Genomic DNA, 110435 nt, shown 5'->3' on the forward strand with positions numbered 1-110435 from the left:
CGTCGCCATAGGCGCGCTCGACGCCGGTTTTCACCATGCGGGTGGCAAACAGCATCAGCGCCACGGCGCCGGCCAGATGCAGGAGGACGACGGAACCGCTCATGTCGCCGCCCGCATGCGGACGGCGTGCGCGATGCGACCAGTGCCGCGATCAGTGGGGAAAACGAAGGTGCGAATCATGTTCATGGCAGTGACCGAAAATGGCTATGATACATTAGCCGGGTAATAAAATCTCGTCGATTTCAAAGGCCGTTGCGCCGCGACAGGCGGTGTCGGAAAATGGACGGACGCGCAAATGGTTGCATTGCGAGGCGGGTGTGGCGCGTCGGATCGCGCGCGTTTGGCTGCGGCCTTTGCGATGATGTTCAACTCTCCTGGGTAAATGCAGGAATTCATTACGCAATTGTAATGCAGGTGTTCAGTTTCGGTTCATCGGTGGTCGCTATCCCTTGGGCATCGCCAACCAAGGAGACTTCCTATGAAACGCATTGTCCTTTCCGCCCTCGCTTTCTCGATGCTGGCCGCCACCTCGCTGACCAGCCAGGCCGCGCCGATGAACGCACCGAACGCTCCGCGGTCGAACTACAGCCAGGTCGACTGGCAGAAGCCCGGCAAGCATGTCGACGTCAGGAAGCGCGTCGTGATGAAGAAAGTCGTGGTGAAGCGCAGCCATTGGCGTAATGGCCAGAAATATTCCGGCTGGAAGCGGCACCGGCCGATCCGCGACTATGGCCGTTACGGCCTGCATCGTCCCCGCCGCGGCCAGGAATGGATCCGCGTCGGCAACGACTATGTGCTGGTCGGCGTCCTGTCCGGCGTCATCTTCGGCGCGCTTGCCGCGCAGTAAATCCCGACTGGGCCAGAAGACCGCTGGAACTGAAAAGAAAAGGCGGCGCGCAAAGGCCGCCTTTTTCTGTCTGCGATCCGACTTTTCGCAAACGCTGATCTGGCTTGCCGAAAATATCACGATATGCGATATTTTCGAGGTGAAGTGGGTCATTCTTCTCCCTCTGGCCGCCAAGGCGCTGCGCAAGCATCGGGCGGATGCCGAGAGGATCCTGTCGAAGATAGAAGCATATGCCGATGACCCGAGAAGCCTTGCAAACATGGTCAAGGCCTTGCAGGGGTCGACCGCGCTGCGTTTGAGGGTCGGTGATTATCGCGTGGTGTTCGAGGAAACGGATCAGGAAATCATCGTCACCAAGATCGGGCCGCGCGGTCCGTTTATGATTGAACGGACGCCAAGATGAACAACGTTGCCTATGTCACGACGCCAGGTGGCGAGGAACTGGCCATCCTGCCCCGCAGCGAACTGGAAGCACTGCGGGAATCGCTCGACCATGCGCAGGCGCTGGGGAGCTTTCGCGCGGGCCAGATTCCCGGGCTTACTCCGGATGAGGCGCGGGCTCTTGTCACAGCGGTCTCTCCGCTGGCTTTCTGGCGCAGATATCGCAAACTGACCCAGGCTGTGTTGTCCGCATCCGTCGGAGTGACTCAGAACTATCTTTCGGAAATCGAGAATGGAAAGCGTGGGGGAGACGTTGCGCTTTGGCTGCGGCTGGCTCGCGCGCTCGAACTGCCGGTCGAGAGTCTGATCGACGAAGGCGATTGATCGGCAAGCCGCGTTTTGCCCTGTGGAAACCGGGCATCGTCCGCATTAGGGGTCGTCGGATTCCGCCGGCATGATTATATGAGCGGGAAACGAGTTCCCCGATGCGCTTTCCGCCCGCCTTCCTCGACGAGATACGCGACCGTGTGCCGATTTCATCGGTGATCGGCCAGCGTGTCGCGTGGGACAGGAAGAAGACCAACGCGCCGCGCGGCGATTATTGGGCCTGCTGTCCGTTCCATGGCGAGAAAAGCCCGTCCTTCCACTGCGAAGACAAGAAGGGCCGCTACCATTGTTTCGGCTGCTCGGTGTCGGGCGATCATTTCAAGTTCCTCACCGAACTCGACGGCATGAGCTTTCCCGAAGCGGTCGAGAAGATCGCCGACATGGCCGGCGTGCCGATGCCGGTTCGCGATGCCCAGGAGGAGCGGCGCGAAAGGGAACGCGCCAGCCTGACCGATGTCATGGAGATGGCGACCGCCTTCTTCCAGGAGCGCCTGCAGGGACCGGAAGGCGCGAAAGCCCGCGCCTATCTGCGCGACCGTGGGCTGACACCGGCGACGCAGCAGTCGTTCCGGCTCGGCTTCGCGCCCGACAGTCGCAACGCGCTGAAAGAGCATCTCGCCGCCAAAGGCGTCCCGAAAGCCGATATCGAGGCCTGCGGCCTGGTGCGCCATGGCGACGACGTCCCGGTGTCCTACGACTGGTTTCGCGACCGCATCATGTTTCCGATCCCGGATTCGCGCGGCAAGATCATCGCCTTTGGCGGCCGCGCGCTGGCGCCAGATGCGCTGGCCAAATACATGAACTCGCCCGACACCGAGCTCTTCCACAAGGGCAATGTGCTCTATAATTTCGCCCGCGCCCGCAAAGCGCTGGCCAAGGGCGGTACGGTCATAGCCGTCGAAGGCTATATGGACGTGATCGCGCTGGCGCAGGCCGGCTTCGAGAATGTCGTGGCGCCGCTCGGCACGGCACTTACGGAAAACCAGCTCGAGCTGTTGTGGCGCATGGCCCCCGAGCCGATGTTGTGTTTCGACGGTGACAAGGCCGGGCTGAAGGCTGCGTGGCGCGCCGCCGACATGGCGCTGCCATCCGTGCAGTCCGGGCGCTCGGTGCATTTCGCGCTGCTGCCGGAAGGCAAGGACCCTGACGACCTGGTCAAGGCGGACGGTCCGGACGCGTTTCGCGTCGTGCTTGCGGAGGCACGGCCGTTGGCTGATCTGCTTTGGATGCGCGAGACGGCTGGCGGTGTCTTCGACACGCCCGAGCGGCGAGATGGACTGGAAAAGACGCTACGCGAACTGACCAGCCGCATCCGCGACGAGAGCCAGCGCTACCACTACCAGCAGTGGATGCGCGAGCGCGTGCTGAGCTTCTTCGGCGCCCAGCGCAGCACGAGGCAAGGCCGCCAGGATGGGCGACCGGGCCAGGGTAAGGCGCCGCCCCCTGGCGGACAGTTCGCCAAGGCCGGCGGCGGCCGCATCGCGATCACCGAAAGCCTTGGCCAGTCGGCTCTGGTCAAACGCGGCAGCGAAGGGATGTCGGTGCGCGAGGCGACGATCATTGTCGCGCTGGTCAACCATCCGGCGCTGATCGACGAGAATTTCGCTCATATCGAGTTTCTCGATCTTGCCAACGCAGATCTCCGTCGACTGCACGCCGCCATCCTCGATGCCATGGCGCATGACATGGCCAACGACCGTCAGGCCGTGGTGGCGATGATCGAACGCGCCGGCTGCGCCGAGATCTGGGAGCGTGCGGTTGGGCTGATCCGGCGAATGCGGCATTGGCCGGCGCTGGAGACCGCCGCGCTCGAGGATGCCCGCGACGCTTTCAGCCAGGCACTGCACTTGCAGCGCAGCGCGCGCACCTTACATAAGGAACTGAAACAGGCGGAAGCGGCGCTCGCCACCGATCCCACAGATGAAAACTACCGACACCTGATCGAAATTCAGGCGCAATTTCAGGATGTACAGGCGACGGAAGCGCTGATCGAAGGATTTGGCGTGTCCTCGGGCAGGGCCGGGCGGGCTTAAAGCATGATCCCGAAAAGCGGAACCGGTTTTCGGATAAGACAATGCTTCCACCAAAAGAAGACAGAGTCCTTGCCGGCCCGTAGGGGCGGGATGGGCTCGGCAAGAGAGTGAAATAGGAAAGCCTGGCGCGCGTCCAAATGGCGCGTGGCGGGCTAAGTCGGGTAATTGATTCGCTTTTTTCATGCGAATCATGCGAGAGGCGCTTGACCTTCCGGCAGAATGGCGGAATCAGGACGATTCGAAACGTTAACCCGCACCCGCGTCGACGGGAAATAAGCGATGTGAGGTACTGGTCACTGGACAGGCAGTCTGCCTGCCACAGATATCAGGGTTAATCTGGACTTAACGATAGATGCAGTTACTGGCCCGGTGAAGCGCGTTTCATAAGCGAGCGCATCCGATTTGACTGGTCCGACAGCTTACGCGGCTTTGATGTTCGGCCGCTAGGAGAAGATAAAGACTATGGCGACAAAGGAAAAGGAAGAGGTCGAAACCGAACGCGAGGGCGCCACCGATGGCCCTCTGCTCGACCTTTCCGATGATGCTGTCAAGAAGATGATCAAGGCCGCCAAGAAGCGCGGCTATGTCACCATGGACGAGCTGAATTCGGTGCTGCCCTCCGAGGAAGTGACCTCCGAGCAGATCGAGGACACGATGGCGATGCTGTCCGACATGGGCATCAACGTGGTCGAGGACGACGAGCAGGGCGAGGAGCCGGAGGCCGGCGACACTGCGGCCGACGCCGAGGAAGACGCCAACGAACTGGCCGAGCAGACCGGCACCGCGGTTGCCGCCACCACCACCAAGAAAGAGCCGACCGATCGTACCGACGATCCGGTGCGCATGTATTTGCGCGAGATGGGCTCGGTCGAGCTTCTGTCGCGCGAGGGCGAAATCGCCATCGCCAAGCGCATCGAGGCCGGCCGCGAGACGATGATCGCGGGCCTGTGCGAAAGCCCGCTGACCTTCCAGGCCATCATCATCTGGCGCGACGAGCTCAACGAATCCAAAATCCTGCTGCGCGAGATCATCGATCTCGAAGCCACCTATGCCGGCCCCGAGGCCAAGCAGGCGCCGGTGGTGGAGCGCATCGAGGAAGCCAAGGTCGAGGACAAGCCGCGCCGTTCGCGCGATGAGGAAGACGACGTTACCAATGTCGGCGCCGACACGCGCGGGCTGGTCGATGACGACGAGGAAGACGAGGACGAGGCCAGCCTGTCGCTGGCGGCGATGGAAGCGGAACTGCGCCCACAGGTGATGGAGACGCTCGACGTTATCGCCGACACCTACAAGAAGCTGCGCAAGCTGCAGGACCAGCAAGTCGAGAACCGGCTGGCCGCCGCCGGCACGCTGTCGCCCAGCCAGGACCGCCGGCTGAAGGAGCTGAAGGACCAGCTGATCAAGGCGGTGAAGTCGCTGTCGCTCAACACGGCGCGCATCGAGGCGCTGGTCGAGCAGCTCTACGACATCAACAAGCGCCTGGTGCAGAACGAGGGCAAGCTGCTGCGGCTGGCCGAAAGCTACGGCGTGCGCCGCGAGGAGTTCCTGAAGGAATATCAGGGCTCGGAGCTCGACCCGAACTGGACGCGCGCGATCGGCAATTTGACCTCGCGCGGCTGGAAGGAATTCACCAAGAACGAGAAGGACGCCATCCGCGACCTGCGCGCCGAAATCCAGCATCTGGCCACCGAAACGGCGATCTCGATCCTGGAATTCCGCAAGATCGTCAACCAGGTGCAGAAGGGCGAGCGCGAAGCCGCGATCGCCAAGAAGGAAATGGTCGAGGCCAATCTGCGCCTCGTCATCTCCATCGCCAAGAAATACACCAATCGCGGCCTGCAGTTCCTCGACCTGATCCAGGAGGGCAATATCGGCCTGATGAAGGCGGTCGACAAATTTGAATACCGCCGCGGCTACAAGTTCTCGACCTATGCGACATGGTGGATCCGGCAGGCGATCACGCGTTCGATCGCCGACCAGGCGCGCACCATCCGCATTCCGGTGCACATGATCGAGACGATCAACAAGATCGTGCGCACCTCGCGCCAGATGCTGCACGAGATCGGCCGCGAGCCGACGCCGGAAGAACTGGCCGAAAAGCTCGCCATGCCGCTCGAAAAAGTGCGCAAGGTGCTGAAGATCGCCAAGGAGCCGATCTCGCTCGAAACGCCGGTCGGCGACGAGGAGGATTCGCATCTGGGCGATTTCATCGAGGACAAGATGGCGATCCTGCCGATCGACGCGGCGATCCAGGCCAATCTGCGCGAGACGACCACGCGCGTGCTGGCCTCGCTGACGCCGCGCGAGGAGCGCGTGCTCAGAATGCGCTTCGGCATCGGCATGAACACCGACCATACGCTGGAAGAGGTCGGCCAGCAGTTCTCGGTCACCCGCGAGCGCATCCGACAGATCGAAGCCAAGGCGCTGCGCAAGCTCAAGCACCCGAGCCGGAGCAGAAAGCTGCGAAGCTTCCTGGACAGCTAGAACCTGCCGACAGCAAAGAGTTTAAGGGCGCCAATGGCGCCCTTTTTCGTTCGCTCTTGCGGCTCATCCTTTGCGGGAGGATAGTTTCGCATCGGATGCATTTTCTGGGCGACAAACCCGGATGCCCGCCCCGGCGAAGCCGCCGTGCTCCGTGGCCCCGGAGGGAGGTGTGCATGACAACCTACATCGTGCTGATGAACTGGACGGAGCAGGGCGCCAAAAGTGTGCGCGAGTCACCGAAGCGGCTCGACGCCGCCAGGAAGCAGCTGGGAGACATGGGCGGGTCGTTCAAGGCGTTCTACCTGACCATGGGTGAATACGACATGGTGGCGGTGGTCGAGGCGCCCGACGACGCGGTCCTGGCGCGTTTCTCGCTGATGCTGGCGGCTGCCGGCAACGTCAGGACGCGGACAATGAAAGCCTTCCCCGAATTCGCCTACCGCGAGATCATCACCTCGCTGGGATAGAGCCCTGACGAAACAGCGCGGGCGGCTGACGATCAGGCGCTGTCTGGACAGCGCCTGATCCACGGGTTCAGTCAACCTTGCTTCAGGTCTTTCTATGCAGGTCGTTGTCCCAAAACCGCTGCGCACTTTTGGGCGACATGCATTAGGATGCGGCCATGTCCGAACCGAATTCCCATGCGCATCTGTGGCCGGGCGTGCCGCTTGCTCTCGGCTCCGCCGCTCTGTTCGGCGCGGCGCCGCCGCTTTGCAAGCTGCTGCTCGACAGCGTCAACCCCTTCATGCTGGCGGGCCTGCTCTATCTCGGCGCCGGTGCCGGGCTGGCCCTCTATCGCTTGGCTCGCGGCACCGGCGCCGGCGAGGCGCAACTGACCGCCAGGGACATGCCATGGCTGGCGCTGGCGATCGGCGCCGGCGGTATCGTCGCACCGGTGCTGCTGATGTTCGGCCTCGCCCTCAACACCGCGTCCAGTTCCGCACTGCTGCTCAATCTCGAAGGGCTGGCGACAATGGCGATTGCCTGGCTCGTCTACCGCGAGAATGTCGACCGGCGCCTGCTTCTGGGCGCCTTCGCCATCCTTGCCGGTGCCGTTCTGCTGTCGTGGCAAGGTGAGGGCGTCGCCTTCAACCTTGGCGCCGTGCTCGTCGCCGCGGCGTGCCTGGCGTGGGGGCTGGACAACAATTTCACGCGCAGGATCTCGGCCACCGACCCGGTGGTGATCGCCATGCTCAAGGGGCTGGTGGCGGGTGCCGTCAATGTCGGGCTGGCGCTTGCCGCCGGGGCTTCTTTTCCGCCAGCGTCAATCGTCGCGGTCACCGCGGCAGTCGGCTTCTTCGGCATCGGCGTCAGCCTGGTGATGTTCATCGTCGCGCTGCGTCATCTCGGCACGGCACGAACAGGGGCCTATTACTCGCTCGCCCCCTTTATCGGCGCGTTGCTGGCAATCGCCATTCTGGGCGACGCCGTCACGCTCAAGCTGGCGGTCGCCGGGCTTCTGATGGGTGTCGGCCTCTGGCTGCATCTGTCGGAACGCCATGAGCACGAGCACGACCACGAGGAACTGGAACACGAGCATAGCCATGTGCATGACGAGCATCACCAGCACCATCATGACGGACCGGTGCGCGAACCGCATTCGCACTGGCACCGGCACGCGCCGATGCGCCACCGGCATCCGCATTATCCCGACCTGCACCATAGGCATGGCCACGGCTGAGCATGATCGCAAAAAGGAGGTGCCGGTTTTTGGAAGAACTATGCCCGAGCAACGAACCAGGCCTTTGCTGACTGTTTGGTACAACACACGCTGCCCGGTTTGCGATGCCGGCATTGTCAGGCAGAAGCGCCGGCTGATCGAAGCGGTCAAGTCGGGACGGATCGAGTTTCGCGACATCAATCTCGAGCCGGCAGCACTTGCCGGATTTCGCGCGTCCCTGGAGGATATCCGCCGCCGGCTGCACGCCACCGACGCGGACGGCCGACTACTGGTCGGCGCCGATGTCGCGATTGCCGTGTGGCTGATAACGCCGGGCGAGGGCTGGCTGGCAACGGTGTTCGGCAATCCGGTTGTCTTGCCGCTGACGCGTTTTGCCTATGATCGTTTCGCCGACCTGCTCTACGCCTGGAACCGGCGCCACGGCCGCTGGTAGCGGCTCGTCATTGGTGACCGGGGCGAATGGAGGCCCGGAAACATCTGCCGACCCCCATCGTCGGGCCTATCGGCCGGCCGGCTCGCAGAGTGCGCCGACGATGCGGCGCACCATGGGCAGCACCAGCAGCAGCGTCGGAAACGCCACCAGCCAGGACAGGCCCCAGGCGGTCATCCAGACGGATGGCAGGCCGGGGTGGAAGCCAAGGCTTTTCAGCGTCGAGACGAATGAGACGATGAAGGTCATCAACAGCGACAGCACCAGTGGGCTGAGGATGGCGGCATAGCGCGCAGGCAGCTTCCTGCGCCGATTTCTTGCAGTCATTTTGGGAGTTTCCCTGAAGTGTCCGGTCGCTCGCATTTGGCATCCATTCGCCGGTGATCGGCAAAATTGCCCGGAAGGACCGGGGTTGGATGCGTTGCTTGACGTCAGACGCTTACGGAGCAGCCGAGGCGCTCGCGAGCCTTCTAGAGCGGTTTGCGTTTTGTCTGAATCAGGATTCCCAAGATTGAGCAAATCAGATTCGATGTTCTGACCGTTGGAGGTCGGGACAGATGGCCAAGCCTTATTCGATGGATTTGCGGGAACGGGCACTGGCTCGCCTTGAAGAAGGCGAGACGAGCCGAGAGGTGGCTGCGGCGCTGAAGGTGGCAGTTTCGAGCGTGATCAAGTGGGCGGCGCGCAAGCGTCGGCTGGGCAGTGCGGCACCCGGCAAGATGGGCGGTCATCGACCCTATCTGATTGACGGGGAGCATCGTGCTTTCGTCCTGAGCGAGGTCGAGCGGGATGCCAACATAACGCTTCATGAATTGACGGCCGCACTGGCTGACCGGGGTCTCATCATCCACCCCGCCAGCGTCGGTCGCTTCTTGCATCGCGAGGGCAAGAGCTTCAAAAAAAACCGTTCTGCCGGCTGAGCAGCTCAAGCCGAAGCTGATGCGTCGGCGGGCGCAATGGATGCGCTATCAGACCCGCATTGACCCAACGCGCCTGGTCTTCCTGGATGAAACGTGGGTCAAGACCAACATGGCGCCGTTGCGTGGCTGGGGTGTGCGCGGCAAGCGGCTGATGGCTCACGCGCCATATGGTCATTGGAAGACGATGACCTTCATCGCCGCGCTGCGGCATGATCGGGTAGAGGCGCCTTGGGTCATTGACGGACCCATCAATGCGCAGGCCTTCCGTGTCTATGTCGAAACCGAACTCATCAAGACACTGAAGCCGGGCGACATTGTCATTCTCGACAATCTCGGGTCTCACAAGGGCCAAGCCGTCCGCGACATCGTCAGGGCCGCCGCAGCGCGGCTCTTCTTCCTGCCGCCCTACAGTCCAGATCTCAATCCAATCGAGAAGCTCTTCGCCAAGCTCAAGCACTGCATGCGACGTGCCGCCAAACGAAGCATCCAGGCCGTACACAACGCTATCGCCCGCACCCTCGACGACGTCACCCCAAATGAATGCAACAACTACATCGAAAGCGCAGGCTATAAGTCAACCTAAATGCGAACCGCTCTAGCGGCAGGTTCCTGGGAAAGCAAGCCTCTGGCGCCGCATTCAGATACATCGTAAGATATATCTTGACTCCAGCGATGGGCGCGCCTACCTAAGATATATCGTAAGATAGAACTCAAGGAGCAATCAATGCACAAGCAATTCGGGCACAATCATTTCGGCGAACGCATGTTGATGCACATGGCCGGCAAGTTCGGCGGCCGTGGCGGCGGCGGTTTCGGTCCATTCGGCCATGGCGGTCGTGGCGGCGGACGCGGCGGCCCGGGCGACATGTTCCGCGCCGGGCGCATGCTGGCCGACGGCGACCTCAAGCTGATCACGCTGTCGCTGCTGGCCGAGGCACCGCGCCACGGCTACGACATCATCAAGGCGCTGGAAGAACGCACCAGCGGCATCTACAGCCCAAGCCCGGGCGTGGTCTACCCGACGCTGACCTTCCTGGAAGAGGCCGGCTATGCCGCCTCCGCCGCCGACGGCAACAAGAAGGTGTTTTCGATCACCGAAGCCGGGCAGGCGCATCTCGCCGACAACCGCGAGATGATCGACGGCGTGCTCGAGCATCTCGAACGCTTCGGCCGCAAGATGGCCAAGGCGCGCGACTGGTTCGGCTGGAACGACGAAAGCGAAGAGGGCGGGCGTCGCGGCAGTCATGGCCGCTCGGAAGCGCGTGACGAATTCCGCGCCGTGCGCCACCGGTTGCGTGCGGCTCTCGGCGACTTCGTCGATGCCCCTGCCGACAAGCAGGCCGAGGCGATCGCCATCCTCGAAGGCGCCGCCGAGGCGCTGGAAGCGCTGTCGCGCCAGTGAGCGCTGCAGGCTCAGCCGACACGGCTCTTGCCCGTTCGACCAGGGACCGATAGTGAAAATCATCCCGCGCCACGCTACATGGTGCGGGATGATGCTGTTGGAGGAAGCCCGATGTCTTTTCTAAAACGTCTTTTCGGCGGTGGCGGCGGCTCTGAAGCGGGCGAGCCGAAGAGTGCGGCACCAGCCAAGCAGGTTGAGCACAAGGGTTTTCTGATCAGCGCCACGCCATACAAGGCGGACGGCCAGTACCAGACCTGCGGCATCGTCTCCAAGGAGATCGATGGTGTGGTGAAGGAACACAAATTCATTCGCGCCGACCGCTTCGCCGGGCTCGACGACGCCGTCGACATCTCGATCAAGAAGGGCATTCAGCTGGTCGACGAGCAGGGCGAGCGGATATTCGGATAAGCTGGACTGGTCGAGGTGACGATCGTTGGCATCGCGCCACCTGTTTGAACTTTGCTTCCCTTACGCAGGGCTGCTTTTGGCCGCTCTTTTCAGTTCCTGTTCCAGGTCCACCAGTTCCCTGCCGCCCGCCATCAGGGTGAGAAGCTGATCGCGATCGATTTCGCTTTTCGCGTAGGTGCCGGTGCATCTGCCGCGTTTCAGCAGAGTAAAGCGGTCGCCCACCACGTAAGCATGATGAACGTTGTGGGAGATGAAGATGACGCCGATGCCGCGCGCCTTGGACTGGACGATGAGCTTCAGGACGACGGATGCCTGATGGACCCCGAGCGCCGATGTCGGCTCGTCCAGGATCAGCACCTTGGCACCGAAATAAACGGCGCGGGCGATGGCCAGGCATTGCCGTTCCCCGCCTGAAAGCGTGCCGACGGGCTGCTCCGGATCGCGCAGCTGGATGCCCATCGCCGCCAATTCGTCATAGGCGGTGCGGTTGGCGAACTCGGCGTCGAACTGGCTGATCGGGCCGAACTTGCGCATCGGCTCGCGCCCGAGAAAGAAGTTTCGCGCCACGCTCATCAGCGGCACCAGCGCCAGATCCTGGTAGACCGTCGCGATGCCGCTGTTGCGCGTATCGGCCGGCGACGCAAACCTCGCCGGCTTGCCCTGGACGCGGATTTCGCCCTCGTCCGGGGCGTAGACGCCGGACAGTGTCTTGATCAGGGTCGACTTGCCGGCGCCATTGTCTCCCAGCAGGCAATGCACCTCGCCGGGACAGACGTCGAAGGACACGTCTTTGAGGGCAACGACCGACCCGAAATACTTGCTGACCGATCTCAGTTCGACATAAGGCTCGGCCATCACCGGCTCCTCATGGCGCGGTTGCGTACATAGCTGTTGAACAGCACCGCGATGACCATCATGGCGCCCATGAACAGCTTGAACCAGTCCGTGTCTATGCCGGTGTAGAAGATGCCCATTTGCACCACGCCGAAGATCAATGCGCCGAACATGGCGCCGATGGCCGATCCGTAGCCGCCGGTGAGCAGCGTGCCGCCGATGACGACGGCAATGATGGCCTCGAACTCCTTCTGGGTGCCGCGCAGCGTGTCGGCCGAGCCGGTGACCAGGACCTGGATCGCGGCAAACAGCGCTGCCGCCATGGCCGTCATGACGAACAGCGTGATCTTGGTGCGCGCCACCGGCACGCCGAGATTGCGCGCGGCATTGGCCTCACCACCCGCGGCGAAGATCCAGTTGCCGAAGCGGCTGCGCGTCAGCAACCAGGTGCAGACCAAGGTCAAGACGATCCACCAGACGATCGATACCGGAATGCCGGAGATCGACGGCAAGCCGTCCGCCCGCTTGCCGACCAGGCCGATGTCCGAAAGCCACGCGATCAGGCCGGAAAACACCTGTCCCGAAAACAGGCTGTTGAGAGGATCGTTCAACGCCAGTTCATGCACGCCGGAAATCTGGGTTCGTCCTGAAATGCCGCGCGTGAGACCGAGTGTCAGACCGCGCAGCATGAACAGGCTTCCGAGCGTCACGATGAAAGAGGGCAGTCCGGTCCTGACAACGGCGAGCCCGTTGAGCGCGCCGATGCCGCCGCAGACCGCGAAGGAAAACAGCAGCGAAAGCCAGATCGGCCAGCCCCAGAACACGGCGGGGATGGCGATCAGGATGCCGGCAAAGCCGATCATCGAGCCGACCGACAGGTCGAACTCGCCGGCGATCATCAACAGCGCCACGGGTGCGGCGAGAATGCCAAGCTGGGCCGAAACCTCGAGGAAATTGATGATGCCCTTGGCACTGAAAAGTCCGGTGTTTCCCGCCGTGATGGCGAAGAACACGAAGACCAGAACGGTGCCGGCCGCGGCACCTAGTTCCGGCCTGCTCAGCAGGCGGCTCAGGCGGGAGACGGACCGGACCCGCTCGTCGCGAATTTCTGCAGCCATGAATGCGTCACCTTCATCAGGGGAAGCGGCCGGGCCGAAGCCCGGCCGTTTTTTCTCAACGCTTGCCCAGTTTCGACAGCTCGATGACCGAGGCGGCCGTGTCCTTGGTGACGAAGCCGGGGCCGGTCGGATAGTCGGCGATCGGCATGATCTTGTACTTCTTCCAAAGATCGAACATGGCGACGGGGATATAGCCCATGGCGTATTGCTGGGCGTCGATGCCCCATTCCATCTTGCCGGCGACAACGGCCTGCAGGATCGTCGGCGACAGGTCGAACGTGCCGGTTTTCACCTTGCCGGCGAGGCCCAGTTCATCAAGTGCTGCCAGCGTCGGTTCGGCACCGCTGGCGCCGACAGCGAGAATGAACTGCGTGTCGGCATGGGCGGTCATGTAGGCGATCACGCGGTTCTTCATTTCGGTGGGGTCGATGACGCCGTTCATCACCGGAACGTCGACGCCCAGGCCCTTGGCAAAGCCGGCGCAGCGGTCGTCGAGGCTGGAATTGCCGACCTCGTGATTGGCGCAGACAGCCTTGGTGAGGCCGAGCGCCTTGATGCGCTCACCCGCCATGACGCCTGCCTGGAATTCGTCCTGGCCCATGAACAGCAGGCCGCCAAGATCATGGGTCAGCTTGGAGCCACCGGAATCGATGACGATGACCGGGATGCCGGCGGCAATGGCATTCTTGACCGGAGCTGAAAGGGCCGCGGCATCCGGGATCGAAACCACCATGCCGTCCGGCTTCGAGGCGGCAATGGCGTCGATCATCTGCGCCATCTTGGCCATGTCGAAGGTTTCGGGCGCCAGATATTCGGCCTTGACGCCCAGGGTCTTGGCCGCATCGTCCATGCCGTTCTTGACGACCGACCAGTAGGGGTCGCCGCTCTGGCCATGGGTTACGAACACCACGCGGGTTTCGTCGGCAGCGGCCGCAAGGCTGGTGGCCGCCGTCATCAGTGTGACGCCGGTCAGCAGGCCGAGCGCAGGCTTTATCCATTTCGCAAGCAAAGACATAACAACCTCCTGTTGTTTTCCGCCGCCGCTGTTGCGGTCGGCAGTCCAGTTGCCCCTTCAAGCTGTATTGATATTCAGGTGATGCCGGCCTGAAAATGATGGCTCGGCCTGACCTGATCTCAACACACCTTTTGTCCAGTTTCATTCATCAGCACTGGTTCCCTGGAGGCCGCGTGGCGGCCTCAATCATTCGATGACGGTAAATCCGGCCTCCCTGGCCATGCGTGACAGGTTGCGGAATCCCATTGTCGCATAGGTCAGCGGGTTGGCCTTGCCGGGATCCTGTTCGGCCTCGACCACCAGCCAGCCGCTGTAGCCATTGTCGGCCAGCACGCGCAAAATCACGGGATAGTCGATGGACCCGTCGCCAGGCACCGTGAAAATCCCTTCCATGACGGCGCCCATGAAACTCATGTCGTCGGCGCGGGCGCGATCGAGCACGGCCTTGCGCGCGTCCTTGCAATGCACATGCACGACGCGCTTGACGTGCGCTTTGATCAAAGCCAAGGGGTCGCCGCCCGAAAAACTGGAATGTCCGGTGTCGTAGAGCAGGCCGACCGCATCGCCGCTGTGCCGCATCAAGAGGCCCACCTCGGCATCGGTCTCGACGATGGTGCCCATATGATGGTGAAAGGCCATGCGGACGCCGAAATCCGCCATCCGCTCGGCCAGCGCGGTCAGTTTCTTGCCGTAGGCCGGCCATTCCTCCGGGCTCAGGGCCGGACGCTGCGAGATCGGTCCCCAGATGGCGTTGTGGCGACCGCGCGAGGTGTCGGCGTAGACGACATGGGTCGAGCCCATATCCTTCAAAAGCTGGAGATGCGGCAGGATCGCATCCATTTCTGCGCTGACATCCTTCTCGTCGCAGCGGCCATCATACCAGCCGGAAATCACCGCAAGGCCATGGCGCTCCATGACAGGCTTCAGTTCAGCGGACTGGCGCGGGAACTTGCCGCCAAGTTCGGTGCCGGAATAGCCGGCCTGTTTCGTCTCGCTGAGACAGGTCTCGAGCGGCGTGTCGCCGCCGAGCTCCGGCACGTCATCGTTGCTCCAGGTGATCGGATTGATGCCGATGCGAACCTTCACGGGCGAACTCCTGACTGCTTGAGCTGGGCGAGGTGATGCCGGGCGAGGCCGGCCAGCAACGTCATGTCACGACGCGCGTGTTCTGCGCTGTTGCGCACCGGCGTGGTTTCGACGATCGCCGACCAGAAGCCTTTCAACTCCTCGACGAAGGCCGCTTCGTAGCCGCTGCGGATGTCGCGGCTGGACAGCGTGTGGCCGTCGCTGGTGCGCAGCGTCAGCCGCGTCGGCTGATGGTTGAGATAGGGCGAGGGGAATTCCAGGTCGAGCGACGCGTCATCGAAGTAGAGCGTGATGCGCTCGCGGTAGTCGGCAAGCCCAGGTACCGCCAGATGCACCATGTTCCACAGCGCCTGGCCGCCGAGCAGGCTAACCGCACCCTGGCCGCCTTCGCCCCTGGCAAAAAGCGAGGCGCCGACAATGTCGCCGTCGGCGACGCCGAGCGCATCGAGCAAGCCGTGCACTGCGTTCACGTCATGCACGATCGACGAACAGTAGGCGCCGACAAAGCCGCGAAAGGCGTCGGGATTGTCCAGGCCGGGCACCGCGCGCGCCACCTGCTCGCGCTGCCTGGCTTCGGTCGAGGCAATCAACCCCGCGGCAACGTCGTCGCCCCGGCATGTGGAGTGGTGCCTGACGAACGGCCACGCGTCGGGATCATTGACCTCGACCGAAACATAGCGAAGCGTCCGTGCCGTGCCCGGCAGCATGTTCAACGCCGCCTCGTAGCTCGGATCGAAACGCTTCATGTAGCCGACCTGAAGCACCCTGCCGGAGCGATCCCTGGCGGCGATCAAGTCGTCGATATCCCGCGCGCTGTAGCAAAGCGGCTTTTCGCAGAAGACGTGCAACCCCCTGCCGAGGGCGGCAAGCGCCTGTTCCCGGTGCAACGCATCGGGCGAGGCTATGACCACGGCGTCAAGCGGCAGGGCCAAAAGTTGATCGAGATCGGCGAATGTCTCGAGGCCGAACTCCTCGCCGACAAAGGCGCGGACCTTTTGCGACGGATCGTAGACGCCGACAATCTCGAACTGCCGGTGCAATCTGAGCAGATTGGGAATGTGCTCGACCTGGGCGACGCCACCCGCACCGATCACTCCCACCTTTATGCACTGCATCGGTCAGCCCCATCTGAACCCGAACGCCTTTTTTCTTGAGCCTAGAACTGCTTTGGTTCCATTGTTAGAACCAGATTGCATTGATTTTTGGGAACCAGCATGAAGACCAGTTTTCCAATCGACGGCATTGCACTGGATCGCGACAGCCCTGCCAATTTGCACCGGCAGCTCTATGTCCAGTTGCGCGGCCTGATCGAACGGCGCGTGCTGCCGAGCGGCCACGCGCTGCCCTCGACACGGGTCATGGCGCGGGATCTGCAAGTCGGCCGCAACACGGTGATTGCCGCCTGCGACCAGCTGGCACTGGAGGGCTATCTGGCGATACGGCCGCGCAGGCCCTCGGTGGTCATGGATCTGCCGACCCGTTCTGCCGCGGCGGAGCATGTGTCCGTAGAAGACGAGAACCCGATATCCCTGCGCGGGCAGACCATGCTCGCCCAACCCTATCATCATGGCCGGCCCGGCATGCTCGCCTTTCATCCCGGCATGCCGGACCCGGATAATTTTCCGTTCAACACCTGGTCGAAACTGCTCAGCCGCCGGGCAAAGTTCGCGCATATCGACCTGTTCGGCACCTATCACGTCAAAGGCTTTCCTCCGCTTTGCGAGGCCATCGCCCGCTATCTCACGGCGTCGCGGGGCGTCAGGTGCAGCGCCGAGCAGATCGTCGTGACCAATGGCGCGCAGTCGGCGTTCGATCTTCTGGCGCGGCTGCTCATCGATGAAGGCGACACGGTCTGGATGGAGGAGCCGGGGTACTACGGCGCGGGTTCGGCTTTCGTCTCGGCCGGGGCGAAACTGGCACCGCTGCGCGTCGGCAATGCAGGCTGGAACCTTGATCCCCCTTCTGTCATTCCGCGCATGATTTTCGTGACGCCATCATGCCATCACCCGCTCGGCATAACCATGCCGATGGAACAGCGGCTCAATCTACTGCACATGGCCGAGACCTGGCGCTCGTGGATCATCGAGGACGACTACGACGGCGAATACCGTTTTCAAGGGCAGCCTATCCCGGCGCTGCAGGGCATCGGCGCGTCAAACCGGGTGGTCTATGTCGGCACTTTCGCCAAAATCCTGTTTCCGGCCATGCGCCTCGGCTTTCTGGTGGCGCCCAAGGCCATAGACCACACGATCGTCTCGGCGCTGAGCGTGACCGGCCAGTTCGCGCCATTGCTCACCCAGGCAGCGCTGGCGGACTTCATGAACGAGGGGCATTTTACCCGCCATCTCAGGCGCATGCGGCGTCTCTATGCGGACAGGCGGCAGTTCTTCCTGGAAAGCGCGCAAAGGCATCTCGGCGACTGGCTGGATTTCCATGCCACCGAATCCGGCATCCAGATTGTCGGCATTTTCCGCGCCAGATGTAGCGACTCGGTGATTGCGGAGACGTTGCTCCAACACGGCATCAACGTCTCCGCCTTGTCGATCCAGTACCGTCACGGCACGGAACAAAACGGGCTTGTCATGGGCTTTGCGGCTGCCGATGCGCAGACCACCGAAAAGACGATGCAAAAATTTCGTGCCTTGCTGAAAGCCCATTTCTCACGAACAAATAATCTCGGGTGATCCCGAGATTACGCCGCCTGCAACTCCCTGCGCGGCAGTGGCGGGAAGGCGATGGCGATGCCGACGGCGCCAAGCCCGATGATGGCCGAGCCGATGAACAGCCAGGAATAGTTGGCGTAGGCATCGAAGACCATGCCGCCGGCCAGCGGCCCGAGCGCCATGCCGAGGCTCGACAGCATGGTGGCGGCGCCAAACACCGTGCCGAGGATGCGCTGGCCGAAATATTCGCGCGCCAGCACCGCATAGAGCGGCATGACGCCGCCATAGGTGGCACCGAAGATAACGGCAAGCACATAGAACTGCCCGAGCTGGCTGATGCTGAGATAGGCGGCAATCACGATCGCCTGGATCGCGAGGCCCGCGATCAGCACCGGCTTGACGCCCAGCCTATCGGCAAGCACGCCATAGAGAAGCCGTCCGCCCAGGCCAGCAAGGCCCTCGACGCTGTAGATCGAGACCGCCGCCATGGGCGCCACGCCGCACAGCATGGCATAGCTCACCATGTGGAAGATCGGCCCGGAATGCGCGGCGCAGCAGGCAAAGAAAGTCAGCCCCAGCACGATGAACTGCGGCGAGCGCAGCGCCTGGCCGACCGTCAGGCCGGCGCCGTCGGCAACCGGCGCGGAACCGATACCGGCCACGGCCGGCTTCGGCGGCTGGCGGACCAGCAGCACGGCCGGCAACAGCAGCACCCAAGCGGTGATGCCGATGTCGAACATGGCGGTGCGCCAGTCATAGGCCGAGATCAGCCAGCGGGCGAAGGGCGAGATCGTCATCGGCGCCACGCCCATGCCGGCCGAGACCAGCGAAACGGCAAGGCTGCGGTTGGTGTCGAACCAGCCTGATGTCAGCGCGATCATCGGCGCGAAGAAGGCGCTGGCGGCGAGGCCGACCAGCACGCCATAGGTGACCTGGAAGCTCAGCAGCGAGCCGGCGCGGCTGGCCAGCACCAGCGACAGCCCGAGCAGCACCGCGCCGATCGTCACGACGATGCGGGCGCCGAAGCGGTCGGACAGGGCGCCCCAGGCGAAGCCGCCGAGGCCCATCACCAGGAAGTTGAGGGTCATGGCGCTCGAAATACCGGCGCGCGACCAGCCGGTGTCGATCGCCATCGGCTCAAGGAAGATCGCCAGCGAAAACATCGTGCCGATGGCGACACAGGACATCAGCGCGCCAGCCGCGACGATGACCCAACGATAGGAAAGGCTCATATTTTTTCTCCCATGCCAGAGGGCAGCGCAGCGCGCTGTTTGCGCCCGAAGGACGCTGGCATCCAGACCTATCCTACAATCCGGTTGCATTTTTTATCCAGTCTGGACTGGCGTCGTTTTCCCGGCGTCCTGAGCCGCTTTGCAGGCGCCTGTCAGATCGGCAGTTCCGACGTGTGTTTGATCGTCTGGCTGGGCACCTCTGTCTTGACGTTCTGCACGCCCTTGATGCGGCTCAGATGCTCCGACTGGAAGCGGCGGTAGTCGTCGATGCCGGCTGCCACCACGCGCACCATGGCATCGCAATCGCCGAGCATCAGGTAGCATTCCATCACCTGCGGCAGCTTGGCCACTTCGGTGGCGAAATGCTCGATCGTGTCCTCGTCCTGCTGCTTCAGCCAGATGCGGGTGAAGAAGGTCAGGCCCTTGCCGATGCTGGCCGGGTTGAGCACGGCGACATAGCGGTCGATGACGCCGGCCTCCTCCAGCAGCTTCACGCGCCGCAGGCAAGGCGATGGCGACAGCCCGACCTCATTGGCCAGATCGTTGTTGGCCATGCGGCCGTCGCGTTGCAGCGCCCGCAGGATGCGCTTGTCGATGTCATCCAGCTTCATGGCTACGGATTCCATTTCTTCTGAGATTCGTGACACTCAATGCCAAAACTGAACGAAATACAACAATCTTCGCAACCAAATTGCGGGTGGGGATCGGTATGTTTGCGACATCACTTGATTTCAAACGCAACCGGAAGCGGCGGCCGCGAGGCCTGTCGATGGCAAAGCATGAGCATTTCACAGACAGTCGAGGCGGTGGGCAATGGTTCGAGGTCCGAGTTCCGCCGTGGCGTGGAGTCATGCGCGCCGGTGCTGTTCGGCACCATCCCCTATGCGCTGGTGCTCGGCGCCCAGGCCACTCAGAAAGGGCTGAGCACGGTCGAACTCTCGGCAATGACAGGGCTGAACTTTGCCGGCGGCTCGGAATTCGCGGCGATCCAGCTGTGGACGTCGCCGCCGCACATCGTGCTCATCGTCGCCATCACCTTCCTGGTCAACAGCCGGCATCTGCTGATGGGGGCGGCGCTGGCGCCGTTCCTTCGCTATCTGCCGAGGCGCAAAGTGTTTCCGGCGCTGTTCTTCCTGTGCGACGAAAGCTGGGCGCTCGGGCTTGCCGATGCCAGGCAGCGCGCCGCGGCCGATATCACGCCGGCCTTCAGCCCGCGCTACTATATGGGCGCGGCGCTGGCAATGTACCTCACCTGGGTGGTGTTCACCACGCTAGGTGCCTGGCTCGGCCCGATGCTGGGCGATGTCGAGATCTACGGTTTCGACATGGCGTTTCCGGCTGTCTTCCTGGTGCTCATACGCGGCATGTGGAAGGGCGTGGTCGCCGCACGGCCCTGGCTGGTCAGCCTCGTCGTCGCGGCGCTGACCTATCTCGTGGTTCCCGGCGCCTGGTACGTCGCCGCAGGCGCGGTGTCGGGGCTGGTCTCGGCCTGGTTCTTCTGGAGAGAAGCATGATCGACGCAACGACCCTGCTCACCATCGTGCTGATGGCCGGCGTCACCTACCTGACCCGGATCGGTGGTTATGTCGTGCTGCGCAACCGCACGCTCAGCGCCCGCGCCACGGCGGTGATGGAGGCGGCGCCCGGTTGCGTTCTGATCTCGGTCATAGCGCCGGCCTTCGTGTCGAGGAATCCGGCCGACCTTCTGGCGCTGGCGGTCACCTTCATAGCCGCAACGCGGTTCTCCATGCTGCCGACCGTGCTGATCGGGGTCGCTTCAGCGGGTCTTTTGAGACACCTCATCGGCTAGAACGAAAAAAGGCAAGCGAGGGCGCCTGCCTTCTTCAGTTCGGATGATCGGCACTTTACGCCGCCGCAGAGACCTGCTGGCTGGCCGCCACCACGGCATCGACCTTGGCGGTCGCCTTGGCGAGCGCGGCGATCACAGCGTCGGCACCCATGCCGACGCCTTCGATGCGGATGACGTCGACATCGGTCATGCCGATGAAGCCGAGCACGCTGCGCAGATAGGGAATGGCGTGATCCATCTGCACGGCCGCACCTTCGGAATAGATGCCGCCCGAAGCCAGCACGATATAGACCTTCTTGCCGGTGACGAGGCCCTTGGGGCCGTTCTCGCCATAGGCAAAGCTCTTGCCGGAGCGGGCGACGTGATCGACCCACGACTTCAGCGTCGAGGAGATGTTGAAGTTGATGAAGCCGGTGGCGAGGATCACGGTGTCGGCGGCAAACAGTTCGTCGAGCACGACGTCGGAGACGCCGACGACCTCAGCCTGGCGCGGGGTGCGGGCTTCGGCCGGCGTGTAGATGCCGCTGGCATAGTCGGCGTCGATATGCGGCAGCGGGTTTGCAACGAGATCGCGCACGACAAGCGTGTTCGACGGGTCGGCGGCGACGAGCTTTTCAGCGAGTTCAGTAGCAATGCGGGTCGAGTGCGAAGCAGCGCCGCGCGGGCTCGAGGTGACGAGAAGGGTGGACATTTGGGGCTCTCCAGGGGTTGAAATAATTTGTCCCGCTGGATATGGGGCCATCGATCCATTTGAAAAACTGGTATATTTTCTATACTATCCATCCACAAAGTGGATATAGCGATGCAACCCAACCCGACACTCGACCAACTGCAGATCTTTGTGACGGTCGCAGAAACCGGCAGTTTCTCGGCCGCCGGCCGCAAGCTCAACCGGGCCCAATCCGTCATCAGCTATGGTATCGCCAATCTCGAGGCGCAGCTCGGCCTGAAGCTGTTCGAGCGTGAGGGCACGCGCGAGCCGCAACTGACCGAAATCGGCCGGGCGATGCTGGAGGATGCCCAGCGCATGGTCGGCGTGCTGCAGCGTATCCGTTCCAGGGTCGACGGACACCATCAGGGGCTGGAAGCGGAAGTCGCGCTGTCGGTCGATGCGACGCTGCCGTCGCTGGTGCTGGTGCGGGTGTTGAAGGCGTTCGAGGCGAAGTTCCCGACCGTGATGCTGCGCCTGCATATCGGCTCGCTTGGGTTGATCCCGGATCATGTCGTCAATGGACAGGCCGATCTTGGCATTGGCGGCCTGCTGGGCGAGGTCGACGTGCATCTGGTGCGCATCGGCTTCATGTCGATGGTACCGGCCGCGGCACCCAGCCATCCGCTGGCGCTGCTGCCGAAACCGGTGGCGATCGAGGACGTGCGCGAACACACGCAACTTGTCGTCACCGACCAGTCCGAGCGCACCAAGGGGCGCGACTACGGCGTCTTTGCCTACCGTAGCTGGCGGCTATCGGACATGCGCACCAAGCATACACTAATGCGCGAGGGGCTTGGTTGGGGCGGGCTGCCGCGCTGGCTGATCGCCGACGATCTGGCCAGTGGCCGGCTGGTGGAACTCGACCTCGAGCCCTACAAGGAGGTGAGCTCGCCATTGTTTGCCATGCACCGCAACGATCGCAGCCCGAAGCCGGCAGCGGCCTGGCTGATCGAGCAATTCAAGCGCCAGCTCGGCTGCTTCAACGAGTTCGAACCGGGCCAGGTGCCCGATGAGGAGCCGGAGACAATCCATCGATCAGTGCCATGAGGACGGCGCGGTAATCCTCGGCTGAGGCGCCGGCCTCGATGGCGAGTGCGGCGCGGTCGAAGGCGGAGGCCAGCAGCGCGGTCAGCGCCTCGGCGGGCAATCTCGTCATCGTCTGCGCCCGCATGGCGGCGACCAGCCCCTCGCGCAGCGAGCGGTTGCCGTGGCGGTTGTCGATCGCGTCCATGGCGGCGCGGCCGAGCACGGCGGGACCATCGAGCAGCAACAGCCGCGTGCGGCCGGGCGCGCGCATGGCGTCGAGATAGGCATCCGAACCGGCAATCAGCGCGTCACGGGCAAACAACGAGGGGGGCGAGGCGCGCTCGATTTCGTCAGCCACAACAGCCGCTTCCTGCTCGACCACGGCGGCAAACAGCGCCTGCTTGTCGGCAAAGTGGTGGTAGAGCGCGCCACGCGTGACGCCTGCGGCGGCGACGATCTCTGGGGTGCCGGTCTCGGCATAGGATTTTTCGGTGAACAGTTTTCGCGCCGCGGCAATCAGATCGGCGCGCGTCGCCTCGGTGCGATCGCGGTTGGAACGGCGCGCGGATTCCTGTTGCATACATGCAGCCTGTATGTTAATGCATTTTACATGCAGACTGTATGTTATTTGATGGGAGAAGGAAAGATGAAGACCACGAGCTATTACCCGGTGCTGATGACCGGCGACGTTGCCGCTACAAAGGCTTTTTACGTCACGCATTTCGGCTTCAAGCCGCTGTCCGAGAGCGACTGGTACGTGCATTTGCAGTCTGCCGAGGATCGCCGCGTCAATCTCGGCATCGTCCATGGCGATCATGAAACGATCCCGGAAGAAGGGAGGGGCCGCACAACCGGCCTGCTGATCAACTTCGAAGTCAGGAACCCGGATGCTGTCTACGAACGGATCACCGCCGCCGGCCTGCCGATCTTGTGCAGCCTGCGCGACGAGCCCTTTGGCCAGCGCCATTTCATCACCAAGGACCCCAATGGCGTGTTGATCGACGTGATCAAGCCGATCCCGCTAAGCCCGGAGTTTCAGGCGCAATTTATCGAGGGAGCCTGAAGGGGGGGTCGCTGGCCGAAACTGTCGGCGGAGGTGGGGGCGGCTCCGCCTCGTGACCAGGTGGGCATTCGCGGTCTATGGTGGGCTTGGCAAACCTGGGCCCTTCCATGCGTGAAATCTGCCTTATCCGCGCCCCGTCCAACCTCGGCCTTCGTCCGCTCCGGCCCGGCCATGTGCCAGGGACATGGCGGGCGCCGCAGGCGCTGAGCGAGGCCGGCTTGGTCGAGGTGGTTGCGCCGGCCAGGGTAGTCGATCTCGAACGGCCCGCCTACAGCACTGAACCGCAGCCGGGCACCCGACTGCGCAATGGCCCTGCGATCCGCCGGTTCAATCTGGCGCTTGCCGAGATTGTCGCTGGCGCGATCGGGCAGGGCGAGTTTCCGTTGATCATCGGCGGTGATTGTTCGATCCTGCTTGGGGCGCTGGCGGCCGCACGCCGCTCCGGTCCACTGTCACTCGTGCACGTCGATGGCCACAGCGATTTCCGTCATCCCGGCAATTACGATGCCAACGCGGCGCTCGGCTCGGCCGCCGGCATGGATCTCGCGCTCGCCACCGGACGTGGCGAGCCGTTGCTGACCGAGTGGCCCGGCATCGTCGGGTCGCTCGTTGCCGACGAACAGGTTGTCCAGATTGGCGAGCGCGAGAGCCGCGACGCCGATTTCGCCTGGCCAGACATCAGTTCCAGCGCCATGACGCTGATCGACGTCTTTGCCGTGCGTGAACTTGGCGCGGCGAGGGTGCTGGAAAGGACCCGGGCGACGCTGGCGCGGTCTCTCTACTGGCTGCACCTCGACATCGACGTACTCGACCAGACGGTGATGCCGGCGGTGGATTCGCCCGGCAGTCCCGGCATCGACCCGGACGATCTCGCCGCCATCCTCTCTGCACTGGTTGCCGATCCCGCCTGTATCGGCGTGGACATGTCGATCTTCGATCCGGACCTCGATCCGACCGGTGATCTGGCGGCGTTTCTGGTGTCGCTGCTTGGGCGGGTGCTCAAGCAGCGATAGACTTCAGCTCCGCGCCACCGGCGTCACCGTCACCTGGCTGACTCCGGTGCGGCGCACGACGGTGCACAGCGTCTCGCGGCCGATGCGCTCGGCGTCGAGCAGGCGCACCAGATCGTCGACGCCGGTGACCGGGCGGCCGTCGATTGCGGCGATGATGTCGCCTTCCTTCAGGCCGGCCTTCGCCGCCGGGCCATCCTTCTCGACACTGCGCAGCCGCACCGCCGTGATGGTCGACACTTGCGACAAAAGGGCTGCGCGGCGCGGCAGGTTCGTCGTGTCGGCGGAGATGCCGATGAATGCGCGGCGCACGCGGCCGAAGCGGATGATCTCCGAAATGACGAAGTTGGCGGTGTTGGAGGCGACCGCGAAAGCGATGCCTTGCGCGCCATGGATCATGGCGGTGTTGACGCCGATGACCTCGCCGGCCGACGACACCAGCGGCCCGCCGGAATTGCCGGGGTTGAGCGCCGCGTCGGTCTGGATGACGTCGTCGATCAGCCGCCCGGTGGAGGCGCGCATCGAGCGGCCGAGCGCCGAGACGACGCCCGAAGTGACGGTCCATTCGAAGCCGAGCGGGTTGCCGATGGCAATGGCGATCTGGCCGCGCCGCAGCCGCTTGGAATCGCCAAGGGGTGCCACGTCGGCAAAGCTGCCGTCCGCGCGCACCAGCGCGATGTCGGTGTCGGGGTCGCGGCCAAGCACGCGGCCCTCGCGGGAGGCGCCGTCGGGCATCGAGACGCGCACCGTCCTGGCGTCGCCGACGACATGGAAATTGGTGACGACCAACCCGTCGGGCGCGATGACGAAGCCGGACCCATGGCCGCCCTGACCGCCAACGCGTTCGATGCGGCAGACGGCAGGACCGATGCGGTCGACCGCATCGGCGACCGTCGTCGAATAGGCGTCGAGCAGCGTGTCGTCGGCCAGTATGTCATCGGTTTGGAATTTGGCGGCGGCGAGGGCCATGGACGGGCTCCGTGTTTTCAGTCGTGGTGCGGTTTTTTCCTGTGCGTGTCGTTATCCCAAAACCGCTGAGCATTTTTGGGCGACACGCACTATATGTGCGGAGCGGCTGGAACCGCCGCGACCTGACCAGATGGCCAGTCAAACCGCCAACTAGCCGTCAGGCGAGTACCTCCAAGCGCGCTGTCGAGCGATATCTGGGCTATGCAAGAAACCCAGGAGACCCCTATGAGCGATTTCAATCTGAGTGCATTTTCCGAGGCCATCGCCGATCTCGCCGCCAACGCGGCACCGGCAACGGCAAGTTTCGCCACGCATCATCATCGCACGGCCAGCGCCTTCCACTGGCGCGACAGTTATTTCGTCACCGCCGAGGAGGCTGTCGAGGCTGGCGAGGAGATCGAGCTGACACTGGCTTCAGGCGACACGGTGAAGGCCGAATTGGTTGGCCGCGATCCATCCACCGGCGTCGCCCTGCTGAAGCCGGCCGATGCGGGCACAGCGCCTACACTGGCCAAGGCCGACGCGGTACGGCCCGGCAACGTCGCCATCGCCATCGGCAACAGCCAGGGATCGGCGCTGGCCGTGTCGGGCTCTGTGGGCGAGGTCGGCCCGGCCTGGCGCTCGATGCGCGGCGGCACCATCGACCGGCGCATCAATCTTGCCGTCGGCGCCGGCGGCCGTTTCGAGGGCGGCCCGGTGCTCGACGCCAAGGGCGCGCTGATCGGCATGCTGTTGTTCGGGCCGCGCCACCGGGCGCTGGTCATGCCTTACGAGACGATCGAACGGGCGGTTGCGACCTTGCGCGAGAAGGGCCATGTCGCGCGTGGCTATCTCGGCGCCGGCCTGCATCCGGTGCGCGACCGCGACGCGCATGGAGCGATGGTGATGAGCCTCGACGACGAAGGCCCGGCCAAGGCCGCCGGCCTTTCGCTCGGCGACATCATCGTGGCGTGGAATGGCGAGGCCGTGCATGGCCCGCGCGACCTGATCCGCAGGCTCGGACCCGACAGTGCCGGCATTTCGGTGACACTCGGTGTCGTGCGTGGCGGTGAACAGCGCGATGTCGTGCTGACGATCGGCGAAAAGCCGCTTTCCTGAGAGGAGTGATGGACACGACCACCAGCGACCGGATCATGCATGACGGTGCCGCCTCGCGGCGGCTGATGGTGCTGATTGCGCTTGGCGACGCGGCTCGCGCCGAGCGCCTGGCTGCCTCGCTTGCCGCGAGCGACGACCTGCTGCCGGTCGTGGCCGGCGCCGCCGACGTCGCCATTGTTGACCACAGCAGCGGTGACGCCGTGCCGGCCTCCACGCCACGGGTGCTGCTGTCGGGCAGCGGCGACCGGCCTGCCGGCGAGGTGTTGGCCGTCATGCCCGCGGGCGCGGACGATTTGTTGATCGCCGCAGCAGCGCGGCTGGCGGCGGCCGGCTATCGTGTATCGGGCGATGGCAGCCGCGGCCGTGATGAGGATTTCCATGCCGGCGAGGGCGAGCCATTCGAGGATGATGCCTCCGACGAGCATGCCGCCCGGCCGGCGCTGTCACCGCGCGAGGCGGAAGTGCTGGCGCTGCTGGCCGAGGGCGCGCCCAACAAGGTGATCGCGCGGCGGCTGAACATTTCCGTGCACACGGCGAAATTCCACGTCGCCGCGATCCTGATCAAGCTGGGTGCCGCCAACCGCACCGATGCGATCGCCATTGCGATGCGGCAGGGGCTGGTGCTGGTCTAGTCACAAACCCTACGCAGCGTAACTCGACGTCCAGCGTCTCGGGCCTTGCGCTGCGGTCACCTGCCGCGCAAAGGTTCGCGCCTGCTATGTTGCAAGGGAGGCGCAGGAAATGTCGCTCAACGGAAAGACGCTGTTCATCTCCGGCGGGTCGCGCGGCATCGGGCTGGCGATCGCGCTGCGCGCCGCGCGCGACGGCGCCAATGTGACGATCGCCGCCAAGACCGCCGAGCCGCATCCGAAGCTGCCCGGCACGATCTACACGGCGGCGCAGGAGATCGAGCAGGCCGGCGGCAAGGCGCTGCCGGTTCTGTGCGATATTCGCGAGGAGGCGCAGGTTGCAGAGGCGGTCGCTAGAACCGTGGAAAAGTTCGGCGGCATCGACATTTGCGTCAACAATGCCAGCGCCATCCAGCTCACCGGCACGCTGGAGACCGACATGAAGCGCTATGATCTGATGCACCAGATCAACACGCGCGGCACCTTCCTCGTCTCCAAAATGTGCATTCCGCACCTGAAGTTAGCTAAGAATGCTCACATCCTGAATCTGGCGCCGCCGCTCGACATGAAGGCCAAGTGGTTCAAGAACCACGTCGCCTACACCATGGCCAAATTCGGCATGTCGATGTGCACGCTGGGCATGAGCGCCGAGTTCGCCAGGGACGGCATCGCGGTCAATTCGCTGTGGCCCATCTCGACCATCGACACGGCTGCGGTGCGCAATCTGCTCGGCGGCGCGACGGTGGCGGCGATGAGCCGTTCGCCCGACATCATGGCCGATGCCGCGCACGCGATCTTCATGCGGCCATCGCGAGAGGCCACCGGCAATTTCTACATCGACGAGGAGGTGCTGCGCGCCGAGGGCGTCAGCGACTTTTCGGTTTATGCACCAGGCGCGACCGGGCCGCTGGCCGGCGACTTCTTCGTGCCGGACGAGGTGTTTGCGAATTCGGGCACGAAGATCAAGGGAATCTACTAGCGGGGAGGCTGCCGACGCTTTTCGATAAACGACTCGAAATCCAACGGCTACGGCTCGCCCGATTCATCACCCTCGTCGATTGCCTGCTCGAGCGTCGAAAAATCATCCTCTTCCACTGGCGTCAGCCTTCCTCGACCTTCTTGCCTTTGCTCAGGCCCATCAGCCGGTCGATATAGGCGAGCATGAAGGCCGAGACGACGAAGGCGAGGTGGATGACGGTCAGCCATATCAACTGGTCGGTCGAATAGGAGGACGAGTTGAGGAACACCTGCAAGAGGTGGATGGACGAGATGGCGACGATGGTCGAGGCGACCTTGACCTTCAGCGAACCGACATCGATCGTGCCCAGCCAATGCACGCCGCCGTCCTGGTCGTCAAAGCGGCTGACGAAGTTCTCGTAGCCCGAGATGATGACCATCACCACCAGCGAGGCGACCAGTGCGGCATCGATAAGGCCGAGCATCTTGAGGATGGTGTCGGTGTCGGCGAGAAGGCGGTCAGGACGAACTCATAGAGCTTCTTGCCGAAGGACAGCGCATAGATGGCCAACGCCACGCCCAGCCCGAGATAGAAGACGACCAGCAGCCAGCGCGAGGCAAGGATGATCGATTCGATGGCGAGCTCGAGACGCTTCATAGAGTGGTTCCGGTTGGTTCTCTTTGGATAGCGGGCGGTAGGGCAGTGGGTGGTCGTATTTCGGTCAGCTGTCACCGTTTACAAGACAAAAAACCCCGCCGGCGAGGGACCGGCGGGGCTCAATACGTCCCGCTGGAGTCGGGACGGGGCAGGGAATGCCCTGTCCAGAATCTGGGGTGGGTGAGCCCGCGATTCAATGAGCCGGCTCTAATGCCGGTACAATTCTTGTTGAACCTGACACGTCGAACCATCCCCGGCAGGACCGGGGATGGTTGCTTCGCGCGCAGATTCCGCAAACCAGGTCATGATTTTGAAATCATGACCTAATTGTTGCTGGCGACCGGCGCCACCAGCGAGGTGATGCGGCGAATGGCGACGCGCCGGTTCTCGCGGTTGGGCGCTGTCGTGTTGACCTTCAGATACTGCTCGCCATAGCCCTGCGTCGTCAGGTTCTCCGGCGGGATGCCGAAGGCATTGGTAAGGGCCTCCGCCACCGCTTCGGCGCGGCGATCGGACAGGGCAAGGTTCGCCTCCGGCGTGCCGACGGCGTCGGTATGACCTTCGATCAGGAAGGTCTCGGCCGGGTTCTTCTTCAACAGCTTGTCCATGGCGCTGGCGACACCCTCGAGCTTCTGCACCTCGGTGTCGGAAATCGAGGCCGAGCCGAATTCGAAGTTCAGCGTGTCGAGGTCGACGCGGCGTGCAATGTCGCGCACGCGGGCCGAACGCTTGACCTCATCGATCGAGTAGAGGCGCTGGACCTTTTCCACCGGCGGCTGTTCGAGGAAGGTGTAGTAGTCGTCCGGGCTCTCGACGTCCTCGGAATCGAGGATGTACTCCCGCCGCGGGATGGTCAGCCGCATCGGCGGCAGGTCGTCGCCGGGATCGCGCCAGTCGCTGTCATCCTGATAGTCCCGCTCGTCGACATAGCTCAGCACATATTCGCGGCCATCGGGCGTGATGCGCGAACGCTGGATGACATCGCCGTAGCTGTTGCGGATGGTGACGATCTGGATGCCATTGTCGCGCTCGACGATTTCCCGGGTGCGATCGCCCGACAGATCCTCATAGTACACATTTCTGGCGCCGCGGGTCATGCGCGGGGCGTCATTGCTCTGGACGAATGTCTGGTTGTTGAACTGCAGGATAACTCGGTCGCCGAGTTCCCTGACGACGTCGACGCCTTTCGGACGCCGGCGGTCGCGAATGTTCTCATCGGGTGCACGCTCGACGCGGGTGCCCTTTTCCTCCGTCACCGGGGCGATCTTTTCAGGCTGGATTGCCTGCTGGGCCGACTTGTCGTCGGTGGGCGGGGGTCCTTGGTCGACCGGAGCCGGTTTTGGAGCTTGCACCTGCTCGCCATTCTGCTGGGCGGGCTGGGTGGCCTGCTCGCCATTCGCATTCTCGCCTCCCGGCTGGCCGTTCTTGCCCTTGCGCTTGCGCAGGACATCTTTCTGGCTATCAAAGATGGGCGCTGCGTTCTTGTCGGCCGGGGCTTCGCCCTGGGCTGCATTTTCCCCTTGGGCCGGCTGTTCGCCGGTCACGGGTTGCTGCCCACCGGCGGGTTGTTCGGCCGTTGACGGCTGTTTTCCAGCGGCCGGCTGCTCACCCGTCACCGGCTGTTCGATGACAGGCTTCTTGCCGCGCTTCGTCTTATCCTGAGGCTGTTCGCCTTGGGCGGGCGCCGCCTGCTGCTCAGGCTGAAGCGGTTCGGCCTGCGGAACCGGTTCGCCGGCGGGCGCTTGCTTCTTGGCCGGCGCCTGTTCGGCGGGTGCGGCTTCGATCTGCTGATCCTGCTTGCGCTTCTTGCGCTGGGGCTGTGGGTTGTTGTCGTTTGCCGGGGCCGCCTGCTCGGCGGGCTGTTCGGCAGGGGCGGCCTCGATCTGCTTCTGCTGGTCGCGCTTCTTCCTGCGCGGCAGCTGCTCTTCAACGGCCGGGGCAGCCTGTTCGGCCGGCGCCTGCTCGGTCTGTTGCTGCTGCTGGTCGCGCTTCTTCCTGCGCGGCAGCTGCTCTTCGACGGCCGGGGCAGCCTGTTCGGCTGGCGCCTGCTCGGTCTGTTGCTGCTGCTGGTCGCGCTTCTTCCTGCGCGGCAGCTGCTCTTCGACGGCCGGGGCGGCCTGTTCGGCTGGCGCCTGCTCGGTCTGTTGCTGCTGCTCGCGCTTCTTCCTGCGCGGCAGCTGCTCTTCGACGGCCGGGGCGGCCTGTTCGGCCGGCGCCTGCTCGGTCTGCTGCTGCTGGTCGCGCTTCTTGCGGCGTGGCTGCTGCTCTTCGACGGCAGGGGCGGCCTGCTCGGCGGGGGCCTGCTCCGTCTGCTGCTGTTCACGCTTCTTGCGCTCGGGCTTTTGTCCGCCTTGCTGCTTCTGCGCACAGGCCTCGGCCGATTCGCCCTCGGCGCACGCTGCCTGCGCCAAAATGAGCGCGGCTGACATGTGCTTGGCTGGGCCGAACGCGGCACTTCCCTGAAGCGGGAACGCGCCCAACGGCGCGGATGCCATCAGCAGGCCAAGTGCGGTGCCTGCCAGAATCCGGGGTTGGCGTTTCATCGAAAACTCTCCTTGTGGGGTCCCATCCTTGCCGAAACCGATCTTGGGCCGATTGGTTCCAGTTTGGTTGCGATAGAGACAGTAAGGGGCGATTGGCCGGCCTTTTGAAGGCAACTTCGTGTCATTGGCCTGTCGATCGCCGCATTCGGGCCTTCGTCGCGCTTGACGTTGCCGGCGGCTGGGGCCACATGCCGGGAATGGAAACGCCATTCTGGAAAACCAAGGCGCTGGAGGCGATGAGCCCGGCCGAGTGGGAGTCGCTGTGCGACGGCTGCGGCAAATGCTGCCTGTCGAAGCTCGAGGACGAGGACACCGGCGAGATCTACTGGACCAGCGTCGGCTGCCGGCTGTTCGACGCGCAGAGCTGCCGCTGTTCGGACTACGCCAACCGGCTGGCGCGCGTTCCCGACTGCGTCGGGCTGACGCCGCAGAATGTTCGCACCATCAGCTGGCTGCCCAGCACCTGCGCCTACCGGCTGGTGGCCGAGGGCCACGACCTCTACTGGTGGCACAGGCTGGTGTCGGGCAGCGCCGAGACCGTGCACGAGGCCGGCATCTCGATACGCGGGCGGGTCAAGGCAAGCGAGACCGATCTCGCCGAGCCGGAAGACTATTTTGACTACATGCTGGACGACGAGCCATAGGGGCTCGCGCCGGGACGAAGAGCCATAGGGCTCGCGTTGGAACGAACACCCTGATCCTCAGCCAGTCTGCCGGGCCAATCGGCTGGATTGGGAACCGGGTACTGAGTGCGGCGTTTTGGGGCATTCACCCTGCCGTGGGCGATGGCAAATGGCCTGCGAATTCCTTTTCCGCCACATGAACCGGAGATGAACGGCCGGTTCGCAAGAAATTCAGATAGGTAACTGCATTCTCCCCCCATCGGTTCACGAGGACGGGCGAAAGCCCGCAACAAGGAGAAAAGACGATGTTCAACACGATCAAGACGGCAGCCCTTTCGGCCCTGGTCGGTCTCGGCACGCTGGCGGCCATCCCCGCTCATGCCGACAGCCTGTATCTCGGCTTCGGCAACAACGCCGACACGCGTTTCGGCGTCTATACCGGCGACGACGGCTATCGCCATCGCCGTGATGAACGCCGCGGCTACTGGCGTGATGAACGCCGCGACGGCTGGCGTCGTGGCTGTTCGCCGGACCGCGCCCTCGACAAGGCCGAACGCATGGGCCTCTACCGTGCCCGCATCGTCGACGTCAGCCGTCGCATGGTGAAGGTGGTGGGTCGTCAGGACGGTGACCGCGTCGTCATCGTGTTCGCCAATGAGCGCGGCTGCCCGGTCATTTATCGCTGAGGCCGGGTTCTGCTTGACCTTCTGCGAAGGCCGGCAGCGGCATAACCCTCTGTGAGGGTTAGCAGGGCAGCATGATCTTCTGCGAAGATCAGCTGGGAGTAGCCGAGCCCCTTCCGGCTGGAAGGGAGTGGCTCGAAAAAACCCCGCGGGAGCAATCCCGCGGGGTTTTTCATGCACGGTATCGGTTGGTCGTTGGATCCGTGGCTGAACAAGCCTCAGCCACGGATCATCGGGGCCGGTTACTTCAACTCGAAGGTGACGGTGACCTGCACGTTGTAGGAATTCTCGCCGGCCTGCACCGGAGCCGCAGCACCCGCCGCCGCATCGAAAGCCTTGGCGTTGATCGGCATAGGTGTCGGCGCGATGTTCTGGTCGGTGATCTCGAGCACCCGGCCGATGCTGACGCCGGCGGCCTCGGCCAGCGTCTTGGCCTTGGCCATGGCGTTGGCGACCGCCTTCTTGCGGGCCTCGGTGACGGTCGCCGCCGGGTTGTCATTGGTGAAGGCGATGCCGCCGCCCTGGTTGACGCCGAGCGACACCGCCTTGTCCAGAATCTCGCCGGTCTTGTCGACATCGCGCACCCGCACCGACAGCGTGTTGGTCACCTGATAGGCGACGAGTTCGGCTTCCTGGCTGCCGTCCGGCTTGTTGGTGTAGTTGTAGCGCGGGTTGATCTGGATGCCCGCGGTCTGCAGGTCGCGGTCCTTGATGCCGGCCGATTTCATCGCCGCGATCACGCCGGCCATGGCGTCGTTGTTGGCGTCGAGCGCTGCGCGCGCGGTCTTGGCTTCGCGCATGACGCTGAGCGTCAGGACCGCCAGATCGGGGGCTACGGTTGCTTCGCCTTCGCCCGATACAGTGATGCGGGGCGGCGTCGGCAAATCGGTGGCTCCAGCCATCGCCGGAAAAGCGATTGCAGCGGCGAGCGCGAGGGGCAAAAGGCGTCTGGTCATCAAAATCTCCTTGGTCTGCGATCGAGTCGCAAGAGGTCGCGTAGAGCGCGATTATGGGTTGATTTGGGCGATCTGCGGAAGCCCGACGGGAAAGCCTTGTGCCGCGATGCGAAAAACATTAATCCAGCCCGCGTGGGGCCTGTAGCTCAATGGTTAGAGCCGGCGGCTCATAACCGCTTGGTTGGGGGTTCGAGTCCCTCCGGGCCCACCAAATTATTACAAATCAATAGGTTACGCCTATTTCTTCGAAATTGAATTGAGCGCTATTGGATAAGCCACCGAGTTTTGAAGGAAATCGTTTTGCGCCTGATTGTCAATTTTCTCCTTCTCTTGATGACACCCGTCATACGTACCTCAGGATCGCCGGTCTCGGAAGACCTTGCAACGATGCGTGCGGTAATCGGCGGCAACGGCGTGCAATTGGGCGGGTTCTGACCCCTGGCGAACAGCCCTCGCGCGCTTGGGGCTGAAGTCTAATTTAGAGGTCCGCTAGGAAATCCAGCCCAAGGAATTGCAGCGTCACCGCTTCGGCCGTCGCGCTGAGACGCTCCCCGAGGATCAGTTGCTGCTGGGCCTCGGCCGAGCAGATCGAGGCCGCCGCCGAGGAAGCGGCCGAACGTGCCGACCCGCGCGAACGCAGCGAGCGCACCGCAAAGCGCCGAGCTAGCCGTGGCTCGCTGCCAGTGCATCTGCCCCGCATCGAGACGATCGTCGACATCGACGACCACGCCTGTCCCTGCTGTCGCAACGGCCTGCACCGGATCGGCGAAGACGTCAGCGAGCGGCTCGACATCGTGCCCGGCGCAACTGCGGGTGATCGTGGTGCGCCGGCTCAAATATGCCTGCCGCGCTTGCGAGGAGCGGCTGCTTGGCAAGCTGAAGTCCTCGCCGAAGCTCTTCGCCGACGAGACGACTGCGCCGGTGCTCGATCCCGGCCGAGGCAAGACCAAGACTGGGCTGCTCTGGGCCTATGCGCGTGACGATCGACCATGGCAGGGAGCCGACCCGTCTACGCACCCGACCGGGAAGGCCGAGCGTCCAATCGCTCATCTGGCAGGCTTAACTGGAATCCTGCAGGTCGATGGCTATGGCGGCTATCGTGTGCTGGCCGACAAGAGCGACGTGACGCTCGCCTTCGCTCGGCACACGTGCGCCGACGCTTCTATGAACTGGCGGCAGCCGGGCCCGCGCCGATCGCCAGCGAGGCGCTGAGACGGATCGCCGACCTCTACCCTTCGCTGCGGCGCCTGCGAAGGAAAGTATGATTGGCTGATGACATTCACTCCGTCAAAACCGCGCCCATCCGCTTGGAAATCGACACGATCCATGCGCGCAGTTCCGGGCCGAAGGGCTTTTGCAAGGCCGCACGGTCCCAGGCAAGGAAATAGGCCTGGGACAATTTGAGCCGATGATTGAAAGGTATGATGAGCCGGCCGGACGCGATGTCCTCGGCAGCCATCGAAAGCTGCGCCAGCACAATGCCCCTTCCGTTCGTCGCCGCATCGATCGCGGCGCTCGACAGGGAGAAGGCGACTTCACCTGAAGCCTTCCGATACAGCGCTCCGATGCTTGCGGCCCATTCCGCCCAACTTGGCGGTGAGCGGTGGTCGCGGGCCCATTCTATGCTGAGAAGTGGGAGATCGAGAATGTCGGCGGGTTTGCGCACCGGATGCTTGGCGAGCAGTGCCGGCGAGCATGCCGGAACGACCCAGTCCGTGAACAGTTCGGTGTAGTGATTGAAATCGCGATACTTGTCGCCGTAGGAAATGCGGAAGTCGATATCTTCGGTATCCAGCCGGGGCTCTGTCTCGGCGCCGACCAGGCGCACCGTCGCGCCAGGATGCGCAATCTGCCAGTCCAGCAATTGCGGGCCGATCCATTTGCTGGCCAGCGATGGCAGGCAGGAGATCGCCAGCGTGTCTGCGGACCGGGCCCGTTCGATGACGTCTTGGGCCTCTCGAATCTGGTCGAACCCAAGGGAAACCGCCGCGTGATAAACACGCCCCAGCGCCGTAAGGGCGACACTCCTGCCGCGCCGTTCCAACAGCTTCGCCTCCAGCGCTTCTTCAGCTTTGCGTATCTGCTGGCTGACCGCACCGACGGACACGCCAAGTTCGGCCGCGGCCGCTGTTACACTGCCGCGCCTGCCGAAAGCCTCGAAGGCCTGTATTGCGCGCAGTGGCGGCGTTTTCTTCACCTGGGCAATCATCCTGGGGTCAGCTTGATTTAGTTTTTCTAAAATAGAACGCAGATGCAAGCCCTATGTCGTCACCGGCTCGCAAGATATTCGTTTGGCGTTCACAGACTGGGGAGGACGCCATGTTTCTTCGAAACTGCTGGTACGTTGCCGCATGGGACCATGAGGTTGCCGACCTGCTGGTACCCACCCGGATCCTTGGCGAGGACATTGTCCTCTACCGCCGCACCGATGGCGTGGTGGCGGCGCTCGAAGACGCCTGTCCGCACCGCAAGCTGCCGCTGTCGATGGGCCGCATCAAGGGCGATACGGTCGAATGCGGTTATCACGGCCTGACCTTCGACAGCACGGGAACCTGCACGCGGGTGCCGGGCGCGGAAAAGATACCGCATGTTGCGTGCGTCCGTTCCTATCCGATTGCCGAGCGCTACGGGCTGCTGTGGGTCTGGATGGGGGAGGCGGCAAAGGCCGATCCCGCGCTGATTTTCGCGGTCGACCATTGGGGCGACCCGGCATGGGGCGTCAATCGTGGCGAGTCGATGTCGCTCGATTGCAACTACCTTTACATGACCGACAACCTGCTCGACCCCTCGCATGTCTCGTGGGTCCACCAATCCTCCTTCGGCGGTGTCCAGGCCATGGAGGATGCGCCGCTCGAAACCACCGTGGGCGCGGACGGCGTGACGGTGTGGCGCTGGGTGGTCGATGCCGCGCCGGCGCCCTTCTATGCGCCCTTCCTCAAATTTTCCGGCAATTGCGACCGCAAGCAGCACTATGAGGTGCGCTACCCCTCCAACGCGATCATCAAGGCGATTTTCGTGCCGGCACGCACCGGCGGCGAGGGCAAGCCGCTCCATGATGACGTGTTCCTCATGGACAGCTACAACTTCATGACGCCGGTCGATGAGAACCAGACGAAATACTACTGGTTCCAGATGCGCAATTTCGCGCCCGACGATCTGGAGGTTTCGCGCCAGTTCGCCACATCCGTGCGCGGCGCCTTTGACGAGGACCGTGTCGTGCTCAACGCCGTGCACAAGGGCATGGCCAACAAGCACACACCCAACCTCGATCTCAAGATCGATGTCGGTCCGCTGCGCTTCCGCCGCAACCTGGCCAAGCTGATCGCCAGCGAGAGCCAGCAACTGGCGGCCGCCGAATGAACGCATTCTTCCGGAATGAGAACCGCGCCGGTCAACGATTGCGCTAGCAGTCGTCGCTGCTTCACCTCAACCTGCCCTTGATCGAGGTCACGGTCACAATGGTTATCGGCCTCTACTTTCATTTGAAGTTCGCCGGGCGGCGCCTTCACCCGTTCTATAAACCGAGGATCGCGGGCCAGGCCGCTGCGCTATGCTTGGATAAAACCTGAATGTGGCGCAGGGATTTCAATCCGAAGTCGCCAGGAATGAGCATGGTGCGCTTGACGCTCCCTGCGGGAAACGCATCCGCGAAACGCCATACACAAACAGGTGGCACGACAACGTCGTCCTTCATGGTAAAGATGCGCACATCAACGTCGGGCGCGGAAAAATCGGGCTCCGGCAAGGATTTTCCAGTATCACTTCGGAAGAAATCTCGTTTCGTGCACCACCTTCGCCACTGCCAGTAGACCCCTGCAGGAAGATCCGCTCCTAGAAGAATCCGTCGCCCGGGAAGGTAACCCGCCAAAGCGGTCGCGATTGGCCCAACGCCAAACCAGAATGCGAGGACAATCGGCAGGTAGCTCCAGGGGTGATCGCGAAAATTGGCGAAGCCGGAGCCAATTGTGATGATCCGCTCGACGCGAGAGTCGTGACGCCGGAAAGGAAACATGAGCCCGCCAATCGAATGGCCCAGAAGCCACAGAGGACCTTCAGGAGCCAATTCGCACAGGGTGGCTTCGGCCGCAGCTTGATCTTCAATTCCCCATGTCGCCATGGTTGCCCGGCTTTGTCGCAGCGAACCCTGTTGAGAAGCTCCAAAATCACGATAGTCGTATGTCAGAACTCCAATCCCGTGGCTTGCTGCCCAATGGGCGAAGTTCCGATAGTAAAACTGGGGAACTCCGGTCGCGCCGTGAAGCAAGAGATGTGCGCGCGCAGGACCGCTTGGTGGGTAAAACTTCGCCGCAAGGCGCGCTCCACCAGCCACGATCTCGATCTCTCTATTGCTCAACTCGCCGCTCGTCACATGCCCACGCGCATTTAGACCGAGCGGTCTAATAGCGCATATAGACTGATCGGTCTATGGCCGATAGGATGAGTGTCATGGAAGACGATGGTAACCGGAAAGCCTTGATCCGTGCCGCCTCGGCATTGTTGCGCCAACGCGGCTATGCTGGCGTCGGGATGAGCGACATTCTCGCCGCTACAGGCCTCTCCAAAGGGTCGCTCTATTATCATTTTCCCGGTGGCAAGCAGCAACTGGCACTGGAGGCTACGCAGTGGGCTGAGTGCGCCGTAGGCCGTGTTATTGAACACAGTTTCGTTGAAGCAGCCGATTTCGTCGAAGGCGCGAAAGCTCTGTGCAGGGCGATCGTCGGTCTTGCAACAGAACAAGGTCGTTTCACGGGCTGTCCCGTTCTAAGCATCATCCAGGCCGGCGATGAGGCACCCAACCTTCGCATTGCCGGTGCCAGCATCCTGGCTGGCTGGACCGGACAAATCGCCGCTCACGCACGTCGGTTTGGCTATTGCTCGCCGGAAGAGGCAGCGGATTTGCTCGTCATGCAGGTCGAGGGGGCCTGGGTTCTGGCAATGGCCCGCCAAGACGCCACCCCTTTCAAGACCCTTGAGCGTTGTTTGGCAAACACATCATGATCGAACTGGGCACATCCCCCAGCCTCGGCGGCCCAATGATTGCACTGGAATGCCACGACGAGAAACTCCGATAGGCCCGTCTAACTCTGATCACGTCGCGGCCGATGAGCGTGAATCGTCAAGGTCTTCTGAAACACTCGTGATGACAAAGCCGCTACGTGCACTTTCCGATGCTGGTGAACTTAGGTCGCTCTCCCAAAACGGCGGATGTCCCAATCGCGCTGCCAGCCAGGCGGTCAGGGCGACCGCCACGGGACGTGGCTCCCGCCGCCGTGAATGAAGCGCCCAGAGTTCGACGGGCGCGATGCCGAGTCGGAGGTCGAGCAGGGTCATACGGCCCGCCTTGATGTCTTCAGTCACGAAGAAGCTCGGCAGGTTTGAGATGCCTAGACCCGCCAGAACCGCATCGCGCACGGCCTCGCCGTTGTTGGCCAGAAACACAAGGCGCGGGGGCTTCGAACTTACGCGCCTGCCATCGTTGCCCTGGAACCGCCATTGCTGCGTGCTTTGCAACATGCTGTAGCCGAGCCCCCGGTGATGCTGCAGGTCCTCGACAGTTCTCGGGGCACCATATTTCTCGATGTAGAGCGGGCTGGCACAGAGCAAACGGCGAATCGTGCAGAGGCGGCGCCCGACCAGATCGCTGTTGCGCATATGGCCGATGCGAAGCGCCAGATCGTAATTTTCACCCGCTATATCTATAAAGCGGTCGTCATAGGTGATCTCGGCTTCGACGTTCGGATTCTCCGCCAGAAAAGCCGTGATGATCGCGCCAAGGTAGCGGACGCCCAGCCCCGCCGATGTGGTGATTTTGATGCGTCCACCGAATTCCGCGGGGTCGCTGGTGACGTCGTGAACGAGAACGTCAAGGTTCTCAACCAGGGACTGCATGCCTGCGGCCAGAACACTCCCACGTTCGGTCAGCGACAGCCTCTGGCCGCGATTGAACAACGTGACGCCGAGGTTCCTCTCCAGCCTTGCGATACGTTCGCTGACAACAGACTTGGCAAGGCCCATCCTGCGCGCCGCCGCCGAAATTCCGTCTGCCTCGACCACAGCAAGAAAAGAACGGATGGCGACAAGATCGAGTTCGGACGGGCGAGGCGTGGGCAGCATGGCCAAATGAATATCGTTCGGCTAATCCGAACGCAAGGTTCGCTCTGCACTGACTTGGCGCCGATCCCCTCACTCGCCATTTTGGCGAACAAAGGAATATGCCATGGAAATCGGACTTTACACTTTCGGAGACCTCGTGCCGCATCCGGTCACGAGGCAACGGCCGTCGGGCGCACAGCGGATCGCCGAGATCATCGCGGCGGCGCGGCTTGCCGACGAGGTGGGGCTGGACGTGTTCGGTGTCGGCGAACATCACCGCCTGGACTTCGCCGTCTCGACGCCGGCGGTCGTGCTATCGGCAATCGCGGCGCAGACCAAAAACATCCGTCTGACCAGCGCCGTGACAGTTCTGGCCGCTTCCGACCCCGTGCGGGTCTTCCAGGACTTCGCGACGCTCGACCTCGTCTCCGAGGGCCGGGCCGAGATCATGGTGGGCCGAGGCGCATTCACCGAGCCCTTTCCGTTGTTCGGGTACGATCTGAACAGCTATGACGAGCTATTCGTCGAGAACTATTCCCTGCTGCGTAAGCTCCGCGCATCGGAGCGGATCACCTGGCGGGGCAGGTTCCGTCCCGCGCTTAACAACGCCGAAATCGCGCCGCGGCCGGCTCAGGACGAAGTACCGGTATGGATCGCGGTCGGTGGCAGCCCAGAGAGTGCCGCGCGCGCCGGTGCGCTCGGCGCACCGATGGCGCTCGCGGCCCTCGGTGGTCCGATCGCTGGGCGCAAGGGGATCGTCGATCTTTACCGCAAGTCGGTGCCGAAGGATGCGACGGGTTTGCGGGTGGCGCTCGCATGCCACACGCATGTCGGCGCTACGTCCCAGTCTGCGCGGGAGCTCTTCTACCCACACTATACCAACTACTGGCATCACGCCTCGGGCGGGCGCGTACCGCTGATGTCGCGTGGTCAGTTCGATCACGCTGCCTCGCCGGGCACTGCCTTGATGGTCGGATCGTCAAGCGAGATCACAGAGCGCCTGCTGTTTGCGCATGAGGTCTTGGGCATAGATCGTTTCCTTGCCCAGATTGATGTCGGCTCGCTTCCCTTCTCAGAGGTGGCGGCAGTCATCGAAAGACTCGGAACGCAGATCGCGCCAGCGCTTCGCCGGGCCACGCGAGCGGCAGCGACTGCAGCGTGATTCAACAAGATCGATAGAAGCCGGTGAAGGAAGCTCTACAGGGGCGGCCCAACAACGCCGGTACGGCCCACCGGTTCGATGCTCAATGCCGAGACGGGCAAGCTCGCGCGCCACCGTCGCACTCGTGCGGACGTCTTCGAACGCGGTCTCCGGATGGGCGTGAAGGTCCCGCCTGATTTCCATCAGTCGCGGTTCCTCAATTTTGGCAGTCCCTTTCGACCACTCCAGCCCGAGGTTGTTAAAAAAAGCGGTCACGATTCAATCCTCATGCAACCAGCCGGACTTGTGGCAGCGGCTCGGAGTGCATTTGGCGAGATTGACCGCGAGCCGACCCAACACTGATATCGGCGCACGCTCAGCCGTCGGTCAGCGACAGGCCGCGGGCGCGCTCGCGCAGCAGATCGAGAAGCTGGTTGCGCCGCGGCTCCGGCGTGTCGATGGGCAGTACGAAGCAAAGCGTCTTGCCGATGGCACCGTGGCCGTCGCGGATGGGCGCGGCCATGCACCAGGTGAAACGGTCGGCCAGCGCGGCGGTCTCGCTGTAACCTTGGCGGTGCGCCGTGGCGACATCAGCGAAGAACTCGGCCGGCGCGATGACGCGGCCGTCGGGCAGCGTGTAGTCAATGGGCGGGATGAAATCACGCAGTTCCTGCTCGCTCATATGGCCGAGCAGCAGCCGTCCCGATGCCGTCCACGGGATCGGCACCTCGACCCCGACATCACTCGATATGCGGAACGGGCCGGGCGAGTCGCGGCAGTCGAGCACGACATATTTGTTGCCGCGCAGTCCGCACAGCTGCACGGTCTCGCCTGTCTCCACGGCCATCTTGTCCAGCGTCTCTATGATACGCCGGTAGTGGGCGTTGTGATGCGAATAGGCCCAGCCGAACAGATGCATCGCCCGACCGAAATAGACGTAGCCCTCTGTGCCGACATTTTCGAGCATCTCGGCTTCGAGCAAGCTGTTGACGATCTCATAGGTGGTCGAGCGCGGCGCGCCGATCATCTTGGCTATGTCGCCGACGCGCATCGGCGCGCGGTGCTTGAGCAAGGCCTCGAGCAGAATGATGACGCGGTCGATGCCACGGCGGCGCTCGCCATTGCGCGGTTCTTTGCCGGCGTCCGTTTCGACCAACTCGATAGCGTTGTCGCTCATCTCAGCCGCAATCTCAAGATTCGTTCCGGCCCTCGTCCCAAGACGCTTGATAAATGTCAAGGCTGCGTCTAGCATCCATTTTGTCCGATATACAGACACTATGTCTGAAATACCAGACAAAAGCGAGCCTCGGTGTAGACGGATCAGACGAAGAACAGGCGGTTTCCGCAGCGCGGCAACCGACGGGCTTTTCGTGCCGACCTCGCACGTCCGGGGCATAACCTCCGAGGGAACAGTCATGAAGAAAACATCGTTTCTCGCAACCGCCAGCGCCCTTTGTCTCGGCCTCGTCCTGAGCGTCGGCGTTGGTTCGCAAGCCAATGCAGCGGCAAACTGCATCAAGGGTGACCGCAAGGCGCCCTATACGATCGGCTGGGCCAACATCTATTCGGTGCCGACCTGGATGAAGCAGACGCAAGGCACAATCGAAGCCGAAGTCGAGACGCTGAAGAAGCAGGGTCTGGTCGACAAGCTCGTCGTGACTGACGCGCAAGGCGATGCCAATGTTCAAATCCAGCAGATTCAGTCGATGATCGATTCCGATGTCGACGCCATCATCCTGATCGCCGGCTCGTCGACCGCGCCGGCCCGCGTGCTGGCCGATGCCTGCGCCAAGGGCATCGCCATCATCAATTTCGACAGCCTCGTCGATACGGATAAAGTGACCGCGAAGGTCAACACAGACTCCTCGCAGTGGGGCGACCAGGCCGCCAAGTTCCTGATCGACGCCATTGGCGGCAAGGGCAAGATCCTGATCCTCAACGGTCCCGCCGGCGTGTCGGTCAGCGACGATCGCCGCAAGGGCGCCGATGCCGAGCTCAAGGCGCATCCGGACGTGAAGATCCTGGCCGAGACCAACACCCCCTACAATGTCGCGCCGGCACAGGAAGCGGTCACCAGCCTGCTGTTCGCCAATCCGGAGATCGACGGCATCCTTTCGCTTGGTGGTGCCCTCTCGGCGGGTGCTGTGCTGGCGCTCGACAAGCAGGGTCGTGAGCAAGTGCCGATCACTGGCGAGAATGCCCGGCAGTTCCTGGAGTTGTGGAAGGAAAAGGGTCTGAAGAGCTGGGCAACAATGCAGCCGAACTGGCTTGGCGCCTTCGCCACCTACGTCGCCGTGCAGGCGCTGGAAGGCAAGGACGTGCCGGCTTTCGTGAAGATCCCGCTGCCGGTGATCGACAATTCCAACATCGATCAATATTTGGCGCGCGCCGCCGACTTCCCGGCTGACGGCTACATTTATTCACCTTACGATCAGGCCCTGTTCGAAAAGCTGCTGGCCGGCAAGTAAGCCTGAAAGAGCTGAGAACGTGACAAGCACCGCACCGCTTCTCGCCGCGCGGGGGGTGTCGAAGGCCTTCTTCGGCAACCCCGTCCTGCGCGAAGTTTCCATCGCACTTCTGCCGGGCCGCGTGCATGCGCTGCTCGGCGAGAACGGCGCCGGCAAGTCGACCCTGATCAATCTCCTGTCCGGCGCGCTGCCGCCGGACGGCGGGACGATCGAGGTCGACGGGCGCCCGGTCTCGCGCATGACCCCTGCCGGCGCACGGCAGGCAGGGATCGCCGTTGTCCAGCAGGAACTCAGCCTGACGGCCAGCCTCTCCATCGCCGAGAACATCGGGCTCGGTGCCTACCCGCACCGCTTCGGCCTGATCGACTATGGCGAACTCGCCGCACGGGCCAAGGCGGCCTGCGACCTCGTCGGGTTGTACGAGCCGTTGTCGACGCCGGTCGGACGGTTGTCGCTCGGCCGCCGGCAGATGGTCGAGATCGCCAAGGCGCTCTATCGCAATCCGCGCGTGCTCATCCTCGACGAACCGACCTCATCGCTGTCGGCGACCGAAACGAAAATCCTCACCGATCTCCTGGAAAAGTTGCGCGGCCAAGGCATCGCCATTCTCTACATCTCGCACCGGCTGAACGAGGTCATGACGCTGTGCCAGCATGTGACCGTGCTCAAGGATGGGATCTGCACGGCCGACCGCTCGCTTGAAGGAACGGATGCCGCGGGGCTGGTGCGGCTGATGGTCGGCCGCGACCCCGGCGACCTGTTCCCGCAATGGCAATCCTCGCCGTCCGTGACCCCCGCCGTCGCGGTGCGCAACCTGTCGGCCGGCCTCATGCACGATGTCGATCTCGACATCAGGACCGGAGAGGTGCTTGGCATCGGCGGCCTGGTCGGCCAGGGCCAGGAAGATCTGCTGCTCGGTCTCTACGGCGCCATTCCGGCGCGCATCGCGTCCGCGACCGTCAACGGCGTCTCGGGCTTGCCCGGCGGCGTGCCGAAAGCCAACGCGCTCGGCCTCGCCTACGTCCCGGCCGACCGCAAGCGCGAAGGCCTGCACCTTATCCATTCCATCGTCACCAATCTGATGCTGCCCGGTTTTGCGCGGCTGCCGGCGCTGAAACCGCGCAGCCGTCGCGCCGAGCGCGAGGCGGCGGGCCGTCTGGCGGCGCAATTCGGAATCAAGGGCGATCTTGGCCGGGCGGCGCAGGCGCTGTCTGGAGGCAACCAGCAGAAGGTGGCGCTGGCCAAGTGGATGCCGCACGACCCGCTCGTTCTTCTCCTCAATGACCCGACGCGCGGCGTCGACGTCGAAACCAAGCGTGAGATCTATCATATGCTTCGCAATTTCGCGGCGGCCGGAAAAGCGGTGGTGCTGCTCAGTTCAGACACGCCCGAACTGGTGCATCTGTGCGACCGCGTGGCAGTGATCCGCGAAGGCCGGATCGTCGCCATGCTCGAACGCGGAGGGCTGAGCGAAGAAGCCATCGTTTCCGCGGCGATGGGCGCCGACCGGCAAAAGGTGGCGGCATGACCAGCACTTCCGCTCAGCAGGCCGGCGCGCTCTACTGGCCCGTGCAGGGGCGTCGCAACATGGGCGTACGCGGCCTGTTTGTCGTCGTGCTTGCCTTCCTCGTTGCCTACGGGGTGCTGTTTCCGGGGCTGTTCACCGCATCCGGCTTCGCCAAATTCACGCAGAGCTGGTTTCCGCTGGCGCTGGTCGCGATGGCACAGGCGCTCCTCATGCTGACTGGCGGCATCAGCCTTGCCATCGGCGCCATGGTCAGCCTGGGCGCCGTCATCGCCGCAACGACCATGGCCGGGCCGTTGGGCGTTGCCGGAGGCACCGCGGCGGTGTCGCTTGCCGGGCTCGGCATCGGGGCCATGACCGGCTTCATCGTCGTCAGGCTGCGACTGCCAGCGATCGTGGTGACGCTTGCCGGTTCCTTCATCATCGGGGGTGCTGCGCTGCTCATTCTGCCACGGCCCGGCGGCGCCATACCGGACTGGCTGTCAAACCTGCTTGCCGGCAACACGCCGGCGGCGTTCGCGCTGCTGGTGGTGATCATTGTGCTGTGGAAACTCTATCTCGCCACGCCGCTCGGCCTCAGCCTCTATGCTGCCGGTGAGAACCCGGTCGGCGCCTATCGCTCCGGCGTGCCTGTCGATGGCGCGCGCATTGCAGCCTATGCGATCAGCGGTCTGCTCTCTACGGGCGCCGGCCTGTTCGTCGCAGCGCAGACAGGTTCGGGCGACCCGATTATCGGTGCCGCCTTCACGCTGAACTCGATTGCCGCGGCCGTGCTTGGTGGCATCGGTTTTCTCGGCGGCCAGGGCACGATGCGTGGCGCGCTTGCCGGCAGCCTGCTGCTCAGCCTGATGATCAGCGTCATGTTCTTCCTCGGCTTCACCCCGGTCGCGCAATATGTCGCCCAGGGCCTGATCATCATCGGCGCGGTGGCGATCCCGCAGCTACGCAAGGGGCAACAATGAACGCCAATGAAACCGCCACCGGCAAGCGCGCGACGGCGATCCTGCGCAGTCGTCCGTTCCTGACAGTGGCCATTGTCATTGCAGTCTGGATCGGCGCGAGCTTCGCCTCGCCCGGCTTCGGCGCCTATGGCCATCTGCGCTATCTCATCGAACTCGCCGCCGTCATCGGCCTCGTCGCCGCGGGTCAGACCTTCGTGGTGATCGCCGGCGGCATCGACCTCTCGGTGGCGGCGATCGTCACGGTGAGCGCGGTCGGACTGCCGATGTTGTCATGGCAAGCCGATCCGACCGGCCTGACGGCGATCCTAGCGGTTCTCGCCATGACCACGGCGATCGGGCTCGTCAACGGGTTGGGCGTTGCGCTGCTGCGCGTGCATCCGATGATCATGACCTTGGCCATGGCGACCTTCCTGCAAGGCCTGCTGATCATCATCGCCGGGGGCAGTGCGGTGACCGCCGAGAATCTGCTGGTCAAGTGGCTCGGCAATGCGCGGCCGGCCGGCATTCCTGCCGGCATCCTGTTGTGGCTGGCCATATCGGCGATCATGCTGGTGGCGATGCATGCGACATCGTTCGGGGCAAGGGTGTTCGCCCTCGGCGCCAATCCGCTCGCCGCGTCGCTTTCCGGTGTGCCGGTTTCGGCAACGACCATGGCGGTCTACGGAATCAGCGGCTTTACCTCGGGATTGGCCGGCGTCCTCGTGCTCGGCATGAACGGTCAGGGCTATGTCGGCATCGGCGATCCCTATCTGCTCGCCTCGATCGCCGCTGTCGTGCTCGGCGGCACGTCGATCCTGGGCGGGCTCGGAACCTATGCAGGCTCAATTCCCGGCGCGATCCTGCTGGTCACGATCACCGCGCTGATCACCGTCGTCAACGCGTCGGCAGGCTGGCGCAGCATCCTGTTCGGGTCGCTGATCCTCGGACTGCTGCTGTTGTCAGGCAGGGAGTCGGCCCGCCGATGACATATCGTCCAACCGGTAGATGCTGCTTGCCGTGCCAAAGAACAGCGCCTTTTGCTCATCTGAGGACAGTGGCGCGGCAATGGCCTTGAAGCTCTCATACACCTCGTCGAACGAAGCATGCAGGCCGGCGACCGGGAAGTCGCTGCCGAACATGGCGCGCTCCGTTCCGAAACAGTTGATGCAATGCAGCACCACCGACCGCAGGCTGTCGAGCGTCCAGTCATGATCGTAGGCGACGAGGTCCGAGATCTTGACGGCGACGTTTTCGTGGCGCGCCAGGAGCCTCAACCCTTCGCGCCAGGCCTGCATCCCGTCCGCATCGCGGTCGATCGGGCTGCCGCAATGGTTGAGCACGAACTGCTGGTCGGGGAAAGCCGCCGCAAGCCGGGCGGCATCGGCCAGTTGGCGCGGGAAGACCATCAGGTCGAAGGCAAGCCGGTGACGGGCAAGCAAGGCAAGGCCGGCCCGCCATGCCGGTTCGTCCATGATGCCGTCGCGGGCAGCGAAGCGTCTGCTAGGGTCAGGGTCCCAGCTCAAAATGTCGCGTACGCCGACGACACGGCCGAAGGTGGCTTGCGCCTCGATCAGCGCCTGCGCCTGGGCGGTCGCCAGCGGTACGTGAGCGACATAGCGCGCCGCGACACCTTGCGACTTGTCGAGCGTCTCCAGCCATCGCGTTTCGCCGAGGCAGTCATCGCTCACCCAGCCGGCCTCGACGTGCACGGTGGCGACGACATTGTGACGAGCGCCGTCGCGCGAATAGTCCTGCGGAAGATAGTTCTGGCGCAACGGACCAAGCTCGCCAAGGCCGCCGCGTTCGCCGGCCGCCGCCAGCCAAGGGTGCCGGCCAAGGCCAAGATCCCAGAGATGATGGTGGGCATCGACGATCGGTCCGGCGTAAGGCTTTGGCACGCATTCTCTCATTGGTCTGGCCGGGATCGGTCCCGGTGTCGTTCCGCGACGGTGAAAGGGTTAGCATCGGATGACTGAAAACTCACCGGCCTTGTCGCTTGGCGTGCGTGAAAATTTTACCCTCGACGACCGCATCCGCGGCGTGCCGCCCGGTACGTCCGGGTTGGACAGCAGCCTTGTCGGATCACAGCGCTGGCATCCGGCGGATGGCCGCATGTCGCTGCCTGTGCTCACCCTCGACGAAGCGGCCTTTGCCGGCAATCGCGACCTGTTCCTGCGCTATGCGCGCGAACAAGGCGTGGCGGTCGCGCCGCATGCCAAGACACCGATGGCGCCCGATCTTGCCCGCACGCTGGTTGAAGCCGGCGCATGGGGTACGACGGTTGCTGATGTCAGGCAGGCGACGGTGATGCTGCGCGCCGGGCTGACGCGATTGATCCTCGCCAACGAGGTCGGTGGGGCAGGCGGTGCAAGCCGACTTGCGGCACTTGTCGGCGCTTGGCCGGATGCAGAACTCTATGTCTTCGCCGACTCGGTGGCGGCGGTGAAAGCGCTGGCCGAAGCGTGGCGCGCCCAACCCGGCCTGCCGCCGTTGCGCGTGCTGGTTGAGCTCGGCGCGGGGCGGGCAGGGGCGCGCACCACCGGAGAAGCCGAGGCGATCGCTGATGCGGTGATGGCCGCCGGCGGACGATTGCGGATCGCCGGCGTCGCGACCTATGAAGGCGCCGCCGCGCAACCCGAGCCCAGCCGCACCGACGAGGTGATCGGCGTGCTGCTCGAGATGACCAGGGACATGTTGCTGCGGCTTCGCGCCCGCCTTGGCGAGGCGCCGCTGATCGTCACGGCCGGCGGCTCGGTCTTCTTCGACAAGGTGGTCGCGGCACTTTTGCCGACGGTCCTGGCCGATGCCCATGCGACACTGGTGCTGCGCAGCGGCGCTATCTTCTTTCATGACCACGGCACCTATGACCGGTCGCTGGGGCTGCTCGACGCGCGGCAAGGGTTCACGATCGGTGGCGAGAAAGCGTCCGCCCGGCAGTCGTTTCGGCCGGCGCTGCGGATCTGGTCCGAAGTGCTGTCGCGGCCGGAACCGGGCCAGGCCATCTGCGGCATGGGCATGCGCGACGTGTCGTGCGACCAAGGATTTCCGACCCCGCTCTCAGTCTACCGCGCAGGCAAGCCCGTGTCCGGCCAACTCGCGGATGCCAAGGTCGTCAAGCTCAACGACCAGCATGCTTTCGTGTCGCTGGCGCCGGGAACGGAGCTTGCCGTCGGCGACGTCGTCGAGTTCGGCATTTCGCACCCTTGCACCTGTCTCGACCGTTACCGCGTCATCTTCGGCGTCGACGAGACCGGGCATGTCAGCCATGCCTTCCCGACCTATTTCGGCTGACCATCAGCCGACAAAAAGAGAAACCCGAAAGGATCCGATATGATCAAGTATTTCCAGTCCGGCACCCGCATGTCGCAGGCGGTCGTCTATGGCGGTCTCGTCCACATCGCCGGACAGGTGCCCGACAACCGCAAGGCCGGCATCGAAGGCCAGACCAGCGACGTGCTGGCCAAGATCGACGCGCTGCTGGCTGAAGCCGGGACCAGCAAATCGAAGCTGGTGGCGGTCAACATCTTCCTGCCGCAGATAGGCGATTTCGATGCCATGAACCGCGTCTACGACGCCTGGGTGGACCCGCAGCGGCTGCCAGCGCGGGCCTGCGTCGAGGCGCGGCTCGCCGACCCCGATCTGCGCATCGAGATCACTGCTGTCGCGGCGGTCTGAGCCATGCACACCGGCCTCGCCCACACGCTCGACTTCGACAGGGACGGCAAGACATCAGGCCATCTCAGCATGCCGTTTTCGATCGACCGCTCGCCTTATTTCCAGATCAAGGTGCCGATCTGCCTGATCCGCAATGGCGACGGCCCGTCGGTGCTGCTGATGGCAGGCAATCATGGCGACGAATATGAGGGCGAGCTGTCGCTGGCGAAGCTGATCCGCAGGCTCGATGCGGCGCGGATCAAGGGCCGCGTCACCATCCTGCCGATGGCCAACGCACCGGCGGTGATGGCGGCCAAGCGCTGCTCACCGCTCGATGGCGGCAACCTAAACCGGGCCTTCCCGGGCGATCCCCAGGGCAACCCGACCAGCCGGTTGGCGCATTTCCTGGAGAGCGAGCTGTTTGCCCGCCACGAGGTGGTCTTCGACATCCATTCAGGCGGCACGTCGATGGAGCATCTGCCGACCGCGCTGGTCGAACGCAACGGCGATCCCGAGCGCCACCGGCGCGGCGTCGAGCTGATGCGCGCGCTCGGCATGCCCTATGGCTTCGTCGCCGACAATGGCCAGGCCTCGCCGACCTCGATGGGCGCGGCGCGCCGGGCGGGCGCTATCGGCGTCAGTGGCGAATTCGGTGGCGGCGGCACCGCCACGGTCGACACTATGGCGATCACAGCGCGCGCCATCGACCGACTGCTGATCGCCGTCGGCGTTGTCAGTGAGCCGGTGCTTGGATCATCCCCTGACCCTGCGGCGCCGACCCAACTGCTGTCGCTGTCGCGGCACAGCCAAGGCATCTATGCTACGCGGCGCGGCTGGTTCGAGCCGGCAGTCAGGCTTGGCGACAGCGTCGCCGCCGGGCAGTTGGCCGGCTGGTACCACGATCTCGAACGGCTCGAGCTTGCCGAGGAGCCGCTGCATTTCGCCGAGGCCGGCATCGTGCTGTCGCGCCGGCTGCACACGATGTGCGAGGCCGGCGACTGCCTGATGCAAGTGGCCGAGCCGGTCGACGGCTGACAGAGACACCCGGCAGGCTGCGCCCTGCAATTAAGCGAGGACATTTTATGCAGCTTTCGATGTGGACCTATCCCTGGGACGTCCAGGATCTGGGGTTCGAGACGGTCGAAGACGACCTGCGAAACCGTGCCGGGCTGAACACGATCAGCCTTGCCACCTCCTACCATGCCGGCCGGTTCCTGCAGCCGCGCAGCCCGCGCCGCAAAGCCTATTTCCCGGAAGACGGCACGATCTATTTCAAGCCGACGCCGTCGCGATGGGCCGGCCTCGCCATCCAGCCGAAGGTCGCCGATGTGATTGCCGAAGGCGGCGATGTGCTCGGCGAACTTATCCGGCGGCGCGACGCCGGCGGTCTCACCGTGTCATGCTGGACGGTCTGCCTGCACAACACGCGGCTCGGCATGCTGCACCCGCAGGCGGTCACCCGCAACGCGTTCGGCGACCCCAACTACTACAATCTGTGCCCGTCGCACCCTGACGCGCGCGCCTATGTCCGCGCTCTGGTCGAGGATCTGAGCCACAGCTACAATCCCGACAGGATCGAGCTCGAAAGCCCGTCCTTCATGGGCTTCGCGCATGAGTATCATCATGAGAAGGACGGCGTCGGGCTGACGCCTGAAGACGAGTTTCTGCTGTCGCTGTGCTTCTGCCCGTCCTGCCTCGCCCGTGCCGCTGCCGCCGGTGTCGATGGCGAGGCAGCGAGCAAGCTGGTCAGGCAGTGGATCGTCGAAACCTGCGAGCACGCCGTGCCGGTGCGGCGCTTTCCGGAATTCCCACAGAGCGGCCTAGACACCTTCCGTCCCTGGCCCGAACTGCACACCTACCTCCTGTGGCGGTTCGAGCCGGTGACCAGCCTTGTCGCCGAGCTGCGCGAGGTCGCCGACGCCGCGACCATGGTCGTGATCATCGACCTCAAGGAAGGCTGGCTCGGCGGCTGCGATCTCGCGGCACTCGGCAAGGCCTGCGACGGCGCGATCCTGTGCGCCTACGACATGTCCGGCGGCGATGTGGCAGATTTGATGCGGACCGGCCGCGCGGCCCTGGGGCCGGACAAATTCCTCGGTACCGGCTACCGGCTGTTGTATCCGGAAATGAGCGGTCCCGACGTCCTCGCCGCCAAGGTCAAGCCGGCACTGGCGCCTGGTGTGGATGGCATCAATTTCTATAATTACGGCTTGGTACCGGCGGCGCGGTTGGACTGGGTGAAATCCGCTATTCAGGTCTGAAATTCACCACGGGTTCAAATCCGGTCAGATGGATTGGAGGGTCTGTCAACCATATGATCGACTACTGATCCCGGTGCTCCGGCACGGCATCCTGGGCCGGGCCACTTCATTCATAAACGAGCCCTTTGCGCTTAAGGCGCTCACGCATGTCATTGACATCGAGGCTCAGTTGCCCTGCGGCATACAGGTCGCGCTTCTCATCTTCCATCGCCTCGCGTTTTCTGGCCGCGTCGAGGACTTTCACGGCGTTCTCGCGCGATACCACGCAAACGCCGTCGTCATCGGCCACGATCACGTCACCGGGACGAACAAAGGCACCGGCGCAAACGATCGGCACTTGGACATTGCCCAGCGTTTCCTTCACCGTGCCTTGCGCGAAGATCGCCTTCGACCAGACTGGGAAACCCATGGAGCGCAAGGTGGCGGCATCACGAATTCCTGCGTCGATGATCAAGCCCTTGATCCCCTGGGCTCTGGCTGACGCCGCCAGCAGATCGCCGAAGTAGCCATCCTCGCAGGGCGATGTCGGGGTGACGACGAGAATGTCGCCGGGGCGTGCCTGTTCGAGCGCGACATGGATCATCCAGTTATCCCCCGGCGCCACTTCACAGGTCAACGCATTGCCGCCGATCTTGGCGCCGTCATAGAGAGGCCGCAGGCGCGAGGCCAGAAGCCCGGTCCGCCCTTGCGCCTCGTGCACCGTCGCCACGCCGAGCTGTCCCAGCGCCTCACAGATATCAACCGGGGTGCGTTCGGTATTCGTCACGACTTTGGCCATAGATTTCTCTCCAAACGGCAGCCCCACTCGCCACCAAGCACAATCCATTCCCTTGGCCGCGCGGCAGACCCGCACAACGCATGACTCCAGCCGGCAGATGGGCGGTCCCTATTGCAACTGCGCCTTCAACCTCGCGTCCAGCCGAGGATAGACCTTGCGGGCATTTCCTTCGAAGACGGCTTGCCGGTCAGCCTCACCAAGCGGTAGCGCGTCGATGTAGCGCTTGGTGTCGTCGAAGTTGAACCCTGTCTCGGGGTCCACGACCTTGACCGCGCCAAGAAGCTCGGAGCCGAACAGGATGTTGTCGGGCTTGACGACGCTGAACAGCATGTCGATGCCCGCCTGATGGTAGACGCATGTGTCGAAGTAGATATTGCGCATGAGATGCTCGGCGAGTGCCGGTTTCTCCAGCATCATCGCCAGTCCGCGATAACGGCCCCAATGATAGGGTGCGGCTCCGCCGCCATGCGGGATGATCAGCTTCAGCTCCGGGAAATCCCGGAAAAGGTCACCCTGGACAAGCTGCATGAAGACCGTCGTGTCGGCATTGATGTAGTGCGCGCCGGTGGTGTGCAGGCATGAAGAACACGAGCCCGAGACGTGGATCATCGCCGGAACATCCAGCTCCACCATCTTCTCGAACAGCGGATACCAGTAGCGATCGTAGATGGGGGGCGCCGACCAGAACCCGCCGGATGGATCGGGATTGAGGTTGCAGCCGACGAAGTCCAAATCGCCGACGCAGCGTTGAAGCTCGGCAATCACCGGTGCCAGATCGCCGCTCATCGACTGCGGCAGCTGGCACACGCCGGCGAAGTTCGCCGGGAACATCTCGACGATGCGGGCAATGAGATCATTGGAGATGCGTGACCACCGCGCATTCACCCCGGCGCTGCCGATGTGGTGCCCCATGCCCGAAGCGCGCGGCGACAGGATTGTCAGGTCCGATCCCCGTTCTTTCTGCAGGCGGAGCTGGTTTTGCTCGATTGTTGCCCTCAAGTCCTCGTCGCTGATGTCTGGATAGTCGGGCTCGGCCTCGCGCTGGCCTTGCGCGAAGGCGATCTGCGCCGTGCGGAAAGCGTGGTGCTCGGAAGGCTCGGTCGTGTAGTGGCCGTGGCAATCGATGATCATCTTGTCCGCCTAGCCTCGCAATTGACGCGGCAAGAACGCCACGGCCGGTTCCCACCGTCGTCCAACTATGGCTCGAGCACGTAGCTGGTGAAGCCGCCATTGCCGGAAGTGACCCAATTAATGGCTTCATTGATCTGGTCGAGCGGAAATGTCCGCACCTCGAGAACTGAAAGGTCGATGGTCCCTGACTGGACCATGTCGGAGATCTCCATCCCTTCCGCGGTTGTAAGCCAGGCCGAGCCGGTCAGATCCATGGAGTTGTCCATCCACCATTTGGTGTTGAACAGCATGTCGCTGCCCGTGCCGCCGATGTTGATGATGCGGCCACCGCGCTTGACGCCCATCATGGCGTCCTTCATCGCATTCACATCGGCGACCGCGCCAAGGCAGTCGAGCATGAAGTCGGCCCCAACTCCGCCGGTCAACGACTGAACCCAATCCACGACCTTGCCTTCGGTGCTGGAGAAGATCTCGATCCGCTTTGGGTCGAGCTGCTTCAGGCGCTCGAGAAGCGGCTTGCCCCTGGCGACCGCGTAGACCTTCGAAATGCCCATGGCGAGCGCGAACATGACTGCCCCGACACCCAGAGTACCGGTCGCCCCATTTATGATCAGCGACTTGCCGGTCAGCCCCCCCAGCTTCTTCAGCGCGGAATAGGCCGTGCCGAGATAGCCCACCCGTGTCGCCTGTGGAAACGTCATGTTGTCGGGAATCTTGACGATCGCATTCTGGGGAGCGCGCATGAATTGCGCAAACCCGCCCCCTGGGTAGCGTTTGAATATCTCGAGGCTGTTCTGGTTAAAGCCGAAATAACCGTTGAAGGTGAAGTGCCCGCACTTCGCCTGCTGGCCCGACACGCAGGCATGGCAGGCGCCGCAGGAGCGCAGGGGGTTCACGTAGACCCGGTCGCCCGGTTTGATGGCGACAACCTGATCTCCCACCTGATGCACGATGCCGGCAGGGTCCAGACCGAAAATGGCGGGCTTCGGCGGCAGCGGCTGATGCGGGTACCAGGTTTCCCAGTTGTTCAGCACGTTGGCCAGATTTGGAACCATGCCGCAGGCCTTGACCTCAACCACCACGTCGGTTCCGGCGGCCACCGGCTTCTCGACCTCTTCCACGCGCATGGGCTCATTGACGGCATGCAACCGCGCCGCCCGCATCATGATTGTCACTGCTTGCTCCTCCCAACAGACCATACCGCCGGAAACCTTGATTGACATCCCGAGCGGATTTCAGATACCATACAGTATCTAGAATGATCGACGCAAGAGCCGATTTCGACAAATGGCCGGGCATCGCATCGGGCTGTGCCGGACTGACGAGAGCCAAAGATGTTCCAGCCCGCCGTTGCATCAGGCCGATCCGGTGCCGGTCCGTACCGGATGGACTGCCTGGGCTTTTTTTAGCGGTTTCGACAGCTCGACAAGGAGGATTTGATGCCGGAATTCGCATTATCTACCAACGATCTGCTGCGCATCCTGTGCGGGATCTGGTTTGTTCCGCACCTGATCGGCAAGATCAGGAATTTCGAGAAGGCGACGGCAACATTCGAGGCGGCCGGCCTGAAACCCGGTAGGATCTTCATCCTACTGACGATTGCATTCGAGGTCTTGGCCTCTGTCGGCATGGTCTTCAACATCTACCCACGGCTGGCAACCGCATGCGCGCTGGTTGTTCTGCTTGGCGCGAGCTATGCGGTTGTCCGCATCAACGGGTTTCGGTGGCGCTGGCAGTTGATGGGACCAGAGTTTCCGGTCTTCTGGGCGCTTGCATGCGTCCTGTCCGCACTCTAACGTCCGTTCCGATTCGGATACTCTTGGTATTCCGATACGCCTCTTGAAAGGAAATGGAATGGCGCGACTGACGCGCGAGCAGAGCCAGGCCTTGACCCGCGAGAAGTTGTTGTCGTCTGCGAGCGAAGTCGTGGCCCGCGACGGGTATTCGGGCGCGACGATCGAACGCATCGCGGAAGAGGCCGGCTACTCGAAGGGGGCCTTCTATTCGAACTTCGCGAACAAGGAAGACATCTTCCTGCAACTGCTCGAGGGCCATGCCGGCAGGGATGTCATCGAACTTTCCGGCCTGCTCGGTGACCTCGATGATCCTAACGGCGTGATCGATGTCGTCTGCAACTGGGCGAACCGGCGCGCGAAGGACAAGCGCTGGGGCCCATTGGCTATCGACCTTCTGCGCATTGCGCGCCGGGACAACACGCTTGAGGAGCGACATCTCCAGATATTCAGGGAACAGTGGGAGGGGTTGGGCACGCTTCTGTCCGCGAAAATCTTTCCCTTCGGCGATCCCGAGATCAGTCCCCTGAATGTTGGTGGGGTGGTGCTCGAATTGGTCTATGGCGGCCTCTCCAGCTTCATGGACGAGAAATCGCCCGGGGAGATGGTGAGGGCTACACTCACCTCGATGCACCTGGCCCATCTCTATCGACGCACGAAACAGTCGGCCGCTGAATAGTGCCGGATTCCAGGAAAAGTGTGCAGCTGTTTCCCATCCGCAAATCGGCGCTATCGCCTGAGATGCTGAAAAACACCTCATAACAACCGAAGGGTAAGGTTTGAATGGACACCGATCCTCGCCCCGCCAGTTCAATGCTCGACGCCATTGGCAATACGCCAGTGGTCCAGCTCAATCGCGTCGTTCCCGAAGGGGTCGGAAGGGTCTTCGTCAAGCTGGAGTATTTCAACCCAACCGGGTCGTACAAGGACAGGATGGCGAAGACGATCGTTCAGGGGGCGGAGCGTCGCGGCTCGCTGAAGCCCGGAATGACCGTGGTCGAGGCAAGCGGCGGCAGCACCGGCTCGTCGCTGGCATTTGTCTGCGCTGTCCGAGGTTACGGCTTCCACGTCGTTTCCTCCAATGCGTTCGCGCAGGAGAAGTTGAGAACCATTGCGGCGTTCGGCGCGACGGTCGACTTGATCGACAGCCCCTCGGGCAAAATCACCGCCGACCTTATCCCGAGCATGATCGCCCGCGCTCGCGAACTGGGTGCGACGGATGGCTATCTCTTTTCCGATCAGTTCAACAATTGCGACTCCCTGGCAGGCTATGAAACCATCGGGCAGGAACTGCTTGCGCAGTTCCCCGACGGCATCACCGCGTTCTGCGGTGCTGTCGGTATCGGCGGGATGCTGATCGGGGTCGCACGGGCGCTGAAGGGCGTCGATCCGGCAACGCGTATCGTCTTGCTGGAGCCGGCATCGTCGCCGGTCGTCACGCAGGGTCACGCCGGGACGCACCACGTCGAGGGGATCGGTATCGGCTTCATGCCGCCGCTGCTTCGCGAGCACCCGATCTACGACGAAGCACGCGGAATATCGGAGGCCGAAGCACGCGCGATGTGCCGGCGGCTGGCGAGCGAGGAAGGCATCTTCGCCGGAACGTCGACCGGCCTCAACGTGGTGGCCGCGATCGAGCTTGCCAAGGAACTTGGACCTGCCGCCACCGTCGTCACCGTAGCTTGCGACAGCGGCCTTAAGTACACCGCTGGAACTCTTTTCGATCGGCTATAGCGCATCGAACCTTTCGGATCCGACTCTAGTCCAGAAGCCGTTCGGATGAACGGTCGCCCGCTGTCGGCAGCGCGCAGTTGGCCAGGGCGGGTGTTACGTCAGGAATGCGGGCACGGCGAGCCCGAGCCTGCCTGCCGCCTTGGCGAGATTCCAGGCTGTGCCGGCAGCCAGCGGTATGCCCTTGGCGCTGCGCTCGCGCTGGGTTTCAAATCCGCGCTCCCCGGGCAGCTTGACGCCGTCGCGGTCGGAGACGGGCTCGAGCGCGTGGATCGCGTCCGCCAGCCGTTCCACCGAGGTGAGGAACGATGGCACATCTCCAAACGCCGCGGGATTGACGGCAAGCACGAGGCCGTTGAAGCCGCCCGTACTGTCACCGGACAGGGCAGGGGCAATGATGGAGTTGCCGACCAGAACGCTCGCCAGGATCTCGATCATCAGTGACAATCCGGATCCCTTTGGGCCGGCCATCGGTAGAATGGACGCCACGGCATGCGGATCTTCCGTTTCGGCGCCGTCGGCGTCGATGGCCCAGCCCCTTGGAATGGGCTGGCCCGCTTCCCTGGCCGCCATGATCTTGCCAAGTGCGACAGCCGCAGTGGACATGTCCAGGACGATCGGCTGGGCGCCGTCGGGGCGCGGAACGGCGATCGACAACGGATTGGTCGACAAGGCTTCGCCCTTGGCGCCGAAATAACTCATCAGCGGCTTGGACGCAGTCATGGCAATGCCCACGAACCCCTGGGTAGCCAGTCTATTCGTGAAATAGCCGATCGCCCCGGCATGCGACATGGCGCGGGCGCCGCACCAACCGATGCCGAACTTTTCGGCCAGGTCTCCCGCCTTGCCTGCGGCATGCATCATCGCGACCGAGCCGGGCGCCTTTCCGAAATCCAGGACGCAAATGGCTCCGAATTCCCGGATCACCGTTGGTTGCTGACCGGTACGGATCACACCGGTTTCGACCATTTCGATGTAGCGGGGGAGCCTGAGAACACCATGCGAATCCGCGCCGCGAAGGTTGGCCCAGACCAGCAGATCCGCAGTCTGCGCTGCTTCCTCCGGCGTAAAGCCGGCGGCACATAGCAGCGCGGTGGAAAAGTCGGTCAATTGGGATTGTTGGACGACTGGCATGCGCTGTTCTCCTGGCTCGGGCCGTGCGTCTCAGGTGGTCGGCGTCGCCGGGAAGAACTTGTCGAGCCACCCCTTGATCATCATCCTGGTGCGCGGTGCGTCATTGGGCGCCAGCGGGAAGTGCGCCGTGGTGTCGATCAGCATCAGTTCGGTCGGCTGCCCTGCCTTCTCGAACATGCGTATCGATTCGACCGTCGGCGTTATGATGTCGTTTGCGGTGTGGAACAGCAGCAGCGGCCGCGGCGCGATGTTCGCCACGACGTCATCAGCCCGGAAGTTCATCATCGACCAGGCCGTTTCCGTCGGGATTTCCATGATCGCCTTGGGCGACAGGTTCTTGCGCAGTTGCTCGGGGATCGGCACGGCGTCGAACCGCGACATCCACATGCTTGTGCCGGTCTCTTGCTTGTGCCTGCGGCCTGCCTCCAGAATGCCGATGAACCTGTCCCAGGATTCCGGCGTCGGGTGCTGCCCGCGGAATTTGCGCTCGCCATTACCCCAGCCGCAGGACGACAGGCAGCACGCCACGCGGTCGTCGACGCCGGCGGTGTAGACCGACACGGCAGCACCGAAGCTGTGGCCGGTGATGCCAATACGCTTCGGATCGATCTCGGGGCGCCTGGCGAGAAAGGTCAGCGCGTTCTTGGCGTCCGCGATCTGGTCGAAGCAGCGGACCTGGCCGCGATCGCCCTCGCTTTCCCCGCAAGAACGGAAATCGAAACGCAAGGCAGCGTAGCCGAATCCTTCCATCATCTCGGCCTGGATCTGGGCATGCGACTCGTCCTTCGAGCCGACGAAACCATGGCAAACGATGAAGGCGGGCAGCTTCTGCCCGGACTGATAGCTGTCGGGAATATGCAGAACCGCCGACAGTCTCAGACCGTCGGATTCGAACGTCAGTTTTTCCTGCATTGCGATCTCCTATCGGAAGCAGCGCCCGTCAGGTCGAGCTGCTTCGCCTTGCTTCTTACGGTCCGCGAAGGGCGACCGGCGGCTGCGCCGATCAGTCGATCCTGGCGAACGGAAAATGATGCTCGCGCCACTCCTGGGGAGCGGGAGAGCCCCAGACATTCATCTGGCGCACGTTTCCCGGCCGCTCCAGGTTGGTGATGACGTTGGGCACGAAGTGGGCGTCGTCGGCGACCGTGTGCATGGCGCCGGAACACTCGACCATCGCCCCACTGGCATCGAGATAGTAGGCATAGGTGTTGTCGCCCGGACGATGGCGGCCCGGTCCCCAAAGGAGCTGGCGATCGAAGCCGTCGAGAATGTCGCCGAGCCGGCAGTAATCGCTGAAGTGGCTGAATTCGAAGGAGTAGTGGTGGAGCCCGGCCGGGCCCTTTGCCAGACCGAGAATATGGTGCTGGCGGTTGCCGCCATACATCCAGCTCAGGGCCTCGTTGACCATGCGTTCGGTAAGCTGCATGCCGCATATTTCGGAAAGCTGCCGCCTGGTGGCGACCGGGTCGGGGGTGATGAGGTTGATATGGTCGAGCCGCCGCGGCTTGATGCCGTTGGTTGGGTAGCGCGGGTTGTACATATCGTCGCGTGCCGGGGTATGAACCTCGAAACGCAGTCCTTCCGGCGTCGCGAACGTCATGCCGGCGTCACAGCACGCCATGCTGGGTTCTCGCGAAAGAATTCGGCAGCCGGCGCCCTCCACGCGTGAGGCGGCTTCCGCCACGGCTTCGGCGGTCAGGGCTTCGAGCCCGATCGTATGGCAGGAATTCTCATCGGATTGGACAAGCACGAGCTCGGCCTTGCGGCCATTCGAGCTCAGCCATGTCTGGTCCGCCATCTGCCCGGTGACCCGCAAACCGAGAATCTCTGTCGAATCATGGATCACTGCCCCCACGTCACGGACATTCAGCTTTATGTGACCGACCCCGAACACCAGGTGCATCACTATTCTCCTCCTGCGGCCGCAGCATGGCCCTGGCGACCTGCTTAGATCAAACTGAACCCAAGGGCAACAATTTTCGAAATTAAATATTATTACGAAATATTTTGCAAGCTATCTCCGACCACTGTGTTTCGCAGCGTTCCAATGCCTGGGATTTCGATCTCGACCTCATCGCCGGGGAAAAGAAACCGTGGCGGATTGCGGCTGGCGCCGAAGCCCGATGGCGTGCCCGTAACAATGACGTCGCCAGGGTCGAGCGGAGCGAAAGTCGAGATGTAGGAAATGAGCCAAGGTATATCGAAGATCATCCGGTCGATCGCGACCGACTGCATGGTCACGCCATTGACCCGGCTCTCCAGGAAAAGCCGCTTCGGATCCGGGATCTCCTGTGTGCACGCCATCCAGGGACCGAACGCGCCGCTGTGAAAGAAGTTCTTTCCGGGCGTGAACTGGCTTGAGTGTTTCTGCCAGTCGCGGACGCTCCCTTCGTTGAAGCAGGCATAGCCGGCAACATATGCCATCGCTTCGGCGGCCACGATCTTGTGCGCGCGGCGGCCGATGATTGCCGCCAGTTCGCCCTCGAAATCGAACTTCTCGGACACTGTTGGCTTGACGAGCGCGCCTCCGTGACCAGTTTGCGCTTCGGCGTTGCGCATGAACAGCAGCGGAAACTCGGGCGCCGCCTTGCCCTCCTCGTGGAAATTGGTGGCGACGCAGAAGATCTTGCCTGGGTTGGGAATCGGCGGGAGCAGGGTGACGTCCTTCAGCCACACGGTCTCAAGGTTGCGCTCACTTGGCGCGAGGTCGGGGAAGTGGCTCCCGACATAGGCTTTGAGGTCCTGTGGCGCGCCGGGAATGGTATCCAGCCGCAGGATGGTTTCACCGTCGACGATCCCGTAGCCGGGACCGGAAATGTCAATGAAAGAAGCGAATTTCAACGGCTCACCTGGTTCCTGGAAGGCGCGCCCGGAAAGCGGGCGATCCCTCGCTGGAAGATGGCACTCGCGAAGGCGAGTCTCAGTCTATAGCGCATAGTTACGAAAAAAGATTGATATTTCGAAAAAACTATGCGACCTACCGATCCCATCTCGGAGGAGACCCATTTGTGCGCCGAAAGCTCGGCCCGCACTGGTTTGAGCGAAAGGGAGAAATCGACGTGACAGCAATTCCACAGGCGATGAAGGCCGCGCGTATGCACGAGGTCGGCGGCCAACTCAGGATCGAGGACGTGCCGGTCCCGAAGCTCGGCTCGATGGACGTTCTCGTGCGTGTCAAATCGTGCGGCATCGTTCCGAACCTAGCCAACATACTGGCGATGTGGCCGACCTGGTTTCCGCACATGCCGCAGCCGCCGCTGCCGGCAATCTTCGGCCTTGATCCAGCCGGCGAGATCGCCGCGGTGGGCAGTCAGGTCCACAATCTGAAGCCCGGGGATCGTGTCTACGTCAATCCGGGGCGCTCGTGCGGCAGTTGCCGCCATTGCCGGCGCGGCGACACCATCTCCTGCCGCCACTACGCCTTCCAGGGCTATTTCGGGTTCAGCCACGACGCTTTGCAGACATTCGAAGACTACCCGGTTGGCGGCATTTCCGAATACATGGCCGCGCCGGCATCGGCGATCGTGTCGCTCCCCGACAATATGAGTTTCGACCAGGCGGCGCGGCTCGGCTATATGGGCACGGGTTATTCGGCCCTGAAAAAGGCGCGGGTCGGCCCCGGCGACACGATCCTCGTCAACGGCATTTCCGGCACGCTCGGCATCTCGATCGCGGTCTTCGGTCCGTCCTTCGGCGTGAAGAAGATCCTCGGCACCGGGCGCGACAAGAAGTTGCTGAAGGAAATCGAGGCCCTGGCGCCCGGCATCATCGAGACGCATTCGCTGGAGGAAGGCTTACCGGACGAATGGGCTCGTTCGAGGACAGCTTATAGCGAGGGTGTCGATGCCTTCATCGACTGCAGCGGACCGGGCACGCCGCACGAGCCCTTCCTGGCGGGCCTCAAGGCGCTGCGCCGCGGCGGTATCGCCGTCGATATTGGTGCGGTGATGGGCGCGGTTTCCGTCGACGTACACATGATGATGGACCGCAACCAGCGCCTGATCGGTTCGGCCTGGCTGACGACCGCCGAAGGCCAGGAAATGGCCGACCTCGTCGGCATCGGCAAAGTCAGCTTCGGTCTTCTGGAGACCCACGCGACGCCCATGGGGCGGGTCAACGAAGCGATTTCGGGTATCGCCGTGCGCCATGGCGGCTTCTCGAATTTTGTGATCCATCCATAATTGCGTACCGAATGGTATGCTGATACCAGATAGTATCCAAATTGTCCGTTGGGAGGATAAGACATGAATATTCGCCGCGTCGTCACCGCCAGGAACGCTGCAGGAAAATCGGTATTCCTTAGCGACGGCATCTCACCGCGCGAAATGGCGTTACAGCACACGCCGGGTTTTGTTTCCTCGCCGCAATGGAAGATCGACGGCTCGCCCGATCTAGCCACGCCTGGCAACACCGATCCGATGGCTGCGGACGGCACGCTTCTCGCCTCGGTCGGTGGGTCGGTGTTCTGGCTGATCACCTTCCCGCCGGACAGCGTGGTGATGTCGCCAGACTGGAAGCCGGAACTGGCTCTGCCTGAGCATGGCAAGGCGGCCCCTGGTATCGCCGAGCGGTTCGAACCGGATCATCCGGGCATGCACACGACGCCGACGGTCGACTATGTCACCGTCGTCAAAGGCACGGTTGTGCTCGAACTCGACGACGGCAAGAGCGTGGAGCTGCATCAGGGGGATACGGTTGTGCAGCAAGGCACGCGCCATGCGTGGCGAAATCCGACCAGCGAGCCGGTGACGGTGTCGGTGGTCATGCTCGGCGCCAGGACGGCTTGAGGCCTCTCATCCGAACCGCGTTCGATGGCTACCGGCCCGCGGACGCGCGTCGTTCTGGCGGCGTTTCGCCCTACGGCGTGTCCGGCGCGCCTTCCCAGGCGATATCCCCCGCCTCCTCGTCGCGCAGATTGGTGCGCGCCACGTCTGCCAGGATTTGTCGAACCCAGCGATGCAAGCCGGAATGATGGGTCCTCTCGGTCCAGTACATGTCGACCTGTATCGAGACATCGACTGGAAAGCGGCGTAGCGCCAGTCTCTCCGAAAGCCGGCCCGCCAGTCGGTAGGGTATCGTCGCCACCAGATCGGAGCCAGGGATCAGCCGCTCAAGGATGTCGTGGCTCGAGACCGTCACCGCGGGTGTGATGGCGATGTCCATCGCCCGCAGCGCCGCAAAGTAGAGAGCCTCCCAGCGACCATTGTGGGTCACAGCGACGTGTTGCATCGTCCGGTATCGTTCGAGGCTCACATCACCCTGTGCGAGTGGGTGCCCCGGATCCATCACGCATGCGTAGAAGTCGGTAAACATCTTGCGGCGGTAGAACGCCTCCCCAAAGATAGAAACCGGACCGAGAACGATGTCGCTCGTGTTCTGCTTGAGGTGCTGCCTTCCGTCCACCGCCGATTCAAAGATGTGGATCCGGGCATTGGGTGCTTCCCGCTGGGCCCGGCGTACAAGGTCAGGGATCAGAAACATCCGCTCGTGATGATTGCATGAGATCGTCACGTTGCCTTCCGCCGTCGCGGGATCGAACCCTAGCGGAGACGAGATTGCTCCCATCTGCTCGATGATGCGCCGCGCCTCCTGCGCGAGCTGACTGCATTTCTCGGTGGCGAGAACCGCGTTCCCCTGCCGGACGAACAGAGGGTCGTTGAACGCCCCGCGCAGTCGCTTGATCGTGTAGCTGATCGTCGACTGGTTGACGCCCAGACGCATCGACGCCTCCGAGAAGGAGCCGCAGTCCTGCACCGCGATCAGCGTCTGCAGCGCCCCCAGATCGATGCTGGCGAGTTCCTCGGGCAGCATTCAAGCCTCTCCATGCAAGATTTCGATAACATGTATCTAACCCATCGACTTGCTGGATGCAGCCTCCTTTTTGTATCAGTCCCGAAAAGGGAGAAAACACATGGGCGAGCCCGTCAAGGTCGTAAGCGACATCGTGTTCGAGGATCTGCTGGCCAATCCGTATCCTGTATTCAAGCGCGTCCGCGACCTCGGGCCGGTGGTCAAGGTCGAGGCAGCCAACATCATGATGGTCACGCGCTTCGATGACGTCATGAATATCGAGCGTGATCCGGAGACCTTCTCGTCCGTCAATCCGGGCTCCCTTCTGAACACGGTGATCGGGCCGAACCTGATGCGCAAGGACGGCGACGATCATGCGCGGGAGCGCGCGGCGCTGGATCCGAGCCTGCGACCCGGTGTCGTCAAGCGCTGCTGGGCCGATCCGATGCGGGCGATCGCCGATGAGGTCATCGCCCAGATCGAGCACAAGGGCGAGGCGGAATTCTTCGAAGAACTCGCGGCGCCGATAGCGGCGCGTGCGCTGGGGGAGATCCTGGGATTCGAGGGGGTCGACTGGCAGACGATGGTGTTCTGGTCGCAGTCGCTGATCGACGGGTCCGGAAACTATTCTCATGACCCCGAAATTGCGCGCAAGGCGAAAGAGGCGGCCCGCGAGGTCGAAGCCCTCGTGGACAGGATGCTGCCCCGCCACCGCGAGAACCCCAATCCGTCGATGTTGTCTTCGATGCTGCAGGCCGATCCGCCGCAGAGCGTCGAGCAGATCTACGCCAACATCAAGGTCGCACTCGGCGGCGGCCTGAACGAGCCTCGCGATTCTATCCTCACGATGATCCTGGGACTGCTGCAGAACCCCGATCAGCTGGAGCGGGTGAGGGCCGATCCATCGCTGTGGGCGCCGGCCTTCGAGGAGGCGGTGCGATGGATTTCGCCGATCGGCATGTATCCGCGTCGCCTGACCCGCGACGCCGAGATCTCGGGCACGCTGGTCAAGGCAGGCGAACAGGTCGGGCTCTGCGTCGGCGCCGCCAACCATGACGACCGCCGGTTCGCCGACCCCGAGAAGTTCGACGTCTTCCGCGAAAAGAAATCGCACCTCGCCTTCGGCGCCGGTTCACATTTCTGCGCGGGAACCTGGGTCTCTCGCGCACTGGTGAGCCAGATCGTTGTGCCGATGGTGTTCGAGCGGCTTCGAAACCTGCGGCTCAAGGATCCCGAACTGGTGCGAGTTCGCGGTTGGGTATTCCGCGGCCCTACGTACATGCCCGTTGTTTGGGACGTTTGAGGACAAGCGCCATGCCGACGGTCATCTTTGTTCATCCGGACGGAACGCAACAGCGCGTGGACGCCCGCAACGGCCGCACCCTGATGGAAACCGCGCTGGACAACAGCGTGCCGGGCATCATCGCCGAATGCAACGGCTCCGCCGCCTGCGCCACATGCCATGTCGTCCTGCCGGAAGACGTCAAGACGATGCTGGGTCCCGTCAGCGACCATGAGAACGACATGCTCGATTTTGCTGACGCGCCGCGCGAGCCGGGGAGCCGGCTGAGCTGCCAGATCAAGATCAGTGACGTGCTGGACAACGTGTCCGTCCGCGTCCCGTCGGCGTAGCTGCGGCGGTCGGCCATGCCCAATCAACCGGACCATTTCGCCACCGCATCCGCCGTGGACGACAGTCGAATAGTGATCGTCGGCGCCGGGCAGGCCGGATTGTCCGTGGCGGAAAAGCTGCGGGCCTACGGCTTCCGGGGTGCGATCATGCTGGTCGGCGACGAACCCTACGCGCCCTATCAGCGCCCGCCGCTCTCCAAGGCCTACCTTCTCGGCAATCTGGAGCGTGAGCGGCTGAAGCTGAAGGCCGAGGACTGGTACGAGAAGAACACGATCGATGTCCGCACCGGAGTCGGTGTCGGATCGATCGACCGGCAACGGCAATGCGTTCACCTGGCCGATGGGGCGACGCTCCCTTACGACCAACTGGTCCTGGCGACCGGGGCGGTTGCTCGCCAATTGCCCGAGGCAATGGGCGGGAGCCTGGCGGGTGTGTTCACCATCCGGTCACTGACCGACATCGACCGGCTCAGCCCGGCGATCGAAAAGGGCGGTAATCTCCTCGTTGTCGGGGGCGGCTATATCGGGCTTGAGATCGCGGCCGTTGCACGAAGCATCGGCATGGTCGTCAACGTCGTGGAAGTCGCCGACCGCCTTCTGGCGCGTGTGGCGTGTGCGGAAACGGCCGCCGAGGTCGAGGCACTGCACAGGTTGCAGGGCGTGACGTTCCACCTGGGCAAATCGCTGGACCGCCTGCTCGGAACCGATCGGGTCACGGCTGCACGATTGGCCGACGGCACGACGATCGAGGCGGACCTTGTCGTGGCCGGCGTGGGCGCGCTGCCGGCCACCGGCTTGGCCGAAGCGGCCGGGTTACTCGTCGACAACGGCGTCGTCGTCGATGCTTTCGGCCGCACCAGCGATCCTTGCATCTGGGCGGCCGGCGACTGCGCGAACTTCTCGCTCCCGGAAGGCGCATTGCGCATGGAGAGCGTCGGCAATGCCATCGACAGCGGCGATCTCGTGGCCCGAAACATCATGGGCGCACACCAGCCCTATCTGCCCAAGCCCTGGTTCTGGTCGGATCAGTTCGATCTGAAACTGCAGATCGCCGGAATTTCCCGGCCGAAGGACGCTGTGGTCGTGCGCAAGGGCGAGGGCCCGGGGCGGTCGCACTGGTACTATCGGGATGGGCGGCTGGTTGCGGTCGACGGATTGAACGCGCCCCGCGACTACCTGATCGGCAAGCGACTTCTGGCCATGTCAGTCAGCCCGGATTCCGCTCAGGTCGCGGACGCGGCCATAGCGCTTGAAATCTTCGCGAAGCCGTCGGCCTGAACCGATGGCCGAACATGCGCATCCCTGCCTTGCGGTCGCGCGGTGTCGGCGGATGCAACAAGAATCCATTTGACATTCGTTACGGTATTTGAGTACTGTTAAGGATGCCTAATATGCCCGCCCTGAGTGGCGCAAGTGGGAGACCGTGGTGGGCAATCCGGGAAGTCTCACGTTGCGGCATCAAACTCGAAAAAAAGTCGCATCGCCCACTGATTCACATAAATAACGAAAATCCTGATCTTGTCGAAATTTGTTGTTAAGTTGGAGGAAGTGACGTAGATCACGGACACGTTTCCCGATTGTCAGGCGCCCCCGGGGAGGGGGCGAAATGAACTGCAGCCGAAACGAAAATGGGAGGAATTTCAATGTTGCGACGCTGTTTCAAAGTACTCATGCTTTCGGCCGGGCTTGCGCTCGGCATTGCCGGCGCGGTGTCTGCTGAGGAGCCCATCAAGATCGGGGTGAGCGCCTCGAAGACAGGCCCATTGGCCGGTGGCGCCTCGGGCGTGCTTTGGCCCAATATCAAACTCTGGGCCGACAAGGTGAACAAGGAAGGGGGCATCAAGGTGGGCGATCACAAGCGCCCGATCGAGATCGTCGAATACGACGACAAATCCGCCCCTGAAGAAGCCGTCAAGAACATCCAGCGGCTTGCGACGGAAGACCAGGTGGATTTTCTGATCCCGCCCTATTCGACCGGACTCAATCTTGCGACGGCTCCCCTGATCGCGAAATACGGCTACCCGCAGATCGTTTCGACCGGCAACGCCAACGATCTGGATCAGTTCGTCCAGCGTTGGCCGAACACGTTCTGGCTGTTGGGTCCTGCGCAGGGCCTGGCGGAAGGCATCGTGGGAACGCTCACGCAGATGCGTGATGCCGGCAAGATCGGCAACCGCGTCGCGCTGGTCAACGTTTCGGATGCGTTCGGCCTCGAAATGATCAAGGACGGCAAGCAGGCTTTCCAGAAGGCCGGCTTCGACATCGTCTATGAAGCATCCTATCCGCTTGGCAATCAGGACATGGCACCGGTCATCGCCAGTGCCAAGGAGGCCAAACCAGACGCCTTCGTCGCCTACTCCTATCCGCCGGACACATTTGCGCTTACCGAGCAGGCACAGTTGCAGGGGCTCAACACCAAGGCGTTCTTCGTCAGCGTCGGCGGCAATCTGGATGGTTTTGGCAAGCGCTTCGGCAAGGCGGCCGACGGCATCCTCATCATGGGTGGCGTAAATCCCAACGATCCCGTTTTCCAGGCCTACCGCAAGGAGCACCTCGCGGTCACCGGACAGGAGGCCGACTGGTGGGCGAGCCCGGTTGCCTATGCGAGCCTTGAGATCCTGCAGCAGGCAATCGAGCGGACCGGAAGCATCGACAAGGCGGCTGTCAACAAAGAGATCCAGTCGGGCACGTTCGATACGGTTCTGGGCAAGATCACCTTCGACAACAATATCAACCACAGCAACTGGACCGTCGGCCAATGGCGTGACGGCGTGGTTCACGGCGTCAGGGCCACTGGCGGCCTTCAGGGTGCGGAAGAACCGATCCTGAAGCCTGACTGGCAGAACAAATAGACAAAATGGCGCCCGGGTCTGGCATATGACGCCAGGCCCCGCGCTTTTGAGATTTCGTTCATGCAAATCCTCCTGACTGGCGTGCTGCTCGGCGGTGCGTACACGCTGATCGCGCTAGGCCTTACCCTTCAGTACGGCGTGTCGCGCATCATGAACCTCGCCAATGGCGAAACCCTCGTGGCGGCCTGCTTCGTCACCTTCTGGCTGTACACCGGCTACAACGTGAACCCCCTCGTGGGGCTTCTGTTGATCGGTCCCGCGGCATTTGTGATCAACTGGCTGATTTACACTTGGCTGCTCTTGCCGCTCGTCAAACGCGCCAAAAACCGCGGCATGCTCGAGGTCGACTCGATCCTCGCGACTTTCGGGCTGCTCTTCCTATTCCAGGGATTGATGCTGCTGACGTTCGGCGGGGACTACTTCAACTACCAGTTCCTGGCGCAGCCATTCTCCATCCTGGGTGGCTCGTTTGGCTTGAATCGTATCGTCGCCTTTCTTGCAGCCCTTGTCATCGCGATAGCGCTCTACCTGTTCCTCTACCGCACCGACAAGGGAATGGCGGTGAGGGCGGTCGCCATCGATCCGCGTTCGGCGAGACTGGTCGCGATCGACGTGCGCAAGACCGCGGCGTTTGCCTTCGCGCTGGGTGGAGCACTGACCGCTTGCGCAGGCACGCTCTTGTCCACCTTCTACACGTTCGACAGTTCGATGGGCGTCATCTTCACGATGAAAGCCCTGATCATCGTTACCATGGGTGGCGTCGGCGACGTGCGGGGCGCGGTGCTGGCGGCGCTGATACTGGGGATGATCGAAACCCTGGTGGCCAGCTTCGTGGACCCCGGGCTCACGCTCGCAGCGAACTACGCGCTCTTCATCCTTGTTCTGCTGTTCCGCCCGCAGGGCCTGTTCGGGAGGCGACCGGCATGATGCATGTTCATCGCAATGAACTCGCCATTCTGGGCGCGGGGCTTGTCGGCGCCGCGGCGCTGGCCTTCCTTCCGCTGGTCACCGGAGGCTTCTGGCTGACGCTCAGCGTCAATATCATGCTCTATGCAGCGCTGTGCACGGCGTGGACGCTGTTTTCCGGGCCCACGCACCTCGTCTCGCTTGCCAGTGCCGCCTTCTTCGGTGTCGGAACCTATTCGGTCGCGATACTCATTGACGTGCTGCCGTTTCCTGCCCTGCTGCTCGTCGCGGCGGTCTCCGGCTCTCTTCTGGCCATACTGGTGGGGTTGGCCACACTAAGGCTGTCGGGCGCCTATTTCGTCATCTTCACTCTTGGTCTCGCCGAACTGATCGGTCAGCTCGTGACCTGGGTGCAGACCAATTTCGGCGGAAAAATCGGGCTCTACGTATTCACGGACTTCAGCGAGGCCCACCTATATTGGATGCTCCTCGGGCTGACGTTCGTCATCTTCATGAGCGGATGGCTGATCAACCGGTCGCGGCTCGGATTCGCCTTGCGCATCATCGGCAATGACGAGACTGTGGCGCGCCACATTGGCGTGGACACAGCCCTTTCGCGGATCGTTCTGTTCGCGGTTTCCGGGGCCTTCATCGCGGTCGCGGGCGCGATCATGGCGCCGAGATACGCCTATATAACCCCGCAGGCGGCATTCAACCCGATGGTTTCCTTCACGGTCGTCATCATGGCGCTGCTTGGCGGGACGCGCCGCCTCTGGGGCCCGCTGGTGGGGGTGATCCCGTTCACCCTGGTGATGGATTTCATCTCGGGCCGGTTTCCCAACCACACTCCCATAGTCGTCGGCATCGCTTTCCTGGCCATTGTCTATCTGCTGCCGGACGGCGTGACCGGCCGGCTCGAGGCTATGTTCCGCCGTTCGATCGGGCAGCGCGATATGCCTGCGCTGCCCGATCCCACGCCTTCCGGGGAGAACCCATGATCCCTCCTCTTCTTCGCATCGACAACGTCCGCAAGGCCTTCGGTGGGCTCGTCGCGGTCAACGACGTCAGCTTCGAGGTTGCCGAAGGCGAGCTGTTGGGGCTGATCGGCTCGAATGGATCGGGCAAGACGACCATGCTCAACCTGATCTCGGGCGCTCTTTCGCCGACATCGGGCAAGATCGCGTTGAACGATCGTCCCATCGCCGGCCTCGCGGCCCACCGGATAGCCAGGATCGGCGTTGCCAGGACGTTTCAGCTGGTGCGCGTCCTGCCATCCATGACGGCTGTCGAAAATGTCCTGGCCGGTGCCGTCTTCGGGCACAAACGGCTTTGGGGAGAGCCGGCCGAGGCGCTGGCGCGCGAACTTCTTGCCAAGGTAGGATTGCGGGGGCGCGAGGCAGTGCCTGTTTCCGCAATGACATACATCGACCAGAAGCGGATCGAACTGGCCCGCGCGCTGGCGGGCGACCCTCAGGTTCTGCTGCTCGACGAATGGCTCGCCGGTCTCAACCCAACCGAGCTCACCATCGGCATCGATCTCATCCGCGAGATCAGCGCGCAGGGGCGCACCGTCATCATGGTCGAACATGTGATGGATGCGATCCGAGCACTGTGCGGCCGTTGCGTTGTGATGAGTTCAGGCACGAAGATCGCCGATGGGCCGTCCGCCGACGTACTGGCGGATCCTGAAGTCATCCGCGCCTATCTGGGAGACGACGATGCTTGAGGTGAGCAATCTCGGCGTCCGCTATGGACGGCACGTCGCGCTGGAAGGCATTTCGACGCAGATCTCGAAGGGTGAGATCTGCGTCATCCTGGGTGCGAACGGCGCCGGCAAGTCCAGCCTGCTGGGCGCAATCGCTGGACTTGTCGGCAAGGAATCCGGCTCGCGCGTGGTGATGAACGGCAAGGACGTGAGCGGGCTCGAGGCTCACCTCATCGTTGAAGAGGGGATTGCGCTCGTGCCGGAAGGCCGAGGCATCTTCGGTGACTTTACGGTCGCGGAGAATTTGCGGATCGGCGCCCACGCCAGTCGGGCCAAGGCCAATGCGGCGAAGACGCTGGCATTTGTCTACGACCTCTTCCCGCGCCTCGCGGAGCGTGAGGAGCAGCTTGCGCAGACCATGTCGGGTGGCGAGCAGCAGATGGTTGCGATCGGACGGGCGCTGATGTCGAAGCCCGACATCCTGATGCTGGACGAGCCCTCGCTCGGCCTTTCGCCACTGCTTTCCAAGAACCTGTTCAAATCGCTGGCCACCATCGCGGCGGAGGGCATCGGCATCCTGCTCGTCGAGCAGAACGCACGGTTGAGCCTCAAGACCGCCGACCGGGGCTATCTGATCGAAACCGGTCGGATTGTCGGCGAGGGTGCCGCCGCCGAGCTTCTCCACGACCCGACCGTGGAGCGCGCATATCTGGGGGGAGCATCCGCCAGCGCTGTCCGCTAGCGGGCTTCCTTGGAACGCGCATCGGTCGAGACTTTGCCGCGGCGCGAATCCCGAACGAATTTGTCGAATACAAAGAGGGTAGATGCATGCCTGTGCTTGAATCTGAAATCCTGATAGACGCAACGCCGCAGACGGTATGGAGCGTGCTCGACGACATCGAACGCTATCCGGAATGGAATCCGGCCTTGCCCGCGCTGAGCGGCAGGACGACCGTCGGCCAGAAGGTCGTGGGCACGCTCCGACAGCCAAATGTGCCGGAGCGCGAGGTCACGCCGACCATCACGCGCATTGTCGGAGCCAGGGAACTGCGCTGGTTCAGCCAGGCACCGGGCGGCGTGTTCAGCGCCGAACATATCTTCATCCTCGAACCGACCGAGGACGGCAAGACGCGCGTGCTGCACAACGAAGTGTTCGACGGCCCGATGGCGGAAGAACGCTGGCCGAGCATCAACACCAATCTGCGGCAAGCCTATGCGGATTTGAACGCAGCGCTCAAGAAGCGCGCCGAAGAGATGCGCGACGCCGAGGTCAAGCTGCATCCGGCGGTCGGCAGGCCGGCATCCGGCGCCAGCGTCGAGGCAGCCACACTGCGCTGCGGATGCGCCAGCGATCCAGTGGAGATCAAGGTAAACGGTGCCATCCGGCACAATCACCTTTGCGGCTGCTCGAAGTGCTGGAAGCCGGAGGGAGCCGCTTTCGCCCAGATCGCCGTGGTGCCAGCGGGCTCGATCGAGGTCATTGCCAATGCCGGCAAACTTGAGCCGGTTGACGACAGCCAGAAGATCCAGCGCCTGCGCTGCAGGGACTGCGGTACCCATCTCTATGGCAAAGTCCCGGACGCGGATCACCATTTCTACGGTCTGGAGTTCGTCCATCCCGAGCTGGCGGCCGGCGATCGTCAGCCCAGGGTCGAGTTCGCAGCGTTTGTGTCCTCGCTCGTCGAGACGGGAACACCCGCGACCCATATGGTCAGCGTGCGCGGTGCGCTCGGCAGCGCGGGCATCCCCGCCTACGACGCCTTCTCGCCGGAACTGATGGACATCATCGCCTGGCACAAGGTGAAGCTCACCAAGGCAAATACCCCTTGATCCGTTCACCCGTGGGTGTCATTCGGGACGCTCCCGGACGGGCCGCTTGGCATAGCGATTTCGATCCAACGCCATTTTAGTCAGGAGCTTATTTGATGAAAACCCGCGCCGCTGTCGCTGTCGCCGCCGGAAAGCCGCTGGAGATCATGGAGGTCGACCTCGATGGTCCGCGCGACGGCGAGGTGCTGGTCGAGATCAAGGCGACCGGCATATGCCACACCGACGAATTCACGCTGTCGGGCGCCGATCCCGAAGGCCTGTTTCCGGCCGTCCTCGGCCATGAGGGCGCCGGCGTCGTCGTCGATGTCGGCAAGGGCGTCACTTCGGTCAAGAAGGGTGACCACGTCATCCCGCTCTATACGCCGGAATGCCGGCAGTGCCCGTCCTGCCTGTCGCGCAAGACCAATCTGTGCACCGCCATCCGCGCCACGCAGGGCCAGGGCTTGATGCCCGACGGCTCGTCGCGCTTCTCGATCGGCAAGGACAAGATTTTTCACTATATGGGCTGTTCGACCTTCTCCAACTTCACCGTGCTGCCAGAGATCGCGGTGGCCAAGGTCAATCCCGACGCCCCCTTCGACAAGATCTGCTACATCGGCTGCGGCGTCACCACCGGCATCGGTGCGGTCATCAACACGGCCAAGGTCGAGCAAGGCGCCACCGCTGTTGTTTTCGGCCTCGGCGGCATCGGCCTCAACGTCATCCAGGGTCTGAAGCTGGCCGGTGCCGACATGATTATCGGCGTCGACTTGAACAACGACAAGAAGGCCTGGGGCGAGAAGTTCGGCATGACGCATTTCGTCAATCCGAAGGAGATCGACGGCGATATCGTGCCCCATCTCGTCAACATGACCAAGCGAGGCGCCGACCAGATCGGCGGCGCCGATTACACGTTCGACTGCACCGGCAACACCAAGGTGATGCGGCAGGCGCTGGAAGCCTCGCATCGCGGCTGGGGCAAATCGGTCGTCATCGGCGTCGCCGGTGCCGGCCAGGAGATCTCGACGCGGCCGTTCCAACTGGTCACCGGCCGCACCTGGATGGGCACCGCTTTCGGCGGCGCGCGCGGCCGCACCGATGTGCCGAAAATCGTCGACTGGTACATGGACGGCAAGATCCAGATCGACCCGATGATCACTCACACGCTGAAGCTGGAGGACATCAACACGGGGTTCGACCTGATGCATGAGGGCAAGTCGATCCGAAGCGTGGTCGTGTATTGATTCCACTTTCCACGCACCATGCCGAGACTGACTTTCCGAGAGGCTTGATGAAGACCGTATCTGAAGTAAAATCCTTCGCGGGCGTTCAGGGTGTCTATTCGCACCAGTCCGAAAGCTGTGGCTGCGAAATGACCTTCGCCGTTTTCGTGCCGCCACTGGTCAGGGACCGGAAGGTGCCGGTGATCTGGTATCTCTCCGGCCTGACATGTACCCATGCCAACGTCATGGAAAAGGGCGAGTACCGCCGGCTTGCCGCCGAACTGGGGGTGATCGTGGTCTGCCCCGACACCAGCCCGCGAGGGCCTGGCGTCCCGGATGAGAAGGACAATTGGCAGTTCGGTTCCGGTGCGGGTTTCTACCTCGACGCCACGCAGGAGCCCTTCGCCGAGAACTACCGGATGTATTCCTACATCGTGACGGAACTGCCGGCCCTGATCGAGAGCGAATTTCCGGCCGACATGAGCCGGCAGGGCATCTTTGGCCATTCGATGGGTGGGCACGGGGCTCTGACCATCGCCTTGAAACACCCCGACCGCTATCGCTCCTGTTCGACTTTCGCGCCGATCGTCTCGCCGATGACGGCCGCATGGTCGAAACCGGCATTTGAGAAATATCTCGGGAAGGATGAAACTGCCTGGCGTACATATGATGCCTGCGCACTGGTCGAGGACGGAGCCCGCTTCGACGAGTTCCTGATCGACCAGGGCAGCGCCGACGGTTTTCTCGATGACGGTCTGAGGCCATGGCTCTTCGAAGCGGCCTGCAAGCAGGCGGGCATACCGCTCGCGCTCAACATGCGCGACGGCTACGACCACTCCTACTTCTTCATTTCGACTTTCATGGAGCACCACCTGCGCTGGCACGCCGAACGATTGCTCTGAGCAATCGCCCCTGGTGGCTTTGAATGCGATGACGCGGGCAGAGACGGCACTCCTACTGCGAAGGCAATTTGATTATTTCGAAAATAAGCTCTATTTTCCACATTTGGAAACATAGGGAATCGCAAGTATGGCCAACCCCCTCAGACCGGCGGGCGAGACGCGGGCCGGGGATGTCCTGGCAAGAATGCGCAGCGATATCATCGGTTGCGCGCTGAAGCCGGGAGCGAAGCTGCGCTTTGAGAGCCTGCGGGACTTGTATGAGGTGAGCTTCTCCACCCTGCGTGAAGCCCTGTCACGCCTGGTGGCGGAGGGGTTGGTTATTGCCGAGGGACAGCGTGGGTTCATGGTCGCCCCGGTCTCCTTGCCGGATTTGTACGACCTGACCGACGTGCGTGTGCTGATCGAACGGGAGAGCATCGGGCTGGCAATTGCCCGGGGTGACGATCAGTGGGAGGCGGACATCATCGCCACGTACCACCGCATGGATCGCCTCCAGAACCGCCTCGGGTCGAACTACTACCTGTCCGACGAATGGGGCAAGCTCCACGGCGGCTTCCATTTTTCGCTTGTAGCCGCCTGCAACTCGCCCAACCTGCTCGAGATCCGCCAAAAACTCTTTGAACGCGCGCACCGATACCGTCGGATGTCGTCGCAGTTCCGCCCGCAATGGCGCCCGAAAGACGTCGAGCACAAGACGATCATGGATGTCGTCATCGGCAGGGATACGGCGTCGGCCCAGCAACTCATCGAACGGCATATCCGCGAAACGACCGAAAACGTTGTCGCACATGCCGGCCATCTCTTTGCGCCGCCGGCGGAAGAGAGCGGCCCGCCGAAGCGTACCGTCCGCGTGGCGGCGGAATAGGCTCAAGCCAGTTCGTGTCGAAGGCCGTTCCGGCAGGCAAAACCTGCCGGTACGAGCATTGGATAGGTTACGAGCGGGCGCGTCCCTCGACTTCGATGAGGAGTTCAACCTCGTCTCCGATCATTCCCAGTGCAGCCTTCATGCCGAAGTCGCTGCGCTTGATCTGTGTCCGCGCGCTGAAGCCTATGACGTGGCTCTTGTCCCAGGGGTTCTGGCCGTCCTTGTTGAAGGTTACATTCAGCGTGGCCGGCTTGGTGACACCCGCGATCGTGAGATCGCCTGCAATTGTGCCGGTCTTGCTGTCGGTCGCTTTGAATTCCCGTCCGACGAAGGTGATTTGTGGAAACTCGGTAGCATTGAACCAGTCCGCACCCTGGATATCGCCGTCTCGCTGGGCACTGTTCGTCGAAATGCTCGCGACTTTCACGGAAACGTTGAGGCTGCTTGCCTCCGGTTTGGCCGCGTCGAACTCGAACGTACCGGAGAAGTCTCTCGCGACACCGATGACCCTCGAGAAGCCAAGGTGGTCGATGAAGAAGGCGACACCGGAATGCACGATATCGATGTCGAAGGTCGCGGCAGCCGCCCTTTCGGCGGCAACGGGCGTCCATGCGAGTGCGGCGGCAAGTATGATGGTGCGTAGTGATCTCGACATGCTGATGATCTCCTCCCTGTTGTTGGACCTGATAGTCCCCTCCGGGCTCAAACCGGGAAGCTTGAGCCGTAGCGTGCGACCACGGTCACCAGGGACGCGCTGACAAGCAGCAGGCACATCGCGGCGAATGCGGCAATCCTTACGAGTTTGTTGCTGATCCGGATCCGCCGCAGGAGCGGATCGACGGCTAGCGGCGCGAAGAAGACCAGCGCGAGCATGGCAAGCGCCAGCATGTCGGTCTTGCGCGTAATGAGCGTAACAGTCTGCGCAACCGCGATCATGCCACCTGCACCTCCGAGGAGGGACGCCGATCCAAAAGCGAAGTTTGGATTGGAAAGATTGCTGGCGACGATGCCCGCAATCGCGGCTGCAAGAAGCAGGCTGAGCTGGAAGCTCGAAGAAGATGCTCCCAGCAACGCGATTGGTGCGAATCCCGCGCAGGTAATGCCAAGCAGCACGGCGCGCCTGACGTCGGACTCGTCCTGAGCCCGCCCCATCCCACCGGACACGAGGTACATGACCAGAAGGCCCGACAACGCAGCCGCTGCCACCTCCAACACGGCGTCCGGCAGCAGAGCCGCCCCTATAAAGGCAGCGGACGCGACCGGCTGGAGAAGGATGAGTGCGCGCCCAAGCCAGCGATGGCCGGCGAGATCGGCCAGAACGCCGAGCACCGTTCCGATCGCGGCTATGTAGAAGATCTTGTTGACCGCTCCTACTGGCGGAAACGAAGGCACCTTGTTGTAGACGAGCCAATAGGCGACGAGGAAAAAGGCCGGGACCAGGAGGTCTGTCCAGACCCGCCCCGCGCGGAGCCAGCGCAGCAGCCCCGCAGCGACCAACGCCAGCAATCCCGCCACAAGCATGCCCAGGATCAGTGCTTCCTGCGGCGATATCGCGAGACCGATCATGTCGGCATTCCAGCAGTCGGTCGAACGCTTGGAACTTTCGGTCGCAGATCCTGGCTACCCACTTGGCGGTACCGCATGCTCCCCCCGGTTTGCTCACTTGACCCCGCTTAAGCCGGATCACATTCGGTTGACATTCCAGACGTTATTCAGATACCATTTGGTATTCTGAATTGAAGCTTCTGTCAATGAGAGCGGCGCCAAGGCTTCAGAATGCGGGGGCAACCGGGAAACCTCAGCTTGCAGGACAGACAAGGAAGCCCGTGCCCCAAGCGAGATTCTCAAGGGAGGACATCACCATGAACCATTCCGAAAACCTCGGCCTTGCCGAGCTTCACCTCGCCGGCGGCGCGCAGGGGTTCAATTGGCTCCCGGTCTTCATTGCCGAGGAGCAAGGCCTGTTCGAGAGACATGGGATCAAGATCGTCTACAAGCGCATGGGCAGTGTCGACAAAGCGACGGCCGCAGTGGTCGAAGGCGAGGCCGATCTGGCGATCACGCCGCCCGAAGGGGCAGTGGCGGATTTTGTGGAAGGCGGCGAACTGCGCGTCGTGGCCGGCAACGCCGTGCGCCTGCCAATGTCACTCGTCGCTCGTCCCGGCATCTCGTCGATCGCCGAGCTGAAGGGCAAGAGGATCGGCACGTCGTCACTGACGGAGGGCACTGCGATCTACACGCAAATCATGCTGGCCGAAGCCGGATTGCGCTATCCCGGCGACTACGAGTTTGTCCTGGCCGGTATCCATACGAAGCGCTGGGAAGCGTTGCAGTCCGGTGAGATCGACTGCGCGCCGCAGCCGGCACCCTGGAACTTCCTTGCGAAGGACGAGGGCTACGAGTTGATCGGAGAGGTCAATGTCGCAATCCCCGAAATCCTCTTCACCGCAATCATCGGAAAGGCCAGTTGGCTGAAAGCGAATGCGGATCTCGTTGCGCGCTTTCTCAAGGCGCTGATCGAAGCGCATGCGCTTACGAACGATCCGGCCAAGCAGGATCTGACGCTGCCTGTCTTCCAGCGCATCACCACACCGGACAGCCAATCGCTGGCGCTGCGGGGGTTGGACTACATGCGTGACATGGGAATGTGGCCCCAGGGCTTGGCCGTTCCCGATACGGCGCTCGAGACGACGATCGATCTGATGATCAGGGCGAATCTGCTCGACGAGGCCAGCAGAGGCATGGCGCATGGCGTCTTCGACCGGCGCTATCTGTCGGCCGCGGCTTAGAGCCTTCCATGTCTTGCTTGAAAACATCTCTGTTCGCCGATGGCGGAGCCGCGCACAAGACGGGCTTCCGCCAGCCGGTGCGCCCCGGTGAATTCGAGCCAAATCCTTCGATCATCGGGCTTGGCCGTGCCACCCGCACAGCCAAGCCGTTGGCCTCGTTGAGCACCCTCGCCTGGTTGCGCCCTACTGCTTGCCGGTCTTGATCACCTTCTCGAAGTAAGGCGCGGGGGCGACCCTGGCCCTGATCTCGCGGACCGTGTGTTTCTCCACCGTATTGCGGCGCGAATCCGGTTCACCCCAGACGAGGATGACCTCACTCCCCGGCTGCGCGTGCTCCAGGTCGAGGAGTGCGAGCGAGATGAAGCGGTTGGCGTTGGCGGTAAAGGCCGGCCAGGTCGAGATGCCGGCCAGACTGTCGTTCTTCATGACCGCGTCGCACTGGAACGTCGCATACATCGGCATCGGCATGTTGATGAACTTTGCCGGTGTGGCCGCCATTGGGAAGATCGAATCCTCCATCACGGCCTTGGTATCCTCGTCGTTCCATTCCAGCGTGACCTTGGTACGGCGCTGGTTGTTCGCCTTTTCGAGCAGTGCGTCGCGGCCGATGAAGTCGCGGTTGAAATCGATCAGCCCTTTGTAGCCAAGCTCGATCGGATCGACATAGTAGTCCGTGATGTCGTCGGACACGAAGCTGCCGCCCAGCGACGCCACGGTTTCGAGGAAGTAGTTGCTCAGCCACTCGCGGTAGGGCTTCATCTCCTCGCCATGGTAGATGGCCGGCAGCGGCATCGGCACCCAGCCGGACTCCTGCGCGGTCGTCGAATAGGCGAGCGCGCCAACCTTGCGCATATTGTGTTTCTCGCCGGTCTTCTCCAGGGCCTCGCGCACTGCGTGTTGGTCGTCCCAGGCGCCATAGATTTCGAAGCCCGGCTCGCCCGCCATACCGTGACGAAGAGCGCGCACGGTTTTGCCGGCGATCTTGAACTCGCCGATGTTGAAGAACTTGATATCCGGCAGGCTGCCGCCGCTGACCTCGCGCATCAGCGCAAGCGCATTCGGACCCTGAATCTGCACACGGAAAACGTCACGCGTGCCGGAGCGGATGGAGAAATTGTCGTCCTTCTTCGCTTCGACGTCGTAGCTGCACTTCTCGGCATTGTAGAGCACCCAGTCGCTTGCGAACGGAGCGCCGACGATGCGGAAGAAGTCGTCCGCCTCGCGAAAGATGATGGAGTCAGCTATATAGTGACCGTCATGCCCCGCCAGCACGAGCTGCTTGGCGCGCAACACTGGGAACGGATCGAACTTGTTGACCGCGATCTCCGACAGAAAGGGGATGACCTGCGAGCCGCGCAGGTGAAGCTCTGTCATGTGATAGGACTGCTCGAGCAGCGCGCAGTCGTCCTTCCAGGCACGCACCTCGTCGCGCCAGTTCGTGAATTCCGGCGGGATAACCGGGAACCGGTATGGTCCGAGATTGGAGCCGCGGAGCAGATTGACGGGGGCCCCCCGCATCTTGCTGGACACTCTCCAGGCTCTTCGGCGCCACATGCACAATCGTCATGTTCATTCCTCCACTTTGGTCGTTGCGGGACCGGCCTGCTCCAGCACCACCGAGCCGTTCGCTTCGCACCAGCCCACGCCGCTCTCTAACGCCTGACCATCGCAGCGGGGCTCACGTACAGTGAACTCGCTTCAAACCTTCCAAGTTCTTCCCCGGTGCGCTTCGGTTCTGCCTACAAGCCAGACCCGAAATACGCTGTGAGCCTCATGGCGGTCGAGCCGGACAAAGGAGACAATTCACATTCTAAATCGTATCTGAAAACTCCAGAGAATGTCAATGCCTTCCTTCATCAGTTGACGAAGCCTCGAAAAATTCTTGCGGCAAATTTCCCTTTGAAATCAGCAGCGTAATTTTTTTGACGGGTTTTATGTGAGTATTTAGGAGGAATTGACAAATATTCTGCAGTGATCTCAATAGATATGTGCTGTTGAAATAATCGAGTGGAATGATTCAGATCTACTCAAACGTCGCCGAATTTGCGCCACGCTACGATGCAGGACATTTAAAACAAAAATAAATCCTCTCCAGGGCATTCGGGGACTATCGGCACGCGCGGTTTGATCCTCACGGCCTGTCTGACGGACCTTCCGCATATTGCTATGCCTGATTTTCCTAAGTACCGCGTCGGCCGTGAATTCGAACTTGATCTTATCGATCTTTCCAACCGCGTCAGCGGAAACCATGAAACTCGCCGCGAAATGGATGACGCTTGCGCACCATGCATGTCGACGCCGCGCTCGACGGATTCGGGCCTTGCCCATGTGCCAGAGGACCTGGCCAGGTGCTCGATGGCCGGTGCCCGCCCTGGCCGGGGTACCATCTGTATTACCCAAGCCGTCGCCAAGCTTCACCGGCGTTCGCAGTCCTGCTGGAAGCCTTGCGTATTCGCGCATAGGATTTTCGGTCAGTCCGGAGGTCACGCTCGTTCGCGAACAGCTGGACGCGACGGCCAAGACGCCAGCTAAATCGGCGTCCCCTTGGAGCACTCGTCAACTGGGAACTGTCTTCCGCTACACCATGTGCGAACAATCGAACCGAGTGATTTGTGCTTGCTAGATCCGGTGGCCAAGTGCGTTGACGATGACCGCCATCGCCGCACAGACCTGCCGCCTGCTTGTGTAGTTATGGTGATAGCCGGCGAGGGCGGGTCCAATAGTCAAGCATAAGTTGGTCGTTTGTCAGATATCTGTCACAGCCTTAAGATTTGCTGCGAGTGTATCGATTGCGGCACGCAGCCTCATCGGAATATATTGCGCCGATGGCCAGACCGCGTAGGTATCAAGGGGAAGAGACTGAAATTGATCCAACAGGGTAACCAGCTGACCTGCTGCAAGCTGATCACTGACCAGCCAACTGGGCAGCCAAGCAACTCCCATACCCTGGACCGCGGCATCCGCGATTGCCTCCTGATTGTCGAATTGCAGGCGCCACTTGAGTTTCGCTACAATCACCCGTCCGCTTTCATCGTGAAACGTCCAAGGGAACGGCTGGTCGTTCCGCCAATAAACCAACGCGTCATGATCGAGGAGGTTCGCAATATCCGTGGGTATGCCATGGGCAGCTAAGTAAGACGGCGACGCGCAAACAACTTTTTTCTGACTGACGATTTTTCTAGTGCTCAGACCGCTGCCCTCGCCAGGCGTCCCATTGCGAACTGCAAGATCGAATCGCTCTGCGACCAAATCAACCACAGAGTCGCTGAACCGGAGGTCCAGTTCGAGACTCGGATGTTGCCGCGCCAGTTCGAGCAGCACAGGTTCAACGCAATGGCGCCCAAATAGCAGGGGTAGAGATACTTTCAGCCTTCCCCTGACCTCGCGTCGGCCAGACTCGAGCAACGCTTCTCCCGCGCGTAGCTCCTCGAGCGCGCGCAGGCAGCGTTCATAATAAATCTGGCCGTCTTCGGTCAGGCCCTGGCTTCGCGTCGTGCGATGAAAAAGCCGAACACCCAGCCGCGCTTCCAGGCGCGCGATCGTTTTGCCGACCGCCGAGCGGGTAAGCGCCAGGCGTTCCGCGGCGCGCGCGAAACCACCAGCCTCGACTGCTTCCACGAAAACTGAGACCCCGTCCAGATTATCCCGCATCACGATCCATTGCTTCCTGGCGCGCTACAGCCTGCGGAAAAATTATCCGCACTGTGAATTCTCGTTCGACAGTATCACAACAACGAAGAAACGTAGTCAATGAAGCGCGGACCAACCGCCAGGCGTTTGCAACTGGCCCGCACGCTGTGCGTTCAGGCTACCGCTTCTGCCTTTTGGTGACCCCTTGAGCCTGCTTGACAGCACTCTCCTCGCCTTTGGCCTGTCGTCGACCGGATCGGCGAGCACGCAAAGGCCGATGCAGGCGCCGGTTCTGGGGATGGGAGCGAGCGATTGACCGCGCCTGACGCCGGTGCGGCTCGCTGACCATGGCGCTTCGCAGGTAGAAGGAAGCACGACTTTGAAGCTCGCAGGAAATACCATTCTCATCACTGGCGGCGCGACCGGTATCGGTTTGGCACTCGCACGGCGCCTTTCCGAACAAGGTAACCAAGTCATCGTCTGCGGTCGGAAAGAGGAAGCGCTTGCGAACGCTCGGGCGGAGGTGCCTGCATTTGCCACGCGCGTCTGCGACATCGCCGACGCCGAAAGCCGCCGTTCGATGGTGGAGTGGCTGAAGGCGGAGTATCCCAACCTCAACGTTGTCATCAACAATGCAGGGGTCCAGCATCATCGCGACTTCACCAGGGATCCGGGCATAGAAACGCTCGATCAAGAGGTGGCGATCAACCTCACTGCACCGATCCATCTGATCGCCTTGCTGCTACCCATGCTCAAGGAACGGCAAAATGCGGCGATCGTAAACATAAGCTCCGGGCTCGCCTTCTCGCCGATGGCGGACGTCCCCGTCTATTGCGCCACCAAGGCCGCGATCCACTCCTTCACGCTCAGTCTGCGTCACCAGTTGAAGCAGACGGGGATACGTGTGGTCGAGATCGCCCCGCCGATCGTCGACACAGGCCTCGGGGGCGGCACGCGCAGCGAGGGGACCGCCAGCCGCATGATGGTCACCCCGAAGCGTTCGCAACCGACGCGCTGGCCCAGCTCGAAGCGGACAAGGACGAAGTTCTTGTCGGGATTTCGGTTCAAACTCGCCAGCTGGGCGAGGCCATGTTCGAGCGGATGAACAGTCGCAGCTGAACCCCCGTGCCGACGCAAGGAGAGCCATTTTGACCGTCATCGGACACACCCCTTCCGTCTACCTCCTGAAGGGATGCCCATTCTGCATGAAACTCTTGATCTTCCTGCTGGAGGCTGGGCTGATCGACCGCGTGAAGCTGGTGGAAGCCTCGACGCCGGAAGAGCAGAACAGGATTGCCGACCTCCTGAAGAACACGACGGGCAAGTCGAGTTTCCCGACAGCCGAAATCGCGCCGTACCAATATCTGTCCGATTCCGATGCCCTGGTAGCGCACTTTGCGGCGGCGGCGGGCGTGGATCCGGAAACCCTGATCGTCTATCAAAACTATCTGAACGGCGTCTTCATGACAGTCACGCGTCTCTTCCGTGAGAACATTGAGTTGAAGAAGAGGCTCGGCTGAGCCCACCGCGAGGTTTCAGCGCCAAGAGCGCCGTTGCGCCCTTCCAAGCGCGCCGCCGCCACGCCCACGGCCTAGTGCGCGTCAGCGACGGCCCGTCGGCCGCTCGTGCGAAACCGCTCGCCTCTCCCACCCCGGCAACGATCTGAACGCGATCGAACCGGTCGCGCACTCTCGCCTCTCCAACAAACCAAACTGAACAACTGTAGAACAGGCGGAACCAAAGACGGGATAAACAATCACTAATGGTAATTCAAATTCTACGGTATAGCGGCTGCCACACAACCGATATTTTTGAGGCGAGCTCAGTCCGAACGCCGGCAACCGACGTTACGGCCGTCCTCGTCCTCCCCAACGTGACTCAGAAGGACGCCAAATTTGTTAGTTTCAATCGTATATGACAGCGGCTATGGCCATACCGCGCGCGTCGCCGAAGCGACGGCCCAAGGCGTGCGGGATGTTGAAGCCACGGAGGCTAGTCTCATCGCCGTCTCCGACGGCCCGATAGACTGGGAGACGCTCGAGAAGAGCGATGCGATCGTCTTCGGATCGCCGACTTACAACGGCATGATCAGCGCCAGGCTCAAGCAGTTCTTCGAGGAGTCCACGAAGACCGCCTGGACCGAACTGAAGTGGCGCAACAAGATTGCCGCCGGCTTCACCAATTCAGGTGCGCAGCACGGCGACAAGCTGAATTCGCTGGTCTCGATGGCGCTCTTCGCCGCCCAGCATGGCATGATCTGGGTCGGCCTCGACCTGATGCCGGGCAACAACAGCAGCACGTCGAGCCCCGACGATCTGAACCGGCTTGGAAGCTGGCTCGGGGTGATGACGCACGCGAATGTGGATCAGGCGCCCGACGTCGCGCCGCCGGACAGCGATCTACGCACCGCGCAATATCTCGGACGTCGCGTGGCGCAGATCGCCCGCCAGTTCCAACCCGCTCAATCCGCCTTATCCAATCAAGGAGCATGACCATGAAGCTGCTTTGCCTCGACGTCCCACAGCCGGGCGCCACGATCGAGAAATACCAACCACATATGCAGGATGAAGCCCGCCACGCCTGGCAGATGTACAAGGGCGGTATCATCCGCGACATCTATTTCCGAGTGGACCGTCCTGGCGTCGCTATCATCGCGGAGGCCGAGTCCGTCGAGGCCGCCAAGAAGGCGCTCGCCGAGTTTCCCCTCGCCAAGGCCGGCGTGATCGATTGGGACGTGATCCCGCTCGGTCCCTTCCTGAATTGGGAAACGCTGTTCGCCCCTGGAAACGCCTGAGATTGAAGCTCGCCATATCCGCTCCCGACCGCGCTCCGAAGGCGCGGTCGGGCCAGGCAGATCGGCTGCGCCGGGCGCGGGAATAAGAGGTACCAACATGAAAGCAATGGGCTTCGCGGCTCAATCGGCCACTGGTTCGCTCGAACGGTTCGCGTTCGAACGGCGCGCACCGCGTCCAGACGACGTCGTCATCGACATCCTCTTCTGCGGGGTCTGCCACACGGATCTGCACTTGGCTCGCAACCATGGCGGCTTCACGACCTATCCGATCGTACCTGGTCACGAGATCATCGGCCGCGTGCGCGAGGTCGGCACGGGCGTTTCCCGCTTCAAGGCAGGCGACCTGGTTGGCGTCGGCTGCATGGTCGACTCCTGCCAGCACTGCAAGCCTTGCCTGAAGGGCTGGGAACAGGATTGCGTCGAGGGCTCGACATACACCTACAATAGCATCGACCGGCAGGACGGCAGCGTCACCTATGGTGGCTATTCGGATTCCATCGTCGTGCGCGACAAGTTCGTGCTGTCGATGCCCGACGGGCTCGATCCGGCCGGCGCAGCGCCGCTGCTCTGTGCCGGAATCACCACCTGGTCGCCGCTGCACCGCTGGAATGTCGGCAAGGACAGCAAGGTCGCCGTGATCGGCCTCGGTGGCCTCGGCCACATGGCGCTGAAGCTCGCCAAGGCGCTGGGCGCCGACGTCACGCTGTTCACACGCTCGGCCGGCAAGGAGGAGGACGCCTTCCGCCTCGGCGCGGATCATGTCGTGCTCTCGGGCGAACCGGAGCAGATGAACGCTGTCGCCGGTCGGTTCGACGTCATCATCGACACTGTCCCCTATGACCATGACGTCAACCCGTACATGCCAACGCTCGCGCTGGAGGGCGTTCTGGTGCTCGTCGGATACCTGGGTCCGCTCGGCACGCCGGTGAATGCCGGCGGGGTGGTGCGTGGTCGCCGGGCGATCTCCGGATCGTTCATCGGCGGCGTGCCCGAAACCCAGCAGATGCTCGATTTCTGCGGGGCGCACGGCATCGTCTCCGATGTCGAGATCATTCCCATCCAAAAGATCAACGAAGCCTATGAGCGCATGTTGAAGAGCGACGTGAAGTATCGCTTCGTCATCGACATGGCCTCACTCAAGTCCCAAGGAGCATAAAAATGCCAGACACCATCAAGCCTATCCTTTGCGTGGTCACCAGTCATCCGATCCGCGGCGACAGCGGCGAGCCGACCGGTTTTGCGTTGGTCGAACTCACCCACCCGCTCGAGGTGTTCGAGGTGGCCGGCATTCCAGTGGAGATCGCCTCGATCCGCGGCGGCCATCCGCCGATCGACTTCTTCGACCTTTCCGATCCGGTTAACGCCCGTTTCTGGAAGGACAAGGAATTTCGTGACGCGCTGGCGCATTCGCTCGTCCTGGGCGACCTCGACCCCTCGCGCTACTCGGCGGTCTTCTTCGCCGGCGGCCATGGTACGATGTGGGACTTCGCCGATAGCGCGGCCGTGCAGAAGATCATCCGCGCGATCTGGGAAGCGGGCGGCATCGTTTCCGCTGTCTGCCATGGCCCGGCCGCCCTGGTGAACGCCACCCTGTCTGACGGCAGCTATCTCGTCGCCGGCAAGAAGCTTGCCGCCTTCACCGACGAGGAGGAGGCGGAAGTCAAATACACAAAGGTCGTGCCCTATCTGCTCGCCACCACGCTGAAGGAGCGGGGCGCGCTGCACCAGCCGGCGCCGAATTGGACAGAGAAAGTCGTCGTCGACGGGCGCCTCGTCACCGGCCAGAACCCGGCCTCGGCGCATGGTGTGGGACAGGCGATCGTCGATCAACTGACCGCGACGGCCTGAGCGACATCGGCGTTCCCGCTCGGGAACGACGGTTTGGTCCGCTGAGTGCCCGGGTCACGGCAGGGCCACCTTCGACAAGGAGATCCGCTAATGGCGACTGTTACCGGAACGAGCGGTCAAGGTGCAGCTGATATCGAGACGATAGGCCGATTGGCAGGAGCCTGGCGTCTCGCGGCGATCGAGCTGCCGCAGGCGGACGGAACGACAACGGAGTCGAACGCGGTCGGCCTCCTCGTCCTCACGGCGCATGGGCATATGGCGATTCAGGTCCGCAATCTGGATGCGTCTGTGCCCGACAACGCCTATAGCTCCGGCGGATACGAGGCGAGCTACGGCACGATCATGCTCGACCCCGTGTCCAGTACCTTTGTCTATCACGTTGACGGCGCCTTGGTTCAAGATCTCGTGGGGCAGGACCTTCCGCGAGCCTACCGGGTGGTGGGCGACCAGCTCATCCTCACGTCCACGCGGGACGAGGAAGTGTGGCGCGTCGTCTGGCGCCGGGCACGGCAGAACGGACAGAGCGCAGACGAAGCCGTGAAGGAGCGTGCATCATGAAGATCGTCGCAATCGAGGAGCATGTCCTCCCGGGCGAGGTTAAACAGGCCTGGACCACGATCCCCGGCGGCGATGATGGAACCCTCGCTCTCAATCCGCCGGTCATCGACGAGCGCCTTGCCGATTTCGGTGAGGGGCGGCTTGCGCTGATGGACGAAACCGGGATCGACGTGGCAGTCCTGTCGCTTACGACGCCGGGCCTCAACAATCTCGGGTTTCACGGCATCGATCTAGCGCGCCGCGTCAATGACCAGCTGGCCAAAACGGTGGCAGCAAACCCGACCCGGTTCGAGGCGCTCGCCGTGCTGCCCTTTGCCGATCCGGATACGTCGGCGCAGGAGCTCCGGCGCGCTGTCGAAGAGCTTGGCTGCAAGGGCGCGGTTCTTTACGGCCGGGTCGGCGAGAAGCATCTCGACGATGCCATGTTCGAGCCGACCTTCGCTTGCGCCGCAGCGCTCGACATACCCCTCATGATCCATCCGCAAATCCCCCAGCCCACCGTCCGCGATGCCTATTATTCGGGATTTGGCGCGCCCATGGACCTTGCCCTGGCAAGCTTCGGGCTCGGATGGCACTACGAAGCAGGTATCGAGTTTATCCGCATGGTGCTGGGCGGGGTCTTCGATCGCCACCCCGGTCTTCAAGTCATTCTCGGTCATTGGGGCGAAGTGGTGATTTTCTACCTTGAGCGCCTCGTGATGCTGGACCGGGTCTCGAAACTCGACAGGCCGTTCCTCGACTATGTGCGGAACAATCTCTACCTCACCGCCAGCGGCATGTTCAGCCCCGACTATCTCCAGCGTGCGATCGACGCCGTCCGGCCGGATCGCATCCTGTTCTCGACGGATTATCCGTACCAGTACCGGCCGGGCGGCAACGCGCGCGGCTTTCTCGACGCGCTGACCTTGGACGAAACGGACAAGCGCAAATTCGCGCACGGCAATTGGGACCGGCTCTGCGGCGTTGCATAATATAAGGCACGATAGGCATTGGCCCGCAGGCATAGCCGATCGTTCACAGGTTGATGAGAGGCGAACGATCAGTCGAAACAAGGATCGGCGCAGTGCATTGGATAAAGCGAAGCCGCGCTACAATGCAAGCGGCGCGGCAGCTGGTTATCGCTGCGTTACCTGGTGATAAATTCCTGCCTCCTTCACAGTCTTCGCGGTCTCATCTAGTTACCTTCGACGGCATATGGCCGACGAAGGACGATCATCGCGATTTCGACTTACGCGAGATTTTCGTGATCGGTTTATGCCGGGACGGCGTTAGCCATCGGCTTCTTCAATACTGAATCCATTCACCACGCAAATATGGAGTGCCCAAATGAAGGCAGCACGTTTTCACGACTACGGTGGCCCGGAAGTCTTGAAGATCGAGGAGGTCGATGTTCCTAAGCCAGATCCTGGCGAGGTGCGGATCGCGGTCAAAGCCGCCGGCATCAACCAGATCGACTGGAAACTGCGGGCCGGACATATGCGCGATTTTATGCCCCTCTCGTTCCCGGCCGGGGTCGGGATCGACGCAGCGGGCGTTGTCGATGCGATCGGTGAAGGCGTGACCAACCTGTCCGTGGGCGATCCCGTCTTCGGCAAGGGCCATGACACGATGGCCGAGTATGCAATCCTCGACCAATGGGCACGCAAGCCCGACAGCCTATCGTTCGAAGAGGCGGCGGGTTTCCCGGTCGCGGTGGAGACGGCCATGCGGATCATCGACGAGGTCGCCGTGAAGCCCGGCGAGACGCTGCTTGTCAGCGGCGCAGCCGGCGGGGTCGGAACCGCGGCGATCCAGCTGGCGAAGACCGCCGGGATCCGCACGATCGGCACGGCGAGCGAGCCGAAGCATGCATATCTGCGGTCCCTGGGAGCCATCCCGACGACCTATGGAGCCGGCCTTCGCGAGCGGGTGGCGGCGCTTGCGCCGGACGGAGTGCAAGCGGCGCTCGATGTCACGGGATCCGGCATCATACCGGATCTGGTGGCGATCACCGGCAACCCTTCCAGGGTTGTGTCGATCGCCGACTTCAGTGCGCCACAGCACGGCGCGAGGACATCGTTCGATAGCAGGGACGCGACGCCTGCCTTGAAACATGCCGCCGCGCTGCACGCAGCAGGATCCTTCACCTTGCCTGTGGAGCGAACCTTTCCGCTCGATCAGATTGCCGCCGCGCAGGAACTAAGCGCGCAAGGTCATGTCACCGGGCGGCTCGTCATCACGATCGGCTGACCGCGAAGGCGGAGAGGACACCCACCTTCAACGCCCTGGCTTGCGCGGTCTGCCACCAGCCGCGATCGGCGCTTTAGGGAGAGGTATCGTATTGCTTTCGCGCCGTCCCGATCGCATCGTGGCTTCGCTCCACCCAGCGCACAAGCATCGTGAGCGGCTCGAAGACGGTGCGGCCGAGTTCACTGAGCCTGTATTCCACGCTGGGCGGATTGGTCGGAAACACGCTGCGCAGGACCAGCCCATCCCGTTCCAGCGTGCGCAGGGTTTGCGACAACATGCGTTTGGAGATGTCTGGAATCGTGCGGTTTATCTCGCTGAACCGGCGTGGACGTTCCGCCAACGCGATCAGGACCAGCATCGTCCATTTGTCCCCTACTCGATCCAGAACGTCCCTGACAGGACACACCGTAGCGTCGAATTCCGCCGTCTGTCGTTCCGCAAACATCCGCGCGAGCTGAAGGTGATAGGGAGGGACGGCCGCTTCAACTGGTTCCATATCACTCTGACTCCTTGGGCCTTTTGTTATCCATGTGGAACCTTAGCAAAGCCTATAACGGTTTTAATCCGAGGGTGTACGACTCCTCACGCTATCGGTTCAGCTGGCACGCCAGACTGCAAGATCAAGGGCAGAAAAAAGGCGTACTCGTCGCGGGCTGCTTGCCTCCGATCTTCGGGTCCGCCATTTATCGCGATCGTCCTCGGTGAGCCCTCAAAGGCTGAGCAAAACCACGATACAGCCATAGGCTTCGAGTTCAACGGCGCCGGCAACCGGCCGGCTCGTCAGCAGGTCGATCCCCGGGGGCACGTTCGGTATAGTGACGGGACTTTCCCTGGTGTTCAGGATGAACATCAGCTGGCGGTCTTTGGCTTCCCGGATCGACACCTCCACCCCAGCCGGCAGTTCGGGGAGCAGAGGCGTGACGCCCGCCTTGGCCAGCACGACATCGACGATCGTTTCGGCGAGTTCCGGCGTCAGATAGGTGCCGATATAGACGACGCGACCCTGGCCGAGCGATCGCGAAGTGATCGCCGGCTGCCCGGCACAAAAACGGTTCGACCAGACGCCCAGCACTTCGGTGTCTGGGGCGACCTCGAGCAACTCATACAGATGCGCGGCCTCGAACTGCCTGTTGCCAAGGGCGAAATGATATTTCCGCTCCGCCGAAGAGGACGGCAGCGGCGATGGCGGCACATAAGCGCCCATGGCGGCCTGCCGGAACAGGGGAAAGAGGCCATTGCCGCCCTCGGGAACGACGCGTCCGAACTCGGTGACCCTGACGCCGCTCAACGTAGCCAGGGCATTGCCAGGCGCCTGCTCGCGGATGATGTGGTTGTTCTCGTCCCTTGTCCCGCTCATCGCCGACAGGATCAGTGTGCCGCCATTGCGCACGAAGGTTTCGACGGCATCGTTCCATTGATCCTTCCACATCACCCAATGCGGAACATAGAGCGCCTTGAGCCTGGATAGATCGTCTTCCGGATGGATGAAGCCGCAGGCGATACCATTGCGGTAGCAGTGGCGGTGCAGCAGTGTTGCATCCTCTAGCGGGCTCGGCAGGCCGATCGGATAGGTCTTGTGGGCTTCCTGATTGTCGAAGTCGGCGCCGGCGATGCCGAGATCCATGCGCACGACCGTGCCCAGAATCTGGTCCTTGATGGCGGTGATCTCATGGAAGAAACGGCTCGCCTCGTCATAGCGTCGGCGTGGCACGTCGTCGTGATCGATGACGCCCATCCAGTAGATCTCGGCGCCGAAATGCGCAGGACGCCAGCGGAAGAACATGATGCCGTCGGCGCCGCGCGCCACAGACGTCATTGCCATGCGGCGCATCTCGCCGGGCTCCGGCGTCATCGTCGAAAACCCAGGCTGGCTGCCGAGCCCCGCCGCCTGCTCCGGTACGATGAAGTTGCCGGAATAGGCGCGGCAGATGTCGAGATGCAAGGCCTGCGTCGCCGCATGCCCCCCGGTACGGCGCATCTCGTCGTAGAGCATCGGATAAATATCGAAGGCGATGAAATCGAGGTCTTGTCCGAACTGGCCCCGGAAGTCGATGTCGGCGAGCTGACCAAGATTGTGAAAGATGAACCAGTCTGGATTGGTGGCACGCAGGACCTCGACCTGGTCGTGTTGAAAAGCTGCCGTCGCCGCAGCCAGGAAGCGATGGTAATCCTGTACGTGTCCGGGGCTCGGATAGGATGGCATCAGTGGGCGGGGCAGTTCGATCTGGGAGAAATCGTCATAGGCCGTCGCCCAGAAGTTTCCGCCCCAGGCGAAATTCAGCGCGTCTATCGTGCCGTATGTCTTCTGCAGGTATTTCTGGAATTCCAGCCGTGTCGACGGCGCAAACGACTCCGACACCGTGGTGTTGAGCTCATTGTCCGTCTGCCAGCCGATGACGCGCGGATTGTCCTTGTAGTGGCTCGCCATCGCGCGGGTGATGCGGCGGCTGTGGGCGCGAAACACCGGGCTTGTCGTGTCCGCGTGCTGGCGTGAACCATGGCCGGCCGACCGGCCGTTCACGTCGACACGCAGCACCTCGGGATAGTTCGCCGTAAGCCAGCGGGGAGGGGTGGCGGTCGGCGTGCACATGATCGTGCCGATCCCGGCTTCCCCGAGCACGTCGATCGCCCGGTCGAACAGGTCGAAGCAGAACTTGCCTTCATGGGGCTCGAAGATATGCCAGGCGAACTCGCCCATCCGCACCGTGTTGACGCCGGCGGTGGCCATGCGCTCGGCGTCGCGGCGCCACCAGCTTTCGTCGACATGTTCGGGATAGTGCGGCGCTCCGAGCAGAAAGCGGTCGAGATTGAGCGGTCGCCATACGGACAGCGGGGCGGGCGTCTTGCGGTGCATGCGGATAAAACTCTCGGATTGAAGGGATCAGGTTGAGGCGACGGGTTTTCGCGGCGTCAGCGTGCGACCATCGGCTCCGAAGAGGTAGGCGTCGCCGATGTCGAAGCCGATCTTCAACCCGGCCCCGACACTGACCGGAGAAACCTTGTTGAGCTGCAGCGTGAAATTGCCGGTGCCGCTGTCCGAATTGATCGTCTGGAGGGGAGCGGCGTCGAGGTAGAGAACCGTTTCGCGCCCCAGATGTTCGACCAGCCGCACCTGGCCTGGGAAGGACACCATCTGTGTGCCTGCCTGCTCGACGACACGTAGATTTTCCGGCCGGATGCCGACGGTCACGGCATCGCCGGTGGCAAGGCCAGTCCTGTCGATATCGGCCATGGTCAGCTCCGGCACGCCGGCGGCCGCCAGGGTGACGCCAGCCGCGCCGACGGTTTCCACCTTGGCCTCGATGAAGTTCATGCGCGGCGCGCCGAGGAAGCCGGCGACGAAGAGGTTTGCCGGATTGGCATAGAGTTCGAGCGGCGAGCCGACCTGCTCGATCTGCCCCTTGTTCAGGACCACGATCCGGTCCGCCATGGTCATCGCCTCGACCTGGTCATGGGTGACGTAGATCATGGTCGATCCGAGCTGGGCATGAAGGCTCGAAAGCTCCACCCGCATCTGGGTGCGCAATGCGGCGTCGAGGTTGGACAGCGGTTCGTCGAACAGAAACACTTCCGGCGAGCGAGTGATGGCGCGGCCGATGGCGACGCGCTGGCGCTGGCCGCCCGACAGTTGCTTCGGGCGCTTGTCGAGCTGCTCTTCGAGGCGAAGGATCTGCGCGGCACGCCTGACAGCGGCGTCGATCTCCGCCTTCGGGCGGTTCGCCATGCGCAAGCCGAAGCCCATGTTTTCCGCCACGGTCATGTGCGGATAGAGCGCGTAGGATTGGAACACCATGGCGATGCCGCGGTCGCCGGGCTCCTCCTTGGTGACATCGCGCCCGTTGATGACGATCTGGCCGGAGCTGATGGTCTCGAGCCCCGCAATCGTCTTCAGCAAAGTCGACTTTCCACAGCCGGAGGGCCCGACCATCACGACGAACTCACCCTTTTCGATCTTCAGGTCGATCGTCTTCAGGGCGTGGTAGCCGACATAGTGCTTGTCGACCTTGCGCAACTCCACGCTGCTCATAACGGGGCGCCTTTCCGTGTTTGCCGAATATATCCGGTTGCTCGAGACGTCATCCCTTGACCGCCCCCATGGTGAGGCCGGTGATGAAATGCTTCTGCATAAGGAAGAACATGACGACCGGCGGCAGCGCGACGAAGATCGTGGCCGCCGAAACGATGTTCCAGGCCGACGTCCATTCGCCGCGCAGATTGTTCAGTCCGGCGGTGACGGGTTTGACAGCGTCGCTCTGGGTTAGAACGATCGCCCAGAAATAGTCGTTCCAGACGAAGGTGAAGGTGAGGATGGCGAGTGCCGCCAGTGCCGGCTTCACCAGGGGAACCACGACGTGGCGCAGGATCTGGAAAGGTGATGCGCCCTCGGCGCGCGCCGCCTGGAACAATTCGCCGGGCAGGGCCGCGATGAAGTTGCGCATGAACAGCGTCGCGAAGCCGGTCTGGAAGGCGATGTGGAACACGATCAGCGCGTAGACGGTGTCGTAGAGGCCGAGCCTCACCATCAGGTCGCGCACCGGGATCATCATGATCTGCGCCGGCAGAAAATTGCCGCCGACGAACAGCGCGAAGACGAGGTTGGAGCCGCGGAACGGGTAGCGGGACAGCACGAAGCCGGTCAATGTCGACAGGATCAGGACACCGATGACCGAGGGAATAGTGATCAGCAGGCTGTTGAGGAAGAACCGTAGCATCGCGGTCTGCTCGAAAACCGCCGTGTAATTCTCGATCAGGCTGAACTTTTGCGGCCAGCCCCAGTAGTTACCCGCCATCAGCTCCTCATTGGAGCGGATAGACGTCAGCATCACGGCAAGCAGTGGTAACAGCCAGAGGATGACGACGAACGTCACGCCGCCGACATAGAGCGCGCGTTTGATCTTGGCGTCTTCCGGGATCGGGCGCGGGTACATCAGGCGTTGCTCCGCTCGGCCTTGATGAGGCCGTGCAAATACCAGGCGATGAAGGCGATCATGATGACGAAGAGAACCGTGGCGATCGCCGCGCCATAGCCGAAGCGGTAGGAGAAGATCGATTCCTCGTACATCTGGTAGGCGAGCACCGTCGAGGAGCCGTAAGGGCCGCCGCTGGTCATCACCGCGACCATATCGAAAGAGCGCAGCGCGCCGATAACCGTCACCGCGATGGCGATGAAGCCGACCTGCGACAGCTGCGGCAGAATGACGTGGCGCAGCATGCGCCAGCCGCGCGCGCCGTCGACGCGTCCGGCGCCGATCAAATCGTCGTTGAGGTTGTTCAGTCCCGCCAGGAACAGGACCATGCAGAAGGCGATCTGCGGCCAAAGGCCGGCACCGGCAACGGCAAAGGTGACGAAATTCTCGTCGGAAAGTAGCGCCGGCGCGGTGGTGCCGAACATGTCGAAAGTCAGCTGCAGCAAGCCGTAGTTGGGGTCGTAGACCCAGCCGAAGACGACGCCCACGGTCACAGTCGCCAGCACCAGCGGGACGAAGAACAGCGACTTCAGAATGCGCATGCCGCGGATCTGCTGGTTGACGATCAGGGCAAGCGCGAGCCCGATCGGCGGCGCCAGCATGAACATCATGAGCCAGATGACATTGTTCTTGAGCGAGACGTAGAACTGCGGGTCGTCGGCCAGTTCGACATAGTTGGCGATGCCGACCCAGGTCTTGGCGCCGATGCCGTCCCAGTCATGCAGCGAGATCCAGATCGTCTCGACGGAGGCGGCGAGGATCACCGCGCTGAACAGGATAAGGCCCGGCAGCAGGAACAGGACCGGTGTCAACCAGTGACGATTTCGACGCCAGAAGCGGGGCATGGGTGTTTCATCCAAAAGGAGACGGGAGCCGTCCGGATCGGGCAGCGTCCCGTCAGGTCCGGGAGGACTAACCGAAAATTCTCTTGCGGGTCTTTTCGAGCCGCTCGAGAATCTGGTCGCGCCGTTCGGGCTTGACCATGAACTCCTGAAGCCCGGTCATGCCTTCCTGGGCCATGTCCGGATCGGTGTCGCGATCGTAGTATTGTGACGTTCCAACCACTTTTTTCAGTTCCTCGACGGCGGCGTTGACCAGCGGATCCTTGCTGGGCGGGCAGTCGTTGCGCGGCGGAATGGCTCCCTCGGCGGCGAGGAAAGCCGCCAGATTCTCCGGCTTGTAGAAATAGGCGAGGAAGTCACGTGCGCCTTGCCTGTTCTTGGCATTGGCAGGGACATGGATGGAGTTGACCGAGAAATCCTCGTACCGGGCGACACCGGGGACGATTTCAGGAAATGGCGCGTAGGCGAGTTGCGGTAAGTCGGCCTCCGGGAAGGCGGATCTGACGAAGCCGCCGAGGTCCATCATGGCCGCTTTCTTCTGCGCCAGCGCGGCGCCGGCCTGTTCCCAACCGAAGGAGCTGTGGTTCGGCGAGAAGAGACCTGCCTTGATCAGATCGTTCCATTTGTCGAAGACGGGCGTCAGCATCGGATCGGTGTACTGGACCTTGCCGTCCATCAGGGCGATGTGCTTGTCGAGACCGTTGATGCGCAGGTTCATATGGTCGAACCAGCCGCCGGCCGGCCAGAGTTCCTTGGTGCCCATGCTCATCGGGATCATGCTGGCGGATTTCGCGGCCTCGCCAAAGGCAAGAAAGTCGTTCCAGGTCTTCGGTGGCGTCCAATTGTGTTCGGCAAAAACGTCCTTGCGGTAGAACAGGCCCCAGAGCAAGCCGCCCATCGGCAGGCCGTATTGCTTGTCGCCGACGGTGACCGCGTTGGTCGTGGCGCCGAGCACGCTTTTGTAATTCTCCTTGGCGAACAGGTCGGAGATGTCGTCGAACAGGCCTTTCTGGACAAAGGCCTTCATGCGGTTGCCGGAGAACCAGAAACAGATGTCGGGCGCGCCGACGACGAGATAGCTGCGGATCGCGGTCTTGTGGGCCTCGTGGTCCATATTGTTGATGACGATCTTGGCACCGGACTTCGCTTCGTACTCGGTTGCGAGCCGTTGCAGGATCTCACGTTGCCCGACATTGCTTAGATTGGAAATAATGGCGATTTCCTGCGACTGCGCCAGTGCCGGTAGGCAAAGCCCTCCAGTGGCGGAGGCGGCGAAAGCTGCGCCCGTGCCCTTGAGGAAACGGCGCCTTGTCGTGGACAGGGCTGTAACGTCGATGGTCATGGCTTCTATCTCCTCCCTGAGAACAGCCGGATTCCAATTGAACCGAGGCAAACGGTAGCGTATGCAAATGAAGCAGGTCAATACTTAATTTACAAAATTAATAATGAGGCGGGAATGAAACTCAAAGGTGATCAGCAGACGTCGCGGGCGATCAATCGGCGGCTGATCCTGAACCTGTTGCGACGGGAAGGGGCAATCAGCCGCGCCGAGATCGCTGGGGTCACGGGCCTGAGCCCGGCGGCGGTGACCTTCGTCGTCACCGACCTGTTGAATGAGAACATACTGGTCGAGGGAGAAGCCAGTCTCGGGGCGCCCGGTCGGCGTCCCATCCCGATCGACATCAATTATGCGGGCCGTCTCGTCGTCGGGCTGAAGCTGATGGTCGGCGCCATCGATTGCGTGCTGACCGACCTGGCCACGACCCCGCTCGTCTCCAGGCGGGTGGCCGTGCCGGATCAGTCGCCGCAAAGCACGGCGCAAGCCTGTGCCGCCGCCGTCAAGCAATTGCTTGCGGATCGCGACGCACCGTCGGGGGCGCAGCTCAGCGGCATCGGCATCGCGGTGCCCGGGGTCATCGACAACGGCGTCTGCCGGCTCAGCCACCGGTTCAACTGGACCGACGTGCCGATCGCAGCCATGCTCGCGGAACTCGTCAACGTGCCGGTCTGGGCCGACGACGACACCAACGCCTTCGCGCTGGCGCAGCAATTGTTCGGCCTCGGCCGGCATCATCGCACCGTCGGTGCGCTAGCCATCGGCGCCGGCATCAGCTGCGCGGTGGTGATCGACGGCTCCGTCCATCACGGCGCGAGCGGGGCAGCGGGCAAGATGGGCCACTCCATCTACGATCCGAACGGGCCACTGTGCGAGTGCGGCCGGCGCGGCTGCCTGCAGACCTTTTTCTCGGAGCCGGCCCTGGTCAAGCGGTGGAGAGACGCAAAGGGCCTGTCAGCCGAAGTGACCCGCCACGACATGCACGAGGCAGCGCGGGTCGGCGATGAGACAGCCTTGAATATGCTGCGAGAAGCGGGCGAAGGCATCGGCAGATTTTTGGGCGGCTTCTGCAACATCATCGATCCGGAAGTGATCGTCGGCGGCGGCGAAGCCGTCACCTTTGGCGACTATCTCTTCGAACCCATGCGCGAGGCGCTGGGGCGCCATGCCATGTGGGCGCCACCGCCGATCACGCCGGACTGGGCCGACGATTCCTGGGCGAGGGGCGCCGCTGCTCTCGCGACCCAAAGGCTTTTCGATTTCGAAAGCAGGCCCGGAGAAATCGCGGGCGTTGGCTAGCGGACCTTTCTATCTAGGTAATCGCGCCTGGCGGTCATTACAGAGTAGCTGCCGAGCGCTGGTGTTCGCACCAAGCCATTCGCATTTACTGCATAATGAACACACAAAAACACATATTCCCTTGCGGCGTCAGCCCATCGATGATCCCCCTGAGGCAAGGTTCACGCCGCTAGCCGAGGTGTTCAAGATTGCATCACAGGGGAATGATCATGCGACAGAAGTTTATCGGGCTGATTTTCGGTGCTGCCATCGCGTCCTTTGCCTTTCCAGCCGTTGCGGGCACGCTAGATGACGTGAAGGCGAGAGGTCACCTTCAATGCGGGGTAAGCCAGGGCATCGGTGGTTTTTCCATGCCGGATTCCCAAAACAACTGGACAGGGCTGGACCTGGATGATGCTCGGATTTGCACAGCAATCGCGGAGTCGCCCGGCGGACCAGCTCACGACGCGATGCAGATTGTCCGGCCGGTCAGATCTTCAGATCGTTGCAGTTGGTCGTGAATGCTGCAGTGCCCGTCCTAGCAACGGATGATTGACACGTTGGACCTGGCTTTGCCTGGCTCAAATTGGCGCCCAAGATTTTGACGTTGAGCTCGGACAAGGCTCGGCCAATCTGCGTCATGCCAAGGCTGGCACGAGTCTGAGCCTTCACTATCCGAAAGACCATGCGCATGTCGGAATAGAATGCCACCGGCAGGGGTGTGTTGGCCTCAATCAGACTACCCATGCACGTCGCTGCATCGGCCTCCAGCCCATTTGGGGTTCGAGTCCGAGGAGGGATCAACTCTTCCGTACCTGCCAAGCGAGGTAAGCAGTTGCCGCGCCGACGCTAATCAGCTCTATCCCCAACAGCAGTCCAATCAGCCACACGGCCGTCAGGGGGATCCTGATCCACAGTATCAGGGAAAGAAGAATCCCAATCAGTCCACTCCCCAAGACCCAGCCCCAATTGGGAAAGGGACGGATGGTGAGGGCGAAAACTACCTTCGAGATGCCCTCGATCATGAAGAAGACGATCAGCAGCAAGGTGATAGTTAGCAGGCCGTTTCCAGGATGGCGCAGAAAAAGGAGACCAATCATCACAGCAAGGATGACAGAGATGAGTTGCAACCAGAAATGAGGCACGTGGCCCGCACCGACTAGGCTTATGCCTTGCAGGGCTCCGCTGATGATCAGCAGCCACCCGAGCAGGACCACCACAGCAACCGACGAGATCATAGGAAAGATCACGGCTAAAATTCCGGCCGCGACCAGCAGCACGCCCTCTACCAGATACCAAAGTGAGTACCGCTTGACAGTCTGCCGCATTGCGTCGCGAAAGACCTCTGCGGCAGCATCCAACGAAATCGAGCTGGCCCGCCTCCAAAAACCGTCTGTATCTACGATAACCTCAAGCCGGTCCGCATGCGCCTTTGCGATTCTCAGGAGAGTTGCCGCCGTTTCTTGGGCTGTCCATCCGCGGGCTTGTGACGCTGCGGCCAATTCCTCGAACGCGGGCTCTAAAGCGACCTCACAGTTGATTTCCCGGTCGGGGCTGTTCTCTTGCAGGATTGGCAGTTCAATCTTCCGGGACATGCACAGGAAGTGCATCGCGGGGGGAAAGGTTCCGAAGCGCCTCACCAGTTGATCATGATTCTGAAAAAGGGGCCGGCGAGGCGCGCCATTCGTCTCGTGGCGCGCTCAGTTGGGCAACCCCAGCTTCCAGCCTCTAGCCCTTGAAGTTAATCTTCATGCCTTTCTGCACCATAGAGGCGAGATCTTCGGCGTCCCAGTTGGTCAACCGGATGCAGCCGTGCGAGAAGGTTGTGCTGATCTTGGCCGGTTCGGGCGTGCCGTGAATACCATAGCTTTCGATAGAAAGGTCGATCCAGACCGATCCTACGGGATTGTTCGGCCCGGCAGCGAGGGTGAACGGCCGCTTGGTCTTGACACCCTGGAAAGCGAAGTCCGGATTATAGTGATAGGTGGGATTGTGAACCACACGTTTGATCTCTGCCATGCCGCTTGGCGCAGGTTTCTCGTCGCTGCCGATCGAGGCAGGATAGACTGCGAGCCATTTACCCAAAGGATCAAGAACGCGCACCAGACGAGCGCCTTTGTCGACCTCAACGCTCGCGACGGCGGCGGGAGGACCATCCCGGCCAACATCTGGCACTACTAACATTGTGCCGGCCTTCCTGAAGCCGATGCCCGGATTGAGCCTTCTGAGCAACTGTTCGCTGATATGAAAGCGCTCCGCCAGCTTCTCCGTCGAGTTGCGATAGCCGAGCCTTGGTAGACGGGCCATCCTCTCCATGCGAGCCGGAATGCGCTTGGTGAAGGGCCCGCGCAGATCCTGGCGCGTCACCTCATAGGTTATCAGCACCGGGCTGGCGGAGGTTGCCACTAGCTTGTCCCAAGTCTCCTGAGAGAGCTTGCCATTGGACGGCAATCCGTTCGCGGATTGAAAGGCCGTAACCGCCTTGGCAAAGTTCTCTGAAAGGCGGCCATTTATCAGGCCGGGCGAGAAGCGGGCGCGATCCAAAAGGATCTGCGCTTTCAGGACAGTGGGATCGACATCCTTGGGTTTGCCGGCGGCGAATTGGGCCTGATTGACAGCCGTTAGGTCAAGCTTGGAAGCCTCCGTCCCGCCGCATCCCAAGGCAAGCGCCACGGCGACGACGAAAACGAGCCTGATCATCGATGCCACTCCCGCAAGAGAACCTGCATCTATGACGCGGAACGGTCTATCTAGTTCCCTTCGCTGGCCCGGCATAGATTGCTGTTGCCGAACTCGCGGCGGATCAGCTTGCCGTCCCGCAAAAGCGCGTCGAGGTCCGTTTCGATTTGCGCCAACGCCAAGGCAGGCTCTTCGACAAGCTTCGGCTTCATCGCATGCCCCGCTGCGCCGACTCCAGGATGGGCACCGTCGACGTCATGAGCCTTAACCCGGTTCAATTTTCTCCTTCTGGTGACGACCAGCCACACGTAGTCCAGATATTTCGACTCCGAAAGACCCTCCGACCTATGGATGCGGTGATCGGCGGCAGCGACGTGCGAAAAGGGATGGTTTGCCTCGGAAATGGCCATGTGCCTGAACCGAAACGAACGGCTACGGGCAAGAGCTGGCGGTCATCGGGATATCAAAGACCCATTTCTTGATCCGGGATTCTGATCAGCGTCGGAGCCGTTTACGCGCTTCGACGGAACAGTCTGTCGGCGACATAATCCAGCGAGAAGACGCCGGCGCCGCGCGTCAGCACGAGAAGCAGCAGCGACGCACACAAAAGGTGCTCGGCCCAGTTCTGAAAGCGGCCAGGTGTCGAGACGGTCCCAGGCCGCCCCCAGTTGGCCAGCCACCGCGAGTTCGACGTCGCCGTTCTTCAGCGCTTCGACCACCGTCGTCGGCGAGCCGCGGCTGATTTTCATGTGCACACCTGGATAGGCACGGAAAAGCTCCGTGAAGGGCGAAACAAGCAGCGCGATGTTGACGCTGTTGGAGATGGTGACGTTGAGGGGTGCAACATCACTGCTCTGCACCGCCTTGGCGAGCGACTTCGCCGAGTTCGCGGCTTCGTAGCATTGCTGCAGCAAGGGCAGCATACGGCGCCCAAGCTCGGTCAGATGGGAATGCTGGCGCTCGCGCCGCAGAAGCTCGCCGCCCAGCTCGTCCTCAAGCGTCTTGATGGCGCGTGTCAGCGCCGGCTGGGTGACATTGCATTCTTCCGCCGCCCTGGTGAAATTCAGGGTGGTGGACAGAGCCAGGAAATAGCGGACCTGCTGCATTTCCATGAAACTTCGCCCCCTCCGCGAAATGATCGGTGTGGAATTACGACATGTCTGCAGATTAACGCAATGGAGGGCGTCGGGCAAAGGCGCAAAACAAGGGCGTTTTACTTCTTGATGAGGTGCGATGTCGTTCGGCCCAGCGATAGGCTTTCCAGAATTTTTCAGAGCGAGGCCTGGGGCGGCGCCGTGCTTGCCGCGATGTTCTCAGGCGTAAAGAATTCTGTCGGCGAGATCGTCCCGGCGTTCATCCGGACGAAGCTATCCATGGCCTTCTGGTTGCGTCGGCGCCGATGACGGCCTTCGTCTATCATCCTCGAAATGACCGGCAACCATGACAATGTCGTAGCGCTGATGTGCGCGGCGGTGCTGGGCTACGGCACCGCGCGGCTGATCTCGCACGAACCGCTCTATCACGCGCTGTCGCGTGTCTTCATCGCCGAGGCGATCAGGCGGCGCCGGACGGAGGTGTCTGGTTAAGGCCTTAGTGTTCACTGGCAGGCGACCAGGGGATGGTGGGCATCGATCTGCGGAAAGATACGGAACCATACGGGAGGTTTCTGATTTTGAGCCCACGAAAAAGCCAATAAAATCAAAACCTTTAATACACCCTCAGCGACTAATATAATCGTTATTTATCAATAGCTTACGAAGAGGTTCGCCAAGTCGATTCAAGGAGCCGGTCCGCCACTCGCCGATCGCATTTATCTTCTAGCGAATGGCAGCTCTGCGCCTGCACCTCGGTCATTCAATCGGCTATTGCCGTCGTCCAAAAGCCGACATCGCTACGTCAGCCGCTGAAGGCCAATTTGAGACCGATCGAAGCGTCCGTCGAACGCGTCGACAACGGAAAGTTCGGCAAAATACGTGCCGAGGAGTGCTCGCCAGCAATGGGGCCATACTTTCGCGTTGCCGGCGGTGTTCGGCGTGACTTGGCATGCTTACTCAAAAGATTGCACCAAACCGACCTCACTGCGTTCTACACTGCGTCTCCTATCGAGCGCTGATAAGTATCGAATCTTCGTCCTGATATTCGTCAATCTCCGGCCAATGAAAACTCGTTGGCGATGGTGACGTGGTGGTGAATGCGACCCTCGAAGTACCTGGACAACACTGCCTCTGTCGCGGCACGCGATTCAGCGCGTACGGGGCTGGCCAAAGCCGCATCGACGGCCGCCATATCTGGGTAGTTGATCGCCAGGATCATCGGAAATTCAGGCGCACCATCGTCGCGTTTTTCCGCGAAGCTGACTCGAACGTCGAGCGCGCCCGGGAAGGCCTTCCACTTCGGCAGAACCGTCTCAATCACGTCCTTGCGGAACGCTTCGATCTGACCTTCCTTCACTTTACCTTCAAACAACGCATAGCGCGTGATCATCTGCTCGGTTCCTCATCCTTGCGTTGGAAAAATTCCATCAGTGCGGCCTGGTCCTCGCCGCCCAGCCCTGCGGCCGTCAATAGCCGGTGCACCTCGGCGCAGACGGCTGTCAGCGGCATTGCGGTGTGCGTGCGCCGCGCCAGGTCCTGGGCGGCGTTGAGGTCCTTCACCATGTTGTCGATGCGGCCGGTTCGCCGGTAGTCGCGGGTGGCGAAGCGCGGCAGGTATTCCTGCAGGATGGCGCTGTCGGCGCGGCCGCCTTTCAGCGCCTGCGGGATCTTGAGCGCGTCGACGCCGGCGTCGAGCGCCAGCTTGGTCGCTTCGGCGACGGCCATGAAGTTCAGCGCGCACAGCACCTGGTTGATCAGCTTGGTCGTCTGGCCGGCTCCGGCCGGGCCCATATGCGTGTAGTTGGTGGCGACGTGGCGCAGCACCTTGTGGGCGTCGGCCACGTCCTCGGCTTCGCCGCCGGCCATCAGCGTCAATTCTCCGGTCAGCGCCTTGGGCGCGCCGCCAGACAGCGGACTGTCGACCCAGCGCAAACCCTTCTCGCTGGCGTCGGCGGCGAGTTGGCGCGTCGCGTCGGGGTCGATGGACGACATGTCGATGATCAGCGTGCCGGGCTTCGCCCCAGCCGCCACGCCGGCATCGCCGAACACGGCGCGGCGCACGATCGCCGCCGAATTGAGGCTGAGGATCACGTAGTCGGACGCGCCGGCGGCCTCGGCCGCGCTCGCCATGGCGGTCGCGCCCCTGGCGACCAGCGCCTCCACCTTGGCCTTGTCGAGATCGAACACGGCGAGGCGATTGCCGGTGGCAAGCAGGCGCTCGCCGATCGCCCCGCCCATGGCGCCGGCGCCGATCAATGAGACTTTGTGGGTCATGACGATCGCTCCCCGAATTTCGTTGTTATGTCCGCGACAATCTCATCGAGCGGCGCGTCGATCGGCACGGCGATCGCATTCTCGTCCTTGCCCGGCACTTCCAGTGTCGCGAACTGGCTGTCGAGAAGGCTGGTCGGCATGAAGTGGCCGGTGCGCTCATGCATGCGCTTCGAGATCAGCTCGCGCGAGCCGTCGAGATGGATGAACAGCACCGGCGCACCCGCCTGCTCGGTGATGAAATCGCGATAGGCGCGCTTCAGCGCCGAGCAGCCGACGATGACCGGCGCGGGCCCTAGCCGCAGCGTTTCGCCGACCTTGGACAGCCATGGCCACCGGTCGGCATCGTCCAGCGGAATGCCGGCGCTCATCTTGGCGATGTTGGCCTCAGGGTGCAGCTTGTCGCCGTCCACGAATGTCGCCGCGATTGCGCGGGCGAGCGCCTCGCCGATCGTCGTCTTGCCCGAACCGGTGACGCCCATGACCACCATGCGCGGCGGCCGGTCAGATCGAAGCTGTGATGCCGCCATCGACATAGAGAATGTGTCCGTTGACAAAGGATGATGCGTCGGAGGCCAGGAAGACGCAGGCGCCGACCAGCTCCTCGACCTTGCCCCAGCGGCCGGCCGGGGTGCGCTTTTCGAGCCATGCGCTGAAGGCCGGGTCGGCGACGAGTGCCGCGTTGAGCGGCGTGTCGAAATAGCCGGGCGCGATCGCATTGCATTGCAGGCCGTGCCTGGCCCAGTCGGTCGCCATGCCCTTGGTCAAATTGCCGACGGCGCCCTTGGTCGCCGTGTAGGGCGCGATGCCCGGCCGGGCGAGCGCGGTCTGCACGCTGGCGATGTTGATGATCTTGCCGCGGCCGCGCTTGATCATGTGCCGGGCCACCGCCTGGCCGACATGGAAGACGCTGGCGACATTGGTCTGCAGAAGGCGTTCGAACGCATCGGCGGGAAAATCCTCCAGCGGCGTGCGGAACTGCATGCCGGCATTGTTGACGAGAACGTCGATCGGCTCGCTGGCTTGCTCGAAGGCGTCGATTGCGGCCCTGACGGCGTCGTGGTCGGTCGCGTCGAAGGCGAGCGTCGCAGCGCCTGGAATCTGCCCAGCCGCAACCGTGAGCTTCGCCTCGTCACGGCCGTTGAGCACCACTCTGGCGCCGGCCTCGGCCAGCCCTTTGGCCAAAGCAAATCCGATGCCCTGCGATGAGCCGGTCACGAGCGCGGTGCGCCCGCCGAGATTGAACAGATTGGATGACATTTTTCCGATTGCCTCTCGTCGCTGAGCGTCTTATGTTATCGATAACATCATCTGTCAAGTCAAGTGGAGAGAATAGCGATGCAGCGGCCTCACATCCTTCAGGTTGGACCCTATCCGGCATGGGACGAGGAGCCGCTCAACGAAGCCTTCACGGTGCACCGCTATTTCGCGGCCGACGACAAGCAGGCTTTCCTCGCCGGGATCGGGTCGCAAGTGCGCGCCATCGCCACGCGCGGCGAGCTCGGCGCGAACCGCGCCATGATCGAGGCCTGCCCTTCGCTCGAGGTCGTGTCTGTCTATGGCGTCGGTTTCGACGCGGTCGATCTCGCGGCATGCCGGGAGCGCGGCGTGCGCGTCACCAACACGCCGGACGTGCTGACCAACGACGTCGCCGATCTCGGCATCGCCATGATGCTGTGCCAGTCGCGCGGCATGATCGGTGCCGAGCGCTGGGTGCGCGACGGCAGCTGGGCGGCGAAGGGGCTTTACCCGCTGAAGCGCCGCGTCTGGGGCCGGCGGGCCGGCGTGCTCGGACTCGGCCGCATCGGCTACGAGGTGGCCAAGCGCCTCGCCGGCTTCGGCATGGACATCGCCTACAGCGACGTCGCGCCGAAGGATTTCGCCCCGGATTGGGAATTCGTCGCCGATCCGGTCGCACTGGCCAGGCGTTCGGATTTCCTGTTCGTGACGCTTGCCGCGTCTGCCGCGACGCGCCACATCGTCAACAAGGATGTGCTCGCGGCGCTCGGCGAGGACGGCATGCTGATCAACATCTCGCGCGCCTCCAACATCGACGAGGACGCGTTGCTCGATGCGCTCGAGACGAAGGTGCTGGGCTCCGCCGCGCTCGACGTGTTCGAAGGCGAGCCGAAGCTCAATCCGCGCTTCCTGGCGCTCGACAATGTGCTGCTGCAGCCGCACCATGCGTCGGGCACCATCGAAACGCGCAAGGCGATGGGCAAACTGGTGCGCGACAATCTTGCCGCCCATTTCGCCGGCCAGCCATTGCTCACGCCGGTGCTCTAGGCTTGTCTTACGCAGATTCGGACGGAAAACCGCTGCACATTTTTCATGGAATTGCCCGAGGAGTTCGCTGACCATGAAGTCGATCGTCATCCACGCCGCCAAGGACCTGCGCATCGAGGACCGTCCGGTCGAGGAGCCGGGCCCGGGCCAGGTGCTGTTGCGTCTCGCCGCCGGCGGCATCTGCGGCAGCGATCTGCACTACTACAATCATGGCGGCTTCGGAACGGTGCGCCTGAAGGAGCCGATGATTCTCGGCCACGAGGTGTCCGGCGTCATCGAAAAGCTGGGTTCTGGCATCAGCGGGCTCAAGCCCGGCCAACTGGTCGCGGTGTCGCCGTCGCGGCCCTGCTACAGCTGCCGCTACTGCCGCGAAGGGATGCACAACCAGTGCCTCAACATGCGCTTCTACGGCAGCGCCATGCCGTTTCCGCACATCCAGGGCGCGTTCCGCGAAATGCTGGTGGCGGACGCGCTGCAATGCGTGCCGGCCGACGGATTGAGCGCCGGCGAGGCGGCGATGGCCGAACCGCTGGCGGTTTGTCTCCACGCCACACGCCGGGCCGGCGAAATACTCGGCAAGCGCGTGCTGGTGACCGGCTGCGGACCGATCGGCCTCTTGTCGATCCTCAGCGCGCGACGCGCCGGCGCGGCCGAAATCGTTGCCGTCGACATCACCGACTTCACCCTGGCGATGGCAATGCGCGCCGGCGCCGACAAGACCATCAACACAAAAACCGATCCGGAAGGGCTGGCGCCGTATCTCGCCGACAAGGGGACGTTCGACATCCTCTATGAATGCTCGGGTGCCGCGGCGGCACTGGCGCAGGGCATCGCGGCGCTGCGTCCTCGCGGTACGATCGTCCAGCTCGGCCTCGGTGGTGCCGAGATGGCGCTGCCGATGTCGGCAGTCACCGCCAAGGAACTGACGATCAACGGCTCGTTCCGCTTCCACCCCGAATTCGCCGTCGGGGTCGAGCTGATGCGCAAGGGACTGATCGACGTCAAGCCGCTGATCACCCACACCGTGGCCTGCGACGAGGCCTTGTCCGGCTTCGAACTTGCCAATGACCGCAGCCGGGCGATGAAGGTTCAGATCGCCTTCGCATAAGCATCGCGGCGCGTTGCATTCCGCAGTGATATCGATAACGTACGGCGATGCAGCCTTCGCCCAAACGCCCAACCATGGCCGATGTCGCGCATCGCGCCAACGTCTCTACGATGACGGTGTCGCGCGCCTTCAAGAGCGACGCGTCGGTGAGCGCCGACACGCGCGACCGCATCCTGCAGGCAGCGGAAGAGCTCGGCTATGTCTTCGACAGTATCGCCGCCAACCTGTCGTCGCGCCGCTCCGGTTTCGTGGCGGTGACGATCCCTTCGATCAACAACGCCAACTTCGCCGACACGGTGCGCGGCATGACCGAGGGCCTGCGTGACAGCGGGCTGGAAATCCTGCTTGGCTTCACCGACTACAATGTCGAGGAGGAGGAGCGCCTGGTCGGCCAACTGCTCAGGCGGCGGCCGGAAGCAATCATCGTCACCGGCGGCCGGCACACGCCGCGCTGCCGCAAGATGCTGGAGAATGCCGGCGTGCCGGTGGTGGAGACCTGGGACCTGCCGGATGATCCGATCGGTCACGTCGTCGGCTTCTCCAACGCCGCGGCCGGGCGGCTGATGGTCGATCATTTCATTCAGCGCGGCTACTCGAGGCTCGGCTTCATCGGCGGCGACACGTCGCGCGACACGCGCGGCCTCGACCGCCGGCGCGGCTTCGTCGCGGCGCTGCAGGACCGCGGCCTCGACGCCTCGCGCGTTATCGCCTCCGGCGTGCCGCCGATCTCGATGCGCGAGGGCGCCACCGCCATGGTCGAGATGATCTCGCGCTGGCCGGACACGCAAGCCGTGATGTGCGTGTCGGATCTTTCGGCTTTCGGCGCGCTGATGGAATGCGTGAGGCGCGGCATTCGCGTTCCCGACGACGTCGCGATTGCCGGTTTCGGTGCCTATGACCTCGCCGAACAGTCGGTGCCTTCGATCACCACGATCGATGTCGGCGCGCACGAGATCGGCATCCGCGTCGCCGAGCTGGTGCTCGACCTGCTCAACGGGCGCCGCGCGGCCGACGACAGGGTGGTGGTCGGCATGACACCCCAGGTGATCGTGCGCCATACGGCCTGAGTGGCCGACAGCAAAAGGAACCGCCGGCGGGATGACCGCCGGCCGTTGCCCGGTTACCGCCCTGTCGAGCTTACTTGCCCCAGATCTTCTTGTATTGGTCGCGGTAGCCGTTGCCCGGATCGAAGCGGTTGTCCGGGCCGCCGTCGAACTCGACATTGTCCGACGTCACAACGTGCAGCGGCGAGACGTAACCCGACCATTTCTCGCCGGCCATGCCGCGGTTGAGCTCGTCGACGAGCTGCCAGCCCTGCAGGTTCAGCGGCTCGGCCACCGTCACCTTCTGGAACTGGCCGGAGCGGATGCGCTGGTAGGCGGATTCGGAACCGTCACCGGCGGCTACGTTGATCGGCGCGTCGGTGCCGGATTTGCCGGCGGCCGCCAGCGACGGGCCCATGAAGTCGAAATAGAGATCGTTGATCGCCAGCGAATGGGTCCAGGCATCGCCGTATTTCTGCAGGAGCGAGGTGGTGAGCTGCGGCATGCGCTGCGAGGTCTCGGCGATGGGCGTGTCGACATATTCGAGCACCTTGCCGCCGAGATCCTCGATCTCCTTCTTCATTCGGTCCGCCTTGGCGATAGCGATCTGGTAGGTGGAATCGGTGAAGATGATGACGCCGGGCTTGCCCTTGGCGTCGACGAAGGCCCAGTCCGCCGCCGCCTTCGACACTTCCATCGGATCGGTCGAGACGTTGGCGATGATGCCGAGATCGTCGATCGGACCGACCGTCGGCGCCGCATGCCATGCCGCCATCGGGATCTTGGCCGCCTTGGCCTGCTCCATGGCCGGCTTCTGCTCGACGGCGTCGAAGCCGTTGATGATGATGCCGTCGGGGTTGAGCGCCAGCGCCTGGCCGAAGGCCGCGGTGCGGCCACCGATCGAGCCGGCGCCGTCAAGCGTCTTGACCGTCCAGCCGAGGGCCGCCGCCGCCTCCTCGACACCCTTGGTGACGCCGAGGATGCCGCCGTTCTTCATGTCGGCGCCGAGCACGACGATGGTCTTGCCAGCGGCGCCTTTTGGCCCCGTGGTCGGACCGTCCCATTTCTCGACCTTGCTGGCGTATTTGTCGACGACGGCCTTGGCGTCGGCCATCGGGTCGGCAAGGGTCGGCGAGGCGATGCCGAGCGCCAGGCAGGCGACGCCAAGCTGAAGGACTGTTCTGCGATGCATGTTTCTTCTCCCATTAAGCATTGTCGTTTGTCTTTGTTGGTTGGTGGGTAATCGATGGGGGCGGCACGACGGCGCCGCGGCGGCGCTGCGCGTAGCCGGCAATGCCGATGGCGACGAGCAGGGTGACGCCGTTGAACAGCGGCTCGACCCAGAACGAACCGCCGAACTGCTGGATGCCGGAAATGCCGGCGGCGAGGATGACGACGCCGATGATCGTGCCCCAGACATTGACGCGGCCGGGCTTGATGGTGGTCGATCCGAGGAAGGCGCCGACGAGCGCCGGCAGGAGGTATTCGAGGCCGACGCTGGCCTGGCCGATCCGGAGCTTGGAGGCGAGAAGCACGCCGCCCAGCGCCGTCAGCGCGCCGGAGGCGACGAAGGCGCCCATGACGAATTTCTGCACCGGTATGCCGTTGAGCGCGGCGGCCTTGGGATTGGCGCCGATGGCGTAGAGGTAGCGGCCGATCGGCATATATTCGAGCACCAGCCACATCACCAG

At 62.7% G+C, this 110435-nt stretch carries 112 protein-coding genes, 1 tRNA gene and 5 pseudogenes (1 of these 118 running past the window's edge); 70 read left to right on the forward strand and 48 right to left on the reverse strand.

The window, feature by feature from the left end:
• Positions 1-478 precede the first annotated feature (478 nt).
• The 8 genes from ACFSQT_RS22490 to ACFSQT_RS22525 all read left to right on the forward strand — a co-directional run bounded on the left by ACFSQT_RS22490 (position 479) and on the right by ACFSQT_RS22525 (position 8246).
• A complete protein-coding gene (locus ACFSQT_RS22490) occupies positions 479-847 on the forward strand; it encodes an RcnB family protein (protein ID WP_379022247.1) in 369 nt (122 codons plus the stop codon).
• Positions 834-1250 (forward strand): type II toxin-antitoxin system RelE family toxin, encoded by a 417-nt coding sequence (locus ACFSQT_RS22495; RefSeq protein WP_379022249.1) that lies wholly within the window; start codon positions 834-836, stop codon positions 1248-1250. Before ACFSQT_RS22490 ends, ACFSQT_RS22495 begins: the two co-directional genes overlap by 14 nt.
• A complete protein-coding gene (locus tag ACFSQT_RS22500) occupies positions 1247-1612 on the forward strand; it encodes a helix-turn-helix transcriptional regulator (protein WP_379022251.1) in 366 nt (121 codons plus the stop codon). The genes ACFSQT_RS22495 and ACFSQT_RS22500 overlap by 4 nt, the downstream gene beginning before the upstream one ends.
• A gap of 101 nt (positions 1613-1713) precedes the next feature.
• Positions 1714-3648, forward strand: coding sequence for a DNA primase (gene dnaG, locus ACFSQT_RS22505; protein WP_379022253.1), 1935 nt, complete (start codon positions 1714-1716; stop codon positions 3646-3648).
• A gap of 462 nt (positions 3649-4110) precedes the next feature.
• The gene (gene rpoD, locus ACFSQT_RS22510; RefSeq protein WP_379022255.1) at positions 4111-6132 is read left to right on the forward strand and encodes an RNA polymerase sigma factor RpoD; all 2022 of its coding nucleotides are present in this window, start codon (positions 4111-4113) and stop codon (positions 6130-6132) included.
• 173 nt (positions 6133-6305) lie between these two features.
• Positions 6306-6599: a GYD domain-containing protein gene (locus ACFSQT_RS22515; protein ID WP_379022257.1), complete on the forward strand. Its 294-nt coding sequence runs from the start codon at positions 6306-6308 to the stop codon at positions 6597-6599.
• A gap of 155 nt (positions 6600-6754) precedes the next feature.
• Positions 6755-7813, forward strand: coding sequence for a DMT family transporter (locus tag ACFSQT_RS22520; RefSeq protein WP_379022259.1), 1059 nt, complete (start codon positions 6755-6757; stop codon positions 7811-7813).
• A gap of 40 nt (positions 7814-7853) precedes the next feature.
• Entirely contained in the window at positions 7854-8246 is a 393-nt protein-coding gene (locus tag ACFSQT_RS22525; RefSeq protein WP_379022261.1) for a thiol-disulfide oxidoreductase DCC family protein, read from the forward strand.
• Between the two features lie 66 nt (positions 8247-8312).
• Here the strand turns inward: ACFSQT_RS22525 and ACFSQT_RS22530 are convergent, their stop codons facing one another.
• Positions 8313-8570 (reverse strand): DUF2798 domain-containing protein, encoded by a 258-nt coding sequence (locus tag ACFSQT_RS22530; protein ID WP_379022263.1) that lies wholly within the window; start codon positions 8568-8570, stop codon positions 8313-8315.
• A gap of 230 nt (positions 8571-8800) precedes the next feature.
• Here ACFSQT_RS22530 and ACFSQT_RS22535 point away from each other — a divergent pair.
• The 3 genes from ACFSQT_RS22535 (at position 8801) to ACFSQT_RS22545 (ending at position 10973) form a co-directional block, all read left to right on the forward strand.
• Positions 8801-9746 (forward strand): IS630 family transposase gene (locus ACFSQT_RS22535; protein ID WP_379017129.1). Its coding sequence is split into 2 segments (ribosomal slippage): positions 8801-9139 and positions 9141-9746, totalling 945 coding nucleotides; the frame shifts between segments, so codons are not numbered across the junction.
• A gap of 141 nt (positions 9747-9887) precedes the next feature.
• Positions 9888-10565: a PadR family transcriptional regulator gene (locus ACFSQT_RS22540; protein WP_379022265.1), complete on the forward strand. Its 678-nt coding sequence runs from the start codon at positions 9888-9890 to the stop codon at positions 10563-10565.
• A 111-nt stretch (positions 10566-10676) separates the two neighbouring features.
• A complete protein-coding gene (locus ACFSQT_RS22545; protein ID WP_379022267.1) occupies positions 10677-10973 on the forward strand; it encodes an HlyU family transcriptional regulator in 297 nt (98 codons plus the stop codon).
• 60 nt (positions 10974-11033) lie between these two features.
• Here ACFSQT_RS22545 and ACFSQT_RS22550 read toward each other — a convergent pair whose 3' ends face one another.
• The 5 genes from ACFSQT_RS22550 to ACFSQT_RS22570 form a co-directional block, all read right to left on the reverse strand.
• A complete protein-coding gene (locus tag ACFSQT_RS22550; protein WP_379022269.1) occupies positions 11034-11828 on the reverse strand; it encodes an ATP-binding cassette domain-containing protein in 795 nt (264 codons plus the stop codon).
• A complete protein-coding gene (locus ACFSQT_RS22555; RefSeq protein ID WP_379022271.1) occupies positions 11828-12925 on the reverse strand; it encodes an ABC transporter permease in 1098 nt (365 codons plus the stop codon). The genes ACFSQT_RS22550 and ACFSQT_RS22555 overlap by 1 nt, the downstream gene beginning before the upstream one ends.
• 55 nt (positions 12926-12980) lie before the next feature.
• Complete coding sequence (locus ACFSQT_RS22560; RefSeq protein ID WP_379022273.1) at positions 12981-13940, reverse strand: rhizopine catabolism ABC transporter substrate-binding protein; 960 nt, start codon at positions 13938-13940, stop codon at positions 12981-12983.
• 186 nt (positions 13941-14126) lie between these two features.
• On the reverse strand, positions 14127-15026 hold the full coding sequence (gene iolE / locus ACFSQT_RS22565) for a myo-inosose-2 dehydratase (RefSeq protein WP_379022275.1): 900 nt from the start codon (positions 15024-15026) through the stop codon (positions 14127-14129).
• Entirely contained in the window at positions 15023-16141 is a 1119-nt protein-coding gene (locus ACFSQT_RS22570) for a Gfo/Idh/MocA family protein (protein ID WP_379022277.1), read from the reverse strand. The genes iolE and ACFSQT_RS22570 overlap by 4 nt, the downstream gene beginning before the upstream one ends.
• Before the next feature lie 99 nt (positions 16142-16240).
• Here ACFSQT_RS22570 and mocR point away from each other — a divergent pair, with 99 nt between their 5' ends.
• Positions 16241-17710 carry a rhizopine catabolism transcriptional regulator MocR gene (mocR, locus tag ACFSQT_RS22575; protein ID WP_379022279.1) on the forward strand — a complete coding sequence of 490 codons (1470 nt, stop codon included), beginning with the start codon at positions 16241-16243 and terminating at the stop codon, positions 17708-17710.
• A gap of 8 nt (positions 17711-17718) precedes the next feature.
• On the opposite strand, the gene ACFSQT_RS22580 is transcribed toward mocR, so the two are convergent.
• Positions 17719-18921, reverse strand: a complete 1203-nt coding sequence (locus ACFSQT_RS22580; protein WP_379022281.1) for an MFS transporter — start codon at positions 18919-18921, stop codon at positions 17719-17721.
• Between the two features lie 152 nt (positions 18922-19073).
• Positions 19074-19532, reverse strand: coding sequence for an Lrp/AsnC family transcriptional regulator (locus tag ACFSQT_RS22585; protein ID WP_379022283.1), 459 nt, complete (start codon positions 19530-19532; stop codon positions 19074-19076).
• Between the two features lie 168 nt (positions 19533-19700).
• Between ACFSQT_RS22585 and ACFSQT_RS22590 the strand changes: the two genes are divergently transcribed.
• Together ACFSQT_RS22590 and ACFSQT_RS22595 are read left to right on the forward strand one after the other, a co-directional pair.
• A complete protein-coding gene (locus ACFSQT_RS22590; protein ID WP_379022285.1) occupies positions 19701-20435 on the forward strand; it encodes an AzlC family ABC transporter permease in 735 nt (244 codons plus the stop codon).
• Positions 20432-20731, forward strand: coding sequence for an AzlD family protein (locus tag ACFSQT_RS22595; RefSeq protein ID WP_379022287.1), 300 nt, complete (start codon positions 20432-20434; stop codon positions 20729-20731). Before ACFSQT_RS22590 ends, ACFSQT_RS22595 begins: the two co-directional genes overlap by 4 nt.
• 55 nt (positions 20732-20786) lie before the next feature.
• On the opposite strand, the gene ACFSQT_RS22600 is transcribed toward ACFSQT_RS22595, so the two are convergent.
• Positions 20787-21422: an FMN-dependent NADH-azoreductase gene (locus ACFSQT_RS22600; protein ID WP_379022289.1), complete on the reverse strand. Its 636-nt coding sequence runs from the start codon at positions 21420-21422 to the stop codon at positions 20787-20789.
• 111 nt (positions 21423-21533) lie between these two features.
• Between ACFSQT_RS22600 and ACFSQT_RS22605 the strand changes: the two genes are divergently transcribed.
• Entirely contained in the window at positions 21534-22490 is a 957-nt protein-coding gene (locus tag ACFSQT_RS22605) for a LysR family transcriptional regulator (protein ID WP_379022291.1), read from the forward strand.
• On the opposite strand, the gene ACFSQT_RS22610 is transcribed toward ACFSQT_RS22605, so the two are convergent.
• On the reverse strand, positions 22423-23049 hold the full coding sequence (locus ACFSQT_RS22610) for a TetR/AcrR family transcriptional regulator (RefSeq protein ID WP_379022293.1): 627 nt from the start codon (positions 23047-23049) through the stop codon (positions 22423-22425). The genes ACFSQT_RS22605 and ACFSQT_RS22610 overlap by 68 nt on opposite strands.
• 66 nt (positions 23050-23115) lie before the next feature.
• Between ACFSQT_RS22610 and ACFSQT_RS22615 the strand changes: the two genes are divergently transcribed.
• Positions 23116-23532 carry a VOC family protein gene (locus ACFSQT_RS22615; protein WP_379022295.1) on the forward strand — a complete coding sequence of 139 codons (417 nt, stop codon included), beginning with the start codon at positions 23116-23118 and terminating at the stop codon, positions 23530-23532.
• Positions 23533-23639: 107 nt separating this feature from the next.
• Positions 23640-24545 carry an arginase family protein gene (locus ACFSQT_RS22620; RefSeq protein WP_379022297.1) on the forward strand — a complete coding sequence of 302 codons (906 nt, stop codon included), beginning with the start codon at positions 23640-23642 and terminating at the stop codon, positions 24543-24545.
• Positions 24546-24548: 3 nt separating this feature from the next.
• On the opposite strand, the gene ACFSQT_RS22625 is transcribed toward ACFSQT_RS22620, so the two are convergent.
• Positions 24549-25511, reverse strand: coding sequence for a S1C family serine protease (locus ACFSQT_RS22625; protein ID WP_379022299.1), 963 nt, complete (start codon positions 25509-25511; stop codon positions 24549-24551).
• Between the two features lie 225 nt (positions 25512-25736).
• Here ACFSQT_RS22625 and ACFSQT_RS22630 point away from each other — a divergent pair, with 225 nt between their 5' ends.
• The 3 genes from ACFSQT_RS22630 to ACFSQT_RS22640 all read left to right on the forward strand — a co-directional run bounded on the left by ACFSQT_RS22630 (position 25737) and on the right by ACFSQT_RS22640 (position 28217).
• Positions 25737-26609 (forward strand): S1C family serine protease, encoded by an 873-nt coding sequence (locus ACFSQT_RS22630; RefSeq protein WP_379022301.1) that lies wholly within the window; start codon positions 25737-25739, stop codon positions 26607-26609.
• 8 nt (positions 26610-26617) lie between these two features.
• The gene (locus ACFSQT_RS22635) at positions 26618-27241 is read left to right on the forward strand and encodes a helix-turn-helix transcriptional regulator (protein ID WP_379022303.1); all 624 of its coding nucleotides are present in this window, start codon (positions 26618-26620) and stop codon (positions 27239-27241) included.
• Between the two features lie 109 nt (positions 27242-27350).
• Positions 27351-28217 (forward strand): SDR family oxidoreductase, encoded by an 867-nt coding sequence (locus ACFSQT_RS22640; RefSeq protein WP_379022305.1) that lies wholly within the window; start codon positions 27351-27353, stop codon positions 28215-28217.
• A 121-nt stretch (positions 28218-28338) separates the two neighbouring features.
• Here the strand turns inward: ACFSQT_RS22640 and ACFSQT_RS22645 are convergent.
• Together ACFSQT_RS22645 and ACFSQT_RS39835 are read right to left on the reverse strand one after the other, a co-directional pair.
• Positions 28339-28853 (reverse strand): annotated as a pseudogene (locus ACFSQT_RS22645) (TIGR00645 family protein).
• A gap of 323 nt (positions 28854-29176) precedes the next feature.
• On the reverse strand, positions 29177-30397 hold the full coding sequence (locus ACFSQT_RS39835; RefSeq protein ID WP_465264367.1) for an OmpA family protein: 1221 nt from the start codon (positions 30395-30397) through the stop codon (positions 29177-29179).
• Positions 30398-30526: 129 nt separating this feature from the next.
• Here ACFSQT_RS39835 and ACFSQT_RS39840 point away from each other — a divergent pair, with 129 nt between their 5' ends.
• The 3 genes from ACFSQT_RS39840 (at position 30527) to ACFSQT_RS22660 (ending at position 32705) form a co-directional block, all read left to right on the forward strand.
• Positions 30527-31279 carry a hypothetical protein gene (locus ACFSQT_RS39840; RefSeq protein WP_465264368.1) on the forward strand — a complete coding sequence of 251 codons (753 nt, stop codon included), beginning with the start codon at positions 30527-30529 and terminating at the stop codon, positions 31277-31279.
• 314 nt (positions 31280-31593) lie between these two features.
• The gene (locus tag ACFSQT_RS22655) at positions 31594-32040 is read left to right on the forward strand and encodes a YcgN family cysteine cluster protein (protein ID WP_379022475.1); all 447 of its coding nucleotides are present in this window, start codon (positions 31594-31596) and stop codon (positions 32038-32040) included.
• 284 nt (positions 32041-32324) lie between these two features.
• Positions 32325-32705, forward strand: coding sequence for a hypothetical protein (locus ACFSQT_RS22660; RefSeq protein ID WP_379022309.1), 381 nt, complete (start codon positions 32325-32327; stop codon positions 32703-32705).
• Positions 32706-32944: 239 nt separating this feature from the next.
• On the opposite strand, the gene ACFSQT_RS22665 is transcribed toward ACFSQT_RS22660, so the two are convergent.
• Entirely contained in the window at positions 32945-33658 is a 714-nt protein-coding gene (locus tag ACFSQT_RS22665) for an SIMPL domain-containing protein (protein WP_379022311.1), read from the reverse strand.
• Positions 33659-33793: 135 nt separating this feature from the next.
• Here ACFSQT_RS22665 and ACFSQT_RS22670 point away from each other — a divergent pair.
• Positions 33794-33869 (forward strand) — tRNA-Ile (locus ACFSQT_RS22670).
• 294 nt (positions 33870-34163) lie between these two features.
• Positions 34164-34890: pseudogene (locus ACFSQT_RS22675) on the forward strand (IS66 family transposase); the annotation flags it as partial.
• Between the two features lie 47 nt (positions 34891-34937).
• Here ACFSQT_RS22675 and ACFSQT_RS22680 read toward each other — a convergent pair.
• Positions 34938-35867, reverse strand: coding sequence for a LysR substrate-binding domain-containing protein (locus ACFSQT_RS22680; RefSeq protein ID WP_379022477.1), 930 nt, complete (start codon positions 35865-35867; stop codon positions 34938-34940).
• A gap of 110 nt (positions 35868-35977) precedes the next feature.
• Between ACFSQT_RS22680 and ACFSQT_RS22685 the strand changes: the two genes are divergently transcribed.
• Positions 35978-37018, forward strand: a complete 1041-nt coding sequence (locus ACFSQT_RS22685; RefSeq protein WP_379022313.1) for an aromatic ring-hydroxylating dioxygenase subunit alpha — start codon at positions 35978-35980, stop codon at positions 37016-37018.
• A gap of 154 nt (positions 37019-37172) precedes the next feature.
• On the opposite strand, the gene ACFSQT_RS22690 is transcribed toward ACFSQT_RS22685, so the two are convergent.
• A complete protein-coding gene (locus tag ACFSQT_RS22690) occupies positions 37173-38012 on the reverse strand; it encodes an alpha/beta hydrolase family protein (RefSeq protein ID WP_379022315.1) in 840 nt (279 codons plus the stop codon).
• 92 nt (positions 38013-38104) lie between these two features.
• Between ACFSQT_RS22690 and ACFSQT_RS22695 the strand changes: the two genes are divergently transcribed.
• A complete protein-coding gene (locus ACFSQT_RS22695) occupies positions 38105-38656 on the forward strand; it encodes a TetR/AcrR family transcriptional regulator (protein ID WP_379022317.1) in 552 nt (183 codons plus the stop codon).
• Between the two features lie 90 nt (positions 38657-38746).
• On the opposite strand, the gene ACFSQT_RS22700 is transcribed toward ACFSQT_RS22695, so the two are convergent.
• Complete coding sequence (locus tag ACFSQT_RS22700) at positions 38747-39772, reverse strand: LysR family transcriptional regulator (protein ID WP_379022479.1); 1026 nt, start codon at positions 39770-39772, stop codon at positions 38747-38749.
• 103 nt (positions 39773-39875) lie between these two features.
• Here ACFSQT_RS22700 and ACFSQT_RS22705 point away from each other — a divergent pair, with 103 nt between their 5' ends.
• On the forward strand, positions 39876-40913 hold the full coding sequence (locus ACFSQT_RS22705) for an LLM class flavin-dependent oxidoreductase (RefSeq protein ID WP_379022319.1): 1038 nt from the start codon (positions 39876-39878) through the stop codon (positions 40911-40913).
• A 47-nt stretch (positions 40914-40960) separates the two neighbouring features.
• On the opposite strand, the pseudogene ACFSQT_RS22710 reads toward ACFSQT_RS22705, so the two are convergent.
• Positions 40961-41096: pseudogene (locus ACFSQT_RS22710) on the reverse strand (M20 metallopeptidase family protein); the annotation flags it as partial.
• Between the two features lie 172 nt (positions 41097-41268).
• On the reverse strand, positions 41269-42069 hold the full coding sequence (locus ACFSQT_RS22715) for an IclR family transcriptional regulator (protein WP_379022321.1): 801 nt from the start codon (positions 42067-42069) through the stop codon (positions 41269-41271).
• A 238-nt stretch (positions 42070-42307) separates the two neighbouring features.
• On the opposite strand from ACFSQT_RS22715, the gene ACFSQT_RS22720 reads away from it, so the two are divergent.
• The 4 genes from ACFSQT_RS22720 to ACFSQT_RS22735 are packed head-to-tail and all read left to right on the forward strand — an operon-like array spanning position 42308 to position 46812.
• The gene (locus ACFSQT_RS22720; protein WP_379022323.1) at positions 42308-43360 is read left to right on the forward strand and encodes an ABC transporter substrate-binding protein; all 1053 of its coding nucleotides are present in this window, start codon (positions 42308-42310) and stop codon (positions 43358-43360) included.
• Between the two features lie 19 nt (positions 43361-43379).
• The gene (locus ACFSQT_RS22725; protein WP_379022325.1) at positions 43380-44888 is read left to right on the forward strand and encodes a sugar ABC transporter ATP-binding protein; all 1509 of its coding nucleotides are present in this window, start codon (positions 43380-43382) and stop codon (positions 44886-44888) included.
• The gene (locus ACFSQT_RS22730) at positions 44885-45847 is read left to right on the forward strand and encodes an ABC transporter permease (protein WP_379022327.1); all 963 of its coding nucleotides are present in this window, start codon (positions 44885-44887) and stop codon (positions 45845-45847) included. The genes ACFSQT_RS22725 and ACFSQT_RS22730 overlap by 4 nt, the downstream gene beginning before the upstream one ends.
• Positions 45844-46812 (forward strand): ABC transporter permease, encoded by a 969-nt coding sequence (locus ACFSQT_RS22735; RefSeq protein ID WP_379022329.1) that lies wholly within the window; start codon positions 45844-45846, stop codon positions 46810-46812. Before ACFSQT_RS22730 ends, ACFSQT_RS22735 begins: the two co-directional genes overlap by 4 nt.
• Here ACFSQT_RS22735 and ACFSQT_RS22740 read toward each other — a convergent pair.
• Positions 46786-47724 carry an amidohydrolase family protein gene (locus ACFSQT_RS22740; RefSeq protein WP_379022331.1) on the reverse strand — a complete coding sequence of 313 codons (939 nt, stop codon included), beginning with the start codon at positions 47722-47724 and terminating at the stop codon, positions 46786-46788. The two genes, ACFSQT_RS22735 and ACFSQT_RS22740, sit on opposite strands and share 27 nt — an antisense overlap.
• A 70-nt stretch (positions 47725-47794) precedes the next feature.
• Between ACFSQT_RS22740 and ACFSQT_RS22745 the strand changes: the two genes are divergently transcribed.
• From ACFSQT_RS22745 to ACFSQT_RS22760, 4 genes are read left to right on the forward strand one after another with little or no spacing between them, the layout of a single operon-like run.
• The gene (locus tag ACFSQT_RS22745) at positions 47795-49117 is read left to right on the forward strand and encodes an alanine racemase (protein WP_379022333.1); all 1323 of its coding nucleotides are present in this window, start codon (positions 47795-47797) and stop codon (positions 49115-49117) included.
• Positions 49118-49156: 39 nt separating this feature from the next.
• Positions 49157-49501: a RidA family protein gene (locus tag ACFSQT_RS22750; protein WP_379022335.1), complete on the forward strand. Its 345-nt coding sequence runs from the start codon at positions 49157-49159 to the stop codon at positions 49499-49501.
• 3 nt (positions 49502-49504) lie between these two features.
• Positions 49505-50515 (forward strand): succinylglutamate desuccinylase/aspartoacylase family protein, encoded by a 1011-nt coding sequence (locus ACFSQT_RS22755; protein ID WP_379022337.1) that lies wholly within the window; start codon positions 49505-49507, stop codon positions 50513-50515.
• Between the two features lie 47 nt (positions 50516-50562).
• Positions 50563-51741 carry a glycoside hydrolase family protein gene (locus ACFSQT_RS22760; RefSeq protein ID WP_379022339.1) on the forward strand — a complete coding sequence of 393 codons (1179 nt, stop codon included), beginning with the start codon at positions 50563-50565 and terminating at the stop codon, positions 51739-51741.
• Between the two features lie 106 nt (positions 51742-51847).
• On the opposite strand, the gene ACFSQT_RS22765 is transcribed toward ACFSQT_RS22760, so the two are convergent.
• The 3 genes from ACFSQT_RS22765 to ACFSQT_RS22775 form a co-directional block, all read right to left on the reverse strand.
• A complete protein-coding gene (locus ACFSQT_RS22765; RefSeq protein WP_379022341.1) occupies positions 51848-52519 on the reverse strand; it encodes a 4-carboxy-4-hydroxy-2-oxoadipate aldolase/oxaloacetate decarboxylase in 672 nt (223 codons plus the stop codon).
• Positions 52520-52627: 108 nt separating this feature from the next.
• Positions 52628-53650: an amidohydrolase family protein gene (locus ACFSQT_RS22770; protein WP_379022343.1), complete on the reverse strand. Its 1023-nt coding sequence runs from the start codon at positions 53648-53650 to the stop codon at positions 52628-52630.
• Between the two features lie 65 nt (positions 53651-53715).
• Complete coding sequence (locus ACFSQT_RS22775) at positions 53716-54873, reverse strand: alcohol dehydrogenase catalytic domain-containing protein (protein WP_379022345.1); 1158 nt, start codon at positions 54871-54873, stop codon at positions 53716-53718.
• Positions 54874-55089: 216 nt separating this feature from the next.
• On the opposite strand from ACFSQT_RS22775, the gene ACFSQT_RS22780 reads away from it, so the two are divergent.
• The 3 genes from ACFSQT_RS22780 to ACFSQT_RS22790 all read left to right on the forward strand — a co-directional run bounded on the left by ACFSQT_RS22780 (position 55090) and on the right by ACFSQT_RS22790 (position 57177).
• Positions 55090-55446, forward strand: a complete 357-nt coding sequence (locus ACFSQT_RS22780) for a DoxX family protein (protein WP_379022347.1) — start codon at positions 55090-55092, stop codon at positions 55444-55446.
• Positions 55447-55504: 58 nt separating this feature from the next.
• Complete coding sequence (locus ACFSQT_RS22785) at positions 55505-56122, forward strand: TetR/AcrR family transcriptional regulator (protein WP_379022349.1); 618 nt, start codon at positions 55505-55507, stop codon at positions 56120-56122.
• Positions 56123-56226: 104 nt separating this feature from the next.
• Positions 56227-57177: a PLP-dependent cysteine synthase family protein gene (locus ACFSQT_RS22790; protein WP_379022351.1), complete on the forward strand. Its 951-nt coding sequence runs from the start codon at positions 56227-56229 to the stop codon at positions 57175-57177.
• 93 nt (positions 57178-57270) lie between these two features.
• On the opposite strand, the gene ACFSQT_RS22795 is transcribed toward ACFSQT_RS22790, so the two are convergent.
• The 4 genes from ACFSQT_RS22795 to ACFSQT_RS22810 all read right to left on the reverse strand — a co-directional run bounded on the left by ACFSQT_RS22795 (position 57271) and on the right by ACFSQT_RS22810 (position 61149).
• Positions 57271-58308, reverse strand: a complete 1038-nt coding sequence (locus tag ACFSQT_RS22795) for an Ldh family oxidoreductase (RefSeq protein ID WP_379022353.1) — start codon at positions 58306-58308, stop codon at positions 57271-57273.
• A gap of 30 nt (positions 58309-58338) precedes the next feature.
• Positions 58339-59220: an alpha/beta hydrolase gene (locus ACFSQT_RS22800; RefSeq protein ID WP_379022355.1), complete on the reverse strand. Its 882-nt coding sequence runs from the start codon at positions 59218-59220 to the stop codon at positions 58339-58341.
• Positions 59221-59311: 91 nt separating this feature from the next.
• On the reverse strand, positions 59312-60211 hold the full coding sequence (locus tag ACFSQT_RS22805; protein WP_379022357.1) for a VOC family protein: 900 nt from the start codon (positions 60209-60211) through the stop codon (positions 59312-59314).
• A 92-nt stretch (positions 60212-60303) separates the two neighbouring features.
• On the reverse strand, positions 60304-61149 hold the full coding sequence (locus tag ACFSQT_RS22810; protein ID WP_379022359.1) for a fumarylacetoacetate hydrolase family protein: 846 nt from the start codon (positions 61147-61149) through the stop codon (positions 60304-60306).
• Positions 61150-61388: 239 nt separating this feature from the next.
• Here ACFSQT_RS22810 and ACFSQT_RS22815 point away from each other — a divergent pair, with 239 nt between their 5' ends.
• Together ACFSQT_RS22815 and ACFSQT_RS22820 are read left to right on the forward strand one after the other, a co-directional pair.
• Positions 61389-62489: an alcohol dehydrogenase catalytic domain-containing protein gene (locus tag ACFSQT_RS22815; protein ID WP_379022481.1), complete on the forward strand. Its 1101-nt coding sequence runs from the start codon at positions 61389-61391 to the stop codon at positions 62487-62489.
• A 63-nt stretch (positions 62490-62552) separates the two neighbouring features.
• Complete coding sequence (locus ACFSQT_RS22820; RefSeq protein ID WP_379022361.1) at positions 62553-63095, forward strand: cupin domain-containing protein; 543 nt, start codon at positions 62553-62555, stop codon at positions 63093-63095.
• 70 nt (positions 63096-63165) lie between these two features.
• Here ACFSQT_RS22820 and ACFSQT_RS22825 read toward each other — a convergent pair whose 3' ends face one another.
• Entirely contained in the window at positions 63166-64119 is a 954-nt protein-coding gene (locus ACFSQT_RS22825; RefSeq protein WP_379022362.1) for a LysR family transcriptional regulator, read from the reverse strand.
• Positions 64120-64219: 100 nt separating this feature from the next.
• Between ACFSQT_RS22825 and ACFSQT_RS22830 the strand changes: the two genes are divergently transcribed.
• The 12 genes from ACFSQT_RS22830 to ACFSQT_RS22885 all read left to right on the forward strand — a co-directional run bounded on the left by ACFSQT_RS22830 (position 64220) and on the right by ACFSQT_RS22885 (position 75992).
• Entirely contained in the window at positions 64220-65401 is a 1182-nt protein-coding gene (locus ACFSQT_RS22830) for a cytochrome P450 (RefSeq protein WP_379022363.1), read from the forward strand.
• Positions 65402-65412: 11 nt separating this feature from the next.
• A complete protein-coding gene (locus tag ACFSQT_RS22835; RefSeq protein WP_379022364.1) occupies positions 65413-65730 on the forward strand; it encodes a 2Fe-2S iron-sulfur cluster-binding protein in 318 nt (105 codons plus the stop codon).
• Positions 65731-65802: 72 nt separating this feature from the next.
• Positions 65803-67008, forward strand: coding sequence for an NAD(P)/FAD-dependent oxidoreductase (locus ACFSQT_RS22840; RefSeq protein ID WP_379022366.1), 1206 nt, complete (start codon positions 65803-65805; stop codon positions 67006-67008).
• Positions 67009-67373: 365 nt separating this feature from the next.
• A complete protein-coding gene (locus ACFSQT_RS22845) occupies positions 67374-68582 on the forward strand; it encodes an amino acid ABC transporter substrate-binding protein (RefSeq protein ID WP_379022368.1) in 1209 nt (402 codons plus the stop codon).
• Positions 68583-68642: 60 nt separating this feature from the next.
• Entirely contained in the window at positions 68643-69509 is an 867-nt protein-coding gene (locus ACFSQT_RS22850) for a branched-chain amino acid ABC transporter permease (protein ID WP_379022370.1), read from the forward strand.
• Complete coding sequence (locus ACFSQT_RS22855) at positions 69506-70486, forward strand: branched-chain amino acid ABC transporter permease (protein ID WP_379022372.1); 981 nt, start codon at positions 69506-69508, stop codon at positions 70484-70486. The genes ACFSQT_RS22850 and ACFSQT_RS22855 overlap by 4 nt, the downstream gene beginning before the upstream one ends.
• On the forward strand, positions 70486-71214 hold the full coding sequence (locus ACFSQT_RS22860; protein ID WP_379022483.1) for an ABC transporter ATP-binding protein: 729 nt from the start codon (positions 70486-70488) through the stop codon (positions 71212-71214). The genes ACFSQT_RS22855 and ACFSQT_RS22860 overlap by 1 nt, the downstream gene beginning before the upstream one ends.
• Entirely contained in the window at positions 71207-71935 is a 729-nt protein-coding gene (locus tag ACFSQT_RS22865) for an ABC transporter ATP-binding protein (protein ID WP_379022374.1), read from the forward strand. The genes ACFSQT_RS22860 and ACFSQT_RS22865 overlap by 8 nt, the downstream gene beginning before the upstream one ends.
• Positions 71936-72021: 86 nt before the next feature.
• Positions 72022-73023: an SRPBCC family protein gene (locus ACFSQT_RS22870; RefSeq protein WP_379022376.1), complete on the forward strand. Its 1002-nt coding sequence runs from the start codon at positions 72022-72024 to the stop codon at positions 73021-73023.
• 95 nt (positions 73024-73118) lie between these two features.
• On the forward strand, positions 73119-74246 hold the full coding sequence (locus tag ACFSQT_RS22875; protein WP_379022378.1) for an S-(hydroxymethyl)glutathione dehydrogenase/class III alcohol dehydrogenase: 1128 nt from the start codon (positions 73119-73121) through the stop codon (positions 74244-74246).
• Between the two features lie 47 nt (positions 74247-74293).
• Positions 74294-75127 carry an S-formylglutathione hydrolase gene (gene fghA / locus ACFSQT_RS22880; protein ID WP_379022380.1) on the forward strand — a complete coding sequence of 278 codons (834 nt, stop codon included), beginning with the start codon at positions 74294-74296 and terminating at the stop codon, positions 75125-75127.
• Positions 75128-75254: 127 nt separating this feature from the next.
• Positions 75255-75992 (forward strand): FCD domain-containing protein, encoded by a 738-nt coding sequence (locus tag ACFSQT_RS22885; RefSeq protein WP_379022382.1) that lies wholly within the window; start codon positions 75255-75257, stop codon positions 75990-75992.
• 67 nt (positions 75993-76059) lie between these two features.
• Here the strand turns inward: ACFSQT_RS22885 and ACFSQT_RS22890 are convergent, their stop codons facing one another.
• Positions 76060-76698 carry a YceI family protein gene (locus ACFSQT_RS22890; RefSeq protein WP_379022384.1) on the reverse strand — a complete coding sequence of 213 codons (639 nt, stop codon included), beginning with the start codon at positions 76696-76698 and terminating at the stop codon, positions 76060-76062.
• Positions 76695-77558, reverse strand: a complete 864-nt coding sequence (locus tag ACFSQT_RS22895; protein ID WP_379022386.1) for a hypothetical protein — start codon at positions 77556-77558, stop codon at positions 76695-76697. Before ACFSQT_RS22895 ends, ACFSQT_RS22890 begins: the two co-directional genes overlap by 4 nt.
• A 296-nt stretch (positions 77559-77854) precedes the next feature.
• Here ACFSQT_RS22895 and ACFSQT_RS22900 point away from each other — a divergent pair, with 296 nt between their 5' ends.
• The gene (locus ACFSQT_RS22900) at positions 77855-78781 is read left to right on the forward strand and encodes an ABC transporter substrate-binding protein (RefSeq protein ID WP_379022388.1); all 927 of its coding nucleotides are present in this window, start codon (positions 77855-77857) and stop codon (positions 78779-78781) included.
• A gap of 183 nt (positions 78782-78964) precedes the next feature.
• On the opposite strand, the gene ACFSQT_RS22905 is transcribed toward ACFSQT_RS22900, so the two are convergent.
• Positions 78965-80299 carry an aminomethyl transferase family protein gene (locus ACFSQT_RS22905; protein ID WP_379022390.1) on the reverse strand — a complete coding sequence of 445 codons (1335 nt, stop codon included), beginning with the start codon at positions 80297-80299 and terminating at the stop codon, positions 78965-78967.
• An 827-nt stretch (positions 80300-81126) separates the two neighbouring features.
• Between ACFSQT_RS22905 and ACFSQT_RS22910 the strand changes: the two are divergent.
• Positions 81127-81243 (forward strand): annotated as a pseudogene (locus ACFSQT_RS22910) (LysR family transcriptional regulator); the annotation flags it as partial.
• A 283-nt stretch (positions 81244-81526) separates the two neighbouring features.
• On the opposite strand, the gene ACFSQT_RS22915 reads toward ACFSQT_RS22910, so the two are convergent.
• On the reverse strand, positions 81527-82432 hold the full coding sequence (locus tag ACFSQT_RS22915; protein WP_379022392.1) for a LysR family transcriptional regulator: 906 nt from the start codon (positions 82430-82432) through the stop codon (positions 81527-81529).
• Positions 82433-82742: 310 nt separating this feature from the next.
• Between ACFSQT_RS22915 and ACFSQT_RS22920 the strand changes: the two genes are divergently transcribed.
• From ACFSQT_RS22920 to ACFSQT_RS22960, 9 genes are all read left to right on the forward strand, one after another.
• Positions 82743-83516 carry an SDR family oxidoreductase gene (locus tag ACFSQT_RS22920; protein WP_379022394.1) on the forward strand — a complete coding sequence of 258 codons (774 nt, stop codon included), beginning with the start codon at positions 82743-82745 and terminating at the stop codon, positions 83514-83516.
• Positions 83517-83559: 43 nt separating this feature from the next.
• Positions 83560-83931, forward strand: coding sequence for a glutathione S-transferase N-terminal domain-containing protein (locus ACFSQT_RS22925; RefSeq protein WP_379022396.1), 372 nt, complete (start codon positions 83560-83562; stop codon positions 83929-83931).
• Positions 83932-84306: 375 nt separating this feature from the next.
• Positions 84307-84903, forward strand: a complete 597-nt coding sequence (locus ACFSQT_RS22930; protein ID WP_379022398.1) for a flavodoxin family protein — start codon at positions 84307-84309, stop codon at positions 84901-84903.
• Positions 84904-84905: 2 nt separating this feature from the next.
• Positions 84906-85205: a YciI family protein gene (locus tag ACFSQT_RS22935; RefSeq protein ID WP_379022400.1), complete on the forward strand. Its 300-nt coding sequence runs from the start codon at positions 84906-84908 to the stop codon at positions 85203-85205.
• A 97-nt stretch (positions 85206-85302) separates the two neighbouring features.
• Entirely contained in the window at positions 85303-86361 is a 1059-nt protein-coding gene (locus ACFSQT_RS22940) for an NAD(P)-dependent alcohol dehydrogenase (protein ID WP_379022402.1), read from the forward strand.
• A gap of 2 nt (positions 86362-86363) precedes the next feature.
• The gene (locus ACFSQT_RS22945; protein WP_379022404.1) at positions 86364-87053 is read left to right on the forward strand and encodes a type 1 glutamine amidotransferase domain-containing protein; all 690 of its coding nucleotides are present in this window, start codon (positions 86364-86366) and stop codon (positions 87051-87053) included.
• Between the two features lie 90 nt (positions 87054-87143).
• Positions 87144-87611, forward strand: coding sequence for a lipocalin-like domain-containing protein (locus ACFSQT_RS22950; protein ID WP_379022406.1), 468 nt, complete (start codon positions 87144-87146; stop codon positions 87609-87611).
• Positions 87608-88582, forward strand: a complete 975-nt coding sequence (locus tag ACFSQT_RS22955; protein WP_379022408.1) for an amidohydrolase family protein — start codon at positions 87608-87610, stop codon at positions 88580-88582. The genes ACFSQT_RS22950 and ACFSQT_RS22955 overlap by 4 nt, the downstream gene beginning before the upstream one ends.
• A 355-nt stretch (positions 88583-88937) precedes the next feature.
• Complete coding sequence (locus ACFSQT_RS22960) at positions 88938-89840, forward strand: NADP-dependent oxidoreductase (RefSeq protein ID WP_379022410.1); 903 nt, start codon at positions 88938-88940, stop codon at positions 89838-89840.
• A gap of 73 nt (positions 89841-89913) precedes the next feature.
• Here the strand turns inward: ACFSQT_RS22960 and ACFSQT_RS22965 are convergent, their stop codons facing one another.
• From ACFSQT_RS22965 to ACFSQT_RS22990, 6 genes are all read right to left on the reverse strand, one after another.
• Entirely contained in the window at positions 89914-90336 is a 423-nt protein-coding gene (locus ACFSQT_RS22965; protein ID WP_379022412.1) for a winged helix-turn-helix transcriptional regulator, read from the reverse strand.
• A gap of 213 nt (positions 90337-90549) precedes the next feature.
• Positions 90550-92694 (reverse strand): beta-galactosidase, encoded by a 2145-nt coding sequence (locus ACFSQT_RS22970; protein ID WP_379022414.1) that lies wholly within the window; start codon positions 92692-92694, stop codon positions 90550-90552.
• A gap of 27 nt (positions 92695-92721) precedes the next feature.
• Positions 92722-93867 (reverse strand): ABC transporter ATP-binding protein, encoded by a 1146-nt coding sequence (locus ACFSQT_RS22975; RefSeq protein ID WP_379022416.1) that lies wholly within the window; start codon positions 93865-93867, stop codon positions 92722-92724.
• Positions 93868-93916: 49 nt separating this feature from the next.
• Entirely contained in the window at positions 93917-94768 is an 852-nt protein-coding gene (locus tag ACFSQT_RS22980; RefSeq protein ID WP_379022418.1) for a carbohydrate ABC transporter permease, read from the reverse strand.
• On the reverse strand, positions 94768-95652 hold the full coding sequence (locus tag ACFSQT_RS22985; RefSeq protein ID WP_379022420.1) for a carbohydrate ABC transporter permease: 885 nt from the start codon (positions 95650-95652) through the stop codon (positions 94768-94770). The genes ACFSQT_RS22980 and ACFSQT_RS22985 overlap by 1 nt, the downstream gene beginning before the upstream one ends.
• Before the next feature lie 67 nt (positions 95653-95719).
• On the reverse strand, positions 95720-96991 hold the full coding sequence (locus tag ACFSQT_RS22990) for an ABC transporter substrate-binding protein (protein WP_379022422.1): 1272 nt from the start codon (positions 96989-96991) through the stop codon (positions 95720-95722).
• A 114-nt stretch (positions 96992-97105) separates the two neighbouring features.
• Between ACFSQT_RS22990 and ACFSQT_RS22995 the strand changes: the two genes are divergently transcribed.
• Together ACFSQT_RS22995 and ACFSQT_RS23000 are read left to right on the forward strand one after the other, a co-directional pair.
• Positions 97106-98284 (forward strand): ROK family protein, encoded by a 1179-nt coding sequence (locus ACFSQT_RS22995; RefSeq protein ID WP_379022424.1) that lies wholly within the window; start codon positions 97106-97108, stop codon positions 98282-98284.
• Positions 98285-98493: 209 nt separating this feature from the next.
• On the forward strand, positions 98494-98784 hold the full coding sequence (locus tag ACFSQT_RS23000) for a type 2 periplasmic-binding domain-containing protein (protein WP_379022426.1): 291 nt from the start codon (positions 98494-98496) through the stop codon (positions 98782-98784).
• Between the two features lie 279 nt (positions 98785-99063).
• Here the strand turns inward: ACFSQT_RS23000 and ACFSQT_RS23005 are convergent, their stop codons facing one another.
• From ACFSQT_RS23005 to ACFSQT_RS23020, 4 genes are all read right to left on the reverse strand, one after another.
• The gene (locus ACFSQT_RS23005) at positions 99064-99858 is read right to left on the reverse strand and encodes an HdeD family acid-resistance protein (protein ID WP_379022428.1); all 795 of its coding nucleotides are present in this window, start codon (positions 99856-99858) and stop codon (positions 99064-99066) included.
• A gap of 133 nt (positions 99859-99991) precedes the next feature.
• Positions 99992-100963: a L,D-transpeptidase family protein gene (locus tag ACFSQT_RS23010; RefSeq protein ID WP_379022430.1), complete on the reverse strand. Its 972-nt coding sequence runs from the start codon at positions 100961-100963 to the stop codon at positions 99992-99994.
• 50 nt (positions 100964-101013) lie between these two features.
• Positions 101014-101352 (reverse strand): hypothetical protein, encoded by a 339-nt coding sequence (locus ACFSQT_RS23015; protein WP_379022432.1) that lies wholly within the window; start codon positions 101350-101352, stop codon positions 101014-101016.
• A 42-nt stretch (positions 101353-101394) separates the two neighbouring features.
• Positions 101395-102135 (reverse strand): LysR family transcriptional regulator, encoded by a 741-nt coding sequence (locus ACFSQT_RS23020; protein ID WP_379022434.1) that lies wholly within the window; start codon positions 102133-102135, stop codon positions 101395-101397.
• 200 nt (positions 102136-102335) lie between these two features.
• Between ACFSQT_RS23020 and ACFSQT_RS23025 the strand changes: the two are divergent.
• A pseudogene (locus ACFSQT_RS23025) lies at positions 102336-102528 on the forward strand (chloride channel protein); the annotation flags it as partial.
• A gap of 556 nt (positions 102529-103084) precedes the next feature.
• Here the strand turns inward: ACFSQT_RS23025 and ACFSQT_RS23030 are convergent.
• From ACFSQT_RS23030 to ACFSQT_RS23045, 4 genes are read right to left on the reverse strand one after another with little or no spacing between them, the layout of a single operon-like run.
• Positions 103085-103426 carry a hypothetical protein gene (locus tag ACFSQT_RS23030; RefSeq protein ID WP_379022436.1) on the reverse strand — a complete coding sequence of 114 codons (342 nt, stop codon included), beginning with the start codon at positions 103424-103426 and terminating at the stop codon, positions 103085-103087.
• Positions 103423-104310 carry an NAD(P)-dependent oxidoreductase gene (locus ACFSQT_RS23035; RefSeq protein WP_379022438.1) on the reverse strand — a complete coding sequence of 296 codons (888 nt, stop codon included), beginning with the start codon at positions 104308-104310 and terminating at the stop codon, positions 103423-103425. The genes ACFSQT_RS23030 and ACFSQT_RS23035 overlap by 4 nt, the downstream gene beginning before the upstream one ends.
• Positions 104307-104843 (reverse strand): gluconokinase, encoded by a 537-nt coding sequence (locus tag ACFSQT_RS23040; RefSeq protein ID WP_379022440.1) that lies wholly within the window; start codon positions 104841-104843, stop codon positions 104307-104309. The genes ACFSQT_RS23035 and ACFSQT_RS23040 overlap by 4 nt, the downstream gene beginning before the upstream one ends.
• Complete coding sequence (locus ACFSQT_RS23045; RefSeq protein ID WP_379022442.1) at positions 104812-105567, reverse strand: SDR family oxidoreductase; 756 nt, start codon at positions 105565-105567, stop codon at positions 104812-104814. The genes ACFSQT_RS23040 and ACFSQT_RS23045 overlap by 32 nt, the downstream gene beginning before the upstream one ends.
• Positions 105568-105645: 78 nt before the next feature.
• Between ACFSQT_RS23045 and ACFSQT_RS23050 the strand changes: the two genes are divergently transcribed.
• The 3 genes from ACFSQT_RS23050 to ACFSQT_RS23060 all read left to right on the forward strand — a co-directional run bounded on the left by ACFSQT_RS23050 (position 105646) and on the right by ACFSQT_RS23060 (position 108768).
• Entirely contained in the window at positions 105646-106593 is a 948-nt protein-coding gene (locus ACFSQT_RS23050) for a 2-hydroxyacid dehydrogenase (protein ID WP_379022444.1), read from the forward strand.
• Between the two features lie 73 nt (positions 106594-106666).
• The gene (locus ACFSQT_RS23055) at positions 106667-107701 is read left to right on the forward strand and encodes an L-idonate 5-dehydrogenase (RefSeq protein ID WP_379022446.1); all 1035 of its coding nucleotides are present in this window, start codon (positions 106667-106669) and stop codon (positions 107699-107701) included.
• 47 nt (positions 107702-107748) lie between these two features.
• Positions 107749-108768, forward strand: coding sequence for a LacI family DNA-binding transcriptional regulator (locus ACFSQT_RS23060; RefSeq protein ID WP_379022448.1), 1020 nt, complete (start codon positions 107749-107751; stop codon positions 108766-108768).
• A 70-nt stretch (positions 108769-108838) separates the two neighbouring features.
• Here ACFSQT_RS23060 and ACFSQT_RS23065 read toward each other — a convergent pair whose 3' ends face one another.
• Positions 108839-109936 carry an ABC transporter substrate-binding protein gene (locus tag ACFSQT_RS23065; protein ID WP_379022449.1) on the reverse strand — a complete coding sequence of 366 codons (1098 nt, stop codon included), beginning with the start codon at positions 109934-109936 and terminating at the stop codon, positions 108839-108841.
• A gap of 13 nt (positions 109937-109949) precedes the next feature.
• Positions 109950-110435 carry the final stretch of an ABC transporter permease gene (locus ACFSQT_RS23070; RefSeq protein WP_379022450.1) on the reverse strand. 582 nt of this gene lie beyond the right edge of the window, so the window shows 486 of its 1068 coding nt (coding positions 583-1068); its start codon lies beyond the right edge, outside the window — the gene reads right to left on this strand; the stop codon is at positions 109950-109952.

The sequence above is a fragment of the Mesorhizobium calcicola genome, assembly GCF_042682105.1.
Taxonomy (GTDB): domain Bacteria; phylum Pseudomonadota; class Alphaproteobacteria; order Rhizobiales; family Rhizobiaceae; genus Mesorhizobium; species Mesorhizobium calcicola.

What these genes read in the sequence shown, in the direction of transcription:
- ACFSQT_RS22805 (WP_379022357.1), bottom strand. Translation starts at nt 60,211, where the DNA reads ATGCACCTGGTGTTCGGGGTCGGTCACATAAAGCTGAATGTCCGTGAC.
- ACFSQT_RS22995 (WP_379022424.1), top strand. Translation starts at nt 97,106, where the DNA reads ATGAAACTCAAAGGTGATCAGCAGACGTCGCGGGCGATCAATCGGCGG.
- ACFSQT_RS22735 (WP_379022329.1), top strand. Translation starts at nt 45,844, where the DNA reads ATGAACGCCAATGAAACCGCCACCGGCAAGCGCGCGACGGCGATCCTG.
- mocR (WP_379022279.1), top strand. Translation starts at nt 16,241, where the DNA reads ATGAAGACCAGTTTTCCAATCGACGGCATTGCACTGGATCGCGACAGC.
- ACFSQT_RS22620 (WP_379022297.1), top strand. Translation starts at nt 23,640, where the DNA reads ATGCGTGAAATCTGCCTTATCCGCGCCCCGTCCAACCTCGGCCTTCGT.
- ACFSQT_RS22525 (WP_379022261.1), top strand. Translation starts at nt 7,854, where the DNA reads ATGCCCGAGCAACGAACCAGGCCTTTGCTGACTGTTTGGTACAACACA.
- ACFSQT_RS22705 (WP_379022319.1), top strand. Translation starts at nt 39,876, where the DNA reads ATGGAAATCGGACTTTACACTTTCGGAGACCTCGTGCCGCATCCGGTC.
- ACFSQT_RS22825 (WP_379022362.1), bottom strand. Translation starts at nt 64,119, where the DNA reads ATGCTGCCCGAGGAACTCGCCAGCATCGATCTGGGGGCGCTGCAGACG.
- ACFSQT_RS22745 (WP_379022333.1), top strand. Translation starts at nt 47,795, where the DNA reads ATGACTGAAAACTCACCGGCCTTGTCGCTTGGCGTGCGTGAAAATTTT.
- ACFSQT_RS22985 (WP_379022420.1), bottom strand. Translation starts at nt 95,652, where the DNA reads ATGCCCCGCTTCTGGCGTCGAAATCGTCACTGGTTGACACCGGTCCTG.
- ACFSQT_RS22875 (WP_379022378.1), top strand. Translation starts at nt 73,119, where the DNA reads ATGAAAACCCGCGCCGCTGTCGCTGTCGCCGCCGGAAAGCCGCTGGAG.
- fghA (WP_379022380.1), top strand. Translation starts at nt 74,294, where the DNA reads ATGAAGACCGTATCTGAAGTAAAATCCTTCGCGGGCGTTCAGGGTGTC.
- ACFSQT_RS22940 (WP_379022402.1), top strand. Translation starts at nt 85,303, where the DNA reads ATGAAAGCAATGGGCTTCGCGGCTCAATCGGCCACTGGTTCGCTCGAA.
- ACFSQT_RS22665 (WP_379022311.1), bottom strand. Translation starts at nt 33,658, where the DNA reads ATGACCAGACGCCTTTTGCCCCTCGCGCTCGCCGCTGCAATCGCTTTT.
- ACFSQT_RS22790 (WP_379022351.1), top strand. Translation starts at nt 56,227, where the DNA reads ATGGACACCGATCCTCGCCCCGCCAGTTCAATGCTCGACGCCATTGGC.
- ACFSQT_RS22895 (WP_379022386.1), bottom strand. Translation starts at nt 77,558, where the DNA reads ATGATCGGTCTCGCGATATCGCCGCAGGAAGCACTGATCCTGGGCATG.
- ACFSQT_RS22775 (WP_379022345.1), bottom strand. Translation starts at nt 54,873, where the DNA reads ATGTCAATCAAGGTTTCCGGCGGTATGGTCTGTTGGGAGGAGCAAGCA.
- ACFSQT_RS22700 (WP_379022479.1), bottom strand. Translation starts at nt 39,772, where the DNA reads ATGCTGCCCACGCCTCGCCCGTCCGAACTCGATCTTGTCGCCATCCGT.
- ACFSQT_RS22590 (WP_379022285.1), top strand. Translation starts at nt 19,701, where the DNA reads ATGAGCATTTCACAGACAGTCGAGGCGGTGGGCAATGGTTCGAGGTCC.
- ACFSQT_RS22915 (WP_379022392.1), bottom strand. Translation starts at nt 82,432, where the DNA reads ATGCGGGATAATCTGGACGGGGTCTCAGTTTTCGTGGAAGCAGTCGAG.
- ACFSQT_RS22680 (WP_379022477.1), bottom strand. Translation starts at nt 35,867, where the DNA reads ATGATTGCCCAGGTGAAGAAAACGCCGCCACTGCGCGCAATACAGGCC.
- ACFSQT_RS22850 (WP_379022370.1), top strand. Translation starts at nt 68,643, where the DNA reads ATGCAAATCCTCCTGACTGGCGTGCTGCTCGGCGGTGCGTACACGCTG.
- ACFSQT_RS22975 (WP_379022416.1), bottom strand. Translation starts at nt 93,867, where the DNA reads ATGAGCAGCGTGGAGTTGCGCAAGGTCGACAAGCACTATGTCGGCTAC.
- ACFSQT_RS23035 (WP_379022438.1), bottom strand. Translation starts at nt 104,310, where the DNA reads ATGACCCACAAAGTCTCATTGATCGGCGCCGGCGCCATGGGCGGGGCG.
- ACFSQT_RS23015 (WP_379022432.1), bottom strand. Translation starts at nt 101,352, where the DNA reads ATGGCCATTTCCGAGGCAAACCATCCCTTTTCGCACGTCGCTGCCGCC.
- ACFSQT_RS22755 (WP_379022337.1), top strand. Translation starts at nt 49,505, where the DNA reads ATGCACACCGGCCTCGCCCACACGCTCGACTTCGACAGGGACGGCAAG.
- ACFSQT_RS22780 (WP_379022347.1), top strand. Translation starts at nt 55,090, where the DNA reads ATGCCGGAATTCGCATTATCTACCAACGATCTGCTGCGCATCCTGTGC.
- ACFSQT_RS22635 (WP_379022303.1), top strand. Translation starts at nt 26,618, where the DNA reads ATGGACACGACCACCAGCGACCGGATCATGCATGACGGTGCCGCCTCG.
- ACFSQT_RS22770 (WP_379022343.1), bottom strand. Translation starts at nt 53,650, where the DNA reads ATGATCATCGATTGCCACGGCCACTACACGACCGAGCCTTCCGAGCAC.
- ACFSQT_RS22935 (WP_379022400.1), top strand. Translation starts at nt 84,906, where the DNA reads ATGAAGCTGCTTTGCCTCGACGTCCCACAGCCGGGCGCCACGATCGAG.
- ACFSQT_RS22905 (WP_379022390.1), bottom strand. Translation starts at nt 80,299, where the DNA reads ATGCGGGGGGCCCCCGTCAATCTGCTCCGCGGCTCCAATCTCGGACCA.
- ACFSQT_RS22800 (WP_379022355.1), bottom strand. Translation starts at nt 59,220, where the DNA reads ATGCAGGAAAAACTGACGTTCGAATCCGACGGTCTGAGACTGTCGGCG.
- ACFSQT_RS22530 (WP_379022263.1), bottom strand. Translation starts at nt 8,570, where the DNA reads ATGACTGCAAGAAATCGGCGCAGGAAGCTGCCTGCGCGCTATGCCGCC.
- ACFSQT_RS22540 (WP_379022265.1), top strand. Translation starts at nt 9,888, where the DNA reads ATGCACAAGCAATTCGGGCACAATCATTTCGGCGAACGCATGTTGATG.
- ACFSQT_RS22795 (WP_379022353.1), bottom strand. Translation starts at nt 58,308, where the DNA reads ATGCCAGTCGTCCAACAATCCCAATTGACCGACTTTTCCACCGCGCTG.
- ACFSQT_RS22870 (WP_379022376.1), top strand. Translation starts at nt 72,022, where the DNA reads ATGCCTGTGCTTGAATCTGAAATCCTGATAGACGCAACGCCGCAGACG.
- ACFSQT_RS22750 (WP_379022335.1), top strand. Translation starts at nt 49,157, where the DNA reads ATGATCAAGTATTTCCAGTCCGGCACCCGCATGTCGCAGGCGGTCGTC.
- ACFSQT_RS23005 (WP_379022428.1), bottom strand. Translation starts at nt 99,858, where the DNA reads ATGTCCCGGAAGATTGAACTGCCAATCCTGCAAGAGAACAGCCCCGAC.
- ACFSQT_RS22695 (WP_379022317.1), top strand. Translation starts at nt 38,105, where the DNA reads ATGGAAGACGATGGTAACCGGAAAGCCTTGATCCGTGCCGCCTCGGCA.
- ACFSQT_RS22570 (WP_379022277.1), bottom strand. Translation starts at nt 16,141, where the DNA reads ATGCAGTGCATAAAGGTGGGAGTGATCGGTGCGGGTGGCGTCGCCCAG.
- ACFSQT_RS22610 (WP_379022293.1), bottom strand. Translation starts at nt 23,049, where the DNA reads ATGCAACAGGAATCCGCGCGCCGTTCCAACCGCGATCGCACCGAGGCG.
- ACFSQT_RS22595 (WP_379022287.1), top strand. Translation starts at nt 20,432, where the DNA reads ATGATCGACGCAACGACCCTGCTCACCATCGTGCTGATGGCCGGCGTC.
- ACFSQT_RS22560 (WP_379022273.1), bottom strand. Translation starts at nt 13,940, where the DNA reads ATGTCTTTGCTTGCGAAATGGATAAAGCCTGCGCTCGGCCTGCTGACC.
- ACFSQT_RS22730 (WP_379022327.1), top strand. Translation starts at nt 44,885, where the DNA reads ATGACCAGCACTTCCGCTCAGCAGGCCGGCGCGCTCTACTGGCCCGTG.
- ACFSQT_RS23060 (WP_379022448.1), top strand. Translation starts at nt 107,749, where the DNA reads ATGCAGCCTTCGCCCAAACGCCCAACCATGGCCGATGTCGCGCATCGC.
- ACFSQT_RS23055 (WP_379022446.1), top strand. Translation starts at nt 106,667, where the DNA reads ATGAAGTCGATCGTCATCCACGCCGCCAAGGACCTGCGCATCGAGGAC.
- ACFSQT_RS22640 (WP_379022305.1), top strand. Translation starts at nt 27,351, where the DNA reads ATGTCGCTCAACGGAAAGACGCTGTTCATCTCCGGCGGGTCGCGCGGC.
- ACFSQT_RS22520 (WP_379022259.1), top strand. Translation starts at nt 6,755, where the DNA reads ATGTCCGAACCGAATTCCCATGCGCATCTGTGGCCGGGCGTGCCGCTT.
- ACFSQT_RS22615 (WP_379022295.1), top strand. Translation starts at nt 23,116, where the DNA reads ATGAAGACCACGAGCTATTACCCGGTGCTGATGACCGGCGACGTTGCC.
- ACFSQT_RS22990 (WP_379022422.1), bottom strand. Translation starts at nt 96,991, where the DNA reads ATGACCATCGACGTTACAGCCCTGTCCACGACAAGGCGCCGTTTCCTC.
- ACFSQT_RS22945 (WP_379022404.1), top strand. Translation starts at nt 86,364, where the DNA reads ATGCCAGACACCATCAAGCCTATCCTTTGCGTGGTCACCAGTCATCCG.
- ACFSQT_RS22830 (WP_379022363.1), top strand. Translation starts at nt 64,220, where the DNA reads ATGGGCGAGCCCGTCAAGGTCGTAAGCGACATCGTGTTCGAGGATCTG.
- dnaG (WP_379022253.1), top strand. Translation starts at nt 1,714, where the DNA reads ATGCGCTTTCCGCCCGCCTTCCTCGACGAGATACGCGACCGTGTGCCG.
- rpoD (WP_379022255.1), top strand. Translation starts at nt 4,111, where the DNA reads ATGGCGACAAAGGAAAAGGAAGAGGTCGAAACCGAACGCGAGGGCGCC.
- ACFSQT_RS22515 (WP_379022257.1), top strand. Translation starts at nt 6,306, where the DNA reads ATGACAACCTACATCGTGCTGATGAACTGGACGGAGCAGGGCGCCAAA.
- ACFSQT_RS22585 (WP_379022283.1), bottom strand. Translation starts at nt 19,532, where the DNA reads ATGAAGCTGGATGACATCGACAAGCGCATCCTGCGGGCGCTGCAACGC.
- ACFSQT_RS22715 (WP_379022321.1), bottom strand. Translation starts at nt 42,069, where the DNA reads ATGAGCGACAACGCTATCGAGTTGGTCGAAACGGACGCCGGCAAAGAA.
- ACFSQT_RS22765 (WP_379022341.1), bottom strand. Translation starts at nt 52,519, where the DNA reads ATGGCCAAAGTCGTGACGAATACCGAACGCACCCCGGTTGATATCTGT.
- ACFSQT_RS22625 (WP_379022299.1), bottom strand. Translation starts at nt 25,511, where the DNA reads ATGGCCCTCGCCGCCGCCAAATTCCAAACCGATGACATACTGGCCGAC.
- ACFSQT_RS23010 (WP_379022430.1), bottom strand. Translation starts at nt 100,963, where the DNA reads ATGATCAGGCTCGTTTTCGTCGTCGCCGTGGCGCTTGCCTTGGGATGC.
- ACFSQT_RS22655 (WP_379022475.1), top strand. Translation starts at nt 31,594, where the DNA reads ATGGAAACGCCATTCTGGAAAACCAAGGCGCTGGAGGCGATGAGCCCG.
- ACFSQT_RS23045 (WP_379022442.1), bottom strand. Translation starts at nt 105,567, where the DNA reads ATGTCATCCAATCTGTTCAATCTCGGCGGGCGCACCGCGCTCGTGACC.
- ACFSQT_RS22555 (WP_379022271.1), bottom strand. Translation starts at nt 12,925, where the DNA reads ATGGCTGCAGAAATTCGCGACGAGCGGGTCCGGTCCGTCTCCCGCCTG.
- ACFSQT_RS22600 (WP_379022289.1), bottom strand. Translation starts at nt 21,422, where the DNA reads ATGTCCACCCTTCTCGTCACCTCGAGCCCGCGCGGCGCTGCTTCGCAC.
- ACFSQT_RS22970 (WP_379022414.1), bottom strand. Translation starts at nt 92,694, where the DNA reads ATGCACCGCAAGACGCCCGCCCCGCTGTCCGTATGGCGACCGCTCAAT.
- ACFSQT_RS22835 (WP_379022364.1), top strand. Translation starts at nt 65,413, where the DNA reads ATGCCGACGGTCATCTTTGTTCATCCGGACGGAACGCAACAGCGCGTG.
- ACFSQT_RS22545 (WP_379022267.1), top strand. Translation starts at nt 10,677, where the DNA reads ATGTCTTTTCTAAAACGTCTTTTCGGCGGTGGCGGCGGCTCTGAAGCG.
- ACFSQT_RS22605 (WP_379022291.1), top strand. Translation starts at nt 21,534, where the DNA reads ATGCAACCCAACCCGACACTCGACCAACTGCAGATCTTTGTGACGGTC.
- ACFSQT_RS22885 (WP_379022382.1), top strand. Translation starts at nt 75,255, where the DNA reads ATGGCCAACCCCCTCAGACCGGCGGGCGAGACGCGGGCCGGGGATGTC.
- ACFSQT_RS23050 (WP_379022444.1), top strand. Translation starts at nt 105,646, where the DNA reads ATGCAGCGGCCTCACATCCTTCAGGTTGGACCCTATCCGGCATGGGAC.
- ACFSQT_RS22500 (WP_379022251.1), top strand. Translation starts at nt 1,247, where the DNA reads ATGAACAACGTTGCCTATGTCACGACGCCAGGTGGCGAGGAACTGGCC.
- ACFSQT_RS22845 (WP_379022368.1), top strand. Translation starts at nt 67,374, where the DNA reads ATGTTGCGACGCTGTTTCAAAGTACTCATGCTTTCGGCCGGGCTTGCG.
- ACFSQT_RS22865 (WP_379022374.1), top strand. Translation starts at nt 71,207, where the DNA reads ATGCTTGAGGTGAGCAATCTCGGCGTCCGCTATGGACGGCACGTCGCG.
- ACFSQT_RS22760 (WP_379022339.1), top strand. Translation starts at nt 50,563, where the DNA reads ATGCAGCTTTCGATGTGGACCTATCCCTGGGACGTCCAGGATCTGGGG.
- ACFSQT_RS23000 (WP_379022426.1), top strand. Translation starts at nt 98,494, where the DNA reads ATGCGACAGAAGTTTATCGGGCTGATTTTCGGTGCTGCCATCGCGTCC.
- ACFSQT_RS22965 (WP_379022412.1), bottom strand. Translation starts at nt 90,336, where the DNA reads ATGGAACCAGTTGAAGCGGCCGTCCCTCCCTATCACCTTCAGCTCGCG.
- ACFSQT_RS22815 (WP_379022481.1), top strand. Translation starts at nt 61,389, where the DNA reads ATGAAGGCCGCGCGTATGCACGAGGTCGGCGGCCAACTCAGGATCGAG.
- ACFSQT_RS22720 (WP_379022323.1), top strand. Translation starts at nt 42,308, where the DNA reads ATGAAGAAAACATCGTTTCTCGCAACCGCCAGCGCCCTTTGTCTCGGC.
- ACFSQT_RS22950 (WP_379022406.1), top strand. Translation starts at nt 87,144, where the DNA reads ATGGCGACTGTTACCGGAACGAGCGGTCAAGGTGCAGCTGATATCGAG.
- ACFSQT_RS22550 (WP_379022269.1), bottom strand. Translation starts at nt 11,828, where the DNA reads ATGGCCGAGCCTTATGTCGAACTGAGATCGGTCAGCAAGTATTTCGGG.
- ACFSQT_RS22900 (WP_379022388.1), top strand. Translation starts at nt 77,855, where the DNA reads ATGAACCATTCCGAAAACCTCGGCCTTGCCGAGCTTCACCTCGCCGGC.
- ACFSQT_RS22660 (WP_379022309.1), top strand. Translation starts at nt 32,325, where the DNA reads ATGTTCAACACGATCAAGACGGCAGCCCTTTCGGCCCTGGTCGGTCTC.
- ACFSQT_RS22490 (WP_379022247.1), top strand. Translation starts at nt 479, where the DNA reads ATGAAACGCATTGTCCTTTCCGCCCTCGCTTTCTCGATGCTGGCCGCC.
- ACFSQT_RS22785 (WP_379022349.1), top strand. Translation starts at nt 55,505, where the DNA reads ATGGCGCGACTGACGCGCGAGCAGAGCCAGGCCTTGACCCGCGAGAAG.
- ACFSQT_RS22685 (WP_379022313.1), top strand. Translation starts at nt 35,978, where the DNA reads ATGTTTCTTCGAAACTGCTGGTACGTTGCCGCATGGGACCATGAGGTT.
- ACFSQT_RS23030 (WP_379022436.1), bottom strand. Translation starts at nt 103,426, where the DNA reads ATGATCACGCGCTATGCGTTGTTTGAAGGTAAAGTGAAGGAAGGTCAG.
- ACFSQT_RS22580 (WP_379022281.1), bottom strand. Translation starts at nt 18,921, where the DNA reads ATGAGCCTTTCCTATCGTTGGGTCATCGTCGCGGCTGGCGCGCTGATG.
- ACFSQT_RS22630 (WP_379022301.1), top strand. Translation starts at nt 25,737, where the DNA reads ATGAGCGATTTCAATCTGAGTGCATTTTCCGAGGCCATCGCCGATCTC.
- ACFSQT_RS22955 (WP_379022408.1), top strand. Translation starts at nt 87,608, where the DNA reads ATGAAGATCGTCGCAATCGAGGAGCATGTCCTCCCGGGCGAGGTTAAA.
- ACFSQT_RS22855 (WP_379022372.1), top strand. Translation starts at nt 69,506, where the DNA reads ATGATGCATGTTCATCGCAATGAACTCGCCATTCTGGGCGCGGGGCTT.
- ACFSQT_RS22980 (WP_379022418.1), bottom strand. Translation starts at nt 94,768, where the DNA reads ATGTACCCGCGCCCGATCCCGGAAGACGCCAAGATCAAACGCGCGCTC.
- ACFSQT_RS23065 (WP_379022449.1), bottom strand. Translation starts at nt 109,936, where the DNA reads ATGCATCGCAGAACAGTCCTTCAGCTTGGCGTCGCCTGCCTGGCGCTC.
- ACFSQT_RS22960 (WP_379022410.1), top strand. Translation starts at nt 88,938, where the DNA reads ATGAAGGCAGCACGTTTTCACGACTACGGTGGCCCGGAAGTCTTGAAG.
- ACFSQT_RS22820 (WP_379022361.1), top strand. Translation starts at nt 62,553, where the DNA reads ATGAATATTCGCCGCGTCGTCACCGCCAGGAACGCTGCAGGAAAATCG.
- ACFSQT_RS23040 (WP_379022440.1), bottom strand. Translation starts at nt 104,843, where the DNA reads ATGTCGATGGCGGCATCACAGCTTCGATCTGACCGGCCGCCGCGCATG.